The 115343-nt window shown below is 50.8% G+C and carries 103 protein-coding genes (2 of these 103 cut by a window edge); 46 read left to right on the forward strand and 57 right to left on the reverse strand.

What is annotated here, in order from left to right:
- On the forward strand, window positions 1–769 hold the 3' portion of the coding sequence (locus tag BFW38_RS03595) for an ROK family transcriptional regulator (protein ID WP_068997158.1). It extends 422 nt beyond the left edge of the window; only the last 769 of its 1191 coding nucleotides appear in the window; the start codon falls outside the window, past its left edge; it ends in the stop codon at window positions 767–769.
- A 26-nt stretch (window positions 770–795) separates the two neighbouring features.
- Here BFW38_RS03595 and BFW38_RS03600 read toward each other — a convergent pair whose 3' ends face one another.
- Window positions 796–1713, reverse strand: coding sequence for a LysR family transcriptional regulator (locus BFW38_RS03600; protein ID WP_068997159.1), 918 nt, complete (start codon window positions 1711–1713; stop codon window positions 796–798).
- Window positions 1714–1898: 185 nt separating this feature from the next.
- On the opposite strand from BFW38_RS03600, the gene BFW38_RS03605 reads away from it, so the two are divergent.
- The 3 genes from BFW38_RS03605 to BFW38_RS03615 all read left to right on the forward strand — a co-directional run bounded on the left by BFW38_RS03605 (window position 1899) and on the right by BFW38_RS03615 (window position 5055).
- On the forward strand, window positions 1899–2438 hold the full coding sequence (locus tag BFW38_RS03605; RefSeq protein ID WP_245686057.1) for a GNAT family N-acetyltransferase: 540 nt from the start codon (window positions 1899–1901) through the stop codon (window positions 2436–2438).
- Between the two features lie 221 nt (window positions 2439–2659).
- Complete coding sequence (locus BFW38_RS03610; RefSeq protein ID WP_068997161.1) at window positions 2660–3391, forward strand: response regulator; 732 nt, start codon at window positions 2660–2662, stop codon at window positions 3389–3391.
- Window positions 3388–5055, forward strand: coding sequence for an ATP-binding protein (locus BFW38_RS03615; protein ID WP_068997162.1), 1668 nt, complete (start codon window positions 3388–3390; stop codon window positions 5053–5055). The genes BFW38_RS03610 and BFW38_RS03615 overlap by 4 nt, the downstream gene beginning before the upstream one ends.
- 376 nt (window positions 5056–5431) lie before the next feature.
- On the opposite strand, the gene BFW38_RS03620 is transcribed toward BFW38_RS03615, so the two are convergent.
- The 12 genes from BFW38_RS03620 to BFW38_RS03670 form a co-directional block, all read right to left on the reverse strand.
- Entirely contained in the window at window positions 5432–7036 is a 1605-nt protein-coding gene (locus BFW38_RS03620) for a BCCT family transporter (RefSeq protein ID WP_068997163.1), read from the reverse strand.
- Between the two features lie 236 nt (window positions 7037–7272).
- Window positions 7273–7695: an MAPEG family protein gene (locus BFW38_RS03625; protein WP_068997164.1), complete on the reverse strand. Its 423-nt coding sequence runs from the start codon at window positions 7693–7695 to the stop codon at window positions 7273–7275.
- A gap of 60 nt (window positions 7696–7755) precedes the next feature.
- Window positions 7756–8871, reverse strand: coding sequence for a glycerophosphodiester phosphodiesterase (locus BFW38_RS03630; RefSeq protein ID WP_218186349.1), 1116 nt, complete (start codon window positions 8869–8871; stop codon window positions 7756–7758).
- 433 nt (window positions 8872–9304) lie between these two features.
- Window positions 9305–11539 (reverse strand): TonB-dependent hemoglobin/transferrin/lactoferrin family receptor, encoded by a 2235-nt coding sequence (locus BFW38_RS03635; protein WP_068997165.1) that lies wholly within the window; start codon window positions 11537–11539, stop codon window positions 9305–9307.
- Window positions 11540–11718: 179 nt separating this feature from the next.
- Window positions 11719–12312 (reverse strand): hypothetical protein, encoded by a 594-nt coding sequence (locus BFW38_RS03640; RefSeq protein WP_068997166.1) that lies wholly within the window; start codon window positions 12310–12312, stop codon window positions 11719–11721.
- Window positions 12312–13961, reverse strand: coding sequence for a tyrosinase family protein (locus BFW38_RS03645; protein WP_084004433.1), 1650 nt, complete (start codon window positions 13959–13961; stop codon window positions 12312–12314). The genes BFW38_RS03640 and BFW38_RS03645 overlap by 1 nt, the downstream gene beginning before the upstream one ends.
- Window positions 13962–14170: 209 nt before the next feature.
- Window positions 14171–14290: a hypothetical protein gene (locus BFW38_RS18405; RefSeq protein WP_218186350.1), complete on the reverse strand. Its 120-nt coding sequence runs from the start codon at window positions 14288–14290 to the stop codon at window positions 14171–14173.
- Window positions 14272–14526, reverse strand: coding sequence for a DUF554 family protein (locus BFW38_RS18410; protein WP_068997167.1), 255 nt, complete (start codon window positions 14524–14526; stop codon window positions 14272–14274). The genes BFW38_RS18405 and BFW38_RS18410 overlap by 19 nt, the downstream gene beginning before the upstream one ends.
- Before the next feature lie 98 nt (window positions 14527–14624).
- A complete protein-coding gene (locus BFW38_RS03655; RefSeq protein ID WP_068997168.1) occupies window positions 14625–15266 on the reverse strand; it encodes a hypothetical protein in 642 nt (213 codons plus the stop codon).
- Between the two features lie 36 nt (window positions 15267–15302).
- Complete coding sequence (locus tag BFW38_RS03660) at window positions 15303–15845, reverse strand: hypothetical protein (RefSeq protein ID WP_068997169.1); 543 nt, start codon at window positions 15843–15845, stop codon at window positions 15303–15305.
- 499 nt (window positions 15846–16344) lie between these two features.
- On the reverse strand, window positions 16345–16995 hold the full coding sequence (locus BFW38_RS03665; protein ID WP_068997170.1) for a hypothetical protein: 651 nt from the start codon (window positions 16993–16995) through the stop codon (window positions 16345–16347).
- A gap of 767 nt (window positions 16996–17762) precedes the next feature.
- On the reverse strand, window positions 17763–18473 hold the full coding sequence (locus tag BFW38_RS03670) for a hypothetical protein (RefSeq protein ID WP_139116547.1): 711 nt from the start codon (window positions 18471–18473) through the stop codon (window positions 17763–17765).
- A gap of 723 nt (window positions 18474–19196) precedes the next feature.
- On the opposite strand from BFW38_RS03670, the gene BFW38_RS18415 reads away from it, so the two are divergent.
- On the forward strand, window positions 19197–19328 hold the full coding sequence (locus BFW38_RS18415) for an integrase core domain-containing protein (RefSeq protein WP_084004434.1): 132 nt from the start codon (window positions 19197–19199) through the stop codon (window positions 19326–19328).
- 163 nt (window positions 19329–19491) lie between these two features.
- On the opposite strand, the gene BFW38_RS03675 is transcribed toward BFW38_RS18415, so the two are convergent.
- The 22 genes from BFW38_RS03675 to BFW38_RS03785 all read right to left on the reverse strand — a co-directional run bounded on the left by BFW38_RS03675 (window position 19492) and on the right by BFW38_RS03785 (window position 40739).
- Window positions 19492–20109: a YajG family lipoprotein gene (locus BFW38_RS03675; RefSeq protein WP_068997172.1), complete on the reverse strand. Its 618-nt coding sequence runs from the start codon at window positions 20107–20109 to the stop codon at window positions 19492–19494.
- 544 nt (window positions 20110–20653) lie between these two features.
- Window positions 20654–21244, reverse strand: coding sequence for a hypothetical protein (locus BFW38_RS03680; RefSeq protein ID WP_068997173.1), 591 nt, complete (start codon window positions 21242–21244; stop codon window positions 20654–20656).
- 357 nt (window positions 21245–21601) lie between these two features.
- Window positions 21602–21892, reverse strand: a complete 291-nt coding sequence (locus tag BFW38_RS03685) for a Bor family protein (RefSeq protein ID WP_068997174.1) — start codon at window positions 21890–21892, stop codon at window positions 21602–21604.
- Window positions 21893–22074: 182 nt separating this feature from the next.
- Window positions 22075–22713 (reverse strand): urease accessory protein UreG, encoded by a 639-nt coding sequence (ureG, locus tag BFW38_RS03690; RefSeq protein WP_068997175.1) that lies wholly within the window; start codon window positions 22711–22713, stop codon window positions 22075–22077.
- Window positions 22714–22730: 17 nt separating this feature from the next.
- Window positions 22731–23396, reverse strand: a complete 666-nt coding sequence (locus BFW38_RS03695) for an urease accessory protein UreF (RefSeq protein WP_245686058.1) — start codon at window positions 23394–23396, stop codon at window positions 22731–22733.
- Complete coding sequence (gene ureE / locus BFW38_RS03700; RefSeq protein WP_068997177.1) at window positions 23389–23937, reverse strand: urease accessory protein UreE; 549 nt, start codon at window positions 23935–23937, stop codon at window positions 23389–23391. Before ureE ends, BFW38_RS03695 begins: the two co-directional genes overlap by 8 nt.
- 64 nt (window positions 23938–24001) lie before the next feature.
- A complete protein-coding gene (gene ureC / locus BFW38_RS03705) occupies window positions 24002–25705 on the reverse strand; it encodes an urease subunit alpha (RefSeq protein WP_068997178.1) in 1704 nt (567 codons plus the stop codon).
- Window positions 25702–26046 (reverse strand): urease subunit beta, encoded by a 345-nt coding sequence (locus BFW38_RS03710; protein ID WP_068997179.1) that lies wholly within the window; start codon window positions 26044–26046, stop codon window positions 25702–25704. The genes ureC and BFW38_RS03710 overlap by 4 nt, the downstream gene beginning before the upstream one ends.
- A gap of 73 nt (window positions 26047–26119) precedes the next feature.
- Window positions 26120–26422, reverse strand: coding sequence for an urease subunit gamma (locus BFW38_RS03715; RefSeq protein WP_068997180.1), 303 nt, complete (start codon window positions 26420–26422; stop codon window positions 26120–26122).
- A 37-nt stretch (window positions 26423–26459) separates the two neighbouring features.
- The gene (locus tag BFW38_RS03720; protein ID WP_068997181.1) at window positions 26460–27362 is read right to left on the reverse strand and encodes an urease accessory protein UreD; all 903 of its coding nucleotides are present in this window, start codon (window positions 27360–27362) and stop codon (window positions 26460–26462) included.
- Window positions 27362–28069 (reverse strand): urea ABC transporter ATP-binding subunit UrtE, encoded by a 708-nt coding sequence (urtE, locus tag BFW38_RS03725; protein ID WP_068997182.1) that lies wholly within the window; start codon window positions 28067–28069, stop codon window positions 27362–27364. Before urtE ends, BFW38_RS03720 begins: the two co-directional genes overlap by 1 nt.
- Before the next feature lie 51 nt (window positions 28070–28120).
- On the reverse strand, window positions 28121–28963 hold the full coding sequence (urtD, locus tag BFW38_RS03730) for an urea ABC transporter ATP-binding protein UrtD (protein ID WP_068997183.1): 843 nt from the start codon (window positions 28961–28963) through the stop codon (window positions 28121–28123).
- Window positions 28960–30132, reverse strand: a complete 1173-nt coding sequence (gene urtC, locus BFW38_RS03735) for an urea ABC transporter permease subunit UrtC (protein ID WP_068997184.1) — start codon at window positions 30130–30132, stop codon at window positions 28960–28962. The genes urtD and urtC overlap by 4 nt, the downstream gene beginning before the upstream one ends.
- 3 nt (window positions 30133–30135) lie before the next feature.
- Window positions 30136–31749 (reverse strand): urea ABC transporter permease subunit UrtB, encoded by a 1614-nt coding sequence (gene urtB, locus BFW38_RS03740; protein ID WP_068997185.1) that lies wholly within the window; start codon window positions 31747–31749, stop codon window positions 30136–30138.
- A 215-nt stretch (window positions 31750–31964) separates the two neighbouring features.
- Window positions 31965–33269: an urea ABC transporter substrate-binding protein gene (urtA, locus tag BFW38_RS03745; RefSeq protein ID WP_068997186.1), complete on the reverse strand. Its 1305-nt coding sequence runs from the start codon at window positions 33267–33269 to the stop codon at window positions 31965–31967.
- A gap of 583 nt (window positions 33270–33852) precedes the next feature.
- The gene (locus BFW38_RS03755; protein WP_068997188.1) at window positions 33853–34140 is read right to left on the reverse strand and encodes a sll1863 family stress response protein; all 288 of its coding nucleotides are present in this window, start codon (window positions 34138–34140) and stop codon (window positions 33853–33855) included.
- A 383-nt stretch (window positions 34141–34523) separates the two neighbouring features.
- On the reverse strand, window positions 34524–35522 hold the full coding sequence (gene araD1, locus BFW38_RS03760; RefSeq protein ID WP_068997189.1) for an AraD1 family protein: 999 nt from the start codon (window positions 35520–35522) through the stop codon (window positions 34524–34526).
- Window positions 35523–35533: 11 nt separating this feature from the next.
- The gene (locus tag BFW38_RS03765; RefSeq protein ID WP_068997190.1) at window positions 35534–36706 is read right to left on the reverse strand and encodes an L-rhamnonate dehydratase; all 1173 of its coding nucleotides are present in this window, start codon (window positions 36704–36706) and stop codon (window positions 35534–35536) included.
- Between the two features lie 50 nt (window positions 36707–36756).
- Window positions 36757–37797, reverse strand: a complete 1041-nt coding sequence (locus BFW38_RS03770; RefSeq protein WP_069000183.1) for a 4-hydroxythreonine-4-phosphate dehydrogenase PdxA — start codon at window positions 37795–37797, stop codon at window positions 36757–36759.
- A gap of 76 nt (window positions 37798–37873) precedes the next feature.
- Window positions 37874–39154, reverse strand: coding sequence for a TRAP transporter large permease (locus BFW38_RS03775; RefSeq protein WP_068997191.1), 1281 nt, complete (start codon window positions 39152–39154; stop codon window positions 37874–37876).
- On the reverse strand, window positions 39151–39705 hold the full coding sequence (locus BFW38_RS03780; protein WP_068997192.1) for a TRAP transporter small permease: 555 nt from the start codon (window positions 39703–39705) through the stop codon (window positions 39151–39153). Before BFW38_RS03780 ends, BFW38_RS03775 begins: the two co-directional genes overlap by 4 nt.
- A 56-nt stretch (window positions 39706–39761) precedes the next feature.
- Window positions 39762–40739, reverse strand: coding sequence for a TRAP transporter substrate-binding protein (locus BFW38_RS03785; protein ID WP_068997193.1), 978 nt, complete (start codon window positions 40737–40739; stop codon window positions 39762–39764).
- 268 nt (window positions 40740–41007) lie between these two features.
- On the opposite strand from BFW38_RS03785, the gene BFW38_RS03790 reads away from it, so the two are divergent.
- From BFW38_RS03790 to BFW38_RS03810, 5 genes are all read left to right on the forward strand, one after another.
- Complete coding sequence (locus tag BFW38_RS03790) at window positions 41008–41691, forward strand: FadR/GntR family transcriptional regulator (RefSeq protein ID WP_245686059.1); 684 nt, start codon at window positions 41008–41010, stop codon at window positions 41689–41691.
- 392 nt (window positions 41692–42083) lie between these two features.
- Window positions 42084–43064, forward strand: a complete 981-nt coding sequence (locus BFW38_RS03795) for a helix-turn-helix domain-containing protein (RefSeq protein WP_175400925.1) — start codon at window positions 42084–42086, stop codon at window positions 43062–43064.
- 106 nt (window positions 43065–43170) lie between these two features.
- Window positions 43171–44046 carry a SphA family protein gene (locus BFW38_RS03800; RefSeq protein ID WP_245686060.1) on the forward strand — a complete coding sequence of 292 codons (876 nt, stop codon included), beginning with the start codon at window positions 43171–43173 and terminating at the stop codon, window positions 44044–44046.
- An 8-nt stretch (window positions 44047–44054) separates the two neighbouring features.
- A complete protein-coding gene (locus BFW38_RS03805; protein ID WP_068997197.1) occupies window positions 44055–45314 on the forward strand; it encodes an MFS transporter in 1260 nt (419 codons plus the stop codon).
- Window positions 45304–46749: an amidase gene (locus BFW38_RS03810; RefSeq protein ID WP_068997198.1), complete on the forward strand. Its 1446-nt coding sequence runs from the start codon at window positions 45304–45306 to the stop codon at window positions 46747–46749. Before BFW38_RS03805 ends, BFW38_RS03810 begins: the two co-directional genes overlap by 11 nt.
- A 123-nt stretch (window positions 46750–46872) precedes the next feature.
- On the opposite strand, the gene BFW38_RS03815 is transcribed toward BFW38_RS03810, so the two are convergent.
- Together BFW38_RS03815 and BFW38_RS03820 are read right to left on the reverse strand one after the other, a co-directional pair.
- The gene (locus BFW38_RS03815; RefSeq protein WP_175400926.1) at window positions 46873–49158 is read right to left on the reverse strand and encodes an ATP-binding cassette domain-containing protein; all 2286 of its coding nucleotides are present in this window, start codon (window positions 49156–49158) and stop codon (window positions 46873–46875) included.
- Window positions 49142–49585, reverse strand: a complete 444-nt coding sequence (locus BFW38_RS03820; RefSeq protein WP_068997200.1) for a MarR family winged helix-turn-helix transcriptional regulator — start codon at window positions 49583–49585, stop codon at window positions 49142–49144. The genes BFW38_RS03815 and BFW38_RS03820 overlap by 17 nt, the downstream gene beginning before the upstream one ends.
- 256 nt (window positions 49586–49841) lie before the next feature.
- On the opposite strand from BFW38_RS03820, the gene BFW38_RS03825 reads away from it, so the two are divergent.
- Window positions 49842–50516 (forward strand): NYN domain-containing protein, encoded by a 675-nt coding sequence (locus BFW38_RS03825; protein WP_068997201.1) that lies wholly within the window; start codon window positions 49842–49844, stop codon window positions 50514–50516.
- Between the two features lie 83 nt (window positions 50517–50599).
- Here BFW38_RS03825 and metE read toward each other — a convergent pair whose 3' ends face one another.
- The gene (gene metE, locus BFW38_RS03830; RefSeq protein WP_068997202.1) at window positions 50600–52918 is read right to left on the reverse strand and encodes a 5-methyltetrahydropteroyltriglutamate--homocysteine S-methyltransferase; all 2319 of its coding nucleotides are present in this window, start codon (window positions 52916–52918) and stop codon (window positions 50600–50602) included.
- A 247-nt stretch (window positions 52919–53165) separates the two neighbouring features.
- Between metE and BFW38_RS03835 the strand changes: the two genes are divergently transcribed.
- Window positions 53166–54047, forward strand: a complete 882-nt coding sequence (locus BFW38_RS03835; protein WP_068997203.1) for a LysR family transcriptional regulator — start codon at window positions 53166–53168, stop codon at window positions 54045–54047.
- Between the two features lie 11 nt (window positions 54048–54058).
- Here the strand turns inward: BFW38_RS03835 and BFW38_RS03840 are convergent, their stop codons facing one another.
- Window positions 54059–54553 carry an Lrp/AsnC family transcriptional regulator gene (locus BFW38_RS03840; protein ID WP_139116550.1) on the reverse strand — a complete coding sequence of 165 codons (495 nt, stop codon included), beginning with the start codon at window positions 54551–54553 and terminating at the stop codon, window positions 54059–54061.
- A 328-nt stretch (window positions 54554–54881) separates the two neighbouring features.
- On the opposite strand from BFW38_RS03840, the gene leuA reads away from it, so the two are divergent.
- Entirely contained in the window at window positions 54882–56576 is a 1695-nt protein-coding gene (gene leuA, locus BFW38_RS03845; RefSeq protein ID WP_068997204.1) for a 2-isopropylmalate synthase, read from the forward strand.
- 96 nt (window positions 56577–56672) lie between these two features.
- Here leuA and BFW38_RS03850 read toward each other — a convergent pair whose 3' ends face one another.
- A complete protein-coding gene (locus BFW38_RS03850) occupies window positions 56673–57413 on the reverse strand; it encodes a response regulator (protein ID WP_068997205.1) in 741 nt (246 codons plus the stop codon).
- Between the two features lie 547 nt (window positions 57414–57960).
- Here BFW38_RS03850 and BFW38_RS03855 point away from each other — a divergent pair.
- Window positions 57961–60387: an acyl-CoA dehydrogenase gene (locus BFW38_RS03855; RefSeq protein WP_068997206.1), complete on the forward strand. Its 2427-nt coding sequence runs from the start codon at window positions 57961–57963 to the stop codon at window positions 60385–60387.
- A 360-nt stretch (window positions 60388–60747) separates the two neighbouring features.
- On the opposite strand, the gene astE is transcribed toward BFW38_RS03855, so the two are convergent.
- On the reverse strand, window positions 60748–61752 hold the full coding sequence (gene astE, locus BFW38_RS03860; protein WP_068997207.1) for a succinylglutamate desuccinylase: 1005 nt from the start codon (window positions 61750–61752) through the stop codon (window positions 60748–60750).
- 116 nt (window positions 61753–61868) lie between these two features.
- Window positions 61869–62921: a GlxA family transcriptional regulator gene (locus BFW38_RS03865; RefSeq protein WP_068997208.1), complete on the reverse strand. Its 1053-nt coding sequence runs from the start codon at window positions 62919–62921 to the stop codon at window positions 61869–61871.
- A 370-nt stretch (window positions 62922–63291) separates the two neighbouring features.
- Between BFW38_RS03865 and BFW38_RS03870 the strand changes: the two genes are divergently transcribed.
- The 6 genes from BFW38_RS03870 (at window position 63292) to BFW38_RS03895 (ending at window position 71444) form a co-directional block, all read left to right on the forward strand.
- Window positions 63292–64506, forward strand: coding sequence for an aspartate aminotransferase family protein (locus tag BFW38_RS03870; RefSeq protein ID WP_068997209.1), 1215 nt, complete (start codon window positions 63292–63294; stop codon window positions 64504–64506).
- A 425-nt stretch (window positions 64507–64931) separates the two neighbouring features.
- Window positions 64932–65951: an arginine N-succinyltransferase gene (locus BFW38_RS03875; protein WP_068997210.1), complete on the forward strand. Its 1020-nt coding sequence runs from the start codon at window positions 64932–64934 to the stop codon at window positions 65949–65951.
- A gap of 36 nt (window positions 65952–65987) precedes the next feature.
- A complete protein-coding gene (gene astA / locus BFW38_RS03880; RefSeq protein ID WP_068997211.1) occupies window positions 65988–67028 on the forward strand; it encodes an arginine N-succinyltransferase in 1041 nt (346 codons plus the stop codon).
- Between the two features lie 15 nt (window positions 67029–67043).
- Window positions 67044–68516 carry a succinylglutamate-semialdehyde dehydrogenase gene (astD, locus tag BFW38_RS03885; protein ID WP_068997212.1) on the forward strand — a complete coding sequence of 491 codons (1473 nt, stop codon included), beginning with the start codon at window positions 67044–67046 and terminating at the stop codon, window positions 68514–68516.
- Window positions 68517–68542: 26 nt separating this feature from the next.
- Window positions 68543–69889, forward strand: a complete 1347-nt coding sequence (astB, locus tag BFW38_RS03890) for an N-succinylarginine dihydrolase (RefSeq protein ID WP_068997213.1) — start codon at window positions 68543–68545, stop codon at window positions 69887–69889.
- Between the two features lie 184 nt (window positions 69890–70073).
- Complete coding sequence (locus BFW38_RS03895; protein ID WP_068997214.1) at window positions 70074–71444, forward strand: YjiH family protein; 1371 nt, start codon at window positions 70074–70076, stop codon at window positions 71442–71444.
- Between the two features lie 229 nt (window positions 71445–71673).
- Here BFW38_RS03895 and BFW38_RS03900 read toward each other — a convergent pair whose 3' ends face one another.
- Window positions 71674–72606, reverse strand: coding sequence for a LysR family transcriptional regulator (locus tag BFW38_RS03900; RefSeq protein ID WP_068997215.1), 933 nt, complete (start codon window positions 72604–72606; stop codon window positions 71674–71676).
- 148 nt (window positions 72607–72754) lie between these two features.
- Between BFW38_RS03900 and BFW38_RS03905 the strand changes: the two genes are divergently transcribed.
- The 8 genes from BFW38_RS03905 to BFW38_RS03940 all read left to right on the forward strand — a co-directional run bounded on the left by BFW38_RS03905 (window position 72755) and on the right by BFW38_RS03940 (window position 78901).
- Complete coding sequence (locus tag BFW38_RS03905; protein WP_068997216.1) at window positions 72755–73531, forward strand: ferredoxin--NADP reductase; 777 nt, start codon at window positions 72755–72757, stop codon at window positions 73529–73531.
- 197 nt (window positions 73532–73728) lie between these two features.
- Complete coding sequence (locus tag BFW38_RS03910; protein WP_068997217.1) at window positions 73729–74031, forward strand: hypothetical protein; 303 nt, start codon at window positions 73729–73731, stop codon at window positions 74029–74031.
- A gap of 126 nt (window positions 74032–74157) precedes the next feature.
- The gene (locus BFW38_RS03915) at window positions 74158–74598 is read left to right on the forward strand and encodes a GIY-YIG nuclease family protein (protein WP_068997218.1); all 441 of its coding nucleotides are present in this window, start codon (window positions 74158–74160) and stop codon (window positions 74596–74598) included.
- A gap of 261 nt (window positions 74599–74859) precedes the next feature.
- Window positions 74860–75063 carry a cold-shock protein gene (locus tag BFW38_RS03920; RefSeq protein WP_068997219.1) on the forward strand — a complete coding sequence of 68 codons (204 nt, stop codon included), beginning with the start codon at window positions 74860–74862 and terminating at the stop codon, window positions 75061–75063.
- A gap of 313 nt (window positions 75064–75376) precedes the next feature.
- Window positions 75377–77149: an SLC13 family permease gene (locus BFW38_RS03925; RefSeq protein WP_068997220.1), complete on the forward strand. Its 1773-nt coding sequence runs from the start codon at window positions 75377–75379 to the stop codon at window positions 77147–77149.
- 66 nt (window positions 77150–77215) lie between these two features.
- Window positions 77216–77887 carry an alpha/beta hydrolase gene (locus BFW38_RS03930; protein ID WP_425427880.1) on the forward strand — a complete coding sequence of 224 codons (672 nt, stop codon included), beginning with the start codon at window positions 77216–77218 and terminating at the stop codon, window positions 77885–77887.
- A gap of 214 nt (window positions 77888–78101) precedes the next feature.
- Entirely contained in the window at window positions 78102–78371 is a 270-nt protein-coding gene (locus BFW38_RS03935) for a type II toxin-antitoxin system TacA family antitoxin (protein WP_068997222.1), read from the forward strand.
- On the forward strand, window positions 78368–78901 hold the full coding sequence (locus BFW38_RS03940) for a GNAT family N-acetyltransferase (protein ID WP_068997223.1): 534 nt from the start codon (window positions 78368–78370) through the stop codon (window positions 78899–78901). Before BFW38_RS03935 ends, BFW38_RS03940 begins: the two co-directional genes overlap by 4 nt.
- A gap of 161 nt (window positions 78902–79062) precedes the next feature.
- Here the strand turns inward: BFW38_RS03940 and BFW38_RS17610 are convergent, their stop codons facing one another.
- Complete coding sequence (locus BFW38_RS17610) at window positions 79063–79236, reverse strand: hypothetical protein (protein ID WP_218186351.1); 174 nt, start codon at window positions 79234–79236, stop codon at window positions 79063–79065.
- Between BFW38_RS17610 and BFW38_RS03945 the strand changes: the two genes are divergently transcribed.
- From BFW38_RS03945 to BFW38_RS03960, 5 genes are all read left to right on the forward strand, one after another.
- Window positions 79235–80185, forward strand: coding sequence for a HEPN domain-containing protein (locus tag BFW38_RS03945; protein ID WP_175400927.1), 951 nt, complete (start codon window positions 79235–79237; stop codon window positions 80183–80185). The genes BFW38_RS17610 and BFW38_RS03945 overlap by 2 nt on opposite strands.
- 368 nt (window positions 80186–80553) lie before the next feature.
- Window positions 80554–81216, forward strand: a complete 663-nt coding sequence (locus BFW38_RS03950; protein ID WP_139116551.1) for a hypothetical protein — start codon at window positions 80554–80556, stop codon at window positions 81214–81216.
- 120 nt (window positions 81217–81336) lie between these two features.
- Window positions 81337–81585 carry a DUF1272 domain-containing protein gene (locus BFW38_RS17615; RefSeq protein ID WP_084004437.1) on the forward strand — a complete coding sequence of 83 codons (249 nt, stop codon included), beginning with the start codon at window positions 81337–81339 and terminating at the stop codon, window positions 81583–81585.
- A gap of 248 nt (window positions 81586–81833) precedes the next feature.
- Complete coding sequence (locus BFW38_RS03955; protein ID WP_068997225.1) at window positions 81834–82109, forward strand: putative quinol monooxygenase; 276 nt, start codon at window positions 81834–81836, stop codon at window positions 82107–82109.
- A gap of 49 nt (window positions 82110–82158) precedes the next feature.
- The gene (locus BFW38_RS03960) at window positions 82159–82476 is read left to right on the forward strand and encodes a hypothetical protein (protein ID WP_068997226.1); all 318 of its coding nucleotides are present in this window, start codon (window positions 82159–82161) and stop codon (window positions 82474–82476) included.
- Between the two features lie 213 nt (window positions 82477–82689).
- Here the strand turns inward: BFW38_RS03960 and BFW38_RS03965 are convergent, their stop codons facing one another.
- Both BFW38_RS03965 and BFW38_RS03970 read right to left on the reverse strand, forming a co-directional pair.
- Entirely contained in the window at window positions 82690–83019 is a 330-nt protein-coding gene (locus BFW38_RS03965; RefSeq protein WP_068997227.1) for a hypothetical protein, read from the reverse strand.
- A 252-nt stretch (window positions 83020–83271) separates the two neighbouring features.
- A complete protein-coding gene (locus tag BFW38_RS03970; RefSeq protein WP_068997228.1) occupies window positions 83272–83961 on the reverse strand; it encodes a LysE family translocator in 690 nt (229 codons plus the stop codon).
- 178 nt (window positions 83962–84139) lie between these two features.
- Between BFW38_RS03970 and BFW38_RS03975 the strand changes: the two genes are divergently transcribed.
- The gene (locus BFW38_RS03975) at window positions 84140–85048 is read left to right on the forward strand and encodes a LysR substrate-binding domain-containing protein (RefSeq protein ID WP_084004438.1); all 909 of its coding nucleotides are present in this window, start codon (window positions 84140–84142) and stop codon (window positions 85046–85048) included.
- A 2-nt stretch (window positions 85049–85050) separates the two neighbouring features.
- Here the strand turns inward: BFW38_RS03975 and BFW38_RS03980 are convergent, their stop codons facing one another.
- The 4 genes from BFW38_RS03980 to BFW38_RS03995 form a co-directional block, all read right to left on the reverse strand.
- Window positions 85051–85611: a hypothetical protein gene (locus BFW38_RS03980; RefSeq protein ID WP_139116552.1), complete on the reverse strand. Its 561-nt coding sequence runs from the start codon at window positions 85609–85611 to the stop codon at window positions 85051–85053.
- Between the two features lie 100 nt (window positions 85612–85711).
- The gene (locus BFW38_RS03985; RefSeq protein ID WP_068997230.1) at window positions 85712–87673 is read right to left on the reverse strand and encodes an exoribonuclease II; all 1962 of its coding nucleotides are present in this window, start codon (window positions 87671–87673) and stop codon (window positions 85712–85714) included.
- A 152-nt stretch (window positions 87674–87825) separates the two neighbouring features.
- On the reverse strand, window positions 87826–89793 hold the full coding sequence (locus BFW38_RS03990) for a diguanylate cyclase (protein WP_084004439.1): 1968 nt from the start codon (window positions 89791–89793) through the stop codon (window positions 87826–87828).
- Between the two features lie 34 nt (window positions 89794–89827).
- Complete coding sequence (locus tag BFW38_RS03995) at window positions 89828–90205, reverse strand: hypothetical protein (protein ID WP_068997232.1); 378 nt, start codon at window positions 90203–90205, stop codon at window positions 89828–89830.
- A gap of 501 nt (window positions 90206–90706) precedes the next feature.
- Between BFW38_RS03995 and BFW38_RS04000 the strand changes: the two genes are divergently transcribed.
- A complete protein-coding gene (locus tag BFW38_RS04000) occupies window positions 90707–91537 on the forward strand; it encodes a carbon-nitrogen hydrolase family protein (protein WP_068997233.1) in 831 nt (276 codons plus the stop codon).
- Here BFW38_RS04000 and BFW38_RS04005 read toward each other — a convergent pair.
- On the reverse strand, window positions 91523–91939 hold the full coding sequence (locus tag BFW38_RS04005; protein WP_068997234.1) for a DUF488 domain-containing protein: 417 nt from the start codon (window positions 91937–91939) through the stop codon (window positions 91523–91525). The two genes, BFW38_RS04000 and BFW38_RS04005, sit on opposite strands and share 15 nt — an antisense overlap.
- A gap of 444 nt (window positions 91940–92383) precedes the next feature.
- Between BFW38_RS04005 and BFW38_RS04010 the strand changes: the two genes are divergently transcribed.
- On the forward strand, window positions 92384–95083 hold the full coding sequence (locus BFW38_RS04010; protein WP_245686197.1) for a DUF1266 domain-containing protein: 2700 nt from the start codon (window positions 92384–92386) through the stop codon (window positions 95081–95083).
- Here BFW38_RS04010 and BFW38_RS04015 read toward each other — a convergent pair.
- The 3 genes from BFW38_RS04015 to BFW38_RS04025 all read right to left on the reverse strand — a co-directional run bounded on the left by BFW38_RS04015 (window position 95007) and on the right by BFW38_RS04025 (window position 97241).
- Entirely contained in the window at window positions 95007–95933 is a 927-nt protein-coding gene (locus BFW38_RS04015; protein ID WP_068997236.1) for an AraC family transcriptional regulator, read from the reverse strand. The two genes, BFW38_RS04010 and BFW38_RS04015, sit on opposite strands and share 77 nt — an antisense overlap.
- A gap of 127 nt (window positions 95934–96060) precedes the next feature.
- Window positions 96061–96270: a DUF3820 family protein gene (locus BFW38_RS04020; RefSeq protein ID WP_068997237.1), complete on the reverse strand. Its 210-nt coding sequence runs from the start codon at window positions 96268–96270 to the stop codon at window positions 96061–96063.
- Window positions 96271–96281: 11 nt separating this feature from the next.
- On the reverse strand, window positions 96282–97241 hold the full coding sequence (locus BFW38_RS04025; RefSeq protein WP_068997238.1) for a LysR family transcriptional regulator: 960 nt from the start codon (window positions 97239–97241) through the stop codon (window positions 96282–96284).
- A gap of 92 nt (window positions 97242–97333) precedes the next feature.
- Here BFW38_RS04025 and BFW38_RS04030 point away from each other — a divergent pair, with 92 nt between their 5' ends.
- Window positions 97334–98566, forward strand: a complete 1233-nt coding sequence (locus tag BFW38_RS04030) for an MFS transporter (RefSeq protein WP_068997239.1) — start codon at window positions 97334–97336, stop codon at window positions 98564–98566.
- 78 nt (window positions 98567–98644) lie between these two features.
- On the opposite strand, the gene BFW38_RS04035 is transcribed toward BFW38_RS04030, so the two are convergent.
- The 3 genes from BFW38_RS04035 to BFW38_RS04045 form a co-directional block, all read right to left on the reverse strand.
- Complete coding sequence (locus BFW38_RS04035; protein WP_084004441.1) at window positions 98645–99421, reverse strand: sulfite exporter TauE/SafE family protein; 777 nt, start codon at window positions 99419–99421, stop codon at window positions 98645–98647.
- Window positions 99418–100320, reverse strand: a complete 903-nt coding sequence (locus BFW38_RS04040) for a LysR family transcriptional regulator (protein WP_068997240.1) — start codon at window positions 100318–100320, stop codon at window positions 99418–99420. The genes BFW38_RS04035 and BFW38_RS04040 overlap by 4 nt, the downstream gene beginning before the upstream one ends.
- A gap of 208 nt (window positions 100321–100528) precedes the next feature.
- Window positions 100529–100843 carry a hypothetical protein gene (locus tag BFW38_RS04045; protein WP_068997241.1) on the reverse strand — a complete coding sequence of 105 codons (315 nt, stop codon included), beginning with the start codon at window positions 100841–100843 and terminating at the stop codon, window positions 100529–100531.
- 412 nt (window positions 100844–101255) lie between these two features.
- On the opposite strand from BFW38_RS04045, the gene BFW38_RS04050 reads away from it, so the two are divergent.
- From BFW38_RS04050 to BFW38_RS04090, 9 genes are all read left to right on the forward strand, one after another.
- Window positions 101256–102173: a LysR family transcriptional regulator gene (locus tag BFW38_RS04050; protein WP_068997242.1), complete on the forward strand. Its 918-nt coding sequence runs from the start codon at window positions 101256–101258 to the stop codon at window positions 102171–102173.
- Between the two features lie 154 nt (window positions 102174–102327).
- The gene (locus BFW38_RS04055) at window positions 102328–104196 is read left to right on the forward strand and encodes a methyl-accepting chemotaxis protein (protein ID WP_068997243.1); all 1869 of its coding nucleotides are present in this window, start codon (window positions 102328–102330) and stop codon (window positions 104194–104196) included.
- Window positions 104197–104562: 366 nt separating this feature from the next.
- Window positions 104563–106428 carry a methyl-accepting chemotaxis protein gene (locus BFW38_RS04060; RefSeq protein ID WP_068997244.1) on the forward strand — a complete coding sequence of 622 codons (1866 nt, stop codon included), beginning with the start codon at window positions 104563–104565 and terminating at the stop codon, window positions 106426–106428.
- Between the two features lie 457 nt (window positions 106429–106885).
- The gene (locus BFW38_RS04065; RefSeq protein WP_068997245.1) at window positions 106886–108754 is read left to right on the forward strand and encodes a methyl-accepting chemotaxis protein; all 1869 of its coding nucleotides are present in this window, start codon (window positions 106886–106888) and stop codon (window positions 108752–108754) included.
- 452 nt (window positions 108755–109206) lie between these two features.
- Window positions 109207–110370 (forward strand): WD40/YVTN/BNR-like repeat-containing protein, encoded by a 1164-nt coding sequence (locus tag BFW38_RS04070; protein ID WP_068997246.1) that lies wholly within the window; start codon window positions 109207–109209, stop codon window positions 110368–110370.
- Window positions 110370–112721, forward strand: coding sequence for an efflux RND transporter permease subunit (locus tag BFW38_RS04075; protein WP_068997247.1), 2352 nt, complete (start codon window positions 110370–110372; stop codon window positions 112719–112721). Before BFW38_RS04070 ends, BFW38_RS04075 begins: the two co-directional genes overlap by 1 nt.
- A 140-nt stretch (window positions 112722–112861) precedes the next feature.
- On the forward strand, window positions 112862–113788 hold the full coding sequence (locus BFW38_RS04080; protein ID WP_068997248.1) for a Gfo/Idh/MocA family protein: 927 nt from the start codon (window positions 112862–112864) through the stop codon (window positions 113786–113788).
- A gap of 233 nt (window positions 113789–114021) precedes the next feature.
- Window positions 114022–115143 carry an aldose epimerase family protein gene (locus BFW38_RS04085; RefSeq protein ID WP_245686061.1) on the forward strand — a complete coding sequence of 374 codons (1122 nt, stop codon included), beginning with the start codon at window positions 114022–114024 and terminating at the stop codon, window positions 115141–115143.
- Between the two features lie 128 nt (window positions 115144–115271).
- Window positions 115272–115343, forward strand: partial view of an arabinose ABC transporter substrate-binding protein gene (locus tag BFW38_RS04090; protein ID WP_068997249.1) — the 5' end (the start) only. 921 nt of this gene lie beyond the right edge of the window; 72 of the gene's 993 nt are visible here — the first part of the coding sequence; its start codon is at window positions 115272–115274; its stop codon lies beyond the right edge, outside the window.

The raw sequence follows: 115343 nt of genomic DNA on the forward strand, positions 1-115343 counted from the left end.
TGAGGTGGCCGGCCGTGAAATACTCGGGCTCGGGGTGACGGCACCGGGGCCGGTCTCTCCTCTCATACCGGTATTGCGATTGGCGCCGAATATCCGCTGGAGCGACGTGGCATTATTGGATGTGTTAGATGAGGCCGGTTTGACGATGCCGGGTGTCCGTTTGTTAGACAATGAAGCCAATGCGGCGGCCTTTGGTGAGTTTTATTTCCATGCTGGGACACCGCCCGAATCGCTGGTGTATATCAGTGCGGGGACTGGGATCGGTAGTGGTTTGGTCACCGGTGATGAATACCCCTTGGTGCCGCGAGGCGTGCAAGGTTTATTGGGCGAAATTGGACATACGGTTTTGCAACCCGGAGGCCTCTATTGTCATTGTGGTAACCGGGGGTGTGCTGAAACCTTAGTCAGTGGTTGGGCGATTCGTGCTGCGCTTGGCTTGGATGAAAATGCTGATCTGGAAAAAGAGGTAGGCTTAAAAAGTCATGAACCTGGGGTGCAGCATGTGTTAGCACGGGCAGGTGAAGCCTTGGGGGTGTTGATGTTAAATCTGCACCATACGTTAAACCCTGCCACCATGGTACTGGGCGGCTCACTACTGCGATTAGGCGAAGCCCTGACGCAACCGGCATTGGCTTATTTTGAAGCCCATCAAAATGATCTCTTAAGAGAATCTCAGCATATTCCGATCAAACTGATTGAAGACAGCACCTATACCGCCGCCCGAGGTGCAGCTGCCCAAGTGATGGCCAAAGCCGTACTGGATGTGTAGTGCGTGCGGGTTTGGGATGACGAGGTTTATTTCGATTCGCCTTCGTCGATATGCGCTAAGGCTTTAAACGTTTGAATAAGCCATTCGATTTTAGGGTCATGCTGGCGAGTTTTATGCCAGTAGAGGGTGAGTTGATAGTCAGGTACGGCTAGTGGTAGCGGTTCGATGTGCACCGGTAAGGTTAAACGCTGGGCATAGTATGCTGGAAGGGCCAGTAGATAGTCAGTGCCGGGTAGGAAGTCTGGCGCCGCTAAGACACTGGTGGTTTTGAGACCGATGTGGCGCTTTTTCTTATGCTTGGCCAGTGTGATATCCACAATGCCGCGAGGCTCGTTCCAGGGCGTCACCAGAATATGGGGATAGCGCAGGAATTCGGATAAACTCAACCCCTGAGTCGGAATCGGGTGCTGACGACAACGTACACTCACATAATGATCTTTTCGCCATAGGTGAGACACCAGACTTTCTGGGACTTTCAAGCCGTGATCAAAGCCGCAGACTAAATCAATGTCGCCTCGCTCAAGTGCTGTTTCGGGGATGCGGCTTTCCAGGTGTAAAAACTCAATTTGAATGGCCGGGTAAGTGCGGTTGAGGTCGCGCATCAAGGGGCGTAGACACCAACCGGTATAGTCGGTTGCGGCGATACGAAATAATTGCGGTTGTGTGGGATCAAAAGGTTGTGCACTGGCTAAGCCCTGAGTGAGTAATTGCAGGCCGGGTAACACGCGCTCGGCTAAGTGGCGAGCATGGATGGTCGGGTGCATACGCTGATCAATACGCACAAACAGTTCATCTCCTAAGCGCTCGCGCAATCGCTGCAGGGCATGACTACAGGCCGATTGGCTCAGGTTCAATGCCTCTGCCGTTTGGGTCACCGAGCCGGTTTCGTAGAGGCTGGCAAAGAGCTTGATCAGGTTCAAATCTAGATTTGGATAAGCGGCCATTCATCATCGACTCTTAACAGGGGATATTAGAATGCAGGCGATGCATTGATTGACTTGAATCTATGCATTCGCCTCATAGTGAGGCTCAGCTTACACTAGTCGCTCACGACATCAACAGCGGATGGCTGTTGAATGGGCATTCAATAAAGATGTAATAATCCCTATATTGAGATGATAAGGCGGTGATGATGACAGCTCATGTGACTTCCAAAGCGGCGGATCAAGTCGTTGTTCGCCCTGCCGAGCGTGCTGATGCGGCGATTATCCTTGCGTTTATTCAGGACTTAGCGGCTTATGAAAAAGTGCCTGAGGCGGTGGTGAATACGGTGCCGATGATTGAGCAGTGTCTCTTTGGCGATCAGCCTCAGGCTTATGGCTTGATCTGTGAGTATGACGGCCAGCCCATTGGGTTTGCCGTGTATTACCTGACGTACTCAACCTGGTTGGGCCGTCATGGTCTGCATTTAGAAGATTTATATGTGAGCGAGGCCTTTCGCGGTTTAGGCGCAGGCCTAGCCATTATGCGATATTTGGCACAAATGGCCGTGACCAAAGGCTATGCGCGTTTTGAGTGGCAAGTATTAGATTGGAACCAGCCCGCCATTGACTTCTACGACCGTATTGGGGGGAAGCCGATGAATGAGTGGCTGACTTATCGGTTGGCGGGGGATGCCTTGGAAGCCTTTGCGCAAGAGGCCGGGGGCAGTGGCAATACGGTTCTCTGAATCTCAGAAAAGTGAGGTGTTTCAGCGATGGGAGGGGTATTTCAGCGGCTGTCTGAAAGTGTCACAAACGACTGAAAGTGTCACAAAATACTGGCGGTCGGCCTGACATAAGCATGGCAATATATAGGCCATACGTTTCATTATTCCCTTTGAATTACACCACTCAATGGTGATGGACCTTGATTGAGACCCCTTTGATTGAGACGCCAACGCCCCCTGTGATGGCCTCATTATTATTGGTTGAAGATGATGCCGAATTGGCTTCTTTGATTCAGGATTATCTTCATAAGCATGGTTTTGACGTACAGGTTGTCGGGGATGGCCCCAGTGCCCTGTCATGCATTCTGGGCACCCGTCCTGATTTGGTCTTGCTGGATATTATGCTGCCGGGGTTATCAGGCCTTGAGGTGTGCCGGCAAGTGCGGCCCCACTACAGTGCCCCCATCTTAATGCTGACGGCATTGGATGATGATGTGGATCAGATGCTTGGGTTGGAGCTCGGGGCCGATGATTATATCGTTAAGCCGATTAAACCACGGTTGTTACTGTCGAGAATTCGGGCTTTGTTGCGCCGGGCAACATTGAGTGCAGCTGACGGTGTCAATCAAGCCGGGGAGGTCTTTAATTCGCCCTTGCTACATATTGATCTCTCATCGCGCAGTGTTGTGCTCAAAGGGCAAAAGGTGCACCTGTCCACTGCAGAGTTTGATCTGCTGGCGCTGCTCAAAGCTGAGGCCGGTCAGGTGGTGACGCGAGAGACGATCGTTCAGCATCTGCGCGGGTTTGATTATGATGGTCTGGACCGTTCGATTGATCGCCGAATTTCTAGACTTCGCCGCAAACTCAAGGATGACCCCCTTGAACCTCAAATTATTAAGACGGTGAGGGGGAAAGGCTATTTATTATGTCTACCGGGCGGAAATCCCACCTCTGCGTTGAGTGATGAGTCTTGATTCGACTATTTCTTCGAGTATGGTTGGTGGTATTTATCCCGATGTTGTTTCTGCTGTTTTCCAACAGTTACAACCCGGTGCGGATGTTAAATCAATGGGCTGATTCGGATTATTTAAAAACGACTTTTGGCGGTGCTTTTTATTTACTGGAACAAGATTTAGCGCAGTGGCCACAATCACAATGGCCGTTGCATTTTTCTCAGATTGCCGACAAGTTTGGTCGTGATATTCGCTTGGTGACTGAAACGGATATGGGGGATGAGTGGCGCTCATTGCCCACCGATGGCTATCGAATCATTGAAGAATCGGGCAGTGCCGCTATCGTCAAGCGCATTGGCTCGACGCCTTGGCTCGTGGTGCTGATGTTTGATGAGTCTGAACAGCGTAAGGTGATGCGACAGGCCCAAGGCCCGTTGAACTTGATTTTGGCCCGTTTTCAGGCATTGCCACCCACACAATGGTCGCGTGAACTTGATGCCCTGGCCCCTCACTTTGATTTCCCCTTGCAACTGATCGATCCGCAGCAGCTTTCGGCGGCCGATAATAAGTTGCTTTCTATCGATCAGCAGTCACAGTTTGAGCGGCAGGGACGCGTTTGGCACGCCTCTGATGAGGGCTCGTTTTTGTTCTTGAAACTGTCGATGCCAACCGAAGTGGCCGCTGATCATGATCAACCGATGCCTTATCAGGTGCTCATGGCGGGCCCCATTCCACAGCAATCTGTGCATCATCTCTGGATTGTGGGCATGATGATTGCGATCTTTGTCGGGGGCATTTCGCTATGTATGCTGATTTTCGTTGCCCCTTTATGGCGTGATTTAAAACGCCTGACCCGCACCGCAGCTTTTTTTGGTGAAGGCGCTCTGAGCCAGCGGGCAACCCTTGGCCGCTGGTCAGCGATTACGCCGTTAGCGCAATCGTTTAATCAAATGGCGGATCAGATTGAGAAGATGATCCAAGGGCAGCGCGAGCTGACCAATGCGGTCGCACATGATTTACGTACACCGCTGGCCCGGCTCGATTTTGCCTTTGAAATGCTGCAATCGTGTGAGCTGGATGCCGTTGAGCGGGCCCGTTATGAGCAGAGTGTGGCCAGTAGCCTGGAGGCTTTAGACCATTTGATTCAGCAGCTGCTGATCTTGTCGCGTTATCGGCGCATGGTGGATCTTGTGCACTTTCACTCTGTTGATCTGACATCATCATTGCGTGTTGAATTGAATCAACTGCAAATGGCCCATCCTGACTTACTGTTTGAATGGGTGGTCGCTCATGATGTGGTGGACCGGCTCATTTTTGTCGACCCTAAAGCGATGTTAAGAGCCTTTAACAATCTAGCCGAAAATGCGGTGCGTTATGCGGCATCGACGGTACGTATTCGCTTAGCGTCTAGTGACACTCATTATTGTTTGAGCATTGAGGATGATGGGATAGGGATTCCTGATGTGATGAAGCCGCAGGTTTTTGAGCCGTTTCGACAACTGAATAATGAGGCGCGCTCTTTATTGTCCACTGAGTCGAATCGTGGCAATCAGACGAAAACCCATGGCTTAGGCTTGGCTATTGTGAAGCAGATTGCTGAGTGGCATGGCGGCGAGGTGACGCTGGAAGACAGCCACTTAGGTGGGGCATGCTTTACATTGCGATGGCCAATACGTCATCCATAACGGTGTCTAACGCGTCCCTTGATGTCGGGGTCGTTTATGAGGCCGTCTTCCAATTTTAAAGTATCAGGTTCTGTTGTCGGTCGTTTGTCGTGTTGTGATCGTGATATTGAGCACCGGGGTGATTTCCGGTGCTTTTTTTTGTGTCTTTTTTTTGTGTCTTAGGTGGGCGCCGATTGGAGGACGCTTAGCCGTTGCACTAAGTCCTAAATCAAACTCACCGGACAAATCACTAAAATACCGATGTTGGTCAGTATGTCGGATGTTGTTGTGAGCTTCATGGATGCGAATGCCGCTGTTGTTCTTGTTCGTTTACGCATGCCGGCTTGTGCTTTTTGAGCGGTTGTCGCTGGCATGACTGGCCATTAGCCATTAGCCATTAGCCATTAGCCCCATTAGCCAATGGCTTTGTGCTATGAGCCATATCATGGGCTGTATAAGTGATGCCGCTGGCTTCATCTCGGAAGCCCCGCACCAGCGCAACGCCCATGGCCAGTAATACGATAGAAAAAGGCAGCGCTGCCGCAATGGTGGCTGTTTGGAGCGCTTTCAGGCCTCCGGCTAATAGCAGGACGCCGGCCGTGGCACCTAAAATCAAGCCCCAGATAGCGCGAAAACGCAACGGCGGATGGCGGTCTCCTAACGATAAAATCGTACAGATGACAAGCGTTCCCGAGTCCGCTGAGGTCACAAACCACGTCATAATCATGATGACAGCAATCGCAGCCATAGGCTGTGTGAGCCAACCGACATTGAGCGCTTCGATGGTTTTAAATAGTGCAGTGGTCATATCTTGGTTCACCGCATCGACCAAGCCGCCAGCACCATAGAGCTCAATATGTAAAGCGGTGCCCCCAAAGGCAATAATCCAGACAAAGCCGCCCAGTACGGGAATTGTCAGCGCCGTTAGCAAGAATTCACGAATGGTGCGACCCCGCGAAATACGGGCAATAAAGAGCCCCACCAGCGGGCCCCAAGAGAGCCACCAGCCCCAATAGAACAATGTCCACCAACCTTGCCAAGGGTCATTGGGATCAGGGTTAGTCCAAAGCCCCATGGGAATGGCGTGAGCGGCATAGTCGCCTAAACTGGTGACCATCAGGCCGCAGAGGTAAACCGTGGGTCCGGCCAGAATGAAAAATGCCACCAGTACGGCGCTGATCCGGATATTCCAGACACTGAGTAAACGGATCCCTTTTTCCAATCCGGAGAGGGTGGAGATGGTGGCAATTAACGCAATCACAGCGATCAGAATCAGCTGAGTTGTCGTCGACACCTCAATACCAAACAGGTAATTCAGCCCGGCATTCATTTGAGAGGCGCCTAATCCCAGTGCTGTGGCGGTGCCAAAAAGGGTACTGAATACAGCGAGCAAGTCGACGGCATGACCGATCGGGCCATAAATTTTATCGCCCAGGAGCGGGTAAAGCGTTGAACGAATCGTCAGTGGAAGGCCGCGGCGATAAGTAAAGTAGCTGACCATTAGGCCAACCATAATATAAATGGACCAACCGTGAATGCCCCAGTGGAAAAGCGTGATTCTCAGCGCCACTTGAGCCGCTTCTGGGGTGTTGGGCGCAATTCCTTCCATTTTGATAAAAGGATTGCCCTGTAGGTGCGTCAAGGGTTCAGCAATACTCCAAAAGAGAATGCCGACGCCAATCGCACAGCTAAAGAGCATGGCAAACCAGGCAAAGAAACTGAACTCAGGAGGTTCATCATCCGGGCCTAAACGCAATTTGCCATAGCGGCTAAATGCGACCCAAATTGAGAAGAACAGTACGCTACTGACCACGCCGATGTAATACCAGTTCAGCGTATGCTGAATCCATTGCTTGATGTCGTTGTAGACCGTGTTGGCAAGATCAACGTTGAGTACAGTAAAGAGGACAAAAGCCAATATCATCGCAATTGCCGCGATGCCCATGCCTGCATGGGTACCGGAAAATAGTCCGCGTTTGCGGAGCAGCCTATCAGGTTGCATTGAGTGCATTACCTTGTGGGTGAGAAATATAGGGTGATGAAGTCACGAAAATGCGCTGGGCGGGAAAATAAGGCGCTAATATTAGTAGATATCATAATAAAAAAATATAGATTTTTGGTTTTTCTCTGCGGTTCTTGTGATAAGAAAGGATGCAAAGGGTGTGAGCGCAGTGGAAAAGAGGGCGCGAGCCAAGTGTGAATGACGTGCGCCAAATATGAGGATGACTGCGCCTAGGGCTAAATCAGGCTGATCAAGCAGATCATCAAAACCCCGATGTTCGCCAGTAACCCCAGCATGAAGGCATAGCTTCGGGGGCTGGGGTTTTGTTCGGTCGCGATGGCGTAGTAAAGCACCATATGCAGCAGTCGTGCGAGGAAGAAGGTCCAGACCAAAAGCCCGGTCCACAAGCCTGTAGCACCTAAGAAGTTCGCTAGAAAAGCGGCCCCGAGGAACATCGGCAGCGTTTCCAGTGAGTTCATAAACGTACGGTGGGCTCGAAAGACAAATGAGTCGTGGCTGAGGTGTTCATCAATCTTGCCCGGAATGGCGCCCGGTTGGGAAGCTTTGGTCATGCTGGCGACAAACCATTGCACCAGCCACAGCACCAAGATCGCTAAAATACCGCTATTGGTCAGTACACCGGGGGTTGTGATCTCCATCAATATGGTCTCCAAATCTAGTGTGTGGCGAGTGATGGCGTATGACTTATGGTGGCATGATCAATAGCCCAGTTGTTCGAGCCATGCCTGCGGTGTTTGCTCCGGCGCGCGATCAAAGGCTTGCAGTAAAGCCGCTGGGCGATTGGTAAAAAAGCCGTCTACGCCACGGTTGCGATAATTATAAGCATCATCGATATGATCTACCGTATAGGCGTGGACGAGCAACTGATGCTGATGACTCATGTTGACCATCCACGGCATGGCGAGATCCATATAACTGAATTGACGAGCAAAGTCACTTTGGTGCGGTGTTTGGATTGTCGAAGGCCCCACCCCGATGGCGCCATTGTCGCGGGCAAATTCGAGCCATTGGGCATAATCGCTGGGGGCGTTGACCTTTAAGCGACTGTAATAATCGGCAGTACTTTCATGCTCGCCCTTCGGTGGGTGCTGTGCCATTTTAATGTAATCACTGCCGCCCCATAAAAGTAGAATTTTGGGAACATCCGGCATGGCCGATTGCAGCGCTTTCAGACTTGAGCGTTCAAACGTTTGTAGCATCACGCGACTATCGGTGAAGCGGACATTCACATCGGCGCTGTTGTCAGGCTGGGTTGGGGCTTGATCGCCGAGCCAACGATGAGCCGCCAGATACGTTTTGAGATCTGCCTCGATGCCAGGAAAGAGGTCAGGACTTTTAGTTTCGATATAAAGCCCAGGATGATTGTTGCCCTGTTCTGCGACTTGTCGGACTTCGTCCAGCGTCATGATTTTAAGCCCGACAAATTGCGGACGGGCTCTATCGGGGTAGGCGTCGTTGAACCAGCTCCCGGCGTCTAGCTGTTTCAGCTCGGACAGTAAAAATGTGCTAACCGGGTCGTTGGCCCGCTCGGGAAAAACGCTTTCGATATTGGTGGTCCGTTTGAGGTTGTTATCGTGAAGGGCGATTAAATGACCATCTTTTGTGCGTTGTAAATCTAGTTCCAAATAATCTGCGCCCAGCGCTCGTGCGAGTTGATAAGCCGGTAACGTGGATTCGGGGGCATAGTAGGAGGCGCCTCTATGCGCAATGATCGCCGGATTGGGCATTTCTAGGCGGTGTGAGAGGGCTTGCCCAGCTTTGATCTCAGGCGTATCCGCCCACCCGGCAGGTGACAAAAATAACGCGCTGAGCACTAATCGGCTCATCAGGGAATATGGCTTGCGTCGCATCTGCAGTATGGATTGAGCGCGTGATGTGGTTCGGGAAGTGCATCCTGGTTTTCGGTTGATCATCGGGCACCTTTCTCATTGTCTTAACACTTTATGGTGTTCATGTGTTCCTGTGCTTATGGTGTTCATATGCCATCATTCCATGGCAGCACCATGACAACAGATTTTTATTTGTTTGTTCATTTAATATTAAATTTATGATTAATTCCAATTTTGATTATTTTTTGTGATTAATATGAGCGTGGCGACCTGTGTCTTCTGAAAAGGGTGATCTAAGACGTGACTAATTCAGTCGGTGTGATGGGCGGGTTGATTGTCTCTGAAGGAGAAGGGCCACCTGATGTCAGGTGGCCCGGAGTACCGCATGGTTTTTGGGTGTGTTTAGGTGTTTGAGGGGTTAGAAGGTGTAACGAGCGCTGACACCGTAGTTGCGTCCGCTCTGGGTGTAGCGATCTAGGTTTTGGTTGGCGGTTAAGCCGCGGACATCGTCCCATTGCCAGTAGCGTTTATCCAGCAAGTTGTAGACGCCAGCGCTCAGACGCAGATGATCCATGACATCGACATAACCTGTCAGATCGACCAAGGTGTAGCTGGGGCGGGCCAACACTTCATTTAAACCGGTATCATTGAGGTCACTGATATCGCCTGCGTCTTTGGCATCGGTCCAGGTGATGTGCAAGGCGCTCCCCCAATGATCGGCATCATAGGCGAGCGCCGCTGAGGCTTGCATGGGCGCTATGCTATCTAGCGGTACATTACGGGTGCGATTACCTTCGCTGTCTTCGTAATCATCATATTCGCCTTTGGCGTAGGCCAGGGCGCCGCTGAGTGTCAAACCGCTCAGGTTGGATTGGTTCAGAGCTTCGGCAAGATCAAGTTCACCTTTGAGTTCAACGCCATGAATATTGACTTTATTCAGGTTGACGGTGGTGAAGGTTCCGGTCGGGTACTGCGCTGTTGCGCCAAGGCTGAATTGTTTTTGGATAAAGTCTTTGTAGTGGTTGTCATAAATGGCCAGCTCAGCACTGCCCAGACGCCCTTCAAAACGTAGACCGGCTTCAGCAAAAGTGCTTTTCTCGGGCTTTAGGTCCGGGTTGGGGCGAATGACATAGCCGAAGTTAAAGCCACCAAAAGATCCGGCATTTTCGTAGTAATAAAAGCTATTTTCCAGCGTTGGGGCTCTAAAGCCGGTACCGTAACGGGCATAAGCGCTGGTGATGTCATTGATGATCCAATTGAGCCCCAGCTGGGCGGTCACCCGGTCATCTTCGTTGCTATCCCAGCTGTTTGTGATGTGCTGATCGGTCTCTGGATCAATCTTGTAATGATCGTAGCGAATGGCGGGTAGCAGGCTGAGGCTGTTGGTCACTTGCCAATGATCTTGCAGGTAAAGACCGTAATAGTCGCCTTTGGCTTTGGGCGAGAAGCGGCTGGTGGTTGTGACCCCTTCACTGGTTTGTCGGCTGAGGTTTTCGTAGGTCCGGTGAATATACTGACCGCCGTAGCTCAGTTGGTGATCTCCCAGTTGTTTGGTCAGATCGGCCTTAAGTTGGTAGTCCTTTTGTTCATAGCCCCGGTTATAGAGGTTTTGGGTGCTGGGGTTATCGGTGAAGCTGTTCGTTTCAGCCTGTTGGTAATCCAGCTGCCATCGTAGGCGGTCGTACATGACATTGCGCTGTGTATTGAGATGGAACAGGCTTAGGCGTTTACGTTTGATTTCGTCGTCTTGTTGCTGGGGGCGGTCAGCGGTGGTCTCTGAATAAAGATCATAATCCGATTCAGTTTTGAAGTGTTCAGCGGTCAGTCCCCACTGGTTTTGGTTGTCGTGATGCCAAATGAGCTTACCCAACCAGTTGTGTGTGGTGTCTTCTCCAGGGTCGACCGCGCGACGGCTGGGGCCTAGTGCCTGTCCGTCACCATCACCATAGTAATTCTCTTGCTCATCGCCACTGCGGTGAGTGTAAAGCAGCATGGACTCTAATCGTCCACTTCGATTGGCCAGTGTGGCGGTTTGTGAGAATTGGTTGGCATCACTGCGATAACTGCCCTTGAGGCTGGCATAAGTGTCATTGCCTTGTGGCGCGAGGAAGTCATCAGGTCGTTTGGTTCTAAATTGCACGACGCCAGACATGGCCCCGGACCCTGCACTGATGTCCCCTCCTTTGACAATTTGCATCTCGCCGACGGCGTCGAGATCTAGGCTGGCGCGCCCTGAATTGAGGTAACTGGCGCTTTGTGGGGTGTAGCTATCCGGCATTTCCAATCCGTCAACCAGCAGCTTGACGCGGTCGCCGTCAAGCCCGCGAATATTGATACTACCGATACTGCCTCGGTTGTTACCGCTGACGGTGACGCCTGGCTCGTAACGCAACGCATCGGAAAGATCCGTACTGATGTTGCGCTCTAAAGTCGCGGCATCAATCTTCTGGGTGATACCGACAGCATGAGCATGGGCGGTGATGTCTTGTTCGGGCCCTTTTTCACCTTTCACAATGACATGATCAAGTTCCGTTGCGGAGGACGTTTGAGGCGCGGTTGTATCGCTCTCCGCGACTGCCCAACTGCTGGGGGTGAGCGCACAAGTGAGCATTACACAGTTCAAGGCCGCTGCTGGCCAGTATTTCGGGGTCATCGCTAAGTTTCCTGCGTCATCATTAGAATGATGACAATGATACTTAATTGATAATAATTATCAAAACTGTTTGGCTTTTAATCTTATTAAGATTGATTAAGAATGACCGCTTGAGGCCGATGGCATGGCCGTCCGCAACGCCTGACTTGAGTCAGTGGAGAGCGTTGAGTTTGCGTGATTTATTGAGGTGTAGCGGGCAGGATTCGAAGTTCCATTCGTTTGATGTAGGTCTTAACGTTATGGTGCTGAAGTGGGGTGGCTGCTGGGGTGTGATTGGAAGAGCGTTGTATTTGAAAAGAGATGTGGTCTGCTCCTGGCTTTGACGTGATGGGAATCAAATAAGTACCGCCAGTACGTCGAGCTTGCGGGCCAAATGGCGTGACTTCGCCGATAAACTGTCCTGAGGGCTGGCTGATGATAATGCTTTGCCCGGGTTGTAACGCTGAAACTTCCAGTACCAGTATGAGGCTTTCACCGGCGTTAAGAGGGCGTGGTAACGGCAAGGTGTTCGTCTGACCCGTGTGGGTGATTAAGGGGCGCGCTTGTTGTGCTTCAACGGTCAATGTTTCAGCGGCTGACGTTTCAGAAGCTGACGTTTCAGAGGCTAACGTTGAAACGTTCTGTAGGCTTAGGCCTATTATGCATAAGCCGATTTGGCACAGTGCCTTAATCCCGTTGACACCACAATAACGCAAGCGGTTAGACAAGCAGCCCCTCTGGGCTGCTTGTGATGTGGCATCGCGTGTAGCGCTGCTGTGTACTTGGCGTCGCATTATAGCGCCTGGATGTGCAATGCCTTGATTGCTGGTGCTGTATTTTGATCGTGGGTTAAATCAAATTTCAGTTGCAGTGATTGGTTGCCTTTCAGTTGTTGTAGTTGCTGAATGACTTGATTGTGTTGTGGGATCGGCACAATAAAGGTGACGTCGTGGGCTTTCCCATGAGCCGGACCAAACAAGCTGATAATGCCGGCAAAGTGAGGATCCTCTGGGGTTAAGCGCATTTTCCCCTCAGGGGCATTCAGTGTGATATCAAACTGCCTGGGGGCACTGGGATCGGTACTTCTTTGGAATGTGATAACGGCAAATAGCGTTTTCCCTGGGGCTTGTTGTAGGGTCACATTCGCTTTATCACCTTGAATTGTGCCTTGTATCATCGCCGCATTTCGGGTGACGTTGTCAGCCATGGCGGGATCAATAAAACCTGGGGCATACACATAATTAAAGGCTGAAGTGCTCAGATAATCTCCCGCTTTGCCATTGAGTATGGGGTCGCCTTGAGCATTAAAGAAAAACAGAAAGGGTTCTTCTTTTAACTGTCTTAGCGCTACAGGGTCTGTGGGTAAAGTCGGCTCTTGTATGACTTGTTGCTTACGTTCCCAGACTTCCCAAAGCCGATCCATATTCGCGTGATGTAGAAAGAAAATAGGATCTACCGGCGATAAAAAATTGGTCATATTGCCGTATGGCCCAGGGTTCCATGTCGGGACTCCCCCAATATTGTTATGCACTTGGTTATGGGGCTGACCTTCCAGTACTGAAAAAGTCGTTCCCCCCGTATGATGATTGTGGGAATTTGTTTTCGAGCTGCAGAAACTATTCACCATATTGTCGCCATCATAAAACCGTGTCGGTTTCAGGCCTGGCACGACAACTTGCGGGGAACAAGCATGGGCAGTTTTCGCATCGAGGTTAGGGTTTGCCCGGCTGAGATAACGTGATGTGGGCATCGTAGCGAAGGCGGCATTGCCGGGAATGTATTGGCCTGATTCAGGGTCATAACCGGTGACCCCATTCCAAAACTGATCAAAGGTTTGATAACCCCGGTGCTTGAGCTGCTCTCTCTGTGCACTATTGAGTGACTGCCAATAGCGTTGAAGCGCTGGTTGCATCGATTGAGTGAAGGTCTCGATGTTCTGCGTCATCTCGCCATAGGCGCTATCGGTCGGTGTGAGTACCCCTTCAAACATCATATCGGGCATCTGTGGGGATGCGGTCCAATCCCAATAAGGCAACGCAAAAGAGGGATTGCCACTGTAGTGGCGAATGATTTGTTCGACATAACCGATATAACCGCGATGCCAGACATAAAACCACCAGTTGCCGTGAGGGCAGTCCATATAATGGATAAAGGCGATACGAAACCAGTTATGCGGGTGATCGGTCGGTAAGGCGAGCATTTTTTTGATGGCGACCGCATAACTCTTAAGCATCTGTTGTCCTTGCGGACTATTCGCCTCGTAGCGAATGGCAGGCGCGGTTTGCGCCATCGCTTTGAAAGGGAGTGACAGTGAACCGGCCAAGCAGGTGCTCCCGGCAATAAAGGCTCGTCTGGAAATGCTGCCTGAGTGAGCAGAAAGAGCGCCTGAGTGGGTGGTTAATACCCCAGAAGATACCTGCGTTGAGGGTTTAGAAAACGTCATCCTGAGTATCCCCGAATCCATAGTGCAGTTATATTGATGACGTCAGGTACTGCGGTACCTTGAACCGACATATCCCTGTCGTCACAAGTAAGGCTAGATTTACTTGCCAGCCTTATATGTCTAGGTGTTGTCACATCAAATATCCAGCACTTGAGCGACTTTTGACGAGATTCATTGCAGAGCGCCTAAATATGTGCCTTCGTGAGTGATCAACTAACCAAAAAATGACGCCAGAGGTAAGAGAAAGGTAATACCAAGACAAGTGCCGGTAGAAAATTAACGACTGCAAAATTCATGATTTTGGCAATTCTTAGCCCGACAGCCACCATAACGCTGTTCCCAATATTAATGCCATGACGACGACAGGAATAAAATGTGCCTTGATGATCATCGTGATACCAATGGCCATTGAGGCGAGCGCAAATGTTGGGGGCAGGCCATCTTGCAAGCGTTGTGAAATAATTCTGGACAGTAATGGGCCTGCCAGCCCACCAAGAATAATGGCGCCGCTATTGATGAAAGCATTCTTTGAGTAGGCATTGCCTGAAATGCCTATGTTCGACAATACGGTGTTAAAAAATGGCTTAGAATACTCATTGGTAACATGTCAACGGCATTGCTTCACCGGTTTTTGCCTTGTCTTGCTGAACCGTAAAGGGAGATTTAATAAGTCGCGCGTAACCAACGAGCTACCTTCCGGCGATTATAAAAATGGTTATATTGAGCCGTATAAACCCGCTCGGGTGCCATACTGGCGCCTTCTTGATGTGAGTGATCAAGCGTGAAGGTACGTGCCGCTCCGACGGGGCGTTTCTCGGGCCCATAAGTCGCGACAATGCGTAGGGTAATGGCTTGAATCTCTTCGCTATGAATTTCCCGAGTTGTCGACGTTTGAGGATGTTGTTGAATATGCGTTAACGCGCGCTCGATTAAATGACTAAATGTGCCCACTGTGAGACTGTCGCCTGAGGCAAGGGGCCCCTGACAAGTGCCATTACCAGGTCTCACCCCTTCAATATCTTCCATTTGATCGACAAAGTCTGTGACATTGTCACAAAAAACGTCTTGTTTAGAAGTGACCACAATTTGAACCGACTCGATATAAAGTGCTTCTTGGCTCATATTGCTCAGTAAACACATCGATTTTGGGCTTCGTTCACCCACTTGGCTGATGATCATTTTAGGGCGTCGTTGTCGGCGATAGTTTTGATAGAGTAGCTGAGCATAGATCAGCCAAATCATTACTGAAATTAAACTGGTTATTGCAGTAATGGCGGCAGTATTGGACTGAAGCCAATGCCACATAAAAACTCCCTGAATATACGGTTGCTGAATGTCGTGTTAAATGCACGAATGTCTGAAGATGAAGTCATCCTCTGCAGGCAATGAAATCACGCTCCCTTCCGGTATGCGGTTGTCAGCGTCAGCCTTTCTATTGAAGGTATTGCCGTCGACCGGCATAAAGATGTCAATATGCCCGTCGGGAAATGGTTGGTCTTCAAGTGCATTCATCTCATAGGTGCCGATGTCAGTCTCTCGGTTGAAACGATTACCGTCAACCGGCATGAAAATAGAGACATGACGGTCAGGGAAGGGGAAGCCTTCAAATACGCTCGTCTCGCGGGGGGCAACGGCAGCCTTCTGATCAAAGGTATTGCCGTCAACGGGCATGAAGAGGGAGAGGTTGTTACCGGGGAATGGAAGACCTTCAAAATCGCCCATATTGTGAGTTTTAATATCGTCATTCAGCTCAAGAATATCGCCTTCAACTGGCATAAAGGGCGAGTTGATCCTGTCTTGACTGTTGCCATTCAGGATTTCCTTGATATAAGAATTTTGGCCCAAAAGATAGATTCTTTCTTCTAAATATGCTGAATTTTTCATAATGATATCCCCGTAAAGTCAGCTAAGAATACGCATGCTTTATGCGTGAAGTAAGCTGTCTTTTCAATTGATTGCGTAATTTTTAATTAAAATGATTATTTTGAATTTTGTTTTTTAATCATTGAATTCTAGTGTTTTTATATTGGTTTTAGAGGTGTATTTCATGGTTCTACTATAGAGTGAAATCAGTATTTAATGAGTGATTGCAGTCACTTTTGATATGATTTTTAAACATCGAGTTGCTTTTAAGTCTCATTATTTAAGACTTTTTTGTGGAGTATTTTATGGGTTTTGGTGACGAGGTCAGTGAGCGGTGAGAGGTTGTTGAGGGTCAGTGAGTCAATAGATGAGTGAATTGGTGAGCGTGATCGTACTCAATATCAATATATGATGTTTTTACTAAATTTTATCTCTATTGAATAGCCAAATACCCCCTACATGACACCAAGTCATATAGAGGGTACTGGTGATATTACCGCGATAAAGTACTGGGTATGACTTAGGCCAACAGGTCGCCTGTTTCTGGCAACGGTGTTGTACCGATCAACTCAAGGTCACCGATGTTAGGAATGTCGGAGTTATACCAGTCGGAATAATCGCCTTCAAGCGTCTTGATGAAAGATACTTCGGTTAAGTCAGGAAGTTCAACGTCTTCCATGGGTTCATAGTCACTCAGGTCGATGTCATCAAGACCTCCATCATCACTGGATGAGAAGATAACCGCATCATTCGCATCATCAGCAACGGCTTTCGGTAATGGCATTGACTCGGTTTCTTCAAGACCACCGATGTAAGGGATATCAGTGTCATACAAGTCGGAATAATCGCCTTCAAGCGTCTTGAAGAAAGATGCCTCAATGTGAGGTAATTCGGCTACGTCAGGAAGTTCAACGTCCTCCATAGGTTCATAGTCACTCAGGTCGATGTCATCAAGACCCCCATCATCACTGGATGAGAAGATAACCGCGTCATTTGCATCATCAGCAACTGCTTTAGGTAAAGGCGTTGTATCGGTAATTTCAATGCCATCGATCTGATCAAGGTCTCGACTCAGGTCAAGTTGACCTTCGTAGGGCGTAAAGATGACAACATCATCATTATCATGAAAAAATGAATTGTTGTTTTCTTTTTGAGATTTAAATAATGCCATGGTTCTTTCCTTTCTTGGTTGATTTAAGCGTGATAGTACACTTCCATAAGCCGTGTAGAGTTACACGGGATCTTGCCTTTTTTGAATCTTAAGATTCAAATTCTGCATCAGATTTTTATCTTTTCTGATGGTTTTGTGATGCGTCTTTCTATGGGGTTTACTTTATTATTGAGCCTTGATTTTGGAGGTGACTGTGATCACTTTTGAAATTAATTTTTTGTATTTTTTTATAGTGTGTCTCGTGATTTGTTGGTTTTTTTGAATTTTTATATCGTATTTTGAGAACGTATTTTTTGATAGGTTTTTAGGTTTTTTTAAAGGATTTCAATCGGTATTGGTTGAGTTTGGATGTGAAACTTATGGTGTGATAGAGGTTTTTTTAGTGAGACGATATGAGTCTCAAATGGTGATATTTTTAGTCGTACTTTTGCCGTTTTGATATGGATGTTGTCGGTTTTATGAAAGTGGTATAGCGAATCCCTACACCTCTCCCTCCCCATTGGCTATAGGCTTATTCATGGTGTAGTTAAACGGCTTGAACTGACCATCGACTTCAGTGATCAGGTTTTACAAGAGACTGGAGATTCGTGAAGAGACTGGTTGTATCGTTTTGGTAATGACTAGGATGAGGCGTTTCGGAATAGATGAGTGTAGAGATGAGTGTGTCGCTCATTCAAACGAAATGCCTTCTACCTGAATAATATCCATGTAGAAGGCATCGGTAATATTAACTGCGATAAAACATACGATAAAATTGAGAGGGCAGCTTAGATCAGCAGCTCACCCGTCTCAGCTGGAAACGATGGCATGGTGCCTACCACTTCAAGCTCACCACTTTCAATAGACCCTGTGCTCTGACTGTAGACCTCTAATAGACCACCTTCTGTTCTGAAGATCCCATCCTCTGGTAACGGTGTGGTTTCAAAGTCAGCCACCTCATCGCTGACAATAGGCCCACTATCCTGACCGGATACCTCTAATGGCCAGATTTCTGTTCTGAAGATTCCATCCTCTGGTAACGGCGTGGTTTCAAAGTCAGCCATCTCTCCGCTTTCATATACCCCAGTGGGCGGAGCCTCTTTAACTTCTAACCCTCCAATCGGATCGAGGTCTGTGTCTGGGTCGATAGTATCGCCCTCAAAGTGAGTGAAGATGGACACATCGTTAACGTCATCGCCGGAGACAGGGATTTCAAGATCTACGGGGTCTCCAAGATCACCGGGATCGGGAACGTTGGGGTTTTGGGGAAGATAGTCCGAGAGATCGTCGTCAGAGAGTTCTGCAGGTAATTGAATGATTTTACTGAGGTCAAAATCATCAAATGGGTCGTAGTCGTTGTTTGAGATAGAGGCATTTGCGATAGATTGTGTCGTGGTTTCAAGCCCTTCATTACCAGTTACAGTAGGGCTTTCTTTATCACTGGTGATAATGCTCGTGAGATATGTTTTATCTTCATGAGGTGTGAAACTTTTCATCATCTTATCCTTGAATAAATGAAGTTGACTTGATCAATAAGGCTTTATTGCACATGGCTGTTATTGTGAATGAGCTTTCATATTAGTGGTTTATGAAAAAAGTTGAATTATTTTTTGAAATCAAATATTTCAAATTGAAAACATATATTTATTGAATCTTTTCGGCGGCTTAGTTTTTGATTTTGATTTCCATTTGATTTTATAACTATTTGATTTTATTGGTTTTTCTATTTTTTCTTATGAGCGATGAGCTTGTGATGGCAGTGGCTTTGTCTGTTGGTTTTTATTCTTTTTTCATTATTTTTGATAATTGTTAGACGCTTTATGACTTCTAATGACAATTTATGACTAGTTTATATCTCATATTTTGAGATTTTTATGGATTTATATTTTTATTTTTTGTCTGATGAATGCTCATTTTTTAGCTTTTTTACATCGGCTATCGAAAGTGTATCAAATGCTGATACTTGAATAGCGGGATGTCTAATTTATTTTTATTGGTCAATGGCTAAGGTTTTGAGATGAGTGATGAGAATTTTTCAGACATTTGTTGAGGTATATCTCGTATAGTGGATACCCGACTTCTGGAGGGGGACGTGGCCCGAATACTGGAGTCACTGGAGCAGAGTGTGCTCTACCGAAACAAGTCGGAGTTGATAATGGAGCAGAACGGATTGCCGCTGAATTTTATAGCGGTGGTGCTGTGAAAGGGATAGAGGTCGCTATATCCAACTTAGAAAACCTCATCAGAATGGTTTTGTGGAGCGGTTTAATCATTCTTTTAGATATGAATTTCTGGATGTGTATCTGTTTGAGGGTTGTTGCACTATCCCCTTGCCAAAAAGTGAAAAACCCTAGTTTAGGGCTCTCTCAGTAACGGAGAGGTGGATAGCGGCTTGAAGCGAAGGTCGGCTCAATATCTGTGACGTCAAGCAAGCCAATCACTTTAAAGCGATTGGCTTGCATCGACAAAGGTACTTGCATTGAAAAAGGTATAAGAACCGGCTGTTTCGAGTAGAGACTAGTACGATTGAGGGGGAGTGTAAGTTGCTTTTAAGGCCGAGATGAAAGCCGGATCATCAAGAGATTTGTCGATAGTCTGGCTCAGTACTTCATTGGCCATACGCTGTAATATATTAGGGTTACCCAATATGCCTGCCTCAAAAGGATCAAGTGTCTCTTCCTCGTTGTCCGTTCGATAAGCCTTGCTGAAGATTTGGTTGCCTGTGGCTTCTTGGACTAGTGATAGCGTTAAGTGGGCATGGGCTTCTTTATTGACGTATTGACTGACATCAAATTTAGTCAGTTCCACATCGAGTCGGTAATCTGATCTTATGCCTTGAGCCAGTAAATTGCGTTTTTCAAGGGCTTCTAGAAAAGCATTTTGGACCGTCTTAACGGTCTCTTCTTCGGTATATAACCATTGGACTGGATTACCAAAGCCGCCCCGAATTGCGCCCAACCAGTGATTATCTGTATCGCGATTATCCACAACGCTTACGATTTTGACCTGGGTGAGGCTGCTATGCATAGGCGGAGGGGTTTCTGGTGTGTAGGCGATAGGCATGTAGTGTGTTGAGCAGCCTTGCATGATCAGTAATGTGAGCACTAGGCTCATGAGCTTGAGTTTTTGGGTCATCTGTCAATGTACTCACTGTCCGGTTGGAGGTCATCAGGTCGCGATCTGAAATTGCAGAGCTTGCGTTGACTTAGCTTGTGTTGAATTAGCTCTGTCAGTAATGGCCTGTCAGTAATGGAAAGAAAAGTGATTGAATTAACGATAAGGGGAGTGCAAGGAGAGGCGGTACGAAGAGGTTTAGCAATCACCGTTATAGCAAGGTAACGCTAATAAAATGAAGCTGCATCCCTGCGCTGTTTTATATCATTAATAGAATCAAGCATCCAATAAGTAGGTTATACGTTCAAAACCAATAAGATGCAAATACTCAGGAATGAGACCGTTTTGGAGCAATAGACCTTAAGTCTCGCTATAGCGGTTAAGATAAGTTGAATAATGCTGTCGAGGCTTTTGTATCATCACGGTATTGGGCGGGGCGTTATGGATAAGCCGTCATTGATCGCGTGATATAAACTCCAATGCCCGCTACATCAAAGGCTCAGTGTAGCGGGCATTTATGATGTTAACCGCGATAGACATATCGTGATTAACTTAGGTCTGATGTTTAGATCAGTACGCTATCGGTTTCCAGCGCAGGCACATCCGCTGTGCCGACCAGTGTAATGTCATGAGAATCAACCGGTGCTTGGCTATAAACAACAGCATCATCGTGATGGTCGGTGAAGTCGAATGCATCAACGCCTGTGAGCTCATCTGACGGTGTCGCTTCAAAAGCGAAGCTACTGAAGTCATTCATGTTACTCAGCACTTCAGTATATGCGTTGCTTGCAGCAGTGGACCATTCGGAGTCGGTTGAACGTAGCATGGCTTCGAGCATGTTCACCATGATGTCTGCTTTATCGACACCGTCTTGCTGCAGTTCATTGGTGAAATACTGTTTGGTGACTTGTTGACGCTCTGCAGACACCAGGCCATTCGCATAGCTTTCTGTCAATGAAGAGACGAATTGACGGTCTGTCGTACCGCTGTAATCAGTGCCCAGGTAGCCTGAATCCAGTAAGAATTGAGCCACTTTATGCAGATCATTCTGACCATAACTGGTCAGGAAGTCACCTTGCATATCTGTCAAATCTTTGCCATAGGCGGTATAAGCTAGGAGGTAAACCTTTTCTTCGAAAGAAGCGGAAATCGCCATTATCCTATCCTTGAATTAATGGAGTTAAAAGGTACAGCTAAGCGTCAGAAATCCTGCCGATAACCTAACTGTGCTTTCGATAGTAAAGGCTAAATGCAGGTATTAAATCGACAGTTTTGTGATTAATTGTTTTTAATTGAAAATGATAATGTTTTGCATTTTTGTTGAGGTAGAGTGACATCATGGCGCAGGGTCGGGGCAAAGAGTCGAGATAAAGAGTCGAGGATATCGCGATGATCAGCCTGTTATAGGGGAGACAAAAATGCCCGCATGATCGCGGGCATTTTTATCGGGTCTTGTCTGAATATTTCGATTCAGCATGACCTATTGAATGCGGTTAACCCCATTCAATGTGGCTTACTTACAGTAGATGCGGGCTTCACGCGGGGTATAGATACCGAAGGTCACGACACTCAGGACAACATTGCCAAATGTTTGTTGAGTTTCAACGCGTACCACATTTTCGGCGCCACCACAGACTTCTGCAGCATTCACGGTTTTACGTTGGCCGATGCCGTTGATAAAGAACGGCTGTGCACGTTTGTAATCAGCGGCGTTGCTTTGGCTGTCATCTTGCATAACGAAGCGTTGGTTTGAGCAGCCCGCCATCAGGACCGCCACAAGACCCACTAAAAGTAATTTTTTCATGGAATAAAAGTTCCCTATAAGCCACATGTGATGAACAAAGCGCGCCCTCGCTGGCGCAGGCGCTATTATTGATTTTAGAGGTGTTTTATACAAGAGACACTTGCAAAATTAATACACATCATTGATCGGAGCTCGGTTCATCATCGCGTCTTGCGTTGGGGCTGTTGAGAAGACTTTGTGCATTACATCGTTTTTGAGGTCTTGCTAGGGCGCCGATCTGGGAGCATGCCTTTGTCGAGGATAAAACTGATGATGTCCTCTAATCCCACGCCATCGTAGAGGTTGGCAAACACAAAAGGCCGCTCGCCACGCATTTTTTTCGAGTCACGGGCCATGACGTCGAGTGAGGCGTGCACTTGTTCGGCAATATCAATTTTGTTGATGATGAGCAGGTCGGATTTAGTGATGCCGGGGCCGCCTTTACGAGGAATTTTATCGCCTGCGGAGACGTCAATAACGTAGAGGGTCAGATCTGACAGTTCCGGGCTGAAGGTGGCGGAGAGGTTATCACCCCCGGATTCCACCAACACCAGCTCCAGATCCGGGTGGCGACTTTGCAAATCATCAATCGCGGCCAGATTCATCGAAGCATCTTCGCGAATCGCGGTGTGCGGGCAGCCGCCAGTTTCGACGCCGAGAATACGGTCGGCATCAAGCGCTTGGTGCTTGAGTAGAAAATCGGCATCTTCGCGGGTGTAGATGTCGTTGGTGACCACGGCCAGGTCATAATGTGCTCTCAAGGCCAGACAAAGCTGGCGCAGTAAAGCGGTTTTACCTGAGCCTACCGGGCCGCCCACGCCAATCCGTAAACAGTGTTTCATTGATGATCTCCTCAAAATTAGCTGCGAAATAAACGTGAATATTGGGTTTCATGCTGGGCTGAGCCTAGGGCCAGCCCCGGTAGCATGGGGCCGAGTTGATCATCCGGGAGGCTGAGCGCCAGGTCGACCGCTTGTGTCAGTGACGGTCGTAGTTGTTCGATGATCTGCTGGGCGGCGGTGTGGCCCAAAGGCAGTGCTTTACAGGCCACGGCCAGTTGATTCTCCAGCCAGGCCCAGGCAAAGCCCAATAACATGGGGCGAGTGCTGATGTGCCTTTGATCGGCCGTCCAGGCAAACAGGCCGACATAACTCGGCGGTGTAGGGCCGTCGGTTGGGGCCAGCGATAGGCTTTTGAGCAGTCGCTGCAAGGCAGCCCCAAGGCGAATATCTTCGTCGTAGAGCTCGGCGGTCTCTCGGCTGGCCAGCAACCAATCATTCCAGTATTGCAGTCTGTCCTGATCCTGCTCGGCCCAGGCTTGGCGCATCCGCGCTAACACCGGCAGTTCACAACGGGCCAGCCCATCATTCAGCACACCTTCTAACCATGAGGTGAGGTCGTTGGCATCCTCAACCCAGCCCAATTCAAAGGCACTTTCCAAGCCTTGAGACCAAGCAAAAGCGCCGATGGGCAGGGCCGGGCTGACCAGCTGTAATAAGCCCAGCAGTGCAAGATCGTCATTCATGAGTGTGTTCATGGTGACGGTGTTCATGCGAGTGACCGTGTTCATGGTGACTGTGCCCATGCGAATGGTCATGGCTATGGGAATGCCCGTGGCCCGATTCCCCTTGTGCGTAAGCGCCCGGTTCAGGGTCAAAAGGTGCCTGATGGTGGTGTAGTTGCGCGCCGAGTCGGGTGGCTAAAGCTTCCAACACATGATCAGGCGGGAAGCGTACCCAGCCCCCAGCGTCATCTTGACCCATGGCCAGTTGCACATGACGGTTGCCCAGGTGATAGCACAGCCGAGCCAGTGCCAACCCGGACTCAATACGAGCGGTCACGACAGGTTCATCCGCCGCTTGGACCCGAATGATTTCTCCTGTGTCGGCTTTCAGCCCTTCACCATCGCGCAGCACCGGGCCGCGATCGAGGAAAAGGCCGACCTCTTGGCCTTGATCCGTGGTGGCTCTCAGGCGGCCGCGAATACGCAATTCCAGGGGGAGTGTGAGTGTGTCGCTAGCCGCTTGATCGTTCAGTGGGCCCAGTCGCTGTGTGAGTTCGAGCATGATCTTGTCCTTGGGTTCTCAATATCCGCGTTAAAACGAAACCAGCGCTAAAATAAAACCAGCCCTAAAACAAATGATAGCGCTGGGCCAACGGCAGTTCGGTGGCGGGCTCACAAGTCAGCAGTTCGCCATCGGCGTGAACTTCATAGGTTTGTGGGTCCACTGTCAGTACCGGGCACTGGTCATTCAATTTCATATCGCTTTTACGGACCTGACGGATGTGACGGCAAGCGGAAAGCGGGCTATCCAGCCCCAACTGCGTGCCAATATCGGCATCCAGTGCGGCCTGACTGACAAAGGTGAGGCGAGTGGCGCTGGCGGCTTTGCCATAGGCGCCGAACATGGGGCGATAGTGCACCGGTTGCGGGGTCGGGATCGAGGCATTGGGATCGCCCATGGGCGCTGCTGCAATCATGCCGCCTTTGAGAATACAGGCCGGTTTCACCCCAAAAAAAGCCGGGCTCCATAACACCAGATCCGCCAATTTGCCGACTTCAATGGAGCCGACCTCATGGGCGATGCCATGGGTAATCGCGGAATTGATGGTGTACTTGGCGATATAGCGTTTGGCCCTTAGGTTATCGGCCCCTATGGCTTCATCTTCCGGCAATAAGCCACGCTGCACTTTCATTTTATGGGCGGTTTGCCAAGTCCGGCAGATGACTTCACCGACGCGCCCCATAGCCTGGGAGTCAGAGGAGATCATCGAGATCACGCCCATATCGTGAAGAATATCTTCGGCGGCAATGGTCTCGCGGCGAATACGGGAGTCAGCAAAGGCCACATCTTCTGGGATATTGGGGTCCAGGTGATGACACACCATCAGCATATCGAGGTGCTCATCAATGGTGTTGACCGTATAGGGCCGGGTGGGGTTGGTGGATGATGGCAGTACATTGTTCAGCGCGCAGGCGGTGATGATATCCGGTGCATGGCCGCCCCCAGCGCCTTCGGTATGGAACGTATGAATACAGCGATCTTTAAAGGCGGCGAGGGTATCTTCGACAAAACCTGCTTCATTGAGGGTGTCGGTATGAATCGCGACTTGGACGTCATACTCATCGGCGACATTCAAGCAGTTATCGATAGAGGCGGGAGTGGTGCCCCAGTCTTCATGCAGTTTAAGCCCAATCACCCCGGCCTCGATCTGCTGCTTCAAGGCTGCCGGCAAACTGGCATTGCCCTTGCCAAGAAAGCCAATATTCATGGGCAAAGTGTCGACGGCTTGGAGCATCTTGCCAATATGCCAAGGGCCGGGTGTGCAGGTGGTGGCATTGGTGCCAGTCGCGGGGCCAGTACCGCCGCCGAGCATGGTGGTGACACCGCTCATCAGGGCTTCTTCGACTTGCTGTGGGCAAATAAAATGAATATGCGGATCGATGCCGCCTGCCGTCAAAATTTTGCCCTCACCGGCAATGACCTCGGTGCCGGGGCCAATCACTAAGGTGACATCCGGTTGGGTATCGGGGTTACCGGCTTTGCCAATACCGGCGATACGACCTTTTTGAAGGCCCACGTCGGCTTTGACAATGCCCCACCAATCTAGAATCAACGCATTGGTGATGACGGTATCCATCACGCTATCATCCGCCCGCTGGCTCTGGCCCATGCCGTCACGAATCACTTTACCGCCGCCAAACTTCACTTCATCGCCGTAATGGGTGTAATCCTGCTCGACCTGAATCCACAGTTCGGTATCGCCTAAACGCACGCGATCACCGGTCGTGGGGCCATACATATCGGCATACGCTTGTCGGGAAATCTTCATGCGGGATCTCCTTGAGGTTGTCCACCGGATGCTGGTGTCACTGGCCCCATCACCTCACCACGAAAGCCGTAAATGACTTGATCGTCAGCAAAGGGAATCAAGGTCACTTGGCGGGTTTGGCCGGGCTCAAAGCGAATGGCGGTGCCGGCAGCAATATCCAGACGCAAACCCCGGGCCAAATCACGATCAAAACGGAGTGCCGGGTTGGCTTCGGCAAAATGGTAATGTGAGCCGATCTGGATGGGCCGGTCGCCGCTATTGGCCACTTCCAAGGTCGTGCGAGGGCGATCGGGACACAACTCAATATCGCCCGTTTGTAATTGGTATTCGCCAGGAATCATCATGGCCTCCAAGCTGTCATGCAGACGGCGGGTGTCTGCGTCGTGAATCGGTTTTTTATACGATCAAGTGTCGTTATACGATCGGGTGATGGACGGTGACCAACTTAGTGCCATCGGGAAAGGTGGCTTCAACCTGTACTTCGTCGACCATCTCGGCGATGCCGTCCATCACGTCATCTCGCGTCAGCACTTGGGTGCCCAAACTCATCAGCTCGGCGACACTTTTGCCCTCGCGTGCGCCTTCTAATATCTCAGCGCTGATTAAAGCCACGGCTTCGGGATAGTTCAGTTTGAGCCCTTTGGCCTTGCGTCTTTCCGCCAACAGTGCGGCAGTGAATAACAGCAACTTATCTTTATCGCGAGGGGTGAGTTCCATGGCATAACTCCAATGAACGTGATGATTCTTGATTGAATTAAGTCAGCCAGATACGCGGTATCTGAGCGGGTAGGCCTAGCCATAAAGGACGTAAACAACACCAGGCCTGCAGGCAAAGCGACCAGGCTTCATTGCGATCATGACCTAAATAACGTAGCAGTAAGACCCCCTGACGATGACTCACTGCCCAGCGGGGAGAGGCCGGTAGCGCTTCTCGGAGTGTATTAATGGCTTGATCTGGTGCGCTTAATCCGACACACCATAAGGTCGCTTGCACACTGGCGCTCCCTTGTCCCCAATGGCCTTTGAAGCGAGGGTGTTGTGGCTCCATGAGTTGGCGTTCGTGCCATAGCGGGCGGTCATCGCGAGTGAGGGCAAAACGCTGATCCAGCTGGCCTTGGACAAAAGGCAGATCACCGGCCTGGCGCCCCAATACCAGCACTTCCCAGCCGAGGCAGCGAGCATCCCCTTGTAGTGCGATCTCAGTCGATTGCTGGCCCCGAGAGCCATCAAAGGCAATGGTGTCTTGCGGTAGCCACTCCAAGGTCGCGCCAGGGGCCACCTTCAGCGCTGTGGTTTGTGACCAATGAACGCCATGACTATCCGCTTTATACAGCTTATTGGCGGCTGGTGTGGTGAGTAATGCATGGGCGTGGGGCGCCAGCTCTGCCTCAATGTGCAAGGCATCACCACTGACCAGCCCGCCAGGGGGATGTAACAAATAGACATGGCAACAGCCGTCACGGCCTTCAGGGTAAAAAGGCCGCTGTACCCGCAGTGGCCCTTGGTGTTGGCGGGTCACCAGCCGGGTGACCCCTTGGCCGTTCTCCTCCCGATGGGCTAACCCCAACTTAAGATGGGCCGCCCAGCGGCGAGTGGGGTCAAAGCGGTGCCCTGAATCGGCGGCTTTCGATGTGGGTTGGGCGAAGTCTGCAGTCATTAAACGGTCAAATGTTGTTGGATTAAGCTATCCGTTAAATCGCGCATCTCACCGGTGGCGACACTGCGCCCGCGGTCCATGATGACAAAATTATCCGCGTATTGACGGGCAAAGGGGAGTTTTTGTTCGACCAAAAGCACCGTCAGTTGATCTTCGGCGATCAAAGTGCGAATCACCTCACCAATTTGGGCGACAATATTGGGCTGAATCCCTTCGCCGGGTTCATCCAAAATTAATAGCTTGGGCTCGATGACCAGCGCCCGACCAATCGCCAACTGCTGTTGCTGGCCACCCGATAAATCACCGCCACGGCGCTGGCGCATATCCTTGAGTACCGGAAACAACTCATAGATCCGCTCTGGAATCTGACGGCTTTGATCCGCCCGAGCAGCGAGCCCGGTACGTAGATTTTCCTCCACGCTCAGCAGTGGAAAAATCTGTCGCCCCTGGGGCACATAGCCAATCCCTAAACGGGCGCGGGCTTCCAGTGATTGGGTGCTGAGATCCAACGGGGTTTTCGCCCCCTGATACTGCATGCTGCCATTGGCGACAGCCTCTTCACCCATGATGCATTTCATCAAGGTGGTTTTGCCGACCCCATTGCGCCCCATCACGCAGGTACAGCGCTGGGACGGCACCTCGACATTGAGATCCCACAAGGTGTGGCTTTCGCCATAATAATGATTCAGTTGTTCAATGCTTAACATCGGCGGCTGTCCTCGTCGCACGGGCTATTCACAAACTTCTCACAAGCCGGTTCAATGGCCTTCTCCCAGATACACTTCCACCACTTTGGGATCACTGGAGACCTTATCCATTGAGCCTTCTGCCAAAACGCTGCCTTGATGCAGCACGGTGACGGTGCGCGCGATCGATCGCACAAAGCCCATATCATGCTCCACCACCACGACCGATTGACGGCCGTGACTGCTTTTGTGCCCGGCTAATCGGGTCAGCAGTTCGGCGGTGCGTTCCATTTCCTGTTCGGTCATCCCGGCGACAGGTTCATCGACCAATAGCAGGCGGGGTTGTTGCATCAGCAGCATACCGATTTCCAGCCACTGTTTCTGGCCATGGGAGAGCACCCCCGCACGCTGGTAGCGTTGTGTCTCCAGGCCGATAATGGTCAACACCTCTTCTATACGGTCGCGTTTTTCACCATTCATCCGCGCGGTTAAGGTGGGGAGCACCCGCTTATCGGACGCCATGGCCAACTCTAGATTTTCGAAAATCGTCAGCGCTTCAAAAACGGTCGGTTTCTGGAATTTACGACCAATCCCGAGGCTGGCGATTTCGGGCTCGTTCATTTGTAGCAGGTTATGGCGACTGCCAAACCAGACTGAACCTTCATCAGGCCGTGTCTTACCCGTGATGATATCCATCATGGTGGTTTTGCCCGCGCCGTTGGGGCCGATAATGCAGCGTAGTTCGCCATCATCAATGGTGAGGTTCAGATTATTAATGGCTTTAAACCCATCAAAGCTGACGCTCACATCCTCCAGATACAGAATTGGGCCATGGCGGACATCGACCGGTGAAACGCTCGGCATCATAAAACTAAAGACCTGATCGCGCTGAGCCAGTTCTTTGATCAAATTCATGCGGCGTTCTCCTCAGCAGTCGGTTCAGGGCGGCGGCGAAAGCGTTGCTGCATCAGCCCGGCAATCCCTTGGGGTAAGAAAACCGTCACCAGCACAAAGAGGGCGCCCAGGGCGAATAGCCAAGCATCCGGCATGATCCCGGTGAAGACCGTTTTGGCATAATTCACCAGCAAGGCACCGATGACGGCGCCATATAAGGTCGCTCGCCCGCCCAGTGCGACCCACACCACCACTTCAATCGAGAACAGCGGCGAGAACTCACCTGGGTTGATAATGCCCACTTGGGGCACATAAAAAGCACCCGCGACCCCCGCCAGCATGGCGGAGATGACAAAGACAAACAGCTGCACCCGCTCCACCCGATAACCCAAAAAGCGCGTACGCGCCTCAGCATCACGGCAGGCGACACTGACGCGGCCCAGCTTACTGCTGACAATGGCGCGACACAGAATATAGCCCACAGCCAAAGCCAGTCCGCTGCCGATAAAGAGCCCCAAGCGGGTGGCATCACTGCGTAAGTCAAAGCCTAATAAATCTTTGAAGTCGGTCAGGCCATTGTTGCCGCCAAAGCCCATCTCATTGCGGAAGAAAGCCAGCATCAGCGCAAAGGTCAGGGCTTGGGTAATAATCGACAGATAAACCCCCGTGACCCGAGAGCGAAAGGCCAGAAAACCGAAGACCAACGCCAGAATCCCAGGGGCCAACACCACCATGGCAAAGGCAAACCAGGCCATATCAAAGCCATGCCAGTACCAGGGCAGACTGTCCCAGTTGAGAAAGACCATGAAATCCGGCAGATCAGGATTGCCATAGACGCCGCGATCGCCGATCTGACGCATCAGATACATCCCCATGGCGTAACCGCCGAGGGCAAAGAAAGCCCCATGACCCAAGCTCAGGATGCCCAGATAACCCCAGATCAAATCCACGGCCACCGCCAACAAGGCATAACACAGGTATTTGCCTAATAAGGTGACCGTATAGGTACTGACATGCAGCGGATGGCCTTCTGGAAAAGCCAGATGCAGCACCGAGACCAACGCCACTGCACCGAGTAACACCAGCAGAAAACGTTGCGTCGCTTTTTCGGTAAAGGGCTGGGCCAACCAATGACGACTGTTGACGGCATTGGCTGAGGGCGCCTGATGAGATGAGATTAAATCCGACATGGCTTAGCCCTCCGCCGCACGGCCCTTCTGCGGGAAGAGTCCGCGAGGGCGTTTTTGAATAAACAGAATAATGAACACCAGCACGACGATTTTGGCTAACACGGCGCCCGCCCAGGGTTCCAATAATTGATTCAGCGTGCCCAGTGAGAGCCCAGCGACTAAGGTCCCCCAGAGATTGCCGACCCCACCGAAGACCACCACCATGAAAGAGTCGATAATATAGTTCTGCCCCAGGTTGGGGCCGACATTAGTGATTTGGGACAGCGCCACACCGGCTAACCCGGCAACGCCCGAGCCCAGGCCAAAGGTCATGATATCGACCCGGGTGGCGCGAATGCCCATCGCTCGGGCCATGGCACGATTTTGGGTGACGGCGCGGACTTCTAGACCGAGGCGGGTTTTACGCATGATCATCATCAGGCCGATAAAGACCAGCGCAGCAAAGCCCATGATATAAAGGCGATTTAAGGTCAGCGATAACGCCTCATTGATCATAATCGAGCCGCTCATCCACTCCGGCGTGATGACCGTCCGGTTCAGCGGCGAAATCACGGTGCGCACCAGCTGTTGCAGGATCAGACTGATCCCGAAAGTGGCCAACAATGTTTCTAATGGACGGCCTTGTAAGTGACGAATCACGCTGCGCTCAATCCCGATACCGACCAGCGCGGCGACCAGGAACCCAGCGGGGATTGATAGCACCAGCGCCAGCCCAGGGCTGTCAGGCAATAACTGCTGCATGCCCCAAGTGGTGTAGGCGCCTAGCATCATGAGTTCGCCATGGGCCATATTGATCACGCCCATGACGCCGAAAGTGATCGCCAGCCCAATAGCGGCCAAGACCAGTACCGAGCCGAGTGATAACCCAAAATAAAGCGTTTCAGCGGCGCGATTGAGTTTCAACTTATCTTGAATACCGCTGAGGGCTTTTTTCGCGGCAGCGGCCAGCTCGGGCTGATCGCTTTGAGCGGCACGGTTCAGGGCGGCACGGGCTTCACTGCTGAGGCTGCCATCGAGAATCTCAATGGCTTCTGGGTCTTGCTGAGTATCGAGCTGATAGATCGCCAAGGCCTCTTCTAACGCCGATTTCACCTCGGCATGATCTTCATCGACATAAACTTTGCGTAGTTGACTGGTCATTTCTGCGGTGACTTTACCGCGTAAATCCCGTGCGGCGGCTAAGCGGCGCTCTGGATCGCTGACTTTCAGGTCAATCACCGACAAGATGTCTTGCAGTTGATTGCGCAACTGGTTATTGACGCGAATGACATCAATATCCCGGCGTGAGCGCTTACCCATCGGCTCACCGGTGAGCGCATTGGCGATGGTCCAGTGGCGGCCTCGGTTTTTGATAATGATCACGAACTCGCCGCTGTCTTCTAGTCGGGCCAGCTTATTGGCGGCAAACGCTTCTAACCATTGGCGTGCACGCTCATCTGAACTGTCGGCAATCTGTTCAATCGTCTTGGCTTTATTGTGATATGAGCCATCGGCCAACTGATTCAACAGCGCTGCGGCTTGCGTGTCTTGGGCATTGACCTTCTGCTGCTGTGGCGTGGCCTGAGCATCTGGCGCCGCCTGGGGGGCCGCCTGAACAGCAGCGGCGCTCAGTAGCATAAGCAGCGCTGTTAACGTTGACAGCGCAGATCTCAATGATGGGCGAATGGACATGAAGAGGCCTATTCCGTTCAATCGGGTCAGTCAAAGCGGGTCAGTCAAGCGGGGCGCCATTGATAAAGGCGCAACACCTGGACTGTCCCCACCGCACTTCCCTGTGCGGCCGGGGTGTTGACTCAAAAGGGTGATTCAGCGCTTGTGATTCAGCGAAGCCATTACTTGGCTTCACTGCCGCCACAAGTATGTTCAACCACGTTGTAGTTGCCGCAATGCAGCGGCTGGCGCCAATCACTGATCAAATCTTTTGAGCCGGGCAGGTAATCAGACCAGGCATCACCGGCCACGGTAGACGGTGTTTTCCACACCACAGAGAACTGGCCATTATCCTGAATCTCACCGATCAACACCGGCTTGGTGATGTGGTGGTTTGGCATCATAGTGGCGTAACCGCCGGTCAGGTTCGGCACAGAGACGCCGATGATGGCGTCTTTCACCGCATCAACATCGGTGGTACCGGCTTTGCGCACGGCTTCCATCCACATATTAAAGCCGATGTAATGGGCTTCCATCGGGTCATTGGTGACGGCATTCTCATCGCCGGTGTAGTCAATCCACTGATCGATGAAATCATAGTTGGCATCGTTATCGACGCTCATAAAGTAGTTCCACGCGGCCAAGTGACCCACTAATGGCGCGGTATCAATCCCAGAGAGCTCCTGTTCACCGACCGAGAAGGCCACGACCGGAATATCAGAGGCCTCAATGCCTTGGTTCGCCAGCTCACGATAGAAGGGCACGTTGGCATCCCCATTGATGGTGGAGACGACGGCCGTCTTCTTACCGGCACTGCCGAAGCGCTTGATATCGGAGACGATCGACTGCCAGTTGGCATGCCCGAAAGGCGTGTAATTGACCATAATGTCGCTATCGGCCACACCATGATCTTTCAAATAAGCCTTGAGGATTTTATTGGTGGTGCGCGGATACACGTAATCCGTTCCGGCCAGTACCCAGCGTTTTACGCCGACCTGATTCATCAGATAATCGACTGCCGGAATCGCCTGTTGATTCGGCGCGGCCCCGGTATAAAAGACATTCTCAGATGACTCTTCCCCTTCATACTGAACGGGGTAGAACAACAGGCCATTCAACTCTTCAACCACCGGCAGCACCGATTTACGTGAGACCGATGTCCAGTTGCCGAAAATGACATCCACTTTATCTTGCGCCAGTAGCTGGCGGGCCTTCTCTGCGAACAGTGGCCAATCCGATGCGGGGTCAACCACCACCGGCTCTAACTGACGGCCCAATAAACCGCCCTTTTCATTTTGCTCTTGAATCAACATGAGCATTTCATCTTTCAGCGTCGACTCACTGATGGCCATGGTGCCGGAGAGTGAATGCAAAATCCCCACCTTGATCGGGTCTTCATCCGCCAGCGCCAATGATGGCAAAGTGATACACGCTGTCGTGAGGGCAAGGGCCGATAACCCAGACGCTAAATGCTTTTTAATGCTCATGGCAGATCCTTCATTCAGGTTGTTTTTGTTGGGTTGGATGAGTTACTGAAAGGAGATGAAGGTTCGACTCAGTCGACCCCATCACACTGTGTCCACTTGAGCTATATCAAACTCTGTTCCTGCTTTTTAAATTTCATTTAAAAAACAATGAGTTAAATAATTAAATCTAGATGGTGAAAAAAAGGTTTTGCCATGAGCGACAAAAAACAGCGCACCAGAGGCACTGACTTGGTGCGCTGCAATGGGGCGCATGATCAAAATGGGGAATAATGGTGCGCAGCCGGGCGCTTTGGTGCGCGCGCTCTGAAGTGAATGCCCAGAAGCGGGCGAAGGTGCACAAAAAAACACCGCGACCGTCAGTGATGACCGTGGGCAAAAGGTCGTGGGCAAAAGGTCGTGAAGAACACGGCCTATCAGGGATATAAAGAAGAGACATAAAAAAGGCCCGGCACTCCTGCCAGGCCCCAACACCGATGTGAGCGACGGTGTATCACACTTAATGGCCGATTAATGGCCTATGAGGCTTCATCACGCATTCCAAATGACATCACCCCATCAATCACAATTCAATAACTTCACCCGGTTACTTAAAACGCTCCCGAGCGGATTTAATGCTGGTGGACAGTGCCTCCCAAGCGGCCTCAGCGCCTAACTTCAAATCTTCCCAGGCCTGTCCAGACGCATCTTTCATCTCAAGCAATTTGCTGTTGGCCTCCTGCTGGCGCTCGCGCAGCTCTTCAATCTTGCGGTAATACTCCAACTGAGCATCTGCACTGGCCTGCTCGGCTTTGGCTTTTAACTGCTCAATCTCCGCATTCCACTCATCCAACTGGGCCTTCAGCTTCTGCTCATACGCGGACTTGCTACTCATGGTTCACCTCCAAGGTGTGCCAATGGGTTGATCCGACATTGCGTCTACTTGCTTAACAACATTGGGATCCTGCTGAAAGATTCAAGGGGGGGCTAACCGCAACCCCGCCTGCGGGGGTTAACTTTTACGGCGCTCAAATCAAAAACGCTTAACACTTACCTTCACCACGCGCCTTGACAAAGCGCCTTCGCCGAGACCTTTCACAACAAGGTGGCAAGCCCCTAGTTCTCTAGACACTTACCTTACCTTTATTGCGTTACTTTTGATCGATTATCCGCATCTATGTTGATCACAACTAACGCCAATTTAAGCCCTTCAAGATTTCAAAGGCATCAGGTGTTTATTGTCCCATGGGGCCCGATTTTTGTGTTGTCTATTGGTTTTTATAGCCAGCGTACTTGATACGCTTGTGCCTTTTCTTCTGTTGAAAAAACGACCGGATTACGCAGTGAACGGCCTAGCGTTGGTAGTTCGATTTCAAAACGATCGCCATCCTGGACGGAGATGCCATCGGCAAAGCTCAGTGTGGCTGTACCGAAATAGTGTACATGCACATTGCCCGGTTGGCGGAATTGAGCATATTTGAAGTGGTGATGTTCTAAGTTGGCTAGGCTATGTGCCATATTGGCTTCACCCGTCACAAAAGGTTTTTCCCAGAGCGTTTCTCCGTTGCGCACAATACGGCTTGTGCCTGCTAAGTGATCCGGTAATGCCCCTAGCCATAATTCAGGGCCAAAGCTGCAGGCACGTAGTTTGGAGTGCGCCAACCATAAATAATTGGTGCGTTCGGTGATGTGGTCAGAGAATTCATTGCCAATCGCATAACCCAGTCGACAAGGGTTGCCCTCACTGTCGTTGATATAGAGGCCCACCAGCTCGGGTTCTTCCCCTGCATCTTGCGCATAAGCGGGGACTTGCAAGGGGCTTTCTGGCGCGATCACGATGTTGCCATCACCTTTATAGAACCACTCCGGTTGAGCGCCGACTTCACCGGCTTTGGGTTTGCCCGCTTGGATGCCCATGTTGAACATGCGCATCGAGTCGGTTTGGTTTTCTTCGTCAATCTGAGCCTTTGCGTGCATCGCGGATCGAGTATCGGCACTGCCGAGGTGGGTTAAGCCGGTGCCACTAATCAAGCAGTGCGCAGGATCAGGATGCGTGAGGGGGGGCAACAATAGCCCCTGGTCAATGCTCTGTTGATAATCCAACAGCTCATGGCTGCGTCGAGATGAGATGAATTCGACCAGTGAGACACCCGCCTCAAGCGCAGCCAGTGCTAATGCGTAGGTGCCGCCTGAGTGCTCAATCAATCGCAGTTGACTGGGGCTCTCAACCACCGCAGCGCGCACGCCGCGGGAGGTTTGTAATTGTACGATTCTCATGGCGTCATCCCTCATTCGATGATGTTGAACTGGTTTAAATATTGTTCATTGAGCTTTAAGCCGAGGCCGGGGGTATTGTCATCAAGATCAATAAACCCATTGATGGGCTCGGGGTCGCCTTCAAAGAGGTAGTAGAACAGCTCGTTACCAATTTCGACGTCATGGACAGGGAAGAACTCGGACATGGGGGAGGCCAGCGTGGACATCGTGAGATGATAGTTATGCATCTGACCGGCATGAGGAATGACCGGCACACTGAATGATTCGGCCAGGGCGTTGATCTTGTGTGCCGCGGTGATGCCACCGACCCGGTTGGTATCGTATTGAATCACTGAAACCGCTCGTTTTTCGAGCAGCTGGCGAAAGCCATAAGAGGTAAATTCGTGCTCACCCCCTGAAATGGGAATGCTGGTGAGTTGATTCAGAGCGGCATAGCCATCGATATCATCGGCGATGACAGGTTCTTCGAGCCAACGCGGTTGGAAGCGTTCAAGGCGAGGTAGCATGCGCTTGGCGTAATCGAGGTTCCACCCCATGTAGCATTCAAGCATTAAGTCGATATCATCGCCGATCACCTCTCTAACGGCAGCCACGCTATTGAGGTTTTCACGCATGCCTGAGGGGCCATCTTTGGGGCCATAACCAAAGCGCATTTTCATCGCCTTGAAGCCTTGGTCAAGGTAGGACTGAGCCTCTTCTTGCATACTCTTGAGATCCGTACGATACAGCTTGGAGGCATAACAAGGGATTTTCTCTTTGGTACGACCACCGAGTAGTTTAAATACGGGCTTGTTCACGGCTTTGCCCATGATGTCCCAAATGGCGATATCAACACCTGAAATAGCCGCCATACCGATACCTTTCCGGCCCCAGGCATGGGTAGAGCGGTACATCCGCTGCCAGAGGTATTCGTAATCAAAGGGATCTTGGCCGATGACCAATGGCGCCAGATATTGATCGATAATGGCTTTGGCGATTCGGGGGGCTAATGCCACGTTGCCAATACCGACAATGCCGTTATCGGTTTCTATTTCAACAACGGTCCAGCCGTGAAAACGGAAGGTGCCCATTGAATCCCCTTTGTCCCACAGTTCATCCATCGCGTTGGAACAAAAGTGATCAGTGGGGGCGACGGTATGTCCTTTCCATTCAAAAACGCGAGCACGAACCTGAGTGATTTTCATCGTCTTTCCTTCCTTCATTCCAGAATCGATTTATATAAGTCATCAATTGATTAAGTGTGCTGAATACGCTGTTGCCGAAGGTTATGGCCCATACGGCAAGCGATGAGGAACGCATTTCGGGTGGGGCCCACATTCGCTTTGCCCTGTCCGGCAATATCGAAAGCGGTGCCATGAGCTGGGGTGGTGATCGGAATGGGGAGACCGCCTTGAACGGTGACCCCCTCCATAAAGCCCAGTAACTTGATCGCGATTTGACCTTGGTCGTGATACATGGTGACGACCGCATCAAACTCGCCATCGCGAGCTTTAATAAATAAAGTGTCGGCGGGTAGGGGGCCTTGTATGGGATAGCCTAAAGCCTGACAAGCTTTTACCGCAGGCGTAATGACTTCGATTTCTTCGCGCCCACAGGTACCGCCTTCTCCGCCATGGGGGTTGAATGCGGCGACGACAATGCGTGGATTGGGGTTACCCGCCAGTTTCAAAGAGTCGTACATGAGACGGCTGGCAGCGATGATGCGCGCTTCCGTAATGTACGTAGCCGCCTCTTTAAGCGGTATATGAGAGGAGATGCGTGCTGTCCATAAATGGCCCAGCGTATTGAACTCGCAAAAGTAGTCCGTCACCTTTAAGTGATCAGCAAAGAAGTGCAGCTCATCTTCGTATTGCAGCCCGCCTTTTTTCATTGAGAACTTATTTAAGGGGGCAAAACAGATGGCATCGATATCATTGGCCAGTGCCGCATCCATGCAGCGTGTTAATAGTGCCAGGACGGATGCGCCTCCTGCAGCCGTTTCTTGGGCATAATGAATCGCATCTTGATCAACGGTATCCATGGGTAAAAATACGGGGCCTGAATACTGTCTAGCTTGACTAAACTCACTGATTTCTGGGAGTTGATGGTCAATGCCAGCGACACGCTGTCCTTCTTGCCATAACCAGCGGTCACCGAGTAATACCGTGTGGACACCCTCAAAAATATCAGCTTCATTAAATAACTTCGCGATTAACTCAGGGCCAATACCTGCGGGGTCTCCAAGAATAACGGCAATAACAGGTTTTAGATCTTGAACAGGTTTTAGATCTGGCATGTCATGGTCCTTTTTAATAAAACTAAAGGTCGATTCAATAAAACCAAAGTTCGGCTGAATAAAACCAAAGGTCGGTTCAATAAAATAAATCGACAAGATAGAGTGATGTAGCCGGAATATAAGTGACGAGTAGTAGCACCATCAGCAATACGCCGATCATGGGAAAGTTCACTTTGGTGGTATTCCACATGTCGGTTTTAGCGATCGAGCAGGCGGTTGCCAGTACAGAGGCGACTGGGGGTGTTTGCTGTCCAATGGCTAAGTTAAGCGTCAAAATCAAGCCAAAATGAATTGGGTCAATGCCGACTTGAGTCACCAGTGGCATGACGATGGGGACAACTAAAATAATGGCGGCGGCGCCATGGAGGAACATGCCCAATAGCAGTAATAAAATGTTGAGTAGTGCCAGTACTGCAAGGGGATCTTGGGTGATGGTGGTGATTTCTTGGGCCAGCTGTTGAGGCAGCTGCATCTCAGTTAAAAATAAACCTAATACCGCTGAGGTAGCGACTAATAACATCACAACGGCCGTTTGTATGACGCCCTCTGTGACGGCACGATATAAAATTTTTAAATTCAGTTCTCGGTAGATCAGGCCGCCAATGATCAGGGCAGCGAATACGGCAATGCCAGCCCCTTCAGTGGCGGTGACAAAACCACCAAAGATGCCCCCTAAAATAATGACGGGAAGAATAAGCGCCCATGCGGCCTCTTTAAAGGCATGGCCTAAGCGACCCAATGAGAAGGCTTCTTCACGCGGTAAGTTGTATTTGACGGCGTAGTAGTAGCAGAAGCAGGCAAGACCAATACCCCCAATAATGCCGGGAATGATCCCGGCCACGAATAGCTGAACAATGGACACTTCGGCGATAGCACCGTAAATGATCATCGACAGAGAAGGGGGGATAATGATGGCGAGAGAGGCTGATGAAGACGTAATCGCAGCAGAAAACTCGTGGTTGTAGTGTTTACGTTTCATTTCGGGAATCAGCACTGAGCCGGTTGCGGCCACATCAGCAACGGCTGATCCTGATATCTCAGCAAAAAACATCGAGACTCCGACATTCACCATAGCGAGGCCACCTCTTACAAATCCCACCATGGCCGTCACTAAATTGATCAAACGGGTGGAGATTCCTGAGGTATTCATCAGCGCGCCCGCAAAAATAAATAGCGGAATGGCAATGAGTGGGAAATTGGTTGCGCCATTGAAAAGGGTCAGCGGAACATTAAGTAAATGCTCTGGCCCCATGTTGATATAAACACCCACCACACCGACAACACCAATAGCGACGGCAATCGGGACATTGATCAGGACCAACGCGAACAAGGCTGCGATCACGATTAATAAAGTCATAAGCGTTGCTCCTTTAATCCTTGTTCGGCTAAACGGATGGCTTCTTCTATAGCCTCATGGTCACTGTCAATACCTTGCTTCATCTTTTTCCAAGCGCCAGGCAGGGATAACAGTTCACAAATAATAAAAAGGACTGAACTCACCGGAATAACCGATTGTGTGAAGGTCAAGCTAACTTGTGGCAAAGAGACCAAACTATCCCATGCTAAAACGTCTAATACTTGGTAGCCGTAATAAGCCATGATGATAAAAAAGCTCACCACAATTAATTCACTTAAAATAAATAAAATAATGCGAATAAACGGATGAGCATTGCTGACAAAACTGGGGAACCCCATATGAGCGCGTTTAATCGCCGCTAAGTTAGCCCCGTAAAAGGAGAGCCAAGCCAGCCCGATAGAGGCCACCTCATCATACCAAGTGATAGAGCTGCCCAACGTTCTGAAGGCAACGGCTAAAAGTACGATTAAAGTCAGAGAAAGCAGCAAAGTTACGGTGAAAAATTCTAATATCTTTTCAGTAATCAATCGTATTTGTTCTATTCGTATCATGGTCTTATACCCATTGAAGAACATTGGCGCGAATAACGGGCTGACAGGCGATTGTGTTATTGATCAGCGAGCTCCATGGCTCGATCGATTAAGGCTTGCCCACCTTCAACTTGCTCTGCAAACGCCTCATAGACAGAGGTGCTAGCTTTGATAAAGGCGTCTCGGTCAACCTCATTCACTTCAATACCTGAGTCGCGCATAGTGCTGATGAGCTCCTGATCTAGCTCTGCGCCTCTGGTCAATGCCCATGATTGAGTCTCGATAGCGGCTTCGCTAATGGCGGTACGAATGTTTTCGGAGTACTGGTTCCAACCGCCCTGACCTGCGGTGAGCCAAATGGGGGTGTAGACGTGATTCGATAGCGATAGATATTTTTGAACTTCGTGAAGGCGCGCGCCATATATATTGCTGAGGGGGTTTTCCTGGCCATCAATCACCCCTGTTTGTAACCCGACAAAGACTTCAGAAAACGCCATGGGAGTGGGGTTGGCTCCCCAGGCTGAGAACATCCGCGTCCGCCAGTCACTTTGGGGCGTGCGGATGCGTAGCCCATTTAAATCAGAAGGCGTTGTGATCGGGCGTTGGTTATTGGTGATATGACGGAACCCATTCTCCCAAGTCGAAATAATTTTTAAGCCTTTTTTCTCGGCGGTATCGGCCAAGTCCTGCATGACGATTTCATCGTCAATTTGTTTGAGGTGCTCACGACTCTCTACCAGGTAAGGGAGGTCAAAGAGCGCAAACTCGGGTGCGACTGAGGACATAATCGATGAAATGGCAGCGAGGTCCACCGTGCCCAGGCGAAGGCGCTGGATGAGCTGACGTTCATCGCCTAGTTGGCCACTGTCGTAGTATTCCACTTGAACCTGATCACCTAGCTTTTCCTCTAGATTGCGCTTGAATTCTAAGGCCGTTTGACCTTGCAAACTTTGGGACGACCCCCCAATAGCGAATACGATTTTTTCTTGACTCGCTTGGGCGTGGATAGAGAGCATGGCTATCGTTAAAGCTGCTATTTTCAGGGGGTTAGGCATGATGTGCTCCTTTTTAGACTTATTGTTGTACTGGACTGCTGGTTGGTTCACCGTACCAGTTGATAAGCAATCTAGTCGGGTTGTGTTTTCTTAGTCAATAGAAAGGTGTTGAATGTAGACGTTTGTCTAGTGATGGGAGATATATTGTGAGGGTTTTGACTATTTTTTGGTCTACACTTTAGACCAGTTGTTTAGAGAAGATCTTATGGATAATTCAGTATTTGCGTTCGAAAAAGCACTTAAGAATAAGACAAAAAAAGAAATATTAGTGGATAAGCTGATTAATATGCTGATGACAGGCTTACTACGTGAAGGTGATCTATTACCGAGTGAGCGTGAGCTTGCACAGCTGTTTGAAGTCAGTCGAGAGACGGTGCGCGGTGCTCTTTCTCAAATGGCGGCTTATGCTTTGATCAGCGTTTCTCACGGTAGCAAAACCCGAGTCATTGCCAATGAAGAAACGCTTGCACGTTTTCAGAATGCTCAAGACACCGCTAAGGTCACTGAAATCGAGCACTTTGATGTGGATTGTGTTTTTGAGAGTCGCATTGTGGTTGAAGCGGCCATTGCCAAGCGAGCCGCCACCAGAATTGATGCTGAAGGTATTCAGAAGCTGGAGCGCATGCTAGAGGCTCAGAGTCGGTTGTTTGATGCTCCGGTTTATTTCCAGCTGTCAGATCAAAACTTCCATAAGCTCATCTCTGAATATGCTGACAATGCTTTGTTGTTGCGCTATGCCCAAGAGCTCTATGGGTATGGGCTTGATCTGCGCCGGGCGGTGATGGTGGAAGAGGGCGCGATTGCGCGCAGTTATCAAGAACATGTCCATATTGTGGAGGCATTGAAACGGGGCGACCCGGAGGCTGCTGAGCGTGCGATGCTGGCTCACTTGGATAGTGTTTATCGCACGACGAAGGAGAAAGCCGCACGCCGAGAGGTGGACGCTTTGTGATGATCCGATGGCGATAGGCTCTACAGGATCAGTCATAGGCTCAGTCTGAACAGGGCCTATGCCCTACTCAGCAGAGTAAAACCCTTGTTGAAATTTTCCCTCTTGAATGAGTCGTTGAACGATAGCGGTGTACGGCTGATAAGGCGGGCTTGAGCAAATTCTGGGCACGGCTAAACAATTGTCGTGCTCATTAATCGTGTAGTCTGTCAGCGCAAGCAACAGGTTCACTGTTTTCGAAGAAGACCCATTGGTGGTGGTCACATCACGAAGAGCCACTATGGAGATTCACAATGAGAGGAGGTGTGGGCGCGGCCGCTTAAGGCGTTGATCGAGAATGACAGCTATATCGCGTGAATAACAACAACAATGATCGCTGATCGAGGATGAATCGTATGAATATTCCCGTAGAGCGTGCTTGTCTCGATGTTGGTATACCTTGTGTGGTGCGTCAGCAGACGTGTGATATTCAACAGCATGCTGAAGAGCATCAAGGTTGGGATCTTCAATTGATGCAATTGTCTTCGGGTTGCTTCAAAGGCCAGATGGTGCGATTTGAATTAGATGGACTCTCTCTGATTCGGGAATCGAGTAATCAGGCTTTGCTCAAGCGAGGTGCTTTGAGTTGCCATCAGGTCAGCTTTAATTTTCCGCTTTCTAAGCCTCGTGATCCTCTGATATGCCTAGGGCGCCGCTATGATTATGGCGGTGTGTTGGCGGTCATGGGGGGTGAGCTGCCGGAAATTCGTGTTGCAGCTGATCTGGATGTACTGTCCCTGAGCGTTGACTATCAAAAATTGGCAGGCTTGTCCGATGAAACACAAGAAGCCATTGAGCGACTCCAGAGCGGGCCATGTTACTTACCTTCATTCTCTAGCTATCAAGCCTTGACGCGACTATTCGACTTATCTTGCCAGTGGCTGGTATTACGTCCTGATCTGGTCTGTCGCTCAGTATTATCTGATGCCTTTTTGGGCCATATTGTCGATGCGCTAGCACAAGGAGCGGTGGAATCGGTGATGCCGTCAGAGCGCAAGAGAGTGGTTGACCGCGCGCGTGAAGTGATTGATGCCCATCATGATGAGCCGGTTTCGATCCCTTCCATTTGTCACGACATCGGGGTAAGCCAGCGCAAGTTACAGTACTGCTTTCAGGAGTATCTAGGCGTGAGCCCTGCCACTTACGTCCGCCTTTTTCGGCTCAATGCGGTGCATCGTTCGCTGGCTTGTGGGGATGCATGGCAAGTTCAGGATGAAGCCATACGTTGGGGTTTTTTTCATCTGGGACATTTTGCGATGGCTTACCGTCAACTGTTTGGTGAGCGGCCTTCAGAAACGCTTGAGCGTAGTCGACGAAATTCTGCCAAATCTGGATAACGAGATCATTGCAGACGACATAAGCTGGTGCACTCCACTTCTGATGACTAGGTGCACAATGAAAACAATATTGCCTGTCTGTCTTGCTCTGATCTGCACGTCCTACATGCATTCAGCGTTAGCGACTGAAAATGGATCGCCGACCACCCCGATGGGGACTTACGAGTTTGGTTCTGGTTTCTTGCCCCCTGCGACACCCGGCGGCACCTTCGGATTACGCACGGCCTGGTATTCGACCCATGATCAGCGAACCGATAATGGGTCCCGCTCTCCTAACGATTTCTCCCTCGACGTCTTATCCATCGGCCTAGCGTATATCCGCATGACGGATCAGACACTGTTTGGTGCACGCTATGGCTTTGGTGGCGTCATGCCTTTTTTCGATATGGAGGCCAACCTGGATGTGAATGTGGGAGGGCGTCAGGTGTTTCATGATGATGCTCATGTCTTGGCACAGGCCGATGCGCAAATCATGCCATTGATGTTGGCTTGGCAGCCGGCAGCCAATCTGGGCATCAGTGCCCAGTTCCAAATTCAAGTGCCTACTGGGGAATATGATCAGGATCGGTTGATTAATCCTGGCCTTAACCACTGGACCTTCTCACCTATTGTTGGGCTGACCTATATCACTGAAGGCGGTCTCGAACTCTCAACTTTGTCACAGATCGATGTGAATACCCGTAATACCGATACTGATTACCGTAGCGGTGTGGAGTATCGCAATGAGTTTGCGATTGGCCAGCATCTAGATAACTGGACGCTGGGCCTTGGAGGCTACTATTACGATCAACTCAGTGATGATAAGAGCCCATCGTTATCGGCAGGGGATGGCCGTCGAGCGCGTGTTTGGGCGGCGGGTCCCGCGGTGAGTTTTTTTTCGCCAGGTCTGCCCGCTGTCTGGTTCCATGTTTATAAGGAATTTGGCGCCGAGAATCGCACTCAAGGCTACAACGCGGCTGTCCGTCTAGCCTACAGCTTTTAGGAGGTCTTATGACTACCCAAAATGTGAGTCGTCAGGCCGGTGCGCGGGAAGGCGTTATTTTATTACTAGGAAGTAGTTTGACCATTGTCGGCTCTGTGATGGTCGCACCGATACTTCCCCTCATGGTGGCGAATTTTGCCCCTCATTATCCTCATGCTGCGTTATGGGTACCGTTGGCGATCACCGGGCCTGCGCTGGCGATTGCCTTGTTTGCGCCGTTCGCTGGGTGGCTAGCGGATCGTCTTGGTCGCAAGCGTATGTTGATGATTGCGACATTCTGCTATGCCTTACTGGGTGCATTGCCTGCATGGCTTGATGGGCTGCACAGCATCGTGGGGGTGAGACTGCTTTTTGGTTTATCCGAAGCGATGGTGATGACTGTGTGCTCAACATTGATTGCCGATTACTGGCAGGGTGAGCAGCGGCTGAAGTATGTGAATCGCCAGGTGGTGACTATCGCGCTGGTGGGGGCTGGCTTTTTCGTATTAGGCGGTGCATTGGGTGAGCACTCATGGCGTTGGCCTTTCTACCTTTATCTGCTACCGCTGCTGTTGCTGCCATTGATGGCTCGGGTGTTGTGGGAGCCTCGTGTATCCAGCCCTCAGTCGTCGGCTTCCATTCAGGACGCCACAGTGGATCAGGATCGTCGGGTTGACCTCATGCCATTACTCGCCGGTTACCTGTTGGTCGGATTCGGTATGGTGCTGAGCTTCGTTGTGCCAGTGCAAACACCGGTTTTGCTGGTGGCGCTGGGCGTCACGTCGACGACTTTAATTGGATTGGCGACAGGAGCAGGATTGCTGGCCTCGCTGGTTGGTGCCCTACTATGGCCCCTGGTTCGGCGTACTCTCGGTGTGAGGGGATGCAATGTGACGTTATTGTTGCTGATTGCTTTAGGCCTGGTTGGATTGGCCCTTGCCCAAAGTTACACCTTTGTACTGGTGTCTATTGTCGTTCACGGCATGGGTGCGGGCATGTTGGTGCCTAATGCGATGGCGCCAGTGATGAATGCATTGCCTCCTGCCTTGAGAGGACGAGGGATGGGGTTTTTTACCGCCTTTCTTTATTTGGGGCAGTTTATTAGCCCGTTGATTGTCAGCCTGGCGGCTTCGCTGGTCGGTGGTTTGGTTAACGGTATTCTCGCGCTTGCAATATTCGGAGCACTTTACGCTGTGCTTTGGTGTTTAGGTGTGATCGTCAAGCGCCAAGCAGCGACCTCCCATCATCCCTCTTCTTTGATCTCTCAGGAGCACCATCATGAATCATGATCTTCAACACCTACTGGATACTCAAGATGGTCTTGGGCTTGGCCAGTGTGTCAGTCAGGGCGATGTCACAAGTGAAGCTTTACTTGACGGCGTGATTGAGCGGCTTGAACAAGTCAACCCCAGTCTCAATGCGATGGTTGATCGGCTCTATGATCATGCGCGAGAAGCTAGTCGCCAGCCTTTCGTCGGCACCCCACCTTTTGCTGGCGTGCCCACCTTGGTCAAGGATCTATTTTCACCCGTCAAAGGGGCCCGAATGACCCAAGGTTCAATCGTCAGTGGTGACGTGCGTGCTGACTTCGATGCTGAAGCCGTGGCGCGCTTGCGGCAGGCGGGTTGTCTGTTGCTGGGCACGACGACCTCACCAGAATTCGGAACGTCTTATACCACCGAGTCCAGTCGTCATGGCGCGACGTGTAATCCTTGGCATCTTGATCGGAGTGCGGGCGGTTCCAGTGGTGGTGCGGCGGCGTTAGTGGCCGCCCGAGTGGTACCGTTTGCTCATGGCAACGATGGAGGCGGCTCGTTACGTGTTCCTGCTTCATGTTGTGGTGTCTTTGGCTTTAAGCCCAGCCGTGGCCTCATGCCATCAGGACCGATGGCTGGAGAGGGATGGGGTGGAATGGGGACCGCTCATGCCATCACGCGCTCGGTGCGTGATAGTGCCGCCTTACTGGATGCGACCGCTGGCGCTGACCTGGGGGCGCCCTATGCCGCACCCTTAAGCACAACCTCTTATCTTGCGGCTACACAAAGTACACCTAAGGCATTACGGATCGGGTTGATTGAGGGCCCAACGATTGCCCCCGAAGCGGCCAAGGTTGTACGACAAACCGCCGCTTTGTGTGAATCGTTAGGTCATAGCGTTGATATTGTGACACTACCATTGGTGTGGGAGACGTTATATAGCCACTGTTTTGATATCATTGGCCCGAATACTCAAGCACTCCTTGATATGATCGGGAAGATGCGCGGTCATGCTGTGGCGGCTGAAGAAATCGAGCCGCGCACTCGGGTAATGCTGCGCGAGCGAGGTCAGCTTGATGCCACCCAATACATTGCAGCGATCAACTATATCCATTCTTTAGGGCGGCAACTGGCCACGATTATGCTGGATTTTGATGTGTTGCTATCCCCTACGCTGGCGCGCCAGCCGCCGATCATTGGTACGCTGGACGCTTTTGACGATACGCTTTCGTTAGATGATGTGATCGATGCCTTTCACAGTTATTGTCCGTTCACCGCATTGTTCAATGCGACGGGGCAACCTGCAATGTCGGTGCCGCTGTTTTGGACCGATGACGGGTTACCGCTGGGCAGCCATTTCGCGGGACGCTTCGGTGAGGACGCTCTTTTATTTTCACTGGCTGCTCAGCTGGAGGCCGCAGCACCTTGGGCGGGCCACATCCCCCCAGTTCATGCGGGGCATCTTTGAGGCTATGGTGCCTTAGATTATGAGCCCTTTAGCTTATGGTGCCTTAGCTTATGGCCCCCTTGCTGATCGCCGCGAATTCAAGGCGGCGGTCAATATAAATCGGCTTGATTAAGGTCAGTCACATCAACGGTATTCTTCTCCCCCAAGGTAAGCATTCAAGTAGGGGCCGGTGACGGAGTGGGGGGCTGTGGGCATGTCGGCGGGTGGGCCTTGGTAGATCACTTGTCCGCCGTGTTTGCCTGCACCTGGGCCCATTTCGATCACATAGTCAGCTGCAGCGATCAGCGCTAGGTTGTGTTCGATGATGATCAGGCTGATGCCTTGGTCAACCAGGCCATTGAAGGTGTGGATCAGGCGTTCGACGTCGGTCATATGAAGGCCGGAAGTGGGTTCGTCGAAGACGTAGATTTTCCCTTGTTGGCCTAGTTCTGCAGCCAGTTTGAGTCTCTGGCGTTCTCCACCCGATAAGGTGGGAAGCCTTTGCCCAATCGGTAGGTAGGCCAATCCCACTTGTTCCAAACGCAGTAGCCCGTCTGAGAGGCGGGGATTCTCTTTGAAGACGGCCAATGCTTCAAGGGCGCGCATGCCCATGACTTGATCCATCGAGTAGCCTGCGATCTTGATGGCACGGGCTTGCGCTGAATAACCGCTGCCATGACAGGATTCACACTCGGCTTCAATGGTATCGAGAAAGGCCAAGTCTGTGCGTACGGTGCCATGTCCCTGGCAGGTCGGGCAAGCGCCAGCAGCATTGGTGCTGAACAGGCTTTTCGGTTGACCGCTATGTTTGGCAAAGTGCCGACGCATGTCGTCCAGAAGACCTAAGTAGCTGGCAGGCGTGGAACGCCTTGAGCCGCGCAATTCGGTCTGGTCGATCACGACCACATCCGGGTGTTGGTGAGGGAGGATTTGGTTGGTGAGTGTTGACTTACCTGAGCCCGCCACCCCGGCCACAACCGTCATCACACCTAAGGGGATGGCGGTTGAGAGGTCATGAATATTAAATCGTGAGGCTTGATGAATCTTGAGCCAGCCAGAGGGGGTGCGAGGCGTTTCATTCAGCGCACGAGGCATGCGCAAGCCACGCCCCGTCGCAGTGTCCGCTTGTTTGAGCCCAGCCATATCGCCTTGATAGACCACTTCCCCTCCCGCTTGCCCGGCCTTGGGCCCCATATCGATGACATGATCGGCGATGGCGATGACATCCGGATCGTGTTCGACCAGCAGGATGCTATTGCCTTTATCACGTAAGCGAATCAGTAACTCACCAAGGTGTTGAACATCGCGCTGGTGTAAGCCGATGCTGGGCTCGTCAAAGATATAGGCAATGCCGGTGAGGCTGCTGCCGAGGTGGCGGATCATTTTGATGCGCTGAGATTCTCCGCCGGAGAGGCCTGCGGTGCCTCGATCCAGACTGAGATAGTCGAGGCCGATATCGATCATGCTGTCCAGCTTCTCGGCGATGGCGATGATCACCGGGCGGACTGTCGGTTCGTTAATGGTGTCAATAAAGTGCAGCAGGTCTTTGGCCTCCATGGCGGCACACTGGGCAATGTTCAGTCCGTTGATCTGACAGCTGAGGACGCTGGCATTGAGGCGCCCTCCTTGGCAGCTGGGGCAGGGTTGATGGGTGGTGATGCGGGCCAAGGCTTCACGTTCGACCTTGGAGAGGTCGCCGTCTTCGCGCTCAATAAAGGAGCGACGAATACGCGGTAATACGCCTTCATAAACGGTGGTTTTGGGCCAGCCTGGCCGAGGAGCGGTGACTGGTGTGCCGGTTTCGATGGTGAGCCGTGTCCATTCTTCGTCGCTGTAAGCGCTTAAAGGTTTTGTTGTATCGAAAAATCCAGAAAGTGCATAGCGCTTCCAACGCCATGATGAGGGCTCAAATCCGGGAAAAAGGATGGCGCCTTGATCCAGTGACCGTTCGCGATCAAACAGGGCTTGTTCGTCAATGGTCATGATATTGCCCAACCCCTGACAATCGGGGCACATGCCATTGGGGTTGTTGAATGAAAATAGGCTCGATTCGCCAATATGGGGTTGGCCGATACGAGAAAATAGCAGGCGAAGCAGGGCGTAAATTTCGGTCACGGTGCCTACGGTCGAGCGCGCGTTACCGCCCAACTGATGCTGGTTCACCACAATCGATGCGGGCAGGTTATCGAGCCGGTCGGCATCCGGTTGACCCAAATGGGGGAGTCGATTGCGCACAAAAGTGGAATAAGTTTCCGCGAGCTGGCGCTGAGACTCTGCGGCGATGGTATTGAACAGCAGCGATGACTTGCCCGATCCAGAAACACCAGTGAAAGCGACAATCTGATGTTTGGGAATTTCCAGCGTAATGCTTTTGAGGTTGTGGGTTCGAGCGCGAATAATGCGCATGGGGTTGTCAGGCACGGGGGTCATCTCCTGTTTGCAAGCCTAAGACGGCTTTACGGCAGAGCGCTGCGAATAGGGCCTGTTCTTCTACTGTCATGACAGAGGCGACCTGCTGTGCCGCATTACGGCGCTGGTGTTGGGCTCTTTCCATGAACGACACGCCTTGTGCACTCAGTTGCGTGGTTTGTACGCGCTTATCAGTTTTATCCGGGGATTGCTCAATCAGCCCGAGATCTTTCAGTACGCGCAATGCCTTAGAAACCTGCGCTGGCGCCACGCCCAGTTGCTGGCTAAGCACCGATGGACGTAATGCCCCGCCGATACGGAGCCGTTCCAAGACATCATATTGCGCCCAAGTCACGGCTTCGGGGTTGAAGCGGTGGCGTCGAGCGACCAACTCGCATTGCAGTAAAGACAAAGCTTCTTCTAACGGGGAGGGTGATATAGTTTCCATTTGGAAACTATATGCCTGAAAACCGGTGTGATCAATGGGTCTGCGTGATCAATCGATAAGTGTTTCTACTGATGAGGGTATCTTGCTGGGAGGAGACTCAAGGCGTTGATCCGTGGATCATTGCATTTGACCCCGTACCACTTTTGCACCACAATTCATTCACGACTCTCCCCTTGCAATGTCATCCCGTTGGCTGTTGCTTGGGGCGAAAAAACCGCCTTCGGGCGGTTTTTTCATATCTAATGCCAGGAAGGCTATGAAAACGATTATTTATGTTGACGGATACAACCTTTTTTATGGGTGTTTAAAACATAGCGATGATAAGTGGTTGGATTTGTACCAACTGCTATTTCGTAAAATCGTCTACCCGCAAAATCCCGCCTCTGAGTTGGTCTCTATTCGTTTCTTTACTGCTGATATAAAAGCTAAGTTGGCCTCTCATGGTCAGTCGGCCCAAGAAGCGCAACAGCGTTATCATCGTGCCTTGTCTCAGCTATATCCGAGTCAGATTAATATTGTTAAAGGCTATTACAGCCTAGAAAAAGCGCGTTTGCATGAATATCGAAATCCAATCGATAGAACCGCCCGTACGGATGTCTGGAAATTGGAAGAAAAACAAACGGATGTGAATATTGCTCTGGCAGCTTACCGAGATGCTTGTAAAGGCAAGGCTCAGCAATTTGTATTCGTCTCTAATGATACCGATCTAGCGCCTGTTTTATCTGCTATGAGAGAGGATTTTGGGGGTGATATTTGCCTGGGCGTTGTCATTCCGACCCGAGCGTGTGCTCACCGGCCTCGGAATGGGCAGCTGAGTAAGCATGCCGATTGGACTCGTCATCATATTACCGATCAGGAACTGGCGAGTAGTCATTTACCTATGCAAATTCCAACCCAAAAGAAACCGATCATTAAACCTGATTATTGGTGATGATCCCATTGCCCACCCGATCCCTTCGCGTGAGCCAAGAGATAGGGTGAGCCAAAAGACAGGGCGGGCTGAGTGCGGTGAGGTTAAGCGAGAGCCGGTTCAGCGGCAGGTGTTTGTGCCGCGGCTCTGAGGGCGCTAGCGGCTTGTACCATGTGGGTGAGCGCTGGGGTGACTTCAGCCCACTGGCGGGTTTTCAGGCCACAGTCGGGGTTGACCCAAAGCCGTTCAGCAGGAATGCGTTCGGCGGCTTTTTGCATCAGTTGGACCATCTGCTCGACGCTGGGGATGTTCGGCGTGTGGATGTCGTAAACGCCTGGGCCGATTTCGTTGGGGTAGGCGAAGTCTTTAAAGACATCCAACAGCTCCATATCCGAACGCGAGGTTTCGATGGTGATGACATCAGCATCCATCTGGGCGATGGATTCAATGATGTCGTTAAATTCTGAGTAACACATATGGGTATGGATCTGAGTCGTATCGCGTACGCCATTGGCGGTGATGCGGAAGGCGTCAACGGCCCAATCCAGATACTGTTGCCATTCGGATTGACGTAAGGGCAATCCTTCGCGCAAGGCCGCTTCGTCAATTTGAATAATGTTGACGCCTGCGGCTTCAAGATCCAGTACTTCCTGACGGATGGCCAGGGCCAGTTGACGGCAGGATTCACTGCGCGGCTGGTCATCGCGCACGAAAGACCAGTTCAAAATCGTCACCGGGCCTGTCAACATGCCTTTCATCGGTTTGTCGGTCAGTGATTGGGCGTAGGTGATCCAGTCGACGGTCATGGCGTTGGGGCGGCTGATATCGCCAAACAGAATCGGCGGTTTAACGCAGCGCGAGCCATAAGATTGTACCCAACCGAATTGGCTGAAGGTGTAGCCTTCCAGTTGTTCACCAAAGTATTCCACCATGTCGTTACGTTCGGCTTCGCCGTGGACTAAGACATCCAATCCGAGGGCTTCTTGTTCACGCACGGCATGTTCGATGGCGGCCTGCATTAGGCTGGTGTAATCAGCCTTGCTGAGGGTGCCTTGCTTGTAATCTCGGCGTGCTTGGCGAATGTCCGCTGTTTGCGGGAAGGAGCCGATGGTGGTGGTCGGGTAAAGCGGCAGTTTGAGGTGTTCACCTTGCTGAGCGGCGCGTTCCGGGTAGGCCTGCTGACGCGCCCCCAGTGCCGGAGTGATCTCCGCGACCGCCTGTTTCACGGCAGGGTTATGGACGCGAGGGGATTGGCGACGGCTGTCGATCGCCGCTTGGTTCTCTGCCAGCGCTTCGGCGATGGCGTCACGCCCTTGATTCAAGGCTTGCCCCAATAATTGCAGTTCCTCCAGCTTTTGACAGGCGAAGGCGAGCCATTGACGAATGTCTTGATCGAGCGCGGTTTCACTGGTGAGGTCGACCGGCACATGGAGCAGTGAGCAGCTGGGGGCGACCCAAAGACGTTCGCCCAGTTTAGCGGCGATGGGTTCGAGCCAGTCGAGGGTGGCGTTAAGGTCGGTTTTCCAGATGTTACGGCCATCAATGGCACCGACAGAGAGGATTTTGTGGCTGGGCAGCCAGTCGACGATACGTGTGATTTCATCTCGCCCGCGTACGGCGTCCACATGGAGCCCGGCGACGGGTAAATTGCAGACCAGTTGCAGGTTATCCTGCAAGGTGCCGAAGTAGGTCGCCAATAAGAGTTGGGGGCGATTGGCTTTGAGGGTGTGGTAGGCGGTCTCAAAGGCCTGTTTCCACTCGGCACTCAATTCGGTGGTGAGGATCGGCTCATCAATCTGAACCCATTGCGCACCGGCTTCAGCCAGTTGTTCCAGCAGCGCGCTGTAGAGCGGTAGCAGTTGATCCAGCAGCGCCAGTCGATCCGTGCCATCTTTGGATTTACTCAACCATAAATAAGTCACTGGGCCGATGATCACGGGTTTGGCCTGACCCGGCTGGAGATCGGCGTGCGCTTGCGCTTCAGACAGCTGATTGAGCAAGCGGGTTGGGTTGAGTGTGAATCGAGTATCAGCGGTCATTTCCGGCACAATATAGTGGTAGTTGGTATCAAACCATTTGGTCATTTCACCGGCCTGGATGCTGTGCTGATCCTGGCCTTGCACTGAACGGCCGCGGGCGACTCGAAAGTATTGATCCAGTTCACTGCCCGGTAATCCTTGCGCGCGTTTTGGCAGGTGGCCAAGTGTGATGCTCATATCGAGCACTTGATCATAGAGTGAAAAATCGCCGACCGGGACCAGATCCAAGGTGTGTTGAGTGAGCCAGTGCTGTTGCCGCAGAGTGAGTGCAGTGGCTTCTAAATCGGTGTCGGTGGTGCGTCCTGCCCAAAAGCTTTCGAGTGCAAATTTGAGTTCGCGTTGAGCGCCTATCCGGGGGAAGCCCAAGTTATGAATCAGTGCCATGAGTCGGTGTCCTTATGTCATTAAAAGCGGTCATTAAAAACGGTCATTAAAAACGGTCATCACAAGACGTTGGGTGGGGATGGCATGGAGGTTGGCATCCGCCTTGACTGAGGAGATTAGGGAAAGTGACTCATGATGAATAATGGTTTAATCTCATTAAATCATTAGTTTTACTTATGAGTTATGGATCATGGGTCTTGGATTGATGGGGAAGCCCTTGGGAGACGTATGGAGATGAGCATCAGGCATGATTGATCGTATGCACCTGCGCATTATGCGTGAGATAGAACGGCAAGGATCGCTGACAGCCGCCGCTCAAGCGTTGCATCTGACGCAGCCCGCTTTGAGTCACACGATGAAGAAGCTGGAAGCCCAGCTGGGTGCGCCCCTTTGGGTGAAAGAAGGGCGCCATTTGTCTTTGACTCAGGCGGGAATCTACTTACAGCGTGAAGCCAGTCGCTTATTGCCGCAGCTGGAACGGGTCGATCAAGTGCTGCATGAATTTGCGCTGGGGGAAAAGGGCACCATGGGGATCGGGATGGAATGTCACCCTTGTTATCAATGGTTATTAACCGTTGTCGCCCCATTTTTGAAGCGCTGGCCCGGGGTTGATGTGGATGTAAAGCAGCAGTTTCAGTTTGGCGGGCTGGCGGCTTTGTTTAACCATGAGATTGATGTCCTGGTCACGCCTGATCCGGTACGCCGCGAAGGGATTGTGTTTGAGCCGGTGTTTCCTTATGAGCAGGTGTTAGTCGTGCATCAGGCCAGCCCGCTGGCGCAGTGTGATTATGTGACGCCGGAGCAGTTGCTGGATCAAACCTTATATACGTATCCGGTCGCCACTGATCGGTTGGATATTTTTCAACATTTTCTGTTGCCTGCATATTGTACGCCCAAGCGCCATAAAACCTTGGAAGATACCGAAATGCTGTTGCAGATGGTGGTGGCCCATCGAGGGGTGGCGACATTGCCGCAGTGGCTGGTTGAGCGTTATGCCGAAACATTGCCGATCAGCCCGGTACGATTGGGCGCCAAAGGGATTCATAAGCATATTCACCTAGGCATTCGGACGGCTTCAGCAGAAGATCGACATATTCAAACTTTGATTGAAACCGCTCGGACCGTTTAACCCATTCGGATCTAATCCAATCCCATATGGCCGCGTTCGAAAATTCGACGCAGTACGAAGCTGGAGTGAACGCCAGTGACGCCTTCGATCCGGGTGATCTGGTTCAGCAAGAGATCTTGGTAATCTTCCATATCCTTGACCAGTACTTTCAATTGGTAATCGGTGTCATGGCCGGTCACGACTAAGCATTCAATCACTTGAGGGATGGCACTGATACGTGCTTCAAAGTTGCTGAAGCGCTCAGGCGTGTGCCGGTCCATGGAAATATGCAATAACGCCATCAGCTTGAGCCCGAGTTTGCGTGCGTTAATCAGTGCACGGTAGCCATCAATGATGCCGCTGTTTTCCAACGCGCGGACTCGACGTAGGCAGGGCGATGGCGATAAACCGATACGGTCGGCTAATTCCTGATTGCTGATCCGCCCCTCCTGCTGAAGAACTCTTAAAATCGCTTTATCATGCCGATCCAACGCAGTGGGTACTAAGTCAGTTTCGATGTCGGACATTTTATTTCTCATTTTTTTATTTAATTCGAAGATTATTGCTAAGGTTAGGCGAAGTCGGGGTGAATTAGCAATCCTCTGCGCATGGCTTTGTCATACCATAGTTTCTGTCGCCACAAGCGACACCCGGAAGATCCTCGCGCCTCTATCTCTTTGGCGCTTAACGGGCCGTATCCTGATCGGGAACGGTCCGAATTTTCCTCCTTAAACACACTTCTCTTGGCTGTGTTGATATTTTGGCCGTATTGATAGGTTCTAGATCGCCATAAGCGATGTCCTTTTTTTAATTGATCACACCCCTGACCGGGGATGTTTAACGGAGTTCTTCACCATGTGCGCTGCTCGTTCCGGTTTTAATCATAAAAAATATGCCCCCGTTGAGCCTGTTCCGACATTTACCCGTACTTGGCCTGACCAGGTCGTGACTGAAGCCCCACTATGGGCCAGTGTCGACCTACGTGATGGCAATCAGGCGTTGCTTGAGCCGATGACGGTTGAACAGAAAAAGCAGATGTGGGCGCTATTGGTGAAGATTGGCCTGAAAGAAATTGAAATTGGCTTCCCTTCGGCCAGTCAGCTCGATTTTGATTTTACCCGTTGGTTAATTGAAGAAGATCAAGTGCCCGAAGATGTCACGATTCAGGTGCTGGTACAGGCTCGTGAACATTTGATTGAACGTACTTTTGAAGCCCTCAAAGGCGCCCGTCGGGCCGTATTGCACGTGTATAACTCCACTTCACGGGTACAGCGTGAGCGGGTGTTTGATCTGGATCGCGAGTCGATTGCCCAGATTGCTGAGCAAGGGGCACGTTGGGTGCAGTCTTATGCCGCCCGTTACCCTGAAACTGAGTGGGTGTTTCAGTATTCGCCGGAAAGCTTTTCCAGCACGGAAGTCGATTATGCCGTTGAAGTGTGTCAGCGGGTGATGGACATCTGGCAGCCGACGCCGGAAAACCCCTGTATTTTGAATCTGCCGACCACGGTTGAAGTGGGGCCGCCCAACCACTTTGCTGATCAGGTGGAGTATTTCTGTCAGCATCTGCCCAATCGGGAGAGTGCCATTATTTCGGTGCATACCCATAATGACCGCGGCGGGGCCGCTGCATCTGCTGAGTTGGCGCTGCTGGCTGGGGCTGACCGTGTGGAAGGGACACTGTTGGGTAATGGTGAGCGAACCGGGAATATGGATCTGGTTACGCTGGCGATGAATTTGTATAGCCAAGGGATTGATCCGAAGTTGGATCTGTCGAATCCGGATGAAATTATCCAGGTCTGCACTGAATGCACCCAGTTGCCGATTCATCCGCGCCATCCTTGGATTGGTGAGCTGGTGTATACCGCCTTCTCGGGCAGCCACCAAGATGCCATTCGTAAGTCGCTACGCCGTCAAGGTGATGATGAGCCCTGGCAGGTGGCTTATTTGCCGATTGATCCACGTGACCTGGGGCGTGATTACCAGGCCGTGATTCGCGTGAATAGCCAATCAGGTAAAGGCGGTATGAGCTTCTTGCTGGAGCGTGATTTCGGCATTCAGTTGCCACGTTGGATGCAGCTGGAACTGGCACCTGTGGTACAAGCCGCTTCGGAAGGCATTGCAGGTGAGCTGGATAGCCAGAGTATCTATGAGTTATTGGTCGGCCACTTTATCCGCGCCAATGGGCCGTTAAAGTTGGAAGGCTATCGTCTTGACCATACCGATGGCGCGGAGCAATTGCATGCCCGCGTGCAATTGGAAGAAGAAGCCTTGAGCTGGGAAGGTGAAGGTAAAGGGGCCATGGGCGCCTTCCTGAACGCGATTAATCGTGCCTTGGCGTTGGATGTGGCGGTCATTGATTATGCTGAACACGCCATGGGTGAAGGCACTGATGTGGCGGCTGCGGCTTATGTGCAGATGAATGTGGGCGGCCATCGCGTCACCGGGATGGCGGTCGATACTGATACGGTCAGTGCCTCACTGAAAGCACTGGTGTCGGCGATTAACCGGGCTGAAGTCGCGCTGGTTGTGAACCAAACGACTCAAGCTTGAGCACTGATGCACGCCGCTGAGCGTGAAATATGAACCTGAACAGGGCAGCTTCGGCTGCCCTGTTTCGTTTGATATACCTGTTTGATCTATCACCGGTTAATGGTTGAGCTGATCAATCCAATCGGCCAAGGCATGGCGCATGTCACTTTCCATCGACTGGAAACGAAAGGCAATCCGAACAGTATCTCGTTTGCCGGGCGATTTGGGATCGGCTTCCATGCGAATCACTTCGGCGGGCAGTTTCAGCATCGACACATCCGGGTGATCGATTTTGGCCATGATCGTCACGGTATCGAAAATACAAATACCGCGCAGTTTTTCCAGCGGACCTTTGGCCAGCAACCCTGACAATGACACATCGACGAGCTGGCCGGGTACATCTCCATGCTCGCTAAAGCGCAAGGCTAGCGGTTGATTCTTTTTGACGGTCACGCGCTCGGCATTACGTCGTTCCATGCGCTGGCGAGTGTTGTTGATTTTCTCTTCCAGTGTCAGGGCGTTAAAGGGTTTGACAATATAAGCGGTGACGCCAAGCTGAACGGCGGTGACCAGTGAATCGCGATCGTTGCGGGTGGTTACCATCATAAAGGGAATATGAGCCGTTTGAGGATCCTTGCGGACCTCGCTGAGCACTTGCTCTCCTGTCATCCCTGGCATTTCCCAATCACAGAAGATCCAATCAATGCTGGCATTCTGTTTGAGTAGTTGAAGGGCTTCATCTCCGCTGGCTGCTTCCAGTACCTTCTGGCAGTTCAGGCGGTCGCGTAGTGTGCTGGCGATCATACGTCGCGCGGTATTGGAGTCGTCGACGACCAGCGCGGTATCTTGGGTCAACATAAGTCTTCCTTAAAGCAGGCCAAGCGCTGCTGAATGGCCTCAGCTAGAGCAGGGATAAGGATGTTGTTCGCACGCATAAGCAACAACTTCAATATTAAGGTTTCGTATAGGCCAATATAAGCCTCAAATGAGACTGATCAAGTCTCTTGTAAGGACACTGTATTTGGGTCTCTATGTTGGGTTTCTGTATCTAGATCTCAGTGTTTTGGCCCTGGTTCGGTTGCGCCTGTATTCTAAATGTTAGGGGCTCGGTCTAAGGGAGCTCGGTCTAACGCTGGTGCCGACCTTTTTGGTGAATCCAAATGATATCTTAATTACCTGACAATAATCTGACATAACGCACAATGAGCTAAGCTTTTGTCGAACTTGCAGTGGTTTTGCTTTTCCTGGTAGCGTTGAAGAAATCGTTTCAAACACTTGTTAGAATTTTCGTGCGGTTGGGTGAGGGCGTCGGTTCATAAGTGTCGGCTCATAAGTGTCTAAGTGTCGGCTCATGAGTCCGGAACATTGCCTGCTCGCCATCGAGTCAGGGCTGAAGGAGACGACTATGGCTGAAGTGCTGTTGTTGATTGTGACACTGGTCGCGTTGGGCTGGTGCATGATGCGTGAAACGGGAGCGCTGTTCCCGCTGGGTGTGGCAGTGATCGCGACCGGTTTAGCACTGGCGATCGGCGCCGGTGGGCAAGCGCTGTTGTGGGCCTTGGTCGCTATCACGATCGCATTGTGTGGGATACCGACACTGCGTCAGCGCTGGTTGACGCCGAAAGCCTTTGCTTTTTTTGGCCAGGTGGCGCCTCGGGTCTCGGAAACAGAGAAAGTGGCGTTAGAGGCGGGCACCATTGGTTGGGATGGTGAGTTGTTCTCAGGTAAGCCGCAATGGCAAGCGCTGTTGGATCAACCTACGCCCGATTTGGCCGAAGATGAGCAGGCGTTTCTTGATCACCAGTGTAGTGTTGCCGCGGGTATGTGTAATGCCTGGGATGTGGTCCACAAGCGCGCTGATTTACCTGCTGAGTTATGGGAGTATCTCAAGCGTGAAGGCTTCTTTGGGATGATTATTCCCAAACAATACGGCGGCCTTGGCTTTTCTGCACGTGCTCAATCGGCGGTGTTGCAGAAACTGGCGTGTAACGAATCCCTGATGGTGACCGTCGGTGTGCCCAATTCACTGGGGCCGGGCGAGTTATTGTTGAAATACGGCACCGAAGCGCAGAAGGATTATTACTTACCGCGTTTGGCTGATGGTCGTGAAATTCCCTGCTTCGGGCTCACCGGGCCGCGGGCCGGATCTGATGCGACCTCGCTGCCGGATACCGGCATCATTTGTAAAGGGGATTATCAAGGCGAGGAAGTGCTGGGTATTCGGCTGAATTTTGAAAAACGCTGGATTACTTTGGCGCCGGTAGCCACCGTCGTCGGGCTGGCTTTCCGCTTGTTCGACCCCGATCAGCTCTTGGGTGACACCGAAGATCTCGGGATCACACTGGCATTATTACCTCGCGAGACCGACGGTATGGAGATCGGTCGTCGCCATTGCCCGACAGGCAGCCCCTTTATGAATGGGCCGATTCGCGGGCAGGATGTGTTCATTCCGCTGGAGTGGATCATCGGTGGCGAGGCGCAGATTGGCCAGGGTTGGCGGATGCTGATTGAGTGCTTGTCAGTCGGCCGTTGCATTACGTTGCCCTCTGGCGCGGCGGGGATGTCCCGTTATGCTATTGGCTGGAGTGGTGGCTTCACGCGAGTCCGTCGCCAGTTCAATGTGCCTGTGGCCGAGATGGAAGGCGTTCAAGAAGCTTTGGCGCGCATGAGTGCATTGGGCTATATCGCTCAAGCGGCAGTGATGCAGACGGCCAATATGATTGATCATGGCGCCAAACCGGCCGTGCCTTCGGCGATTCTGAAAAGCCAGCTGACTGAAATGTCACGTCAATTGCTGGCCGATGCCATGGATGTGCATGGCGGCAAGACCGTGACCTTGGGGCCGCGCAACTATCTGGGCCATTCGTGGGCCGGAGCGCCGGTCTCGATTACGGTGGAAGGGGCGAACATCATGACCCGTAACTTGATGATTTACGGGCAAGGTGCGATTCGTTGCCATCCCTGGGTATTAAAAGAGTTGGCGGCCCATGAAGCGAATGATCAAGGTGCTTTTGACCAGGCTCTGTTTGGCCATGTGGGGTTAGTGTTGGGCAATCTGGCGCGCAGCTTGGCCTTTAATTTGGGCGTGACCAGTGATACGGCGAATTTGCATGATGAAGCCGTACCTTATGCGCGGGATGTGAACCGCTTATCAGCGGGATTGGGGTTATGCTCGGATGCCGCTATGGCTACCTTAGGCGGTAAGCTGAAGCAGCGGGAAATGATTTCGGCGCGTTTGGGTGATGTGCTGTCGAATCTGTATCTGACCTCCATGCTGATTAAACAATGGCATGAACGCCCGGCAGTGCCTGGTGAGCAGGATATTTTCCATTACAGCTGCCAATGGTTGCTGGCGCGAGCTGAAATGGCCTTGGATGAACTGTTGCGTAACTTCCCCAATCGTGCAGTGGCGTGGTCTTTAAAAGCCAGTGTGCTGCCTTTTGGCCGTCGCCGTCAGCTGCCCGCTGATACCTTGGCGAAGTCGATTGCTCATCATGTGTCGACGGCCTCACCATTGCGTGAGCGATTGACGGCCGATACATGGGATCAACAAACCGAGGGCCAACAATTTAACCCGCTGGCGGCTTATAACCGCTTGTTGGCGGATCACCCGCGGGCCGAAGCGCTCTATCGCACTATCAATAAAGCTTACGCCAAAGGTGAACTCCCGGCGGAGGCCTTGCACCCTGAAAGCCGGGTTGAGGCGGCCTTGAAAGCGGAACTGATCAGTGCCGAAGATGCCGACTTTATGCGCACTTATGAGGCGGATGTATTGGAGATGCTCAGCGTCGATGACTTTGATTTTGACTCTTTGAAAAAAGCCAACGCCTAACGGCGACGATACTTTGATCGTGGCATGATCAAGAAAGCCGCCTGTGGGCGGCTTTCTTGTGTTCGGGCTTGTCATTCAGGGCTTGCCAGTCGGGGCCTATTATCAGCAAGCATCACTCATGAGTGTTCAACGCAAGTCGTGCTCAACATAAGCCGTATTCAACAATAAGCCGTACTCAACGGTGATTTATTTTGGCCCACACCCGTTCTTCAGTACTGCGAATATTCCCTTATACGAGCCTGCCACCGTCTCAAATGGTGCCCTTACTGACAGACGAAGGCGCTTAGTGCGCATCATCACGCTAGATAACATCAAATGGATTTGCTTATAGCATTCCAGGTGACACAGTGTGTCTTACAATTACTCTAGGGTTATCGAACGCCAGTCGGTCGCTCTAACGACCAAGCCAGCTCTTTGCCCTATCGGTAAATTAGTATTAGGGAATACTAAGGCGTCTCCATCTTGCTTAATGGTATAGTGACTTTGACTTGAATGAGCGAGAGTCTTCCCCGCTTTAAACGAGGTGAAGTTTGGAGTGTCGCTCGAAATGTTTAGCTGGTAATCCTCAGCATCTTTTATCAGCGTATCGACTACTTGAAAGAGCTTAATTTCTTCATCGCTTTGTGCAAGTGATCCATCGGTTAGCAACTGAATAAGTGCCTCAAAGAGATCCTCTAATTTTGATAGATCATTCTCCCCAAAAGGTCTCACGGCACCCAGCTCGACGGTGGCAGATTGAGCTGAATGATTTTTGTAGGTGTGGTACGAGAAAGTGCTTGCCGGCTCGTGGGAAAGCAACACGGCCTCTAGGCCAATGGCTTTCAAAAAAGCAAACTGTTCTTTTGGGTAGGCGGCACTGTGGGTAAATGGATGAATCGCAAACTTTTCAAATTGCGATCCACGAATCGCAGTATGCAAATCATAATGCAGCTTTTGCCCATGCCCATGCGAGACAAAAAAATCTTCAACTTTCTCTTCTATGAAGCGTGCTCGCTCGGTTTCTTGACCTTTATAGTGTTGCCATTGGCCGTTGAACAGCCGGTTAAGGTTTACCTCACAAAATCGCTGTTGAGCTATCATGGCTTCAGGGTGTCCGAAAATCACGAGTAACCGCACGTTAAGTGTTGTAGTACCATCGACAATACGGTTTATGAGCTGGTTGATCAGCTCAATGGGCGCTGTTTCATTACCGTGAATACCGGCTGACAATATGACACTGTGTAATGGGGTGCTTTCAGGCTCAAACTGCAGTATGCCAGGCCCCAGGTACCGAGCACTTCCTGAATCCATTGCTATAGGAAAATCTTCCAAAAGAGTTGGGTTTTCTAATGTGAATTGTAATAGGTCTTTGTTAGGCCATATCATCAACAGTCCCCAGTGTAATCAGAAGAAACAACATAGTATCGTCATTCTGATTCAAGAAAATATATGCCCGTCAGCTTGTTGTATATTCAAAAAGTAAAGGTCGCATTAACATAAATTTAACTAGTGCGCATAGCGCGCCAAAGTCTTCTTTTGTCGCGGTCATCTACTTTATTGGGGGGGGCATGTTGTGTCAGTGTCTTGCGTTCTTGGCGTGGTGTGATACCAAAGTGGTTCTTATAGGTCGTACTAAAGTGCGGGGCGGTTGTAAAACCACAAGTTAGGCCAATCTCAGCAATAGATTTGTCTGTTTGAAGGAGTAGTTGCTTGGCATGGCTCAAGCGCAACGTTAAATAGTATTTTGAAGGTACGCTATCTAAGTTTTGCTTGAATAGCCTTTCTAGGTGGCGTCTGGAGATACCAACATGAAAAGCAATGTCATCAGAGGAGAGTGGCTCACCTATATTGGCTTCCATTAGCTGGACGGCCTCTATCAATTTTGGCTGGCTTGTCCCTAAGCGTGACAATAGAGGAATACGCTGTGGATCACTATGAGTTCTAATGCGCTCACATACAAATTGTTCAGATATTTCGCTGGCTAAATTCATACCGTGTTGAGAGCCGATCAAGAATAACATCATGTCCATAGCGGCTGTTCCACCACTACAAGTAAATCGGTCGTTGTCTACCTCAAACAAATGATTGGATACTAATACTTCTGGAAACGACTCTCTTAAGCTTGCAAGATCTCCCCAGTGAATAGTTGCACGATGACCATCGAGTAGGCCTGCATTGGCTAGGAGGTAGCCACCAGTGCATATGCCGCCGAGTGATAGCCCGCGCTTATCCCATTTTAGTAGCCAATCATTTAAGAGCGAATTTTCCTCCATCGTAATGCTGGAGGCGCCACAAATAAAAATGGCGTCTAGGTCTTTAGGAGGGCCCAAGAGCTCATAGTCTGTTGTTGTTTTAACGCCAGAATTAGAAACTACGACTTTTGATTTTTGACCTATGGTACAGAAGTTATAAAGTGTTGATCGGCTGACCCAGTTTGCCATGTGTAGTGTCTCGATTGCAGAGGAGAACGCTAACATAGAAAAGTTAGGCATCAGCAAAAAACCGTAATTTTGAACGTGTTTAGCTGCATTTTTGTGTTCGCGAGAGTATTTCATAGATGATTGATGCTACCTGTTGGAAATGCGTTGTTCTTAGAAAGCATTGTCAGAGTCAACTGTATTAATATTAAGTAAAATATCGCTTCCTCATAAGGCGAGGTCGCAAATTGAAAATTTATTGCCTACCGTGATGCCAAAAATTACTTAATAATTAATCATGCAATGTTTAAAAACAAGCCCACTTTCCTATAGAGGTCTTCGCAACGAACATGAACGGCATGGCAAAAATAAAAAAAATGAAATTCTACGCCGAGTTGAGACAGAGCTTCAGCCGTTACCCTATCAACATACCGATAGTCTCGAGGTGTTAGCTCAATCCTTATGCGATTCGTACTTCGAATCGCCATTTATAAGAGAGGTAATTGCTGTGACAGAACAAATAACAAGAGCGACCTTTGACGAGGTCATGGTACCTAATTACGCTCCAGCTGACATCATACCTGTCAGTGGGAAAGGGTCGCGTTTATGGGATCAGCAGGGTAAAGAGTACATTGATTTTGCGGGTGGGATCGCAGTGACATCATTGGGGCATGCGCATCCAGTATTAGTTGAAACAATGCGTGAGCAAGCGGGTAAACTGTGGCACTTATCTAATGTACTTACCAATGAGCCAGCGCTACGTCTAGCGAAAAAGCTAACACAAAAAACGTTCGCCGACAGAGTTTTTTTAGCGAACAGTGGGGCAGAAGCAAATGAAGCCGCTTTCAAGCTTGCTCGTCGCTACGCATTTGATCATTACGGCCCAGAAAAACACGAAATCATTTCATTTTATCAGTCGTTCCATGGTCGCACTTTATTTACGGTGACAGTGGGTGGCCAACCTAAGTACCGAGAAGGCTTTGAGCCAACGCCAGGGGGGATTACTCATTGCGAATACAATAATATTGAGCAATTGAAATCATTAATATCAGATAAAACCTGTGCTGTGGTCATGGAGCCAATTCAAGGGGAAGGTGGGATTGTTCCTGCTGATGAGAACTTCATAAAGCAAGCACGTGAGTTGTGCGATCAACACAAGGCGTTGTTGGTCTTTGATGAGGTTCAGTCGGGGGTAGGCCGTTCTGGTACTTTATACGCCTACCAGCAAACGGGTATAGAGCCAGATATTCTCACGACGGCAAAATCGTTAGGTAATGGTTTCCCTGTAGCGGCGATGTTATGTACAGATAAAGTGGCTAAGAGCTTCTCTGTCGGCACTCATGGTACGACATACGGTGGTAACCCAATGGCGGCCGCAATCGCTGAAGCTGTGATTGATATCGTTGATAGCGAAGACGTGCTAGAAGGTGTGAAAAAGCGCCATGCGATGTTTGTTCAAGCACTAAAAGAAATTAATGATAAGTATCACGTATTTAAAGATATTCGTGGTATGGGATTGTTAATTGGTGCAGAGGTTGTGGATGAGCTTGTGGGGCAAGCGAAACAATTCTTAAAGCATGCGATTGATGAAGGGTTGTTAGTGCTTGTAGCGGGCCCTAACGTGGTTCGTTTTGCACCTTCCCTAATCATTCCCGAGGTCGATATCAAAGAAGGTTTTACACGATTTGAGCGAGCGGTTTCTAAAGTCGCTGGATCCATGTAGAGGTCTTTAGCCTTACTTTACAAAGTCTATTGATAGCGACAGCCATACCCGCATTTGAGCTGTCGCTTTTCTTTATCTAAATGTTGCGGTTTGAACGATCTACTATTCCGTATGCGCTCGACAGTAGGCAGACAGTTTCAATCGGGACCCTCAAAAGGTGCAGTTTTAAGATTGGCTATGTTGACGGTAGTGGCCATCTCAGTCATGTGGACCCAACACTTAAAGCTATTGTCATGTTTTTGTGCGTAAGGCTCCAATATTTCACCTCTTTCCTGTCTGAGCTATACCGTTAAATTTCCTATTATCGACTTAAAATGTCCTTTAAGTTTAATCTTTGGTCGCTAATTCGAAACTTAAAGCCTGTTTCAATGCCACTGCTTTAACGATAATAATCTAGAGAGATTGCTTTTATTGAGGAGCTACACATGTATGTTGTTCGACCTGCTGACTTTTCTGATTTGGCTCCATTAGAACGCTTAGCGCGGGAGTCCGGCATGGGCATTACTAACTTCCCTGCGAACCGAGAAAGAATAAACGACAAAATCGCAGCCTCTCAAAGATCTTTTGGTTCAACACCTCAGTATATCGGCGATGAGTCGTACTTGTTTGTGCTTGAGGAGCTCCAGAGCCAAACGATTGTTGGCACTTGTTCTATCGATGCTATGGTCGGTGTAGAGACTCCTTTCTATAATTACCGTATTGATGAGGTGGTACATGCCTCCCCACAATTACAGATTCATAACCGCATTCCGGCTTTGTTCTTATGTCACGACTATAGTGGCACCAGTCGATTAAGCTCTCTTGTCATCGACTCTGAACATGCGACCAGAGCCAACATCGAACTGCTTTCACGTTCACGCTTGATGTTTATAGCCCAACACTTAGAACGCTTTACTCCCAAAGTATTCGCTGAAATTAGAGGTGAAAGTGATCAGAAAGGACATTCGCCTTTTTGGGAAGCTTTAGGGCGACATTTTTTTAGTATGGACTTCCAAAAAGCGGACTATTTATCAGGCATTCGTAACAAACACTTCATTGCTGAACTAATGCCTCGATACCCTATATACATCCCAACGTTATCCGAGGACGCGCAGGACTGTATTGGCGTTATTCATGGTGATTCAGAAAATATTGCTGAGGTTTTATTAGAAGAAGGCTTCAAATTTCGAGACTATGTTGACATTTTCGATGCTGGGCCTTGTATCGAAGCTCGTGTTCAAGATATTAAAACTGTCTCCAGCTGCATTCATGGCAGTGCGTGCTTTGAGCAATCTATAGATAGCAACCAACAGTATCTGATTGCCACCAAAGACCTAAAGAACTTTCGCGTCACCATATCTCCAGCAGAATCCAACTCGTTCGATTTGATTCTGCCCATTAATTTACAAGAAGTCCTCTCTATTAGCCCTGGTAACGCTATCTCTTGGTCCAAAATCAAATCATAAAAAACGTATTTGCGCACAAAGAAGAGGTCACACACTATGATGGTGATACGTACAGTTCGTCCAGATGATCTCGAAGAGCTATATCGTCTTGCGACTCAAACAGGGATTGGACTCACTACGCTGGTAGCCGATAAGAAAGCGTTAAAACGTAAGATAGAATTATCTGTACAGTCTTTTGCAAAAAGCCATCTTGAACAGCCAAGCAATGAATCCTACTTATTTATATTAGAAGACACTGAAAACGGAAAAATTGTAGGCACTTCGGGCGTCATAGGCGCAGTAGGTTTAGATGAGCCCTTCTACAGCTACCATCTGGGAACCATTACGCATTCTTCTAGAGAATTAGGTACACATAATAGCCACCCAACTCTTATTTTGAACAATGATTACACTGGCTTCAGCGAAATCTGCACTCTTTTTCTAGAGGAAAGCTACCGACACTCTCGCAACGGACAACTACTCTCTAAGTGCCGCTTTATGTTCATGGCACAATTTCCAGAACGCTTTACCAATAAGATCTTTGCTGAGCTGCGGGGCGTCAGTGATGAAAATGGCCGCTCACCTCTTTGGGAGAGTCTCGGCCGTCATTTCTTTTCAATTGATTTTGAAAAAGCAGATGAATTGACGTCTCAAGGTAGCAAGCAATTCATTGCTGAACTCATGCCGAATAATCCGGTTTATGTCAATTTATTACCTCAGGAAGCTCGTGACGTTCTGGGCAAAGTACACGCAAATACCGTTCCGGCTCGACGTTTATTAGAAGAAGAAGGTTTCCGCTTCGAAAACTATGTCGATATTTTCGACGGTGGTCCGACAATTGAGGCTCGTTTGACAGATATTCGTGCCGTGCGTGAGAGCCGCCTATTGCTAGCGTCTACCGGTCGCTCTGAAAACAACGAGGATGGTCATCATTATTTAGTATCAAACGCAAAACTGGACAACTTCCGCTGCATTCTCATTAAGCGCACCACCCCACCAATCACTGGACTCACATTAAGTCAGACCGAAGCTGAGGCTTTGGATGTCAATCAGAAAGAGCCCATTCGTGTCGTAGAGCTACTACCCAAATCTCGTTAATACCAAGGAAGCTTCATGCAACAGCAACTGTTTATCGATAATCAATGGATACAAGGCCAAGGCCTCACCTTTCAATCGTTAGATCCATCTGACAACAGTGTCGTTTGGGAAGGAGCAAGCGCGCACCCTGATCAAGTAGCCCAAGCGATCAAAGCCGCTCGAGAAGCATTTCCCGCTTGGGCGAATGCCCTTCTAGAGGAACGTCTAGCAGTCATCGACCGCTTTGCAGCGTTGCTCAAGACCCACGAAGAAGAGTTAGCCTTCACAATAAGTCGTGAAGTCGGTAAGCCTCTTTGGGAAACACGCACTGAAGTCGCTGCTATGATGGGTAAAGTGGGTATTTCAAAACAAGCGTATCATGAGCGTACCGGCACAAAAAGTAATGACATGCCTGGTGCACAAGCAGTATTACGTCATCGCCCGCACGGTGTCGTGGCCATTTTTGGGCCTTACAACTTTCCCGGCCATCTACCCAACGGACACATTGTGCCGGCATTAATCGCTGGCAATACGATAGTGTTTAAGCCTAGTGAGTTGGCGCCTGCGGTATCAGACTTGGTTATCAGCTTGTGGCAACAAGCAGGCCTCCCTAAAGGCGTGCTAAATCTAGTTCAAGGGGAACGAGAGACAGGTATAGCTCTTGCTAATCACGATGGTATTGATGGGGTATTCTTCACTGGCAGTCCACAGGTTGGGCACGTCTTACATCAAAATTTTGCAGGCCACCCTGGTAAAATTTTAGCGCTGGAAATGGGCGGTAATAATCCTTTAGTTGTGTCAGCGTCGACTGCGGACATCAATGCCGTGGTTTATGAAACACTGCAGTCTGCATTTCTATCCGCAGGTCAACGATGCACTTGTGCACGACGCTTGTTGCTACCTAAAGGCGCTCACGGCGATGCTATTTTAGATGCCTTAGCAAAAGCGACAGCTCACTTAAAAGTTGATCGTTTCGATGCCGAAGAGCCGCCATTTATGGGCCCGCTTGTCTCTGCAAAAGCTGCTGATACCTTGCTAGAAGACTATAACAACCTCATCGCGCTTGGTGCTAAACCTATTGTTGCCATGACTCGCGGTAATCCAACAACAGGATTTGTGACACCATCGATAGTCGATGCAACCGATATTCTGAACCAGCTCCCAGATCATGAGTATTTTGGCCCTCTACTGACGGTTATTCGCTACGACTCACTGGATCAGGCGATGACGATTGCCAATAACACGAAGTTTGGCTTATCTGCCGGTATTTTGTCTGATGATCGTCGTGAGTATGAATGGTTTTTGCAGCATTCTCGAGCCGGCATTATCAATTGGAACCGCCAAACGACGGGGGCTTCAAGTGCTGCACCATTTGGCGGCACCGGCGCTAGTGGTAATCATCGTGCCAGCGCATACTATGCCGCTGATTACTGCTCATACCCCGTTGCGAGTATCGAAGTCGACACCTTGACCACACCAGAAAAGCTTCCTCACGGTTTGACTCTATAACGATTAATACGCGTATGAGGTTGACGATGAATAACGCTATTGAAGCAAATTTTGACGGCCTAGTGGGGCCAACCCATAACTACAGTGGACTTTCCTTTGGCAATATTGCGTCGCAAAGCAACACTGCAAACCCTTCCAATCCAAAAGCTGCTGCGAAACAAGGTCTCACTAAGATGAAGGCGCTCGCCGACATGGGGTTAGTACAAGGCGTGTTAGCGCCCCATGAGCGTCCACATATGCCAACATTAAGATCACTGGGTTTTACAGGAAGTGACACGGATGTGTTGCAACAAGCCGCAAAAAAAGCGCCTAAAATTTTAGCGGCCGTGAGCTCCGCTTCATGTATGTGGACTGCAAATGCTGCGACAGTATCGCCTAGTGCTGACACCCAAGACGGGCGGGTTCACTTTACGCCCGCAAATCTTATTAATAAGTTCCATCGTGCCATCGAACACACTGTGACCGGTCGCATTCTTCAAGCGACATTTGCTGATGAGAAGTATTTTGCACACCACCGTGCACTTCCAAGCGTTGATCATTTTGGCGATGAGGGCGCCGCCAACCATACTCGATTCTGCTCGGACTACGGACTACCCGGTATAGAGCTGTTTGTATATGGAAAATCAGCGTTCGACTCGAGTCAGCCTGAACCCGCCAAATACCCAGCTCGCCATACGCTCGAAGCCTCTCAAGCAGTTGCTCGTATGCATGGTCTGAACGAGCAAAATGCCGTTTTCGTACAGCAAAATCCAGATGCAATTGATGCTGGCGTGTTCCATAACGACGTGATTGCTGTCGGTAATCGAAACGTCCATTTCTATCATGAGAAAGCGTTTTTAAATACCGAAAAGATGAAACAAGACTTACTTGGTGCATGGGGTCATCAAAGTACGCCTTTTCATTTTATTGAAGTCCCTGATAGTGCCGTATCAGTTAAGGATTGTGTTCAGTCTTATTTATTTAATAGCCAATTGATAAGTAAAGCTGATGGCTCAATGATTTTAGTGGTGCCTAATGAGGTACAAAAAAATGAAAACGTTTGGAATTATCTAACCAGTTTATTGACACAAAGCACCCCGATAAAAGAAGTCAGGGTATTTGATCTAAAACAAAGCATGAGTAATGGCGGTGGTCCAGCATGCCTACGTTTAAGAGTGGCACTGAAAAGTGAAGAGTTAGCAAATATTAATCAGAACACCTTAATGAATGACGCCTTATTCCAAACCCTTAATACTTGGGTAGACACACACTATCGTGACCGCTTAGTCGAAGCCGATCTTGCCGACCCCAATCTTTTAAGTGAATCGCGTCAGGCACTTGATGAGCTGACTCAAATCCTTCAATTGGGTAGCATCTACGACTTCCAGAGATAGTATATCTTAGCATTCGGAGCTTAGTTGATTCGCTAGCTCCGGTTTTTCAAAATTTTTAGAATGCGACCTGAAATAGCGTTTTTTGTCATATTTTTAAAGGCTTAAATTGTCACAGGAAACCAAAACGATAAGATTGCTATGAGCTAAAAGCAAATAACAAGAAGATAATAAAAGGAAAAGTCTCATGCCCCAAAATCTATACTCTGAAAAAGAGGGCTTTTCAGATCAAGGTGCGAACATATGGAAATTTATTATTCCATCGTTACTAGGTCTGTTACTGTTCATGACCCCCGTAGCTTATGAGGATGGGGTCACCATCCCCATCGCAGTGTTAGCAGGCGAGTTTAAATCACTGCTTGGTGAGTATGCTCCTTTATTAGTCACCTCTCTGATATGTATCACTGCTTTCTGTTCATTGATCATAACCCTATTCAAACCATTTAAACGCAGCAGCTTTTTAGATACGTTATTCTTAACCAGCTATCCTTGGCTGGCATTACGCATCTTAGGCGCCACATTTGCTGTCATGACAATAAATGGTATTGGCCCTGAAATGGTTTGGCACGAATATACTGGCGGATTGGTTTTACATGATCTTATGCCCACTTTACTGTCAGTATTTTTATTCGCTGGTTTGTTGTTGCCACTACTTTTGGATTTTGGATTACTTGAGCTAACCGGTAGCTTAATGAGCAAAGTCATGAGGCCTCTATTCAACCTTCCGGGGCGCTCATCAATTGATTGTACGACGTCTTGGCTTGGTGATGGCTCAGTCGGCGTTATGCTAACGAGTCAACAGTATGAGCGCAATTTGTACACTAAGCGTGAGGCTGCCGTAATCGCGACGACCTTTTCTGCGGTATCGATTAGTTTTGCATTAGTCGTCATCGCCCAAGTCAAACTCGAACACCTATTTATTCCTTTCTATTTTGCGGTGTCTTTAGCAGGCTTCATTGCCGCGCTAATCATTCCTAGGCTCCCCCCCCTTCGATGGAAGAAAAACGAATACTGCGACGGTCAAGAATCAGAGCCATGTGAACTTTCAAAGCTATCCTTAAAAGAGCTATTTAGCATTGGTTTAAGTTCAGCAATTAAGCGCGCTGAAAGTGGTGGTGGCGTCAAAACGATCGCAAAAGATGGTGCCAAAAATGCCGCAGAGATGGTGTTCTGTGTTCTTCCAGTGGTCATGGCAATCGGTACGCTAGCGTTAATAGTTGCCGAAAATACGAGTGTATTCAGTGTCCTTGGGCAACCTTTTGTGCCTTTTTTAGAGCTACTAGACATCCCTGAAGCGGTCAAAGCATCAGAAACCCTAGTGGTCGGGTTTGCGGATATGTTTATACCCTCAATCATGGCGGCATCAATTGGTAGTGAAATGACGCGTTTTGTCATCGCGGCAGTATCGATCACGCAGTTAATTTATCTTTCAGAGGTCGGTGCACTGATTCTGGGTAGCAAGATTCCAATCAATATTCTTGAAATGTTTGTCATTTTTATTCTGCGTACAGTGATCACACTACCGATCATCGCGGGTGTCGCGCACGTAGTGTTTTAATCGTCTCCTTTGCTCGGGGCTATATGCCCTGAGCAGCGCTCCCCTTTGCATCTCTTTTTTTCAAAAGCCTCACCCATTCCATCAACACGGAGTCTGTCAACGTCGATGTGGCGTGTAAGTGATAGGTCGATTGTGATGTGAGCCCCCCGTCTGTTGTAGTGGAATCAAGCTCGAAGGACAGGGTTAGTGGAGCGCTTATCAATATAAGCCGTATTTACATAAACCGTACTTAACGGTGATTTATTTTGGTCCACACCAGTTCTTCAGTACTGCGAATATTCCCCGTCACTTGCTGGCAGTGGTTGAGAAAAGCCTGCATGATGCCGGTTTGATATTTTTGCCGATGATGAATAAAGGCAAAGCGGCGTTTGAGATTCCAGCTTGGCGTCTCCAGCGGCACCAATGAGCCGCGTTTGAAGGCTTCTCGCAAGGCTAAGCGAGAGACACATCCAATACCCATGCCCGATTCGACGGCGCGCTTGATCGCTTCAGTGTGTTCCAGCTCCATGCGTACGTTGAGTTGATCGGCTGCATTGCCCAGGGCTTGATCGAAAACACGCCTTGTGCCAGAGCCCGCCTCACGTAAAATCCAGCCGGTGTCTTTCAAGGTGGCTTCGCTCGGTGTCCTTTGGCAGGCCAGGGGATGGTCTGGCGCACAAAATACCACGAGCTCATCTTCCAACCAGGGCGTGATATGAAGATCAGGATGGTGGGTTTCGCCCTCGATCATCCCCATATCCAGCTCGAAACTCAGCACTTGCTCAACGATGTGGGCGGTGTTGTCGACATGGAGTTGAATACGGGCTTCTTGGTGTTGTTGCATGAAATCGCCCATCAGCAAAGTGGCGAGATAATTGCCGATGGTCAAGGTTGCCCCTAATTGCAGCGTGCCACGCAAGGTTCTCCCTTGCATCAGGGCTTCCAGTTCCTCGGCTTCATCCAGTAAACTCACCGCCCGCGGCAATAAGTCGCGCCCCAAAGCATTGAGTTTTAGCCGTTTCCCCATACGATCAAAGAGTCGGCAATCAAATTGCCTTTCTAGATCCTGTAACGCGGTGCTGGCAGCCGATTGGGACAGCGCTAGTTCCTGGGCGGCTTTTGAGACGCTCTGATGTCGTGCAACCGCGGTGAAGATTTCCAGTTGGCGCAAGGTAAAGTGCATATAGGTGAGACCGATATCAATTATCTGTATTATTTGCTTAACGCATATACTCAAGCACTTTAAAATACTTGACAAGAGCATAGGGTTTTTATGGCTTTTGGTGCCACACTTATAACCAAACAGACTAAGTCGGAGTTACTTTTAGATCATGAGCAAATTTAATGCCGAAAAGGTCCTGAGCGTTCATCACTGGAACGACACACTCTTCAGCTTCCGTACTACTCGTGATCCGGGCCTGCGTTTTCGTAATGGCGAGTTTGTCATGATCGGCTTGGAGGTCAATGGTAAACCGTTGATGCGGGCGTACAGTATTGCCAGCCCGAATTATGAAGAGCATCTTGAATTCTTCAGCATCAAAGTACAGGATGGCCCGCTGACTTCTCGCTTGCAGCACCTGAAAGAAGGCGACACGGTCATGATCAGTAAAAAGCCGACCGGCACACTGGTGGCGGATGATCTGAAACCAGGGCGCAACCTCTTCCTGTTCAGTACCGGCACAGGGCTGGCGCCTTTCATGAGTATTATTCAGGACTTTGAGATTTACGAGCGCTTTGACAAGGTTATTCTGACTCATGGGGTTCGCTGGACCAGTGAGCTGGCTTATGCGGATTTTATTGAGAATCAGTTGCCGAATAATGAATATTTCGGTGATGTCGTCCGTGAAAAGCTGGTGTATTACCCGGCCGTCACTCGTGAGGCCTACCGCACGGAAGGTCGTCTGACGACACTGATCGACTCCGGCAAAATGTGCCAAGATCTCGGGCTTCCACCGCTGAATCCAGAAACGGATCGGGCCATGATTTGTGGTGGGCCTTCTATGCTGAAAGACATCAGTGACTTGCTGGATGCGCGTGGTTTTGCCATCTCACCCAGCATGGGCGTACCTGGTGACTATGTGATTGAGCGCGCTTTCGTCGAGAAATAAGCCGGCCATCAGATTCACCTCAAAGCCTCACAGAGATGTGGGGCTTTTTTTGTGTTTTGTCGCCATGAAGGTCAAGGGGTTAAACGCGTGGCACAGACCTTTACACCTTTGTGTCACAATATGACGGATTTTGACAGGATTCGCCGCGGCCCTGATTTACACTAAGGCGTTATCGGCCCGCCGTGTGAAGGACCCTCATGACCTGGAATCTATTGTTATTATTAATGGTGGGGGCTTACCTGCTTTCACCGATTCGCTTGGCCTTGCTTGTCAGGCGTTGGCGGTGTGAGTGTGGTCCTTGCCCCAAAGCGTGCATTGGTTTTAGCCTGCACCTGCTTAATGCACTGATTTCGTTTGTTTTTATTGGGTTGGCGCTATGGGGGAGTGGTGATATTGAAACGCCTTTATTGCCGCTAGTGCTCTTTATCCCACTGGCATTGCAATTAGTCTTGGCCCTGCTGGCTGAGCTTTGCCTCGGGCGTTGGGGGTCGAGTCATTGAAGTGTTGAGTTGTGATCAGAGAAGCACCCAATAGATAAGCTCCTAATCAGAGAAGCTCCTAATAGAGAAGCACTGAATACTCGATGATGGGTATTGAATTGAACGCCTAGGATGATTGAGCACTGAATGGTCGACGCGCTGAGTAACAACCCAGAAGAGACCAAGCGCTCTACCGCAGGTCAATCGGTTGAGGGTCAATCGGTTGAAGGTCAAGCCGTGCGGTGGTCTCTCTATATCGTGCAAACCGCACAAGGCATGCTTTATACCGGCATTTCCACCGATGTTGATCGGCGCTTTAAAGCGCACTGTGATGGCAAAGGCGCGCGTGCCCTGCGAGGCAAAGGCCCTTTACAGTTGATCTGGCAGCAAACGGTTGCCAGTCAGCGCCAAGCTTTGCGTCTGGAGTATCGGATTAAGCGATTACCCCAAAAGAAAAAGTGGGCTTTATGCCAAGGTCAACTGACGTTGAGTGCGCTGATTGCGCATTGGCAGCTCGCGGAAGAAAAAAATGCGGGTCAAGTTGGAAAAAATTTGGATCAGGTTAGTAAGTGCTCAGAATCGCGCTAATCAAGCGCCCAGCGCTACTTGTTAGATGCATAGTATGCTTATTTTTTGGTGGGGTGCGGAATTTTGCTTTTTTTAGTCAAATAACGTTTGACCTCAGCGTCTCATACGAGCATTATGAGTCCAGTTGGTTAAGCAAGTGCGAACATCGCAAGTGGAATCGAACCTCATACGGCATCGAAACACCGGTGAAAGTTTCTTGTTCTACCCACTGTTAAATCGGGTGTTCCCCGGTAATATCAATGCAAAATCGAGGATTCGATCATGGCAACAGGTACAGTTAAGTGGTTCAACGACGCTAAAGGCTTTGGCTTCATTACTCCGGCTGATAGCGGCGACGATCTGTTCGTACACTTCTCCGAAATCCAAGCTGACGGCTTTAAAACTCTGGCTGAAGGTCAGCAGGTTACTTTTGAAGTAACTCAGGGTAAAAAAGGCCTGCAGGCTTCTAACGTTCGTCCGGCTTAATCCGAGACAGCGTTAACGCTTGAACAAAGCCCGCTTAGAGCGGGCTTTGTTGCGTTTAAATGTTGTGTTTATCTCTTCTTCTTTCCCTTATCTTTTCTTCTCTCTTCTCTTCTCTACTTCTCTCTTTTGCCTCTTTCGTTGGCGCTGCCTAGCCTTCAGCCCCCGTTTGTAAGCACTTTGAACCCCGTTTGTAGTGCAATCGCTTCTGTTCTTATGCTTTTGGGTGGCATAAGGGGAGCACTAAAAATAACTTCATCGTCTTAATTTCCCTCTGCACAATGAGGCTTCTTTTTTCTGGTGGGATGAAGCTTCAATGACGTGGGAAGCATGGTGGTCATTGGTTGTGGTGGGGGCAGTGTTTCCCTTAATGGCCTTCACAAGGATTGGTGCCGATATCATTTTACTGGGTGGGTTAGTGGTGCTGCTGACCTTGGGCGTTTTATCGCCTGAGCAAGCGCTGGCTGGCTTTTCCAGTTCGGGTGTCTTTACGGTGGCGGCGATGTATGTCCTGGTGGCCAGCATTCGCGAAACAGGGGGCATTGATTTCATTGTGCGTCATGTCTTAGGGCAGCCGCGCAAGGAACGCCATGCATTACTGCGGATGATGGTGCCGGTCGCGGCGCTCAGTGGCTTTATTAATAATACGCCCGTGGTGGCGACGTTTATTCCGGCGGTGATGCATTGGAGCCGCCGTTTACGCATTCCCGCTTACCGGTTATTGATGCCGCTGAGCTTTGCCTCCATTCTCGGAGGCACCGTAACACTACTGGGAACCAGCACCAATCTGGTGATTCATGGCTTGCTGACGACCTATTATCCGGAGTTGCATCTGGGTATTTTTGATATCGCCTGGGTCGGCATCCCGGTTGCCGTTGTTGGGCTTGTGTATCTGTGGTTGTTCGCAGTGCCTTTGCTGCCCTATCGACGCAGTGCCAGTGAGGTGTTTGAAAATCCGCGTGAGTTTACCATCGAAATGATGGTCGCTCCGGGAGGCGCCTTGGTGAACAAAACAGTGGGTGAAGCGGGGCTGCGTCAGCTGAATAACCTGTTTCTGGTGGAAATTGAGCGCGAGGGCAATATTGTCTCGGTGGTCGGCCCGGGCGAGCAGCTGAAAAGTGGCGATCGCCTCGTGTTTGCCGGAACATCCGATGGTGCTGTTGATTTACAACAGGTGCGAGGCTTAATTCCATCGGATCAAAGTGCCTCTAACCTGGAAAAGGATTTTAAAGAACGTCGCCTGGTTGAAGTGGTGGTGTCACCGCAATGTCAGTTTGTTGGGCGACGTATTCGGGATGGCCACTTCCGCACCGTCTATGGAGCGGCCGTGTTGGCGGTATGTCGCAATGGGCAACGTTTGGAAGGGAGCCTCGGGCAGATTCGCCTTCAACCCGCGGATGTGCTGTTATTGGAAGCCCGTCCTCCTTTTATTGTGCGCCACCGTCAATCACAAGATTTTCTGTTGATCAGTCAGGTCGATGGTGCTGCACGTCCGGTGCATGAGAAAGCCTGGCTGGCTTGGTTTATTCTCGCCGCTGTTGCGCTGCTGGCGGCGACAGGCCTGGTCAGTATGATGAAAGCGGCGATTCTAGGCGCAGCGCTGAGTGTGCTGAGCGGCTGCTGCACCTTGGCTGGTGCGCGTAAATCGCTGGATAGCCAAGTGCTACTCACCATTGCCGCTTCTTATGGCTTGGGTAACGCCTTGATGGCCTCAGGCGCTGCTGAGCATATGGCTGAAGTGTTGTTAACGCTAGTGGGGGCTCACCCTTTAGGGCTCTTGATCGGGTGTTATATTTTGGTGGCCATGCTGACCGAGTTGGTGACGAATAATGCCGCTGCGGTGATCAGCTTTCCCGTCGTGATGTCGGCCGCTGCCTCCTTAGGGGTGAGCCCGATGCCCTATGTGGTGGTGATGATGTTTGCCGCCTCGGCCAGTTTTTTAACCCCCTTAGGCTACCAAACCAACTTAATGGTCTATGGTCCTGGTGGCTATAAACTGAGCGATTATTTGCGCGTGGGGGGGCTACTGAATGTACTGACCGCGGCGGTGGCGTTATTACTGATCCCGATGATTTGGCCCTGGTCGTGATGGCATTTCCCGTGCACTATACGCCTCATAGAGAACGGTCAATCTGCATTCGGGAATAAAGGAGTCATGATGTCAGATCAAGAAAACGCGCTTATTTTAGAACCGCAGAATGGGCCAGCCGATGCCTGCATGATTATTCTGCACGGCTTAGGGGCCAGTTGTCATGACTTTGAGCCGGTCGCCCCGGCTTTAGCTCAAGCCTGCCCTGACGCGGCGATTCGCTTTATCCTGCCGCAAGCGCCGAACTTACCGGTCACCATTAATGGCGGTATGGTCATGCCCGCCTGGTACGATATTTTGGCCATGAACTTGGATCGAGAAGTCGATACCGCCCAACTGTGTGCCTCGGCCGCCAGTATCCAAGCGCTGATTCGCCAGCAAGTGGAGGCGGGCATCGACAGCCGACGGATCATTCTGGCGGGCTTCTCACAAGGCGGCGCCGTAGCCTATGAAGCAGGCCTCAGCCTCGACCTGCCGCTAGGAGGGCTATTGGCCCTATCGACCTACTGGGCAACCCAAGACACTACGACCCTCGCGGAAGCGAATCGCAGCCTAAAAATTGAAATTCAGCACGGTCAAATGGACCCGGTTGTCCCCGAAGCCCTCGCCATCCAAGCCCGTGATGCACTGATCGCAAAAGGCTATGACATCAACTACCGTCATTATCCCATGCCCCATAGCGTCTGCCCGGAACAAGTCCAACACATTGGCCAGTGGCTGAAAACGCGCTTAGCCTAAACCTCGCCTCAATCCTCACCCGCCATCACGGCTATAGGCCCCTTGCAACCGCAGGGCGGCCTGATGGCGCGGTGTGATGATGAATAGAAATACCGCGTCATCGTGCACGTCATATTCTTTCTCAATCCGTAAACTATCCGTACAAATTGTACGTGCTCAATGAGTCGACTATAATGCCTATTGTTACGGCACGAGTCCGTACAAAGGAGGCATTATGGCAACCGCACGTTTAGACATTCGCCTTGATGAAGAAATCAAGGCAAAAGCAGAAAAAGCATCGGCTTTACTTGGTCTAAAAAGTTTAACGGAATACGTTGTTAGACTTATGGATGAAGATGCAACTCATGTAATCGAAGCACATGAAAGTATGGTTGTGAAAGACAGTGTTTTTGATGAATTTATAGCGGCATGTGATCAAGCTAAAGCTCCAAATCGAGCGCTACTTGAAGCGGCTCAGTTTACAGATGAGCGTGGCATCAAGTGAGTTGGGGGAAAGAGTTTGTTGAACTCAGTAAATCAAAGCATGATCGCAGTTCATTTGACTGTGATGAGCAAGCGCTTAATACGTTTATAAAAACTCAAGCAGTTAAACATATGCAAGCTGGTATTAGCCGAACAATGGTTTTACCTAGCACACAGCCTTTGCTTAATCAGAAGTACGCCATATGTGCATTTTATAGCGTTGCACCTAGTTCAATGAGTCGCGAAACCTTACCAGAGCCGTTAGCAAAGAAGCTCCCTAGATATCCAATTCCTGTTTTTCTTTTAGCTCAGTTAGCCGTACATAAAGAATTTCATGGCTCCGGGCTAGGGAAAGTCAGCTTAATTCGTGCGCTTAAGTACCTTTGGGAAGTGAATCACTATATGAGGGCTTATGCGATTGTGGTTGACTGCCTTACAGATTCAGCACAAGCATTTTATACAAAATTTGGTTTTGAAGTATTGTGTCAACATAATGGTCGTATACGTATGTTTTTACCAATGAAAACCGTAGAACAGCTTTTTAGTCAATAAGTTAGAATATAACAAACGTTTTAAGAGGGATTCGCAAGGCTCGGCGATTTGGGTTTGTGTGTTTACGGCGCAATCATTGAGCCGCTGCGGTCTCGGATCTCTTCCAACTGACTAAGCGCCAGTGTGCGCACGCCCTCCGTCGTAGATTGACGGGCTGCCCTTTATTCCGGCCGACCGGGACAACTACAGGGTCGCCCAGGGCTTCCCGAATGCGATTCAAAGCCCGGCTTATTGCCGGGGGGGCTCAAATTCATTCGGCGCTCAGCACCAATGACGCTTCCTTCATCAAGTCGCGCATCCAATGCCTGCAGGCGATTGAGATCGGGACGTGACATGGCGGTGTTCTTTGTCAGCCCCTTCTTTTATGCTATGGCGATTCAGTCACCGACCAAGCATGGCTTTATGAGAAGATCCCTCGACCATCTGCCCGAATATAAACAGCGTGAGCTGGCGACGATCTCGACGATTCTGCGCGATACGCTGGAAGACTATCTTCAGGGTAAGAATGGGAGTAAAAGCGAGTTTCGGATCTTAAAAATCATCCTGTTCGGCAGCCATGCCAAAGGCGGTTGGGTGCGAGATATTCCCAACGGCTATGTCAGTGACTACGACATTCTGGTCATCGTCAACAAATCCGCGCTGGTGGAAGACGACCTTGTTTGGCGCAGTGCGGAAGAGCAGATCGAGCGTAAAGTCAAAAGCGCACCACTAGGGCTGATTGTACATACCTTGGAAGACGTGAATGAACAGCTCAGACAAGGTCACTACTTTTTTACCGATATTCGTGAACAAGGCATTTTGCTTTATAACGCCAATGGGAAGGCACTCGTTGAACCGGGGAACTTAACCGAAGAAGAGCGTCGGGAAATCGCCCGTAAGCATTATGAACAGTGGTTTGAGAGCGCTTCGGATTTTCTGGTGACTTATCAATTTGATAAAAATCGCGGTAAATTAAAACAAGCTGCTTTTCTCCTTCATCAATCGACAGAACGATTCTTTGCCTGTGTGTTACTCACCTGCACTAATTACCTCCCCAAATCCCACAACATTGAAAAGCTCAGCAAGCTGTGCGTCCAAATTGACCCTGAATTTACAACGATTCTCCCACTCGACAACAAATTTCACCGCCGCAGCTTCCGTCGCCTGCAACGGGCTTATATCGAAGCCCGCTACTCTGAGCATTACGAAATCACCGAAGAAGAACTTAATTACCTGGCCGGTGAAGTGCAGCGTTTGCAGGAATTAACGGCGCGGGTTTGTCGGGAGAGAATAGGGGAAGTTTGAGCTGGCTTTGTTCGCTTGCAAGCAAGCTCCTACAACCCTTCGATTAACCTCTGAATTTTCTGTGGGCGCCTGCTTGCAGGCGATTGTGTGAAGGGCTGGAATCAGACCAGCGATAGCCCATCAATCAATGCGCATTTTTGACTGGCGCCATTGCTCAAGATGTTTCAGTCTCAAGAGATTAGAGGCACAAAGTTGCGGCATAGTGAGCACAAACTTTGATATAAATGCGCATGCGCACTTTTCACAAGGGGCAAGAATATAAAAAACTTCATGTTCAATAGGTTAACAGTTTGTGGGCTTATTATTGCTTTGAGAAAAACACGCGTGCGCAGTATTAAAAATGTTATGAGGCTGAATGGGAGTAATTTTTGAGAAAGTTGATTTCGGAATCCAGAAAGCTTGAGAAGAGCGCCCGAGAGCTACGGCGCCGAAGACTTAACTGGCGCATGGTAACTAAGAATCAGATAGAAGTTTATTTCAAGGAAGTTTGCGGTGCTGCCAAGGAGTATTCTTATCCATTCTCTATGTTTTTGAGTGTTCACGACGAAACAGAAAACGAAGAAACTGTCCAGTTATCAGCAGGTATTAATAAGACTGGTATCGTGGAGATAATCGATAAACCGGACGCCAAGGGCTGGAAAACCGAACTAGAAAAAGGGGCCGCGCTCGTTGCATCTCTTGCGAGCGATGGAACTGTAGGATTCATAATTTATCCCTATAAATCAGAGCGATATTCGAGGAATGAAGGCAATATAATCCTTTATCACAACCTTTCACCAGATAATGTTACGAGCAAGTTAGTCAAAAGCTGTATTAGCAAATATCTTCTTTATGTGCGTAACTCAAGTATCTATGGTGTTTACAGCTCTTCTTTTTTAGATTTTATTCGGATAAATATGATGATTGCGGTAGATATAAGGAACAGAAAAAAGATATATCGAACGGCCTATGGCATGCTGGCAGAATGGTCGAAAATTATAGGTGCTGGGATAGCCGGTTATATCGTGGCAGTCCTGACACGAGTCCTATAACAAAAGCAGGCAAGGGACGCTCCTAGCATCTTGATCCTGCCCAGTAACAGTGGACACCTCAAGCTGGTAGGGAAGGCTGGTTGAAAACAGGCTCGTTAGTTCAAAAAAGGAGGCAAGCCCATGTTAGAACTTCGACCAAACTGTGAGTGCTGTGACAAGGATTTACCTCCGGAATCGACAGAGGCAGTCATCTGTACTTTTGAATGCACATTTTGTGCTGAGTGTGCTGAGGATGTCCTTAATTATATCTGTCCAAATTGCTCAGGGAACTTAGTGCCACGACCAATACGTCCTGTCGCTGCACTTAAAAATAACCCGGCATCTACCACCCGCGTACTAAAAAAAGGTGGGTGCGCAGCCAATGCATAACAAGCGCATTGAAAATCGCCCTACGGGCTGGACGTCGCTGATGCTCTGCCTTTTATGCGGGTGTTCAGGCTGTAGGAAAAACTCCGGAACGATGCTCTGATCGGTTTTGGATTCGCAGGAGGCGGTGATGGCTCAATTCAAACACTACGACCAAACGACCCGCGAGCGACATCGACTGGATGAAACATCGCGTCGATAGCCCCACGGTAAACCAATCTACAGCTTCGTTATGCGTCAAAAGGAAATTCATGTCAAAAATAACATTGAAAGGCTTTATTTTAGTTCCTGAGTCGGAGCTTGAATTAGTAAAAAGTGAGTTGGTAAATCATAAACGTCTTACTCTCGAAGAAAGTGGGTGTATCACGTTTAGTGTCATTCAAAATTCGGAAAATGCTCTTCGTTTCGACGTTTACGAAGAGTTCACGGATAAAGCGTCTTTTGAACAACACCAGAAAAGAGTTAAAGCTTCCCATTGGGGCAAAGTGACAGTTAATGTTGAACGGCACTATGAAATCTTTGAGTAAACGCATAACAAGTTGTTCAAGCAGATTCGGCAAGGACGAGGTGATTGGCATGCACGAATGGGTAAACCTGACAACGCGAATCGGCGAGTCCATACAAAATCCGCAAACAGATCAACTTCGAGCAGCTCTTGATGAACTATTCGCTTCGAAGGATGAAGAGCACCCGGATAGTTGGGTTGAGTGTGGAAGTGAACAAGGTCCGCTGTACTCTCTTACTTTCTTTTACAGTGGCCGTGGAATTTATACCCAATATTCGGATGCAGACATGACTGAAGAGCTTGAAAACCGCGAGATAAAAGTATCTGGTCCAGCGGAGGCGCTTCAGCTTTGGGAGTACTTAATCAGCGGTCTGCATGAAAAGCTCTAACCAAGGCAGCCAAGGCGAGGGCTTTTTCGTTGCGGCTCTAAACCGGCGCTTGGGCCGGGTGTGATGAGGGGAAGCTCAAGGCTGAGTTCTGGCAGTACTTCACTTGGGTGTGGCGGGTAGAGTCGAGTTCAGTGGCCATCTTCGTTGTTTACCATTTCGGTCTTTCCGTCTTGGCATCGGCCGGTCGCTCATTGGTCACATTGTGTGAGGTCTTTATCCCCCAAGTTTTGCTGCGAGGTTGTGTAGCGGCGAGTATGCGATCAACAGCGCGACACAAAGGACTACAAGGAGTGTGCCTGATCGCTTGCTTTGTCCTGATCCTTTGATGAATAGCCCGATGGCAAGGATTATTGAAAGGGCGATGAGTACAAGAAAGAGGCTACCTAGCCCGAGTTCGATGATGTCGGCGATACCGTAGGCGGTATTGGGTTCAAGATAGATCCCCGCATAAAGATAGGCCCGAAAGTAAAGCATGAACGTAAACCATGACAGTGTCAGGGCACCGATCCCGATACTGGCTTTTGTGCCTTTGCTGAGTGTCATCGTGGTTTAGCTCCCAATGTTTTTACTCTCAATGCTTTTACCCCCCATGCTTTTACTTTCCATGCTTTTGCTCTCCATTCTTTTTTGCTGTGATCAGGCCAAGGGCTCTCGGGCTGTTCTGGAAGGTAGTGTGGTGTGCATCCACATTGGCGGTCATTATCCTCGTCGTCCAGAGTCTAGGTGTCGGCTCGGTTAATCGTATGTGTGTTGGCCTCGATCTTGGCGTGGTTTGCCCTAAGTTTCCAGTGGTCGTTAAGCCGTTGCCTGCAGTGTCAGGAGGCCGAGTGCGATGAGTGCGGTGCCGACGAGTCGGTCCACCCAGGGCATGATGTGGGTCAGTCGTTGGCGGATGGGTCGGCTGTTCAGTAAGCGGCTGACGAGGCTGAACCAGAGGCCATGGACTAAGGCGATCCAGAGGCCGTAGCCGATCTGGAGGGGGAGGGGCGTCTGGGGTGAGATGACTTGGCTGAACAAGGCCACGATGAATAAGAGGGTTTTCGGGTTGAGTAGGTTACAGAGAAAGCCTTGTGTCCAGGGCGCTTGCCATCGTTGGCGCCATTTTGAGGGGCTTTGGGGTGCTGTGGTCGCGGTTGTTATGGAGGCGGTTGTGAGGGCGCTGGTTGCGGGGGTCGGTTGTGCCCGTGCCCGATGTTTCAATGTAACGCTGAGCCAACTGGTGAGGCCTAGGTAGATTAAATAAGCAGCGCCCAAGTAGCGAATCAGGGTGATGCCGGTGTCGCTGTGTTGCAGGATTAATCCCAGCCCGAGCAGTGTGTAGGTCACATGAATACAGATGGCGCTGGCGATGCCCCAGGCGGCTTGGGTGGCGGCGCGATGGCCGTGGTTGAGGGCGATTCGGGTGATTAAGGCAAAGTCTGGGCCTGGGCTGATGGTGGCGAGCAAGGTGATGGTGGCCACTGCGATGATTTCGGTGGTGGGCATTGGGCGTCCTGTCGTATGAAGTTAATGCCGTTATTCTGCGGTGTGTCTGATGGATAAAAAATTGAAAAAGAATCAGGCTAACTGTGCATAATACTCACAGTTTGAGGCTGTGATCGTCGATGGGGTGGGCCCAAGGCGGACGGGGTGAGTGTGAGTTGATGAGTGAGATGGATGCGTGATGACGGACGATCCTTATTTGAAATTGCGGCCGCTGTTGTCGGCTTTACCGGTGTTTCGAGCGGTGGCGCGCCAGGGCAATTTCACCCGTGCGGCGAGTGTGCTGCATCTGACGCATGGCGCGGTGAGTCGAGCCATCGCTCAGTTGGAAGCGCGGTTAGGGGTGACGTTATGCGTTCGCCATGCGCGCCATGTGACGCTGACGCCTGAGGGTGAGCGGTTGTTAAGCACGACCGAGCTGATGCTGGATGAGCTCAGTGATGCGGTTGAGGCGATTCAGCCGACCGGGGGGGCGTCGTCATTACGGGTCTCCTGTGAGCCGACGTTAGCGATGCGTTGGTTGATGCCGCGTTTGGGGGAGTGGCAAGGGTATCATCCGCACCCGGCGGTGGTGTTGCACACGGCGGGAGGGCCGGTCGATTTTGCTTCGCGCCAATATGATATGGCGATTCGACGGTTAGATTTCCCCTTGCCTCGGGATGTGATGGTGGTGCCTTTGTGCCCGGAATGGGCAGGCCCGGTTTGTGCGCCGGATTATTGGCAGTCGGTGGGTCAGCGGTTGGATCAAGCCTGTTGGTTGCATAGTCAAACGCGGCCTTCGGCCTGGGCGGATTGGTGCCAGGGGGAGGGGCAGCCGGAGGTGGCGGGGCAGCATCAGTCTTTGGCGCATTTTTATTTTGTTTTGCAGGCGGCGTTAGATCGTTTGGGGGTTGCGATCGGCTCTTGGCCTTTGGTTATCGATGATCTACAGGCGGGGCGCTTATGTGCGCCTTTTGGGTTCGCGCCGACGCAGGTGGATTATGGGGTGATCTTGCCGGAAGCGGTTTATCAGCGTGATGAAGTGCAGTCTTTTCTTGCTCAACTACAGCGCTGGGCCAGTGTGTTGGCCCTGCCTCGAGGCGAGCGGTGAGGCTAGGGGCGACGGCATTGAATCATGCTGTGGGGTTTGGGGGTGCGTAATACCAGTGTTTCGGCATCCAGGCGGATGACGTCATAGCGGTTGAAGCTGGAAGAGGCTTGTTCCCGGTTGGGGTCAAATTGACCGTTTTGGGCGAGCTGTCGAGCGGCCGGGTTACTGGGCTCAAAATGTTGCTGGGCGTCTTCTTGCAGTTCATGCCCTTGTAGGGCCCAACGGCCATGCGCGCTGATATCGTAGGTCAGTCGCTGCTGGGGAAGGGCAATGGTCAAGGTGCCGCGTGTTTGATATTGATGGTTCTCACGATAATGGGTATTAAAGCGAGTGGATAACCGGCCACCATCGGGTATGGCGCGAGATTGATGGCATTGCCAGTGGCCTTCAAGGTTGTGCTGGCGAGTGGCTTGTTCGGTAGGCGTGATGGGGCGTCGGCGCTCTGCTTGGGCGTTGGCTTCAGTGCTGTACAGTGACCCGAGCCATAAGACGCTTAGGAAGGCGCCTGCGATGATCCGTGAACGCCATTGCTGCTGGGAAGTTGTCGTTTGATCAAGTGCCACTGAGATGGCCTCTGCTGTTGTGGTTGACCTCAGCGATCGAACAAAAGGGGGCACTCAGGCCCCCTTGTCGATCTGCTGATGGCGTATATTGACCCGACGGTTAACTGACGGGGCGGCCAATCAGGGAGCGTTTATCTTCGTTGACTTCGGTGAGCTCGATCTGAATCTGATCGGCCAGACGATATTTCACTTCACCTTGGATCAATACACGCCCTGTTTCCTGATCACACTGTAGCTCATCCCGCGTGGCATGAATTTCTGGCCCTGGGATAAAGACAGTGGCGCCGTTGTCGACCAGCTGAACACGCATGCCCCCTCGGTTGATGGCGACAATCTGGCCCATAAAGCGTTGGCCTTCTTGAGGCTTCAGGTAGCGTGCATAGAGCCAGTCTTTGACGTCACGCTCGGCGCGGCGGTTAGAGATACGGCCTTCAGACAATGACTCAGTCAGTGTCTCATCAACGGCGGGCTTGTCGCTCTCGCTGAGTACCGCTTTGATCAGGCGGTGGTTGACCAGATCGCCATATTTGCGGATCGGTGAGGTCCAGGTGGCATAGCCTTCAAAGCCCAGGCCAAAGTGGGGCGCTAGTGTTGGCGATAAGCCTGCAGGCCCTTGGAAACGACGGAAGCGCGCTTCTAGCCAATCGCCATCCGGGTGAGCTTCGAGGGCATTGCGGGCATCGCGGAAGCCCGTTAATGAGGCCAGTTGTTCGGCATCATGGGTTAAGCCTTCGGCTTTGAGCATCTCAACTGCGGCCTCCAGTTTTTCCGGGGCGATGCCGTTATGGGTGCTGAAAACCCCTTGGCCCGCATGGCGGGCGAGGAAGTCGGCTGCGGCGACGTTGGCCAGCAGCATAGATTCTTCGACCATGCGATTGGCTAGGCGACGCTCTTCAATTTCAATGCCGATGACCTTGTGATCATCATCCAGTTTGAAGCGATAGTCTGGGCGATCTTTGAACACTAAGGTGTGGGTCTGACGCCAGCTTAAACGCTGCTGCATCATGTCGGACAAGGCTTTGAGCTGAGTTGCCATGATCTCATTCGGTGCCCAACCGTTGGCTTTGTCTTCCAACCAATCCGACACGTCATCATAGTTCAGGCGGGCCTGAGAGCAGATCCAGGCCGATTGGAATGTGGGATCCGCTTCCAGTGCGCCTTCAGCATTGACGTTTAAGGTGCACACCAATGCCGGGCGTTTTTCATCCTGTTTCAATGAGCATAAGTCATCGGACAGGGTGACTGGCAGCATAGTGATGTCACGTGCGGGCAAATAAAGGGTGAAAGCGCGCGCTTTGGCTTCAAGATCGGCTTCACTACCTGGCATCACATAAGCAGAAGGATCGGCAATGGCAACGGTGAGTGTCCAGCCGCCTTCTGGGCGCGCTTCGATGGAAAGCGCATCATCCATATCCCGCGTGCTGGGGTTATCGATGGTGAAGAAGGGAATATGGGTGAGGTCTTGGCGTTCAAGCCCGGCGGGATCTTGCAGTTGCCAATCGGCTTCGATTTCAGGCTGTGCTTCAGGCAGGTCATGGCGTGCCAGTACCACACTCCAAGGCGCTTTATGGTCGTCATTGCGCGCAATCAGACGCGTGACTTCAATAAAAAAGCCCTTGTCGTTGGGCCGTAGCGGATGGCGAAGCAACTTGGCGACCACCCAATCACCTTCATTGAAGGTTTCAGACTCCACTGCACGCGCTTGACGAGCTTTGAGAGCCTGGTTGATCTGGGGGTGATCCGGTGTTACGGCCAGACGGCCATTTTGCAGGGTGACCCGACCAATAAAGCGATCCAAAGAGGCTTCGACCAGGGTTTCGGGCTCGGCCTGCTCGCGTTTTTCACCACTTTGCGGATGGGTTTCTTCATGCAGCGCGGCTTCAACACGGTCACCGTGAAGAACCTGCTTCATGGCAGGTGGGGGGACAAAATAGCTGTTGCCGTCGTCCGTTTCAAGAAAGCCAAAGCTTTTGCTGGTGGCGCGAATCACACCTTCCACACGTGGAGTCTTGGCGCGAATATTCTGTTTCAGCTGCGAAAGCAGCGCATTATTCTGAAGCATCGTGCAGACCGGACCTGAGTCAAATGGAGCGGATCACTATAAAGGCTGGCGCTCGGGAAACCAAGCACGATCCCGGTGAGATCGCAATAAATCCGCATCCGTGGCCAATTGGAGCAGAAGGTATTGCAGTGCTGGTGAATCGTGCTGGTGAATTAAGCGGGTCGATTGGCGACCTCAATACGGTTGCGCCCTTGATCTTTTGCGCGATATAGCGCGGAGTCGACACGTTGCATCATCGTTTGCTCTTCTTCTGGGTCTTGATAAGCCGTCACCCCAAAACTGGCCGAGCAGTGTCCGATATCGGCAAAGAGGTTATCAGCAACGGTCTGCCTGAGTTGTTCGGCGATGGCTGTGGCTTGATTCAATGGGGTTGCCGGTAAAATCACCATAAATTCCTCGCCCCCCCAGCGGCCCAAAATATCCTGCTGTCGGAGTTGTGACTGAATCAGTGCTGCAAACTGTTGTAGCACCAAGTCACCGATATGGTGGCCCCAGTGGTCGTTAACCTGCTTAAAGTGGTCAATATCACACAGAATGGCGCAGAAAGGGGTCGTTTCTTCGTGGTTGTACTGTATATGCTGAGCCAGGCTTTCATTGAGTTTACGGCGGTTATAAAGGCCTGTGAGAGGGTCCCGAATGGACAGCTCTTCGACTTGTTTTTGCCCGGTAATATCCTGGCGAATGGCGGTGTAGCCCGTAATCACCTGATTTTTGTCGTAGATGGGCTCAATGTGGGCATAGACCCAGTAGGTTTGCCCATTGCGACTGCGGTTCTTGAGTTCTCCAGACCAGCTTTGGCCACACTTGAGTTGTCGCCACATGTCGCGATACACCGATGCCGGAAAATCGGGGTGGCGGACAATGTTATGGCCACGCCCAATCAGCTCTTCTCGTTGGAAGCCGCTGATCTGACAGAAGGCTGCAGACGCATGGGTGATGCGTCCAGCTAAATCGGTCGTGGAGGTGATGACAAACTGATCAATGATATCCATCTGCCGTTGCAGGGCATCTCGCGTTTCGGCAATATCGCGGGTTTGCCGGTTGACCATGCGTTGAAGGCGGCGGTTGAGCAGAAACTGCACCACCATAATGATCAGTACGACGGCGATAATGCCCAAGGTGGCGTATAACCAGTGGCGGACATCAAGAGGCTGTTTAATATAGTCTTGATAGGTCAGACCGGTTAAGTCTCTTGATTTTGCCTGAATAGGTCGGTCCTCCAACGCTTCTTGGAATATATCCGCTGTTCGGCTGAGACGACTTTTATCTAAAAGACCCAGCGGGATCAGTTCCGGCTGAATCATGCGTGTTATCTGTGTGGCTTGATATTGCAAATGATTGAGTGAGAGATGAGGGGCATATTGCTGTTGAATCAGCTCAATCATTTGCGCTTGATGGGCTAATGCATAGCGCCACCCTTTGAGAGAGGCTTCGCGAAAGGCCTTGACCCGGTCAGGATAACGCTCCATTTCTTGTTGGCTGGTAAAGAGCATGTCGCCATAGAGCTCAATGCCAACGTTGCGGGGATAGAAGATGGTGAGAGGCAAGCCCGCACGTCGGAAAAAATAAGGCTCATTGGTGAGGTAGGCGCTAATGGCATCTACGGAGCCTTCCATCAGCGCATTAGATGCATCGCCATAGTCGACAAAGTTGAGATCACTCGGGTTAACCCCTGCCTCAATAAACATGGCGCGAATAATCGCGTTTTCTTCCCCTTGGCTCACCATGATTGTTCGCCCGATCAGGTCGAAAGGATGTTGGAAGGCATCTTCCTTGCGCGTCAGTAGGATTAAGGGCGAGTGTTGAAAAATCGCGGCAAGCAGTACCAGGGGTCTGCCCGTGAGATAGGCTTGCACCAAGCCTGCATCACTAATGCCGTAGTGGCCTGTGGCGGATAATACTTGCGCGATCGTGTCTTGTTGCGGTTGGTGAGGCACTAATCTCACCTCAAGCCCTGCCTCTTCATAGTAACCTTGTGCCTGAGCCGCATAGTAGCCTGCAAATTGAAAACCATGCTGCCATTTTAGGTACAGCTTCACCTCATTATTAGCCTGCAGTGTTGTTGCACTGAACAGGCTACAGAGTAGAAGGAGTAGTTGGCTTGGCCAGTATCGTCTCATACGCGCTCAGGTCTCAGGTCTCAGGTCTAATTCGTTATTGTGACAGTGTGCTTGACGGTGAATGCTCTGATGCGTTTGGTTGCGCTGATGTTGCTTCAGTTGGGGCTTCTGTCTGCTCTAATACATCATCTAGCGCCTCCAGCGACATTGACGTTTCTTGCCGCGTGCTCGAGTGTTGTTGAGGCGTGCCAGACTGTTCTTTCATGGATGCCTGGTCGTGCGTCGTGGATGGTTCAGATACCGACTGAGCTTCATAGGGGATATAAGGTACCAGCCAGAAAGGGCTTGTACCGATTAAAAATCCAACAATGGCCACCACCGTGCCCGCAACCAGACACTTTTTGCGCCAAGTGAGCCCGAGTAGACAAATCCCCAAGCCTAAAAAATGTAACAAGACACCTATGAAACCCATACTGCTCTCCTCATGCTTTGCTTCTTCATACAAGCGCCCTTCATCGTATTCATGCCTTAGAAGTGTGATCGATGTGTCGACGTGTGCTCGATGTCGGGGCCGGTATTTGAATCTATCCAAGTGTTTGAATCTATCCAAAGCGTATTATGGCGCACTTTGGCGGTGCTCTGTGATTCTGATGTTTGTCCTATGCATTGAATATCATTGAGATTTCCGTCATGAGGTGTTGAATATGAGATTATCCGTGAGCCGTTGTGGTGTCTGTATATGCTGTGTCTATCTAGCATCGTAGCTTAATCTGAGAGCAAAAAAGTGAGTTAAAAAAGATGGGTTAAAAAAGAGAGACAAAAACAACGGGCTTTCGTCTGCTGGTCATTCGTTTTAGTCTGAGTCTCATGACAAAACCCTGCCACGATAAGGCGGATGATTGATTACGTAGGATGAATCTATTGTGCATACATTCAGCGTCTGAGTGTATGACTTGATCAAGGAGTCATTAAGATGCAATGGCAGACAGCACCACAAGCGCCTCGAATTGCGGCGCTACAAATGACGTCGACCGAGCGGGTTGAAGAAAATTTGCAACGCGCAGGCGAGTTAATTGCTGAAGCGGCGCGACAAGGTGTTCAACTGGCAGCACTTCCTGAATATTTCCCACTATTGCATCGTGATGAGCAGGAAAAGGCCCGTATTGCCGAAGATGATGGCGATGGACCTATTCAGGCATTCCTCGCTGAGCAGGCGCGTCAGTATGGTATTTGGCTGGTGGGGGGGAGTATTCCGCTGAAAACCTCCCAGCCTGATAAAGTCTATAACAGTTTGGTGGTGTATGGGCCGGACGGTCGCCGAGTTGGCCGCTACGATAAAATCCATTTATTTGGTTTTCACCGGGGTGAGGAGCATTACGATGAAGGCGCCAGTATTGTGGCCGGTCAGCAGCCGCTGGTGATTGATACGCCTTTTGCGCGAATAGGGTTTGGTATTTGTTATGACTTGCGGTTCCCTGAGCTTTTCCGGGGTATGGATCATATCGACCTGTTGATCACGCCTGCAGCCTTTACGGTCCCCACCGGGCGTGATCACTGGGAATTGCTCTGCCGTGCCCGCGCGGTGGAAAATCTGTGTTACTTGCTGGCCCCGGCTCAAGCGGGTCACCATCCCAGTGGGCGTCGTACTTATGGCCACAGCATGTTGGTGGACCCTTGGGGCAAGGTTCAAGCCATTCAGGCCGATGGTGAGGGGGTCGTGGCTGCGGTGATGGATCAATCTCGGATTGAAGAAGTGCGGACTCAGCTCCCCGCACTGGAGCATCGACGTTTATCTTGTCGGTGATGACGTGGAGGTCGCGGCCTGGGGCATCACGGCTTCAAGGGGGTCGGCTTCAGGCCGTGACAAGACTTCAGCCAGCACTTTGAGATGACTATGTTCAACATCGCGTGCGGCGGTGAGCAGGGTGATCGGGCCCGCCTCTAAAGCCTGGCGCAGGGGCAATAGGCGTTCCGGGTTCAAATGCAGTTCATCGCGATAAGCCCGCGAGAATTGAGCCCAGCTGATCCGCTCGCTGTGAAAATCCCGGCGCAGTGCGGGGCTTGGGGCGGGATCTCGCCACCAGTGATCGACCTTGAGATCTTCACGTCGATAGCCCCGTGGCCATAGTCGGTCGACCAGAATGCGCAAGCCATCCTCGGGGTGCATGTCTTGATAAACGCGTTTGAGTTGAATGTGATGCTGCATGGGCCACCTCCTGACTTCAAAAGGCTAGCGTTTTCATCGTGGATTGCCAATCCCTTCTCTCAATCTCAATGGCCTCTGTGTCTCGGCTGTGCTTGTCTCTCGACGGGTTTTCTATCCTCACGGTGCTTCTATCTTAGCGGTGCTTCTATCTCAACTGTTCCTCTATCTCAACCATGAGTCGATATACAAGGTCAGTGCTGTGTTCACTCAATACAGATTTCAGTCACTGCAGGTTGATGCTGATTCCGTTAGAATAAGCCGCCCTTAAGTTTTGTCTTCTAGACGCTCTGTTTGAAAAGCCCCCAGTGTTTGGCTCGAAATCTCGTGTTCGGTGGCTGTGAAGGGTGGGGTTGGATTGATAGACCCGCGCATGATGAAATGCGCCGATACATACAAATGATTTGTTCCTGGCTGGAATTGCGGAGGTGCTCCCCCTTGACCCCAATGATGCTGCAATGGCTTGAGCCCCTGTTGGCTTTGCGAGGTTTATCGTCGCGGTCTTTACTGAATCAGGAGATTCCGAAAGAGACTGAAAAGACGGCTCAAGCGTGGTTGGAAGCTCAACAGATTCCAGGGCTGGGCGTCTGGGAGTGGCATATTGCGGATGCTGCTTATGGGGTTCAGGCGCGTGAATTTTTAACGCTATGGCAACGCGCACCTTCTGATTGGGGGGCGCAACAGCGTTTGGAGTATCTGCATCAGCATCAATGCTGGCCAGATGATTCAACGCCGCTCTCGGCGGAGACGTTAGCGCCGATAACTGAGGCGCTCGCGGCACTGGAAGATCTCACCCCTTGGGATGAACAGTTACCCGCTGCCGCTGAGTTTTTGCAAGGCATTGAGCTGGTGCTGCGTGCCCGAGAAGCGGGCTGGCTGACGCAACCTCAGGCCCATGCGTGGGTACAAGGCTTTATGGTGTACTTGCAGCGCCATTACCCCAGCTGGCAAGCCGTGCTGAATGATGTTTGGCTGATGGAAGCCTGGTGGCGTCAGGTGCCGATGAATTTTGATGGTGTGACGGGCCAAAAAGGGGTGGCGTTACTGGCCGAGCAATTGGCTGAAGGCGTTGAATGGCAAGCGGATTTATCGTTGCAATCACTGCAGTTACCGATGCGTCGTGACCCTCTTGGGTTTGCATTGGCGGCACGGGCGTGTGAAGTGCTCTTATGGCATGCCCGTTTAGATCATATGGATGAACTTAAGCGCCATTATTGGCCTGATGTTGATCAGGTGCTGACGCAGGATTGGCAGATTCATGATCGCCATGGCTGTCAGCAAATGCTGTTCTGGCTTGCAGGGCAGGGGCATCGTCAAGCCTGGCAGCTGGATTTTGAATGGCTACAACAGGCTTCCTCAGAACAAATTCAGCAGTGGCTGGATGATGATGCCTTTCAACAGGGGGATCGTCGTAGTCACCCCCGTGTGGCTCATGTGTTGGTGGAGTTACGTGATTTGCCTGAGTTGGCGGTTGCCGCTTGGGATTGGATTCGCATGATTGATCTGGCGCTTGCCGGTTGGTTGGGCGGTTATCTCAGTGCGCAAGAGTGGCGCGTTCATGCCTTAAAAGCGACTTGGTTGTTGCGCTGTACCTTTGATTCATGGGAGGCGGTCGCTAACAGTTATCTCTTGGGGCGGCGACTATGGGAATGCCAAGAGAGCATGGCTCCTGATTATGTGATGCAGCGTAATTGGGAAGAGCTGTTGCTGTTGTGGAGTCAGCCTGAAAGCCGCATGAATTGGGCTGCCTTGGATATTGATCATCCAGACTTCCGCTTGGCTTGCCAGGATTATGCGGAGTTGTTTAATGCGCGCCCGTTATCATTACTGGGGCTATTGGCCAGCGTTCGAGATGATGCCTGTTTGCTGACCGCTTTGGATCCTGAGCGCATTCCTCAGTCACGTCGTGAAGAATCGACCGATTATTTGTATAGCATGTTAGATGTCCAGCCGGATGTGGCGATACAGCCAGCCTTGGCGCGCTTTTGGATGCCCGGAATGGTGCATCATTTTGATCAGCTGGCGATGAATGCCCGTGTCGGCCGTGTGCCGCGGGTGCCTGATAATATTGAGGTGGCGGATAACCTCTGGCAGCAGTGGCGAGCCATGCAGGATTCTTTAGCTGAGTGCGTCACTCATCCTGCGGCTATTGTGATGGCTGAAAAGTACGCTTTTTATCTGGCTAAAGCGCTGGAAAGTGGTCATTACCCGCTAAGTGATCTGCAGTTTTTAGCGAGGGCGCTCGGTGATTATTTACGCTGGCATTATCCTGATGCACGCACGCTGTTAGCGGCTTGGTGTCAGTGGGATCAATTAACCAGTGATGGCGAGCGGCCTTTAACCCGTGAGATTCGCTGGCAACAACAGGATCTCGGGAGTTTGTTTCATGTGTTGGATTGGCCCCGACCGGCCCGGCGTTTTACTGAGCCTGGGCGGCGTGTCAGTGAAGATGAGTTGGCCACTTATAATTTGGTCGGACCGCTGACGGGGATTCACTGGGGCTTTCCTGAGCCCTTACCTGCCCCGCAGGCGCGCGAACTGCGCCACTGGTTGGGGGAAAGTTACTGGTTAACCGGCCCGGAAGATACGCGAGAATTTCTGACTTACTTGCATGATGCGGGAGACCGCCAAGAGTATGACATTAACTTTGCGCCGTTTACCCTCAACCCTGAGCGTTTGGCGCAAGAAGTGGATGCCCAGATGCAAGGTGACCGCGATCAGGACCAAGAGATCTTTTTGCAGCGCTTGAAAATGACGCAGGCCAATACCTTTGGCGTCAATGATGTCGATCTGATCGCCTGGGATATTGCGCAGATGGTCGATATCAGTATGGCCGCCTTCCAGGTGGGGTGGCTGGATGAAGAGGAAATGAACCAGTGGTTGATGCAGGCACGTCATTTAGCGACTGAGCACTTCAGCGGCTGGGTCGATTATGCGCAGGCCTTGTTAGCTGGGTACAGTTTCTTTTTGGCCGAACCCTCGCAGCGAGAGACTCATCTAGAGCCTTTCATCCAGCGGATGCTGGGCTTATTACTCGCGTTACCGGTGCCGATGGGATTATGGCAAACACTCAGTTGGCCCGGCCAGACGCGTCAGGCGAAAAGCCAGCCGCAGACCAGTTTGACGGGGCATCGAGTGCTGCATTGAATGTCCTTTCATGCAGGCTCTTGAAAGGGGGGCTTTGAAGTGAATGCCCTGGCATTGAATGTCCCCTGTGAGCTTGCTGGTACTGCCGAGGCGTCATGGCTGTGCGCTGTTTGAAGTGGCGCTGGAAGTGGGCCTGATCGGCAAATCCTAGCGATTGGGCTGTATCGATAATGCTCCAGCCTTGGCTCAACAGCTGTCGGGCACGGCGGATGCGTTGATCCAGTAGATAGGCGTGCGGGGGTAGGCCATAGCGCCGTTTAAAATCAATGATGAGCTGATCCCGGCTGCGATTAGCTTCTTGGCTGAGCGTGGTTAAGTCAGGTGGGGTCGTCAGCTGGCTCATCAGGCAATCATGGGCACGCCCTAAGGCCTGATCAGCGCGGTAAGTTCGAGTCGGGCGTTGGTCTGCCCAACAGGGTCTGAGGAATTCGATCAGTTCTATTTCGCTGCTTAGCGCATCAGTGCTGTGTTGCAGCTGTTGATAGAGTCGATCAAAGGTGTCAGGGCAGGCCGTTAAATCGGATTTAAAGCCGATATAGTCCTGACAGGCAAAGTCATCAGATTCCTGTTGTAACTGGTGTACCCAATGTGTTGATAAAAACACCATTCGGTAAGACCAAATACCATGATCCGGGTTGCAGGCATGGACTTCACCCGGATCAAATCCCACCAGCACCCCGGCACCAATACGATCCTCCTGACGGCCTTTTTGATAATAAGCTTGTCCGGCATCGACACGGCCGAATGAAAACTCATCATGGCTGTGGCGCTTATAGCTGTTGGTGCAGTCATGAGCCTGACGTAATAGCACTTCAGATAAAGTGGGGCAACGTTGCAGTGATTGAGTCATCTTGAGGCTGTCGTGACGGGGTGAATGGATGATCAGACGATACGCCTGATCATGATAAGACCTGAAAGCGCAGCTGTATTGAACAAAATCGAGCGTTGTTGATTGGGCTGCACGGAGTGTAAACGGTTTATGACCGTAGTGGCGTCAATAGATCATGTAATCCGTTATGGTCAATTTCATGCATGAGCGCCAGCAGCTCGCCTAGTGCTCCCGGCGGGAACCCTTCCCGAGCGAACCAGGCCAGATAGGGGCCAGGCAGGTCTGCGATCAAACGGCCTTGATAACGGCCAAAAGGCATCGGTGTTCGAACAAGTTTTAATAGGTCTTCAGCTTGCATGAGGGTCGGGCTTACCTTGATGGTGTGTGTGAATGGGGTTGTGTGAATGGCTGTGTGTGAACGGTGGTTGGGTTGACCGTGTGATCTGTTGAATGCCGAAGTGGTGAGTTTTGTAATAAGAAATCGACAAAAGCCCGATTGGCCAGTGAACGGTGGCCATCACGTTTCCAAGCAATCGACAGATCGAGATAAACCGGTTCTGAGAAAGGCACGGCGACAAGATCGTCATCTTCCTCAATCACCATACGTAAAAATACGGTAATCCCAAAGCCATGGCGAATAATACTCTTAGTGAGTTGGATTAAGTTGGACTCAAAGTCAATGCGTGGCGATGCACCGACCTGGCGGGCAATTTGTTCGATGAATTCACGGTGAAAGTAACCGGTTTTGAACAGCACCAGATCATGGGTGAAGAAGGTTTCAAAACTGACATGGGGTTGCTGGGCCAAGGGGTGGTCCTTGGGCACACAAACCACCATTTCTTCACGGAGAAACAGTTGTGACTCCAAGTCATCTTCTACTTGATCGGCTACGATCACACCCACATTAAGCTCGCCCTGACGTAACATTTGTTGTAACCGCCGGGTGCCCGCTTCTTGGACCGTCATCTTCAGATCAGGATAGCGATGTTTAAAGGCCATGAGAATGGGTGGGAAAAAGTAAGAACCCAGCATACTGGGAAGGCCGAGACTGACCTCGCCACGGTTCAGACCTTGAAGCTCTGCTAAGGCCTCTTCGGCGGCAGCGGCTTCTTGCAGCATGCGTAGCGCATGAGGCAACAGCTGCTGTCCTTCTGGGGTTGGGCGAATGTATTTTTCATTACGGTCGAGCAGTGTGACACCCAGTTGTTTTTCCAGGTTGCGGATGGCCATACTGACCGCAGGCTGAGCGACCCCTTGGCGGGCCGCAGCAGCGGTAAAGCTACCCGTCTGGACAACATTCACCCAGTGACGCAATTGACGCAGCTCCATAAGGCTTCCTTATGCAATGTATATAGCCTATATATTTCACTTATGATAGCGAGCCCTTTAAGCTAACGCCATTATCTAATGAGGGGTTAAGCATGATTGAGCAAGGTTCTACAGCATTCTGGCGGGCAACTCTGGCCTTGTGCCTAGGATCTTTTATGATCTTCGCCAATGTCTATACCACTCAGCCACTGCTGCCGATTCTGCGTCATGAGCTGGCGATCTCATCCTTACAAGCCAATTGGACACTGGCAGTAACCACGCTGATGCTTGGCGCTGCCTTATTGATTTTTGGCCCCTTGTCGGATGCTTTTGGGCGGCGCAAGTTGATGCGTTTGAGTATGGCCGGTGTGGTGCTGACGACTTTGGCGTTATCGCAAGTGGATGACTATCGTTCTTTGCTGGTTTTACGAGGATTACAAGGCTTCTTTCTCGGTGGGTTACCGGCGATTGCGGTCGCTTATATGGGAGATGAGTTTAGCCGCAAAGCGTTGATGGTCGCTGTCGGGCTTTATATCAGTGGGAATACCTTAGGTGGGCTGGGCGGCCGTTTGATTAGTGGATTTATGGCTGAACACTTTTCTTGGCAGGCCAGCTTCTTGGCTTCAGGTATTTTGTCGGCGGTGATCTTACTGGTGTTCTGGTGGTTATTACCGGCCTCACAGCATTTTGAGGCGCGTTCGGCTCATCCGGTGCGGATGGCGCGTGATTTGTTAGGCCATCTCCGTAACCCCGTGCTGATACTGGCTTACTTGATTGGCGGCTTTAACTTTTTTGTCTTCATTAATCAATACAGCTATATCACTTATCGTCTGAGTGATGCGCCTTTCAATTTATCGGTCGGGTTTCTCAGCCTGCTATTTCTCACTTATTTAAGTGGCACTTATGGGTCGGCGATTTCTGGTCGTTTTGCTCAACGCTGGCCGCAGCCTTTATGTATGGCCATCGGTATTGTGATTTTAATGATCGGATCAATGGTGACGCTGATACCTTGGATTCCAGCGATCTTGGCAGGGCTTTTGATTAATGCTTTTGGTTTCTTTTTCTGCCATTCCAACGCCAGTAGTTGGGTCAGCCGTAATGCCTTACAGGCGCGCGCGGGCGCCAGTGCTTTATATCTGGTGTTTTACTATCTCGGCGCCAGCTTGGGTGGTTTCTATCTCGATGTGTTTTGGCATTGGAGTCGTTGGTCGGGTGTGGTTGAAGGCTCTTTGGTGATTTTGGTGGGCACCCTCGCGTTGAGTCTCTACTTGTGGCGTTTAACTCGGCAGCAGGAGAGGCCCGGTATGGCATCAGAGGGGGCTTTGAAAACCGGGGCGTCTTCATAATATCCGCACGTTTTCATCACATCCGCACGTCTTCATAAAAAACAGAACATTTTATAACGGGCCCAGTCGGGCCCTCATTTAAAAATTCACCCAGGCTTGCCAGCATAACCGAAGCCCAAGTAGCGTCAGCATCCACTTGAATAGTTGGTTGAAGCGTTGATCATCTATTCGTTTGAGCAGATGTAGTCCGGCCCAGGTGCCGATGAATCCGGCAATGATCATGAGGATTATCAGTCCAATCCACTGGGTGAAGACAAAGCCCGCGACGCCATAAACCAGTGCTTTGGGTGCGTGTTGTAGTGACATCGACGCGGCAAAAGTGGCGACTGTGCGAAAACGGTCCCCTCCTTGCTGTTTGATAAATGCGGCCACCAGTGGACCGCTGGCGCCGGCAAACATCGCCGCGAAACTGGTGATGAGGCTGGCGATCAAAATGCCAGGGCGACTGAGGGCCATTTTGGGCAGCTTGGGACCCCAGCAAAGAAAGAAGATAAAGCCTGCAATTGTCAGCTGTAGTGTTTCAAGACTCAGTTGCATTAAAAATAGGCTGGCCAGCCAAGCACCCAGTATGACACCAGGTAGAAACCAGAGAATGGTCTGCCAGTGGATGTGTCGCCAAGTCATTATGGCTCGATTGACGTTAGAGCCCATCTGCACCAACCCATGAACAGGAATGATGGCGGCTGGGGGTAATGTTAAAGCCAGTGCGGCTAATAGCATCACGCCACCGCCTGCACCGAGTGCGGCGGTTAACATTGAGGTGAAGGCCGCGGCAATGATCAATATTGTCGCAGTCATACTGTCGATGGTGTCGGGAAGCAGACTTGTGAAAAGGGTACTGGCGTCTAGACTCATGTGTTGAGTTCCGTTATTCGACAAAGGCCCTTCTGAACAAGGGGTTCTCGGAGTGTCTTGGCAAAGGCTGTTAATGCCGGCGTCCACAGGCTGGTTTCAGGGGCTGTGAAGTAAGTGGCGACCTGACCGATTGCTTCGGGCAGTGGGTGGCTGTATACCTTGAAGCGATGCTGATGGGTCTCAAGCGTCATTCGAGGCAAGATGGCATATCCCATTCCAGCAGCAACACACCCTAATATGGCATCGAGCGTGCCGAATTCGAAGATTCGGGTCGCATAGATTTCGTAGTGCGCCATTAATAATTCGATGCGCTGGCGATAGCTGCAGCCCTGACGAAAAGCCAGAAAGGTGGCGGTTTGTAGGGTCTGTGGTGTCGGCATCTCATCCATGGGCTGTGCAGAGACCAGCACCAGCTGTTCGTCGAATACTTTCATGTGATGCAGGCGAGGGTGGTTCACTTTGCCTGCAACAAAGATGCAGTCGTGCTCCCCTTCTTGCATGCCTTTGATCAGGTCTGCGGTGGGGCCTGTTTGCAGTGTGATATCGATCTCTGGGTGGGTTTCGTGGAATTGTGCGAGGATGGGGGGAAGCCTGAGTGCAGTGGTGGTTTCCATGGCGCCGATACGGATGCATCCGCGGGGAGAGGCATTTTTCTCGAAGACTGAAAGCGCCTCGTCGTGAGCCGACAAGATGCTTTCAGCATACTGAATCAATGCTCGTCCCGCGCTGGTGAGGCGAACGCTTCCATGACGGTCTATCAATTTGACATCCAGCTCTTCTTCTAGCTTTTTGATATGGGCGGTGACGTTGGACTGAACCGTATGCAACAACTCAGCCGCAGCGACAAAGCTGCGGGTTCGAGCGACTTCTCTAAATATCCGTAACGATTTGAGTTGCATCTGCGGTGCCTTAGTGGAAACGACCATCATGATAAGCGATCAACGGTGCCATTATATATCGCTTTTTATGAATTGATAGATGGCTGAATCTGCCTTTAGGCATGAATAAGGTGTGGTCTATGCGGCTCATGTTCATACGATTTCATACGATCCGCTGCACCGTTTACACGATTAAAAATGATGTTTGATCATGATTCACGGGCAAGCGTTAGAATCCCCGAGAGCGCATACACTCTTGGTATTCCATTCGACGGCGATCATACTCCTCTTCCTGCTCGCTCTCAGCGGGTGCACTGAAGCCAAAGCTGAAAATCTTGTAGCCGGCGATGCTGATCTGGCTTTCGGGCTGCTGGCCGACCTGTAAGGTACAAGCCAACTGTGCTTGCTCGTAAGGAGATAAATTTTCAGGGTTGATCGAGCAGCCTGAAAGGCTCAGCAGTACAGCCAAAGCACCCAGGTTTAAAGCCCCCAGGTTTAAAGCCCCCAGGTTTAAAGCACCTGAGCTTAAATCACTTAAACCCAAAGCACCTCTCCGGTCGTCCCGTAAACGCCTGTTCAATCGGGTCGCTGGTTGGCATCGTGCCCGTCGTCGATTGAGCGTATGTACGGGCTTGAACGTGTGTACTGGCTTGAAATCGCAAAAGGCACGTGTGATGAGGGCAAAGAATCGAAGGGTCATGGCCTACCAGTAACTGGAATGTTAATGCATGCCGCCTATTATAGCGGTTGCCGGAGCCCCTCATAAATGCATTGCGTTAAATATATGATGCATTAAGTTTAGGCCCGTTATCATACCGCATGCGTTTGAACGTCAATGCGGTCAACCTAAGCCTGTGTGATTCATCGATGTTCATATGGTGAATAGCCTTAATATGGTAAATAGAAGTCAATATGGCTTACAACAACGCAATGATCTGTAGGGACAAACTGCACGGATGGATGACTTAACCGGGATCAACCTTAATCTATTGCTGGCGCTACAGGCCCTGCTGGAAGAAAGCAGTGTGACTGCTGCTGCACATCGCTTAGGGATCACTCAGTCAGCGATGAGTCGGCAGCTAGCTCAGTTACGCCACCTATTTGCTGATCCGCTGTTAGTGCGGGTGGGAAACCGTCAGCAGCTCACAGAGCGTGCCCGACAATTATCGCCTGCACTGGATTCATCACTGAATAGCATTCGTCAGTTATTGCATTTAGCGCCGTTTGATCCGACCCAATGTGTTCGTCGTTTTCACATTGCGGTGTCGGATTATGAGGCGCACTATATTTTGCCTGAGGCCACTGAACAGCTCATTCAACAAGCGCCAAGTATTGAATTGATGATTCATCCATGGACGCCGGATCAGATGCCCGCTCTGCGTGAAGGGGGACTGGATATGGCAGCTTGTATTCTGGATACTTCTCCTCCTGATATTCATGGGCGTGCCATTGATAGTGATTATTTTGTGTGTCTGATGCGCCATGGCCACCCCCTCGCTGAACAGTCGCTGTTAACGCTGGATGATTATGTCAATACGCCTCAGGTGGCCATATCGGGAGGTGGGGATAAAGTGCGTCAGATTGATAGCCTGCTCAATGATATGAAACGACAGCGACAGATCCAGGTTTGGGTGCCGTTTATTGATGCGGCGTTATCATTAGTCTCTGCTTCTAGCCTGTTGACGACGGTGCCGCGTCATATTGCCGATAACTTGGCACAGCAGTTCCAGCTGGTGGCGAAGCCCTTACCCTTTCAAAGCCCAAGGATCAGCTATTATTTGATTTGGCATAGTCGTCATCAACATGATCCGGCGCATCAGTTTGTACGGGACCATTTATTCCAAGCATTACAAGGTTCGCATTACTCGCATTAAGTCTAATTTGACAATTGATAGGTCAGGGGCGTGTTCGATAGGGCGATGAGAGTGTGTGCAGGCGAGGTTCAGTATCAAGATAAATGAATAAAGATAAATCGCAGTGATGACGTGTTGATCGATAAAAATGAATAACGACAGGGTGAGAATGATAATGACATTAAGCTTTCGAGTACGCTTATTGATCCCGATACTGGTTTTGTTATTGATCGGTTTACTCGGTGTGGGTGGGGTGTCTTTAAGCATGTTGCAGCAAGAAGGGAAGCAAGCGATACAAGCTGAACTTAACAGCACCTTACAGACGGCCGCATCGATGTCTGAAGAATGGGTGGATGCTAAAGCCAGTATTGTTTCAGCGGCAGCCCATGATTTGTCCCAGCAGCCAGATGAATGGCTCAGACCTTTGAATATGAGTAAGCGTGCCGGCCATCTCACGCAAATATCGGTTGCGCTCTCCTCGATTCCGAATCTGCATCAGGCTGAACCCTTTGATGACCTACCGGATGATTATGATGCCCGTAAACGTCCTTGGTATCAGAATGCCTTGTCACATAAAGGGACCACGCTGATTGAGCCCTTTTTTGAAGTTTCATCGCAGCAGTTACGTATTTCGCTCACCCGCGCACTGGATAACGGTATGGAAGGCGTGGTGTTAGGTGAGGTGACGGTGGATGCGGTGCTGGCAAAGCTGATGAGTCTTTCCACTCGTTGGACGTCCCAGCTGTGGCTGATGGACACGGATAATCAATTGATTGCGCACCCGAATAAAGCGTGGACCGGACAATCACTTCAATCTGTTCTACCGGATGCCGTGCTGCCGAAAGAAGGGGAGCTAGGTCAACTGACTTACCAAGGTAAGCAGTGGTTCACCTCCACGATTACCTTACCCAATTTGAAATGGCGTTTCCTTTTATTAGTGGATCGCGACGAAGCGCTCTCGGCTCAGCAGCGTTTGTTATGGCAGCTCATTAGCTTAGGGGTACTGGTACTGGCCATTGTGGGGGCTATTCTGTTTTGGCTGATTCACCATCAAACCAAGCCATTGCGCCGGTTAGTGGGGTTGATGAATAACATTTCCAGTGGCGAGGGAGATCTGACTGCACGTCTGGCCGTTGAGCGTCAGGATGAGTTTGGTCAGGTCAGTCAGGCGTTTAATCGATTTGTTGAGCGTTTACAAGGCACCATTCGCGATATTATTCAGTTGACGGTACGACTGACTGACGATGCGCGTGGTTCGGCAGAGCAAAGCCGATTGACTTTGGATGAGTTGGGACGCCAGCAAGCAGAATTGTCACAGTTGTCGGCGGCGGCTCAGCAGATGTCCGCCGCGACGGGTGAAATTGCTGATAATGCGGATCGTGCAGCATCAGCGGCTCAAGAAGCGGCTGATTCTACCCAGCAAGGGTTGGGCGTGGTGGATCAAAACCGTACCGCGATTGATCAATTGGCTGGACAAGTGAATGGCGCGGCTCAAGTGATCGCAGAGGTTGATGGCCAGGCACAGAAGATTACTGGCATTCTGGCGACCATTCAGGGCATTGCGGAGCAAACCAATCTGTTGGCATTGAATGCCGCCATTGAAGCGGCCCGTGCCGGTGAACATGGTCGCGGTTTTGCTGTGGTGGCGGATGAAGTGCGTGAGCTATCGAGCCGAACCCATCGTTCTACAGAAGAAATCCAGCAGATGATCAGTGAGCTTCAGCAAGTGACTGGACGTGCAGTGAAAGGTATGCAGGCCAGTGAGTCGATGGCGCATGACAGTGTGAGTCATGCGACAGAAGCGGCTGATCAGCTGCGTCAGATTGATCAAGCGAATGCCACGATTCGTGATATGGCGATTCAGATTGCCAGTGCAGTCGAGGAGCAAAATGCGGTGACGGCAGAGATCAGCGGCAATACGGATCAGATTCGGACCTTGGCTGAGACGCTATCTGAGCAAGCTGATACCGCTCAGCGTCGTGCTCAGGAGTTGAGCGATGTGGCAGATGCACTGAAAGCATTAACCGATCGTTTTAAAGTGTAGTCATCCTGCATTCAGTTTTCCGGCCAGACAGGGGGCTGGCCGGTGTTTAGACTGAGTCCAGTGTTAGAAAGCACTCATCATGTACTTGAACAGCACTTATAAATGATACCCATACAGGAAAGCAGTGAGTGTTGCTGCTTTCCTTTTTTTGGGCGTGAAATTGAAGTGGTGCTTTATTTATATTTTTTCGTCATGTTGAAGATGATGTGGGTTAAGTCATTATTTTCTTTCTATTATCCTATTTATTTTGCTTGCTATGCTGAATTTCTGTCTATACTAAATTAAGGAGTTTTACCGGTTGCCCAGGATGGTCCTAGCTGCAGTGCGCAGGTCGCTGCTGATGATCTTCATAAAGAGAACTGAACTATGGGATTGACCTTTCGGACTCGTCTGTTGGCATGTGTCATCAGTCTTTTATTATTGGGTCTTCTCGCCGTAGGAGGGGCCTCTTTTCACATCTTAAAGCAAGAAGTTGAGGAAGCTTCCCGGGCAGAACTGAATAATACGCTACGTACCGCTTCGGCGATGTCGAAGGAATGGGTGGAAGCCAAGACTCATATGGTTGAAACCATGGCGCATGAGTTGCCAAAGGATAAGTCCCAGTGGGTTGAGATGCTGACGCTGGGTAAACAATTAGGCAATTTCTTCTACATGTATACGGGCACGGCGGATGGGGAGTATCTCCAAGCTAGGCCCGACATTGATCTTCCCGAAGGTTATGATCCTCGGACTCGCCCTTGGTATAAAACGGCGATGAAAGAAGGCAAGCTCACCGTGACATTACCCTATGAGGATGTGGTCACGGGAGGCTTGTTTATTGCCATGACGATGCCTCTCGCCAATGGTATGGATGGGGTGATGTCAGCTGACGTCAGCGTGACCGATGTGGTCGACAAACTCATGAGCTTGTCTGCCCGCTGGACCTCTCAACTCTGGTTGATGGATACCAATAATCAGCTGATTGCACACCCGAATGAAGAGTGGATCGGAAAACCTCTGAATGATGTTATTCCTGATATGGTGCTGGCTGATGAGGGCTATCTCGGGCACCTGCATTATCAAGGGCAGGACTGGTTGACCGCCACGCTCACGTTGCCGGAGTTGAAGTGGCGTTTTCTGTTGTTAGTGAGCGAAAAAGAAGCGGTTGCGGCACAGAATCAGTTGCTTTGGCAGATTTCCTTATTAGGCCTGGGCGTCCTGATTATTGTGGGATTGATTGTCTTTTGGTTGGTGCATCATTTGACCAAACCGCTACGACGTTTAGTGACCCTGATGAATGATATTTCAACGGGTGAAGGGGATCTGACTTCACGACTGGAGGTAGCGCGTCAAGATGAATTCGGCCAAGTCAGCCTAGCATTTAACCGTTTTGTTGAACGCCTGCAGGGGACGATTCGTGAAGTGATTGCCTTGTCAGGCAGTTTAACCCAGGATGCGGTGGCCTCCGCGGAACAAAGTCAACGAACCCTCGATGAGATCAGCCGTCAGCAGGAAGAGCTGGCACAGCTCTCAGCGGCCTCTCAGGAAATGTCGGTGGCGACCGGTGAAATTGCTGGGAATGCGGAACAAACCGCAGCGGCGGCTCAAGATGCGGCGGATTCCACCCAGCAAGGGATGCAAGTGGTGGATCAAAACCGTGAAGGTATTAGTCAGTTGGCGCAACAAGTGAATGATGCCTCCCAGATCATTACTGAGGTGGATGATCAAGTACAGAAAATCACTGGGATTTTGGCAACGATTCAAGGGATTGCTGAGCAAACGAATTTGTTGGCGTTGAATGCGGCGATTGAAGCGGCTCGGGCGGGTGAGCATGGCCGTGGTTTTGCTGTGGTGGCAGATGAAGTGCGTGAACTCTCTAGTCGGACCCACCGTTCTACCGAAGAAATTCAGAAAATGATTGGTGAGTTACAGCGTGTGACTGGCCGAGCCGTGGAGGGCATGCAAGCCAGTGAGGCGATGGCCCATGACAGTGTGGAACATGCCAAAGAAGCCGCTCAGCGACTGACTCAGATTGATGAAGCGAATACCACCATTCGCGATATGGCGGTACAGATTGCCAGCGCTGTCGAAGAGCAAAATGCGGTGACTTCGGAGATCAGTGGTAATGCTGAACAGATCAAAGTCGTCTCGGAAACGCTATCAGAACAGGCTCACGTTGCACAACAACGCGCACAAGCGCTGAGTCAAGTCTCACTGTCACTGAAAGAGCTGACGGACCGCTTTAGAGTATAGTGATTCAATTAGGCGTTGCGGCTCAATAAAGGGCCGCTATTTCATGAGTTGAGCTCTACCATCTGATGAATCCCGGAGGCGTTAATCCCTCCGGGATTTTTTTATGCTGATGATGAGCGATGCGATGATTGATAAAGCGCTATGGGTCGGTATGAAAATAAAGTGATTGTTTTCTGCATGTTTAAACGACATGGAGTGTCATGGTGTGATGACAAGATCGCATAAGCGTTTTGTTTTGCTTGATAGTTGATAAAAATAGTCAACAATGGGTCTCTTGTCGTGAGTTTGTAAGCGCTGTGACACGATGCTTTGAGTTGAGTCGCTTTACTTAAACACGTTTTGAATATGGCTTGAGTCTTGCTCGGGCCATTTAGAGCAAAGCGATGATTGCGCAATAACAATAACCTGCCTTAAAGCAGGACTGTCAAAACACAGAAAATCTGGGGATGGAGAACTGATGACGCTTTCATTTCGGCAGCGCTTATTGATACCTATTTTGGCATTATTGTTGGTGGGGTTGATTACTTTAGGGCTCGTAGCCAACCGGCTGTTGAGCCATGAAGTCCAACAGGCCACAGAGGGTGAGATTAACAATACATTAAGAGCCGCAGAGATCTTCGTGAATGGCTGGGTGAAGGCGAAAGGGAATGTGTTGAGATCAGTGGCTCAACATTTGCCGAAAGATCCTCAGCGTTGGCCTGAAGCCTTGACTACCGCGCGTGATGCTGCCGGTTATGATTTGACTTATGTCGGCACAAGTGAAGGCAAAATGGTGCAATCATTGCCTGAACCGCCTTTACCGGCGGGTTATGATCCGCGTAAACGGCCTTGGTATAGCGCCGCTCAGCGAGCCGGTCAGCTGACGGTGACGGCACCTTATATGGGCGCTAGCCCGGCAGTCCCTTTGATTTCACTGGTGAGTCCCTTAAGAAACGGCGTGGATGGGGTGATTGCCGGTGATATCCAGCTGTCTTCATTGACCGAAGAACTGTTGACGCTAAAGACGCGCTGGACATCGCAGCTATGGTTGTTGGATCCGAATGGTCAGCTGATTGCACACCCGGATGCCGGTTATTTTCAAAAACCTGTTTCTGAGTTGATTGCTGCTACCGAGCTGCCCGCTCAAGATGGCGTGATTAAAACTCTGCACTACCAGGATCGTGACTGGTTTGTCGCGACCCGCACTTATGCCAATACCGGATGGCGTTTTGTCCTCTTAGTTGATAAACGTGAGGCCACTGTTGCGAAAGGGCGTTTAGTGTGGCAGTTAGCGAGCATTGGGCTTGTGATTCTAGTCGTGGTGGCCACAGCGCTGTTGTTGTTAGTGGGCTATCTGACCCGGCCGTTACGCCGTTTAGCGGCGTTGATGAATGATATTTCGACGGGGGAAGGTGATTTGACTCGGCGCTTGGATGTTGAACGTCAAGATGAGTTCGGTCAGGTCAGTCAAGCGTTTAACCAATTTATTGCCCGGTTGCAGTCGACGATTCGTGAAGTGATTCAACTGGCGGCGCGTTTGAATGACGATGCGCGGTCAACAGCGGATCAGAGCCATCTGACTCTGGATGAGATTGCCCGTCAGCAGCAAGAGTTATCGCAACTTTCCGCAGCGGCACAGCAGATGTCGGCAGCAACCGGTGAGATTGCGGGTAATGCTGAGGCAACGGCGACAGCGGCTCAAGAGGCGGCTGATTCAACTCAAACCGGTTTGAGCGTGGTCGAGCAAAATCGAGAAGCGATCAGTCGTCTGGCGGATCAGGTGAATCAGGCCAGTGGCGTGATTGGTGATGTTGATGAGCAAGTACAGAATATCACTGGTATTTTGGCGACGATTCAAGGGATTGCCGAACAAACGAATTTATTGGCACTGAATGCTGCTATTGAAGCGGCGCGTGCCGGTGAGCATGGCCGCGGATTCGCCGTGGTGGCGGATGAAGTCAGGGATTTATCTAGCCGAACACATCGCTCGACCGAAGAAATTCAGCACATGATCGACGATCTCAAGCGTGTCACTCAACGGGCGGTTGAAGGGATGACCTCCAGTGAAGCGATGGCACACGAGAGTGTCGATAATGCGGCTCAAGCCGCTGAGCGATTGCGCCAAATTGACGAATTCAATACGCGCATCCGCGATATGGCGGCGCAAATTGCCAGTGCTGTCGAAGAGCAAAATGCCGTGACCTCAGAGATGAGCGGTAATACCGAGCAAATTCGAGAAGTCTCTGAAGCCTTGGCGACTCAAGCGGAAAGCGGTCGTCAGCGGGCGCAAGAGTTAAGTCAGGTCGCTAATGCATTAAAAGCATTAACCGATCGGTTCCGAGTGTAAGTGTCAATGTAAGTGTAATAGCCGCTGTTATGAGGAAGTTGAGCCCCAGGATGGGATCGTCGCATTGAAGGATCAATGGCTGCGCTTGGCGTCCAGAGGACGTCAAGCGGGCTTTATTGAGGGCGCTCCCCATTCCGACTGACCACTCCTGAGCTTTCCCCGCTGTCTTTTCTCTGAATTTCACTGTCTAGCGAGGCCTGTTGATCATGATGATCAGGCTTGATGCTTGACCCTGTGACACGAACTGATCAGTGTGCTTTTGACGGTGGCCGGTAGGGGCTTATAACCTTAGTCTTATTTTTTAAACGGTCGTTTGTCTCAACTTTGGCCTTGGTGATAGAGTCAGAAGATGGGTGAATAAAATCTGAATGCCGGGTTGGTCCGGCCCTTGTGATCCCCGTGGCCTCAATCGTTTGAGGGATTCGATGAATAACAACAATCTGGAGGTCTTCATGCGTGTTGGCCGGCGGTTTGGCTGTCTATCTTTGTTGATGGCGAGCGTTTGGAGTGCGTCATCACAAGCCGCGACAGATCCGAATAGTTTGCTGTACCCCGCGCTCAAAGCGCCGCTAGCCTCGCAGGCCTTACTGCTGGATGCGGCCACCGCGCCACAGCGGCAGTTGATTGTGGGCGAGCACGGTATTGTGTTGTACCACGACCAAGCGTCTGCAAGCTGGCAGCAGGCTGATGTGCCGGTCAGCACCATGCTGACTGCAGTGACGCATGTCGCCGATGACATTTGGCTGGCGGTGGGCCATGACGGCATCATTATTCGCAGTACTGATAATGGGGCTCACTGGTCGCTGGTGCATCATGAAGTCAAGGCGCGTAAGGCAAGGGCCCAAGCCGATATTGAGCGCCTGAAAAAAGAGATCGCGGCGCTTTCTGAGACGGATGCCGGTGAGGCCTACCCTGATGAGGGGGATGCAGATCAACCCAGTCTGGATGATCTTGAATATGCATTGGATGATGCCCGTTTTGCACTCGAACACAATGATGTACCGCCCCTGCTGGATGTGATGATGCTGGATGCCCAGCATGGTTTTGCTGCCGGGGGGTATAACACCCTGTTGGAAACACACGATGCGGGTGTGTCTTGGCAATATGTTGCTGATCGGCTGCCTAACCCCGAAGGCTTGCATAATAATGTGATGGCGCAGGATGGTCAGGGCCATGTGTGGCTGGCGGGTGAGCGAGGGAGCCTTTATCGCTCGGATGATCAAGGCCAGACCTGGCATAGCGAAAATTCTCCTTATACCGGTTCTTGGTTTGCTTTAACGGCTCTGCCTGATGGCGGCCTGATTCTGGCCGGTTTACGGGGCCATGCCTATTGGCGACAGCCTGATAGTGAGACATGGCAGTCACTGAATTTGCCCACTGAAACGACGTTTAATGGTGCCAAGGTGCTGCCGAATGATCAGGTGGTCTTATTAGGGCAGGGTGGTATTTTTGCCCACGGAGTATTACCCCATTTGACGCTATCGGCATTGCCGGAGCGAGAATCACTGCTGACGGCGATCAAGCGTAAGGATCAGGTGATCGGGGTGGGGCAAGGCGGTATTCATCGCCTGTCGTTTTCTGCGGATTCGGCCGCGCATCAGGAGGAAGCTAAATAATGACATCATCTGTGACTCCCCCTGATCAGCATCCTCAGGCCAATACGCAAGGCCCATGGATTGAGCGCCTGTTCTTCAAACATCGTGTCTTCTGGTGTGTGTTGTTTGTGATCGTCACCTTGTTGTTGGGGTGGCGGGCGACAATGGTGAAACCTGAGGCCAGTTTTGAAAAGCTGATCCCTTTGACCCACCCCTACATTGAGAATCTCATGGCCCGGCGCGATGACCTTAAAGGGCTAGCGAATTCGGTGCGCATTGCGGTGACAGTGAAAGGGGATGGCGACATCTTTGATGCTGATTACATGGCGCATCTGCGCAAAGTGTATGACGAAGTGATGTTTATGCCGGGGGTGGATCGTTCAGCGGTCAAGTCGCTTTGGGCCCCCTCAGTGCGTTGGACGGAGGTGACGGAGGCAGGGTTTGCCGGTGGGACGGTCATTCCTGACACTTATTCTGGCGATGCGGCTAGCCTGAAGCGGTTGCGTGAGAATGTCTTGAAATCGGGCCAGGTCGGTATTCTGGTCGCCAATGATTTTCGGTCGACGATCATTCAAGCGCCGCTGTTGGAAACGGTGGATGGGCAGCCGCTGGATTATCAAGCCATGTCGGCGCGGTTGAATGAACTGCGCACTCAGTTTTCGACCGACCAGTATGATATTCGTATCATCGGCTTTGCCAAGTTGATTGGTGATTTGATCGATGGGGCGACCCAAGTGGTCTTCTTCTTCCTCTTGGCGATTGCGATTACCTTTGTCCTGTTGTGGCTTTATTCGCGCTGTTTGGTCAGCACCATTATCCCCCTGGTGTGCTCGATCATTGCCGTTATCTGGCAGTTGGGCTTGTTACAGTTGATGGGCTATGGTCTTGATCCTTACTCGATGCTGGTGCCTTTTCTGGTCTTTGCGATTGCGGTTTCCCACGGGGTTCAGGTGATCAATGCCACGGCCATCGAAGCAGCTCAAGGCGCGGGCAAAATGATGGCCGCCCGACTGGCGTTCCGAGGGCTTTATATTGCTGGGATGCTGGCGCTGGTTTCGGATGCCATTGGGTTTATGACGCTGTTGTTTATTGAAATCCAGGTGATTCAAGATCTGGCCATCGCAGCGGCCCTCGGGGTGGCGGTGGTGATCCTGACCAACTTGGTGTTGTTACCTATCCTGATGTCTTGGTTAGGGGTGAGCCGCACGAGCATTGAGCGGGTCGACCGGGCTCAGCATCAGACCTCGCCGATATGGCATCGCCTGTCTTTTTTGAGTCATGCTCGGGCGGCGCCTATTTCCTTACTGATCGCATTAGGGCTTGGGATTGTCGGCTTATATGGCAGTAGCCAATTGCAAATCGGGGATTTGGATGAAGGCGCCCCTGAGCTGCGCCCAGACTCTCAGTACAATCAAGATAATGCCTATATCACCCATCACTATGCCACTTCCGCTGATGTTCTGGTGGTGATGGTGACGACCCCTGAGCAGCAGTGCGTGGCCTATCCCGCAATGCAGATGGTGGATCGGTTCGAATGGATGATGCGTAATGTCGAGGGCGTGCAAGGGACGCTGTCTCCAGTCAGTATTGCCAAGCGTGTGATTGCCGGTTTCAACGAAGGCAGTTTGAAATGGCAAACCTTATCTCGTAATCAATACGTGCTGAACCAGGCGATGAGTAATGTGCCACCGGGGTTGGTCAATAACCGATGTGATCTGTTGCCGGTGATTCTGTATTTGCAGGATCATAAAGCTGAGACCTTGTCGCGGGTGACGCATCAGGTGGAAAATTTTGCTTCTGCTCATAATAGTGATCATGCACGCTTTATGTTGGCGGCCGGTAGTGCCGGGATTGAAGCGGCGACCAATGAAGAAATTCGGCGTGCACAGAACTTTATGTTGGCCTTTGTTTATGCGGTGGTGTCGATCTTAGTCTTAGTGACATTCCGCAGCTGGCGCGCGGTGGTCTGTATTGTCGCTCCTCTGGGGTTGACGTCGGTACTGTGTCAGGCGTTGATGGCTTGGTTGGGCATCGGTGTAAAAGTCGCCACCTTACCGGTGATTGCGCTGGGTGTCGGGATCGGGGTCGACTACGGCATTTATATCTATTCACGCTTGAAGGCCTACATGCAGGCGGGCGAGCGATTGCAAGATGCCTATTACCATACCCTGCGCTCGACTGGTAAAGCCGTGAGTTTTACGGGATTAACCTTGGCGATTGGCGTCGGCACTTGGGCCTTCTCGCCGATTAAATTCCAGGCGGATATGGGGATTCTGCTGACCTTTATGTTCCTATGGAACATGATTGGTGCGCTGTGGTTGTTGCCTGCGATTGCGCATTATCTATTAGGCCGAAAACAGCCTGCATCATAGACAACGACTCATCACTCAAACACGATATCGATTTAACCCCGGCTTGCCGGGGTTTTTTATATGGGATTTATATCGCAGTATCTTGTCTTTATGGATCTCAAGATTGATCGCAAGTCACTCATCACAATAAGGCGCATATCATGTCTGATTTACCTCTTGGGTTGGTTGGTGTGGGCAAAATAGCGCGTGACCAGCACCTGCCTGCGATAGCCGTAACGTCAGCTTGTCACTGTGTGGCGACGGCTGATCCTTATGCAAGCTTACCTGATGTACCCAGCTACGATTCCTTGACCGCTATGCTGGATGATAACCCCGGATTAAAAGCCGTATCGATTTGTACGCCCACTCACTTACGTTATGAGCAAGCGCGGCAGGCGTTATTGCGTGGCCGACATGTGTTGTTAGAAAAGCCACCGGGGGCCACGCTCAGTGAGGTCGAAGCTTTGGTGGCATTAGCCGAGCAGCAAGGTGTGACCCTGTTCGCTGCCTTGCACTCTCGCTTTGCGCCGGGGGTGAGCAAAGCTCAGCAATGGCTTGCTCAGCGCCGGATTCACCATGTTGATATTCAGTGGAAGGAAGATGTCCGTGTGTGGCATCCAGGTCAAGCGTGGATCTGGCAGGCCGGAGGAATGGGCGTGTTTGATCCGGGCATTAATGCCTTTTCAATCGCCACGGCGATTTTACCCCAGCCCTTTTTTCTGCAGCAGGCTCGCCTGGACGTACCGCGTAATTGTCAAACGCCTATTGCGGCTGATCTGACTTTCCGGGATGAAAATGGCGCGTCTATTGGCGCTCATTTTGACTTTCGTCAGCAAGGCCCTCAAACCTGGGATATTCACGTGGAAACGGATGGGGGCTTGCTCAGCTTAACCCAAGGCGGTTGTCAATTAAGTATCCAAGGTGACGTGATTGTCAATGAGCCCGAACATGAATATGCCGGCCTTTATGCGCACTTTGTGGAGTTGGTGTCAGCACAGCAAAGTGATGTGGATATGGCACCGCTAAGGCTGGTGGCTGATGCCTTTTTATATGGCCGTCGGGAAATGGTTGAGGCATTTGTTGAGTAGGCTAATGCCCCACTTTAGTCGTGTATGGATGAGACCGCCGTTGCGGAAACCACTCATTTATCAGTCTTTTTCTTTGAGATAACCAAAATGATATTGAGTTCAGCCGACTTTGATATTGGTTGGTTATAGCGTGCTTCGTTAGGGTAGTGATACATCAGCGGTTCTCCTACCGCTTGAATAACAATAATGATGATAAGAGGAGAGCGATCGTGCGCTATGGAAGGGACTCATACGTGGACGACAAGCTGGCTACACCCGTATGCAAGCGCGTGGAAACTCAACCGTTTGGCCAGCTGCCGGATGGTCGTCAGGTTGAGATTTATCAATTGACCAATGCGCAGGCTATTGAGCTTCATATCACTCATTACGGTGGCACCATTGTGTCGCTGAAAACGCCAGATCATTCAGGTCATCTGGATGACATTGTTCTGGGATTTGACACTTTATCCGCTTATCTTTCAAAAGCTTATCAGCAGGTTAACCCTTATTTCGGTGCTTTGATTGGCCGATATGGCAACCGCATTGATCATGGCCGCTTTACCCTCAATGGCCAAGCCTACACTTTGGCTACTAATGATGGCACTCATCACCTCCATGGCGGTGATCAAGGCTTTGATCGCGTGTTATGGCAAGCCCAACCCTTTAGTCACGATACGGCCTCAGGAGTCGTGTTGCGTTATACCAGCCCGGATGGAGAAGAAGGTTATCCCGGGACACTTGACGTTGAAGTGACCTATACCCTGACCGATCAGAACGAGCTGATCATAGACTATTGGGCAAAGACGGATCAGCCCACCCCTGTCAATCTGACTCAGCATAGTTATTTTAATCTGGAAGGTGCTGGGCAGCGCTCCATTCTTGACCACCACCTCATGCTGAATGCTGAACAGTTTACGCCCGTGGATGAGTCATTAATGCCGACGGGGGAATTACGTGCGGTCGCCGGTACACCCTTTGACTTTAGGCAACCGACCCCTGTTGGCCAAAGGATTGATCAAGCCGATCCGCAGCTGAGTTATGGCCGTGGCTATGACCATAATTTCGTATTAAACCGTGATCAGGCTGGGGCGGATGAGGTGGTGGTTGCGGCTCGTTTATGGGCGCCATCCAGTGGTCGGGTCCTAGAAGTTGCCACCACTGAGCCGGGTATTCAGGTTTACTCGGCCAACGCTTTAGCTGGTGATTTAACCGGCCACAAGGGGCAGGTTTATTCCCGGCATGCAGGCTTGGCTTTGGAAACCCAGCACTTCCCGAATGCCCCGAATCAGGCGAATTTCCCCAACACAATTTTGATGCCTGGAACCGATTACCACTCAAGGACCGTACTGCGCTTTTCAACCTTTTCGACCCAGTAGTGGGTGGCCAGTAGAGGTGGATAGCTCCAGGCTCATCGGCTGAGATGAGCCTCATTACGACGATGTCATTAACACAATAAACAGTACAACAACCAAAACAACAACCAAGCAATGAAAGGAGTCTTCACATGCGGATCACTCAGGTCTTAACGCATTGTGCGCTATTGGGCACCTTACTGGTGGCCCCTTGGGTTCAAAGT

Source organism: Terasakiispira papahanaumokuakeensis (assembly GCF_001709345.1).
GTDB lineage: Bacteria > Pseudomonadota > Gammaproteobacteria > Pseudomonadales > Halomonadaceae > Terasakiispira > Terasakiispira papahanaumokuakeensis.

Coding starts and splice junctions, on each gene's coding strand:
- BFW38_RS03680 (WP_068997173.1), bottom strand. CDS start 21,244: ATGGCGATTTCCGCTTCTTTCGAAGAAAAGGTTTACCTCCTAGCTTAT.
- BFW38_RS03975 (WP_084004438.1), top strand. CDS start 84,140: ATGACGGACGATCCTTATTTGAAATTGCGGCCGCTGTTGTCGGCTTTA.
- urtD (WP_068997183.1), bottom strand. CDS start 28,963: ATGAATTTGATCAAAGAACTGGCTCAGCGCGATCAGGTCTTTAGTTTT.
- BFW38_RS03825 (WP_068997201.1), top strand. CDS start 49,842: ATGAAAACGATTATTTATGTTGACGGATACAACCTTTTTTATGGGTGT.
- BFW38_RS03675 (WP_068997172.1), bottom strand. CDS start 20,109: ATGACCCAAAAACTCAAGCTCATGAGCCTAGTGCTCACATTACTGATC.
- BFW38_RS03910 (WP_068997217.1), top strand. CDS start 73,729: ATGACCTGGAATCTATTGTTATTATTAATGGTGGGGGCTTACCTGCTT.
- urtC (WP_068997184.1), bottom strand. CDS start 30,132: ATGTCGGATTTAATCTCATCTCATCAGGCGCCCTCAGCCAATGCCGTC.
- BFW38_RS03695 (WP_245686058.1), bottom strand. CDS start 23,396: ATGAATGACGATCTTGCACTGCTGGGCTTATTACAGCTGGTCAGCCCG.
- BFW38_RS03670 (WP_139116547.1), bottom strand. CDS start 18,473: ATGATGAAAAGTTTCACACCTCATGAAGATAAAACATATCTCACGAGC.
- BFW38_RS04020 (WP_068997237.1), bottom strand. CDS start 96,270: ATGCAAGCTGAAGACCTATTAAAACTTGTTCGAACACCGATGCCTTTT.
- BFW38_RS03660 (WP_068997169.1), bottom strand. CDS start 15,845: ATGAAAAATTCAGCATATTTAGAAGAAAGAATCTATCTTTTGGGCCAA.
- BFW38_RS03625 (WP_068997164.1), bottom strand. CDS start 7,695: ATGGAGATCACAACCCCCGGTGTACTGACCAATAGCGGTATTTTAGCG.
- BFW38_RS03835 (WP_068997203.1), top strand. CDS start 53,166: ATGATTGATCGTATGCACCTGCGCATTATGCGTGAGATAGAACGGCAA.
- BFW38_RS03960 (WP_068997226.1), top strand. CDS start 82,159: ATGCACGAATGGGTAAACCTGACAACGCGAATCGGCGAGTCCATACAA.
- urtA (WP_068997186.1), bottom strand. CDS start 33,269: ATGAGCATTAAAAAGCATTTAGCGTCTGGGTTATCGGCCCTTGCCCTC.
- BFW38_RS03900 (WP_068997215.1), bottom strand. CDS start 72,606: ATGCACTTTACCTTGCGCCAACTGGAAATCTTCACCGCGGTTGCACGA.
- BFW38_RS04065 (WP_068997245.1), top strand. CDS start 106,886: ATGACGCTTTCATTTCGGCAGCGCTTATTGATACCTATTTTGGCATTA.
- BFW38_RS04000 (WP_068997233.1), top strand. CDS start 90,707: ATGCAATGGCAGACAGCACCACAAGCGCCTCGAATTGCGGCGCTACAA.
- BFW38_RS03850 (WP_068997205.1), bottom strand. CDS start 57,413: ATGTTGACCCAAGATACCGCGCTGGTCGTCGACGACTCCAATACCGCG.
- BFW38_RS03785 (WP_068997193.1), bottom strand. CDS start 40,739: ATGCCTAACCCCCTGAAAATAGCAGCTTTAACGATAGCCATGCTCTCT.
- BFW38_RS04015 (WP_068997236.1), bottom strand. CDS start 95,933: ATGACTCAATCACTGCAACGTTGCCCCACTTTATCTGAAGTGCTATTA.
- astE (WP_068997207.1), bottom strand. CDS start 61,752: ATGATATGGCCTAACAAAGACCTATTACAATTCACATTAGAAAACCCA.
- BFW38_RS04040 (WP_068997240.1), bottom strand. CDS start 100,320: ATGCAACTCAAATCGTTACGGATATTTAGAGAAGTCGCTCGAACCCGC.
- BFW38_RS03685 (WP_068997174.1), bottom strand. CDS start 21,892: ATGAAAAAATTACTTTTAGTGGGTCTTGTGGCGGTCCTGATGGCGGGC.
- urtE (WP_068997182.1), bottom strand. CDS start 28,069: ATGTTAAGCATTGAACAACTGAATCATTATTATGGCGAAAGCCACACC.
- BFW38_RS03715 (WP_068997180.1), bottom strand. CDS start 26,422: ATGGAACTCACCCCTCGCGATAAAGATAAGTTGCTGTTATTCACTGCC.
- urtB (WP_068997185.1), bottom strand. CDS start 31,749: ATGCTACTGAGCGCCGCTGCTGTTCAGGCGGCCCCCCAGGCGGCGCCA.
- BFW38_RS04010 (WP_245686197.1), top strand. CDS start 92,384: ATGATGCTGCAATGGCTTGAGCCCCTGTTGGCTTTGCGAGGTTTATCG.
- BFW38_RS03990 (WP_084004439.1), bottom strand. CDS start 89,793: ATGAGACGATACTGGCCAAGCCAACTACTCCTTCTACTCTGTAGCCTG.
- BFW38_RS03755 (WP_068997188.1), bottom strand. CDS start 34,140: ATGAGTAGCAAGTCCGCGTATGAGCAGAAGCTGAAGGCCCAGTTGGAT.
- BFW38_RS03815 (WP_175400926.1), bottom strand. CDS start 49,158: ATGACCCCCGTGCCTGACAACCCCATGCGCATTATTCGCGCTCGAACC.
- BFW38_RS03805 (WP_068997197.1), top strand. CDS start 44,055: ATGACTACCCAAAATGTGAGTCGTCAGGCCGGTGCGCGGGAAGGCGTT.
- BFW38_RS18405 (WP_218186350.1), bottom strand. CDS start 14,290: ATGGTGGCTGTCGGGCTAAGAATTGCCAAAATCATGAATTTTGCAGTC.
- ureC (WP_068997178.1), bottom strand. CDS start 25,705: ATGAAGATTTCCCGACAAGCGTATGCCGATATGTATGGCCCCACGACC.
- BFW38_RS03935 (WP_068997222.1), top strand. CDS start 78,102: ATGGCAACCGCACGTTTAGACATTCGCCTTGATGAAGAAATCAAGGCA.
- BFW38_RS03765 (WP_068997190.1), bottom strand. CDS start 36,706: ATGAAAATCACTCAGGTTCGTGCTCGCGTTTTTGAATGGAAAGGACAT.
- astB (WP_068997213.1), top strand. CDS start 68,543: ATGAATAACGCTATTGAAGCAAATTTTGACGGCCTAGTGGGGCCAACC.
- BFW38_RS03820 (WP_068997200.1), bottom strand. CDS start 49,585: ATGGAAACTATATCACCCTCCCCGTTAGAAGAAGCTTTGTCTTTACTG.
- BFW38_RS03665 (WP_068997170.1), bottom strand. CDS start 16,995: ATGGCATTATTTAAATCTCAAAAAGAAAACAACAATTCATTTTTTCAT.
- ureG (WP_068997175.1), bottom strand. CDS start 22,713: ATGAAACACTGTTTACGGATTGGCGTGGGCGGCCCGGTAGGCTCAGGT.
- BFW38_RS03655 (WP_068997168.1), bottom strand. CDS start 15,266: ATGTGGCATTGGCTTCAGTCCAATACTGCCGCCATTACTGCAATAACC.
- BFW38_RS03795 (WP_175400925.1), top strand. CDS start 42,084: ATGAATATTCCCGTAGAGCGTGCTTGTCTCGATGTTGGTATACCTTGT.
- BFW38_RS03780 (WP_068997192.1), bottom strand. CDS start 39,705: ATGATACGAATAGAACAAATACGATTGATTACTGAAAAGATATTAGAA.
- BFW38_RS03920 (WP_068997219.1), top strand. CDS start 74,860: ATGGCAACAGGTACAGTTAAGTGGTTCAACGACGCTAAAGGCTTTGGC.
- BFW38_RS03605 (WP_245686057.1), top strand. CDS start 1,899: ATGATGACAGCTCATGTGACTTCCAAAGCGGCGGATCAAGTCGTTGTT.
- BFW38_RS03610 (WP_068997161.1), top strand. CDS start 2,660: ATGGCCTCATTATTATTGGTTGAAGATGATGCCGAATTGGCTTCTTTG.
- leuA (WP_068997204.1), top strand. CDS start 54,882: ATGTGCGCTGCTCGTTCCGGTTTTAATCATAAAAAATATGCCCCCGTT.
- astA (WP_068997211.1), top strand. CDS start 65,988: ATGATGGTGATACGTACAGTTCGTCCAGATGATCTCGAAGAGCTATAT.
- BFW38_RS03995 (WP_068997232.1), bottom strand. CDS start 90,205: ATGGGTTTCATAGGTGTCTTGTTACATTTTTTAGGCTTGGGGATTTGT.
- BFW38_RS03640 (WP_068997166.1), bottom strand. CDS start 12,312: ATGCGACGCCAAGTACACAGCAGCGCTACACGCGATGCCACATCACAA.
- metE (WP_068997202.1), bottom strand. CDS start 52,918: ATGGCACTGATTCATAACTTGGGCTTCCCCCGGATAGGCGCTCAACGC.
- BFW38_RS03840 (WP_139116550.1), bottom strand. CDS start 54,553: ATGTCCGACATCGAAACTGACTTAGTACCCACTGCGTTGGATCGGCAT.
- BFW38_RS04035 (WP_084004441.1), bottom strand. CDS start 99,421: ATGAGTCTAGACGCCAGTACCCTTTTCACAAGTCTGCTTCCCGACACC.
- astD (WP_068997212.1), top strand. CDS start 67,044: ATGCAACAGCAACTGTTTATCGATAATCAATGGATACAAGGCCAAGGC.
- BFW38_RS03875 (WP_068997210.1), top strand. CDS start 64,932: ATGTATGTTGTTCGACCTGCTGACTTTTCTGATTTGGCTCCATTAGAA.
- BFW38_RS03915 (WP_068997218.1), top strand. CDS start 74,158: ATGGTCGACGCGCTGAGTAACAACCCAGAAGAGACCAAGCGCTCTACC.
- BFW38_RS03645 (WP_084004433.1), bottom strand. CDS start 13,961: ATGACGTTTTCTAAACCCTCAACGCAGGTATCTTCTGGGGTATTAACC.
- BFW38_RS03930 (WP_425427880.1), top strand. CDS start 77,216: ATGATGTCAGATCAAGAAAACGCGCTTATTTTAGAACCGCAGAATGGG.
- BFW38_RS03905 (WP_068997216.1), top strand. CDS start 72,755: ATGAGCAAATTTAATGCCGAAAAGGTCCTGAGCGTTCATCACTGGAAC.
- BFW38_RS04070 (WP_068997246.1), top strand. CDS start 109,207: ATGCGTGTTGGCCGGCGGTTTGGCTGTCTATCTTTGTTGATGGCGAGC.
- BFW38_RS04025 (WP_068997238.1), bottom strand. CDS start 97,241: ATGGAGCTGCGTCAATTGCGTCACTGGGTGAATGTTGTCCAGACGGGT.
- BFW38_RS03720 (WP_068997181.1), bottom strand. CDS start 27,362: ATGACTGCAGACTTCGCCCAACCCACATCGAAAGCCGCCGATTCAGGG.
- BFW38_RS03775 (WP_068997191.1), bottom strand. CDS start 39,154: ATGACTTTATTAATCGTGATCGCAGCCTTGTTCGCGTTGGTCCTGATC.
- BFW38_RS03955 (WP_068997225.1), top strand. CDS start 81,834: ATGTCAAAAATAACATTGAAAGGCTTTATTTTAGTTCCTGAGTCGGAG.
- BFW38_RS03810 (WP_068997198.1), top strand. CDS start 45,304: ATGAATCATGATCTTCAACACCTACTGGATACTCAAGATGGTCTTGGG.
- BFW38_RS03600 (WP_068997159.1), bottom strand. CDS start 1,713: ATGGCCGCTTATCCAAATCTAGATTTGAACCTGATCAAGCTCTTTGCC.
- BFW38_RS03865 (WP_068997208.1), bottom strand. CDS start 62,921: ATGAAATACTCTCGCGAACACAAAAATGCAGCTAAACACGTTCAAAAT.
- BFW38_RS03945 (WP_175400927.1), top strand. CDS start 79,235: ATGGCGGTGTTCTTTGTCAGCCCCTTCTTTTATGCTATGGCGATTCAG.
- BFW38_RS04005 (WP_068997234.1), bottom strand. CDS start 91,939: ATGCAGCATCACATTCAACTCAAACGCGTTTATCAAGACATGCACCCC.
- BFW38_RS03965 (WP_068997227.1), bottom strand. CDS start 83,019: ATGACACTCAGCAAAGGCACAAAAGCCAGTATCGGGATCGGTGCCCTG.
- BFW38_RS03710 (WP_068997179.1), bottom strand. CDS start 26,046: ATGATTCCTGGCGAATACCAATTACAAACGGGCGATATTGAGTTGTGT.
- BFW38_RS03895 (WP_068997214.1), top strand. CDS start 70,074: ATGCCCCAAAATCTATACTCTGAAAAAGAGGGCTTTTCAGATCAAGGT.
- BFW38_RS03800 (WP_245686060.1), top strand. CDS start 43,171: ATGCATTCAGCGTTAGCGACTGAAAATGGATCGCCGACCACCCCGATG.
- BFW38_RS03970 (WP_068997228.1), bottom strand. CDS start 83,961: ATGCCCACCACCGAAATCATCGCAGTGGCCACCATCACCTTGCTCGCC.
- BFW38_RS03635 (WP_068997165.1), bottom strand. CDS start 11,539: ATGACCCCGAAATACTGGCCAGCAGCGGCCTTGAACTGTGTAATGCTC.
- BFW38_RS04050 (WP_068997242.1), top strand. CDS start 101,256: ATGGATGACTTAACCGGGATCAACCTTAATCTATTGCTGGCGCTACAG.
- BFW38_RS03925 (WP_068997220.1), top strand. CDS start 75,377: ATGACGTGGGAAGCATGGTGGTCATTGGTTGTGGTGGGGGCAGTGTTT.
- araD1 (WP_068997189.1), bottom strand. CDS start 35,522: ATGAGAATCGTACAATTACAAACCTCCCGCGGCGTGCGCGCTGCGGTG.
- BFW38_RS04055 (WP_068997243.1), top strand. CDS start 102,328: ATGACATTAAGCTTTCGAGTACGCTTATTGATCCCGATACTGGTTTTG.
- BFW38_RS04080 (WP_068997248.1), top strand. CDS start 112,862: ATGTCTGATTTACCTCTTGGGTTGGTTGGTGTGGGCAAAATAGCGCGT.
- BFW38_RS17610 (WP_218186351.1), bottom strand. CDS start 79,236: ATGTCACGTCCCGATCTCAATCGCCTGCAGGCATTGGATGCGCGACTT.
- BFW38_RS03855 (WP_068997206.1), top strand. CDS start 57,961: ATGGCTGAAGTGCTGTTGTTGATTGTGACACTGGTCGCGTTGGGCTGG.
- BFW38_RS04030 (WP_068997239.1), top strand. CDS start 97,334: ATGATTGAGCAAGGTTCTACAGCATTCTGGCGGGCAACTCTGGCCTTG.
- BFW38_RS04075 (WP_068997247.1), top strand. CDS start 110,370: ATGACATCATCTGTGACTCCCCCTGATCAGCATCCTCAGGCCAATACG.
- BFW38_RS03620 (WP_068997163.1), bottom strand. CDS start 7,036: ATGCAACCTGATAGGCTGCTCCGCAAACGCGGACTATTTTCCGGTACC.
- BFW38_RS17615 (WP_084004437.1), top strand. CDS start 81,337: ATGTTAGAACTTCGACCAAACTGTGAGTGCTGTGACAAGGATTTACCT.
- BFW38_RS03985 (WP_068997230.1), bottom strand. CDS start 87,673: ATGCTTCAGAATAATGCGCTGCTTTCGCAGCTGAAACAGAATATTCGC.
- BFW38_RS03770 (WP_069000183.1), bottom strand. CDS start 37,797: ATGCCAGATCTAAAACCTGTTCAAGATCTAAAACCTGTTATTGCCGTT.
- ureE (WP_068997177.1), bottom strand. CDS start 23,937: ATGCTCGAACTCACACAGCGACTGGGCCCACTGAACGATCAAGCGGCT.
- BFW38_RS04060 (WP_068997244.1), top strand. CDS start 104,563: ATGGGATTGACCTTTCGGACTCGTCTGTTGGCATGTGTCATCAGTCTT.